The sequence below is a fragment of the Aurantiacibacter luteus genome (genome assembly GCF_001010945.1).
GTDB lineage: Bacteria > Pseudomonadota > Alphaproteobacteria > Sphingomonadales > Sphingomonadaceae > Alteraurantiacibacter > Alteraurantiacibacter luteus.
The window spans coordinates 168,821-279,407 of the sequence record NZ_LBHB01000001.1 but is presented as its reverse complement, the minus strand read 5'-3'; the positions used below and the strand labels follow the sequence as shown (position 1 = coordinate 279,407).

Here is a 110,587-nt window from a genome sequence, read left to right as displayed (position 1 = left end):
CCTGTTGCAGATGCTGCACCCCCACGCGCTGCAAGGCGTGCTCGACTTCAGCGATTTTCGCGCCGACATGCACGGCCGCCTGCGCGCCACGGCCAAGTTCATCGCGGTCACCACCTACGGCCACCGCGACGAGGCGGAGGCGGCCATCGCCAAGGTCAACGCCATCCACGCACGCGTGCATGGTACGCTGCCGGACGGCACGCCCTACTCCGCGCTCGATCCGCGCACGCTGGCCTGGGTGCACGTGGCCGAGGCGACGATGTTTCTCGAGGCCTATCTCGTCCACGTCCGGCCCGACATGCCGCTGGCCGAGCAGGACGAGTATTTCCGCCAGTTCGCCGTCATAGCGCGAAAGCTGGGCTGCGACCCGGTTCCCGAAAGCAAGGCGGAGGCGCAGGCCGTGTTCCGCGAACTGCGCGCCGATCTGCGAGCGACGCCGGAGGCGCGCGAGGTCGCCGCGCTGGTCGTCTCGGGCAAGGTCGAGGGCGCGATGACCGGGGTGCAGCCGTTTCTCGCCGATGCCGCCATCGCACTCGTCCCGCCCTTCGCGCGCACGATGCTGGGGCTGGAGGCGCCGGGACTGAGGATGGTGCCGAGCCGGGTGGTGACGCGGGCGATGGGCAGTACGCTGAGGTGGGCGTTCCGGCAGAACCGAAATAAGGAAAACCGCTCACCCTGAGCTTGTCGAAGGGTCGTCCTTTGTTCCAGCCTGGAAGAAAATCAGTCCTTCGACAAGCTCAGGACGAGCGGTGTGTTTTAGGCCAGCGCCTCTGCCCGCCGCAGCAGCTGATAGGCCTCCACCACGCGCTGCAGTTTCGCCTCGTGGCTGCGATCGCCGCCGTTGCGGTCGGGGTGGTAGCGCCGCACCAGGTCGGAATAGCGACGGCGCACCCCGGCACGGTCGGCATCGGGACCGAGGCCCATCAGCGTCAGCGCCTCGCGCTCCATCGGCGTGAACCGGGCAAAAGCCTCCTGCTTCACCCCCGCCGCGCGGCGGCGCATGGCGTGGGCACGCTCGCCGATGGCGTCGAGCGGATCGGCGAAGTCCGCCCAGCGCGGCATTCCGTCGACGCCCGCGGTGGGATTGAAGGCCGGGCTGTCCGTCCGCCAGCCCGCGCCCGGAGCCTGTGCGGCATAGATCTCGTCCGCGCTCATGCCTTCGAACCAGTCGTAGCCGGCGTTGAATTCGCGCACGTGTTCCAGACACATCCAGCGATACTCGCCCGGCCCGTCGAAGCTGCTGCGCCGGCCGCCGGGCGCACGGAATTCGCCCGGTTCCTCGCAGGCGGGATGCTCGCACGCGCGGCCCTCGCTCTCGTACCGGCCATGGAACTTCGACTGACGCATCCCCATTAGGATGGGGAACGATCATCGATTAGGAAACCCCCGCATGTCAGGCCCCCTCGCCACCGAAATCGAAACCCTGCTGCGCGAGGCGCTCTCGCCATCGCGGCTGGAGGTCATCAACGACAGCGCCCATCACCACGGCCACGCGGGCGACGACGGCAGCGGCGAATCGCACTTCACCGTGGTGGTCGAGACGCCGCAGTTTGCGGGCAAGAACCGCCTCGCCCGCCAGCGCATGGTGCTGGGCGCGCTGGGCGACATTCCGGGGGATCGGGTCCATGCGCTCGCGATGAAATGCACGGCGCCCGGTGAGTCGAACGGGGGAAAAGCCGCATGAGCATCGAACTCTGGTACTGGCCCGAGATCCCCGGTCGCGGCGAATTCGTGCGCCTGTTCTGCGAGGGCTTCGGCATCGATTACGAGGACATGGCGCGCGAGCGCGGGACCGAGGCGCTGGTCGAGCATATGCATTCGCTCGAAGGCATCCGCCCCTTCGCCCCGCCCTACATCGTCGACGAAGACGTTGTGATCGGCCAGACCGCGCACATCCTCGCCTACCTTTCCGACAAGGAGGGGCTGGGTTCGGGCGAGCCCGAGATCGACCTGCAATTGATCCAGCTCCAGCTCGACATCAGCGACTTCGTGGAGGAGGTCCACTCCGTTCACCATCCCATCGCATCGGAGCTCTACTACGCCGACCAGATGGAGGCCGCGTGGGAGCGCGCTCAGCATTTCCGGGAGCAACGCATCCCCAAGTACCTCATCCACTTCGACAACGCGCTGGCCGCGCACGGCGGGCCCTTCAGCCTCGGCCAGCAACCGACCCACGTCGACACCAGCCTGTTCCAGATCATGGAGGGGCTCGACTACATGTTCCCCAACTACATGAAGGGGATGCAGGGCACCTGGGCCAACCTGGAGGGGCTTCAGGGCGCGGTGCCGGAGATCGAGGGGCTGGTCGATTACCTCGCCAGCGAGCGGCGGCTGGAGTTCAACGAGAACGGCATCTTCCGCTATTACGAGGAGCTCGACGAGCAATGAGCATTATGCAGACTGTCACCCCCGTCAGCCACGACCTCGACCAGTTCACCGTGCGCCGCGCGGTGCCGCAGGCGTCCTGCCGCATGGTCGGGCCCTTCGTCTTCGTCGACCAGTTCGGCCCGGCGGAGCTGGACGTGGGCGCGGGCATGGACGTGCGCCCGCACCCGCACATCAACCTCGCCACCGTCACCTGGCTGCTCGGCGGCGAGCATGCGGGCGCGATCGAGCACCGCGACAGCCTCGGCACCTTCAGCACGATCCGGCCCGGCACGGTCAACCTGATGACCGCCGGGCGCGGCATCGTCCATTCGGAGCGCAGCCCTGCCGACGAGCGCGACAAGGGCGCGCGGCTCTACGGCATGCAGACCTGGCTGGCGCTGCCCGACGGACGCGAGGAGATCGACCCTGCCTTCGAGGCCGTCAGCGACCTCCCGCGCATCGAGGGCGACGGCGCCAGCGCCACGGTCATCATGGGCGAGCTATGGGGCAGCCGCGCCGCCACCACCTGCCACGCCGCGACCATCTACGCCGAGATCGCGCTCGACGCGGGCGGCGCGATCCCCATCGACGCCGAGGCCGACGAGCGCGCCGTCATGCTGGTCGGCGGCGAGGCGAGCCTGGATGGCGAGGCGCTGGACCTCTACACTCTCAACGCGCTGAAGCCCGGCAAGGCGATGATACTGTCGAGCCGCGAAGGCGCACGCGCCATGCTGCTGGGCGGCGAGGCATTCTCGACCAAGCGCCACGTCTGGTGGAACTTCGTTTCGTCCGACCGCGAGCGGATCGAGCAAGCCAAGGCCGACTGGCGCGAGGGACGCTTTCCCGTCGTTCCGGGCGACAGTGAGGAGTTCATTCCGATACCCGATGGCCAGCCCAAGACGGTGAGCTATCCCTGAGCGAAATCCCGCGCTATTCCCCGCGCCATGAAGCACCCCATCGCCATAGCCGCCCTTGCCCTTGCCACCCCCGCGCTCGCGCAGAGCGCCCAGCCCGAGGAACCCCGAACCATCTCCTGGCATAACGAACAGCAGGCCGCCCTGCACTCCCGCACCGAGGCCGACGGCTGGTCGACGCTCGAAGGCGGGGTGAAATTCCGCCGCACCGCGGGCGACGGCACCGGCCCCGCGCCCACCGTCGCGGACGAGATCACCATCCACTACACCGGCAGCTTCATCGACGGCGAGGTGTTTGACAGCTCGGTGGAGCGCGGCGAGCCAGCCACCTTCCCGCTCGGCCGGCTGGTGCGCGGCTGGCAGGTCGCCATCCCCTACATGGGCGTGGGCGACACGGCGGAAATCGCCATTCCCGCCGAATATGCCTACGGCCTCGAGGGCCGGGGACCGATCCCCGGCGGCGCGACGCTGCTGTTCACCATCGAGCTGCTCGCGATCCCCTCGAAGGGTGTCTGAGGTGGAGAGCGAGCTCACCCGCGTCGCCCTGTCGACGGGGATCGAGCTCGACGTGTGGGACACGGGCCCGCGCGATGCGCCGGCGGTGGTGTTCCTGCACGGCTTTCCGGAGAACCACCGCACCTGGCGTCACCAGGTCGCGCACCTGTCGGATCGCTATCGCTGCATAGCGCCCGACCAGCGCGGCTACGGCGACAGCTCGCGGCCCGAAGGCGCACAGAACTACACGCCGACGACGCTGGTAGGCGACGTCTTCGCCCTGGCCGAGGCGCTCGGTATCGAACGCTTCACCATCGTTGGTCACGACTGGGGCGGCGCGATCGCCTGGGCGGTCGCCATGTTCGGACAGGCCGACGGCCGGGTCGAGCGCGCCATCATCGCAAATGCGCCGCATCCCGCCGTCTTCCAGCGCCTGCTCCACATCGACCCCGCCCAGCGCGCGGCGAGCCAGTACATAACCGCCTTCCGCGACCCCGCCAACGATGCGCTTGTGCGCGAGCATGGCCTCGGCGCGCTGCTGCTCAAGATCATCAAGTGGGAAGGCCGCACGGTGAATGACCCGGCGGAAAGCGCGCGGATGCTGGCGCAGTGGGCCGATCCGGACCGCGCCTTTGCCATGCTCAGCTGGTATCGCGGCAGCAGCATAGTGGTGCCGCCCATGGACGCGCCCTACGCGGAGCCGGAGCCGCTGGCTTTACCGGTGCTGACCATCCCGACGCTGGTGATCTGGGGCATGGACGACAAGGCCCTGCTGCCCGCCAATCTCGCGCTGGGCGAAAAGGTCGCAAACCTCACGCTGGCCGAAGTGCCGGACGCTGGCCACTTCGTGCCGTGGGAAGCGCCCGAGACGGTGAACGCGGCGATGGACGGGTTTCTAGAAGGGAAGTAGTTGTCAGCCCGGATTTATTCCGGGCCAGTGCTGCCTTCGTCTAGAAAGCCTTGGCCCGGAACAGGTCCGGGCTGACCTAACTCGCCATCCACTCCACCCACGCCCCGTGCGGATGCGCCTCGGCAAGCTGCACCGCCTCCTCGCCGCCCGGCCAGTAGCGCACCTTGCATTCGTGCCGGAACGTCTCGCGGTTGGTCTCGACCGCGATCCACGCAAGCGGGTGTTCGGCCGTCGCCGCTGCCCCCGCCTCCTCCATCGCCGCCGTGATCGCATCGCGCGTCGCCGTGGGAAGATATTGCCACATCACCGTGTGGAACAGCACCCGCGTCACCCCGGCCTCCTGCGGCGCGGCGAGCATATTCGCCACGAACTCGCCAGCGTCCTGCCGCGCCACTTCGGGCGGCATGCGCCCGGCCATCGCGATGGCGGCATCCATGCGCGCCGCACGCTCGGTCGCGTCGGGCCAGATGTAGGCCTTCAATTTCATCGCCTGCGCCTCGTCGGCCAGGTTTATGGGAGCGAGGTCGCAGCCGCGGATGGCTGTCACCTCGACCTCGCCCGCGGGCGGCGGCGGGCCACGCCATTCGGGCGCGATGCGGATGCTCGACAGGCTGGGGCCGACCTCCACCCTGCCGAGGTCGAAGCGGAAGCGCGGCAGCATGGTGTTGATACCCGCACTCGCGCCGATCTCGTTCAGCTCGAACCGCGGGCCGAGCCGCTGCGACAGCCACAAGAGCGCCGCCATGACGCTGGCCGAGCGGCCCGCCTCGTTGGTCTGCGGCGGGTGGTCGAGCCAGGGCAGCAGCATGTGGTCGAACCGCTCGGCGGTATCGGCCACCAGCGCATCGACCAGACCTTGGTCGCTCATCAGCCCGGCGTAAATCTCGCCCAGCCGCGGCTCCTCGCCGGTCAGGAACAGCCAGTGGAACCCGCCCGCCACGCGCAGCGGCATGGCATCCTCGAGGCTGAGGCCCTGCCAGTTCGCCATGCGCCGCCCGGTGGCGGTATCGGTTTCCAGCGCCGCCAGCAGGCCGCGGACGAGGCGCGCGGTGTTCGGCGCGCCGGCCCGCTCGCAGTGCGAAGCCTGCCACTCGATCGCCTCGGCCACGCTCGTGATGCCCGTCACGCCGGTCTGGTCCGCCATCCGCATTGCCCTTTCAGCCGTTCCTGCCTACATCGCGCCCCCGATGACCGACACCTCCCCCAGTGACAGCCACGGCCCGCTGATCTTCGCGGTGCCCAAGGGCCGCATCCTCGACGAGGCGGTGCCCCTGATGGAGCGTGCCGGGCTGGTGCCGGAAGCGGCCTTCCATGACAAGGCCGACCGCTCGCTGAGCTTCGCCGACCAGAGCGGCACCATGCGGATCTTCCGCGTGCGCGCCTTCGACGTTGCGACCTTCGTGGCCTTCGGCGCGGCGCAGGCGGGGATCGTGGGCAGCGACGTGATCGAGGAGTTCGACTATTCCGAGCTCTACGCCCCCGTCGACCTCGGCATCGGCGCCTGCCGCCTCTCGGTCGCCGAGCCGGTGGAGCCGGTGGACTACCGCTATGGCAACGCCAGCCACCTGCGCGTCGCCACCAAGTACCCGCGCATCACCAGCCGTCATTTCGAGCGGCAGGGCATCCAGGCCGAGTGCATCAAGCTGAACGGCGCGATGGAGCTCGCCCCTTCCAGCGGCCTCGCGGGCCGGATCGTCGATCTGGTCTCCACCGGGCAGACGCTGAAATCGAACGGCCTCGTCGAAAAGGACGTCATCATGCAGGTCACCAGCCGCCTCATCGTCAACCGCGCGGCGCTGAAGACCGATCCGCGTGTTGCCGCGCTGGTCGAGCGTTTCCGGGCCGCCACCGATCGAAAGGCCGCGTAGATGCGCCGCCTCACCATCACCGACGCCAATTTCGAGGCGCAGTTCGCCCGCATCGTCAACGACCGGCGCGAGAGCGACGCGGGCGTATCGCGCGACGTTGCCGACATCCTGCAAAAGGTCCGCCAGTCGGGCGACGATGCCCTGCGCGACTATACGATGCGTTTCGACAAGCACCCGCTGACCGCCGACCTGACGAGCTGGCGCATCGGCAAGGACCAGTGCAAGGCCGCCTACGATTTCCTCGACAAGCCGGTAAAGGCCGCGCTGGAAATGGCGGCCGAGCGTATCCGCGCCTACCACGCCGAACAGCTGCCTGCGGACCGCGATTACCGCGACGGCGACAATGTGCGCCTCGGCGCGCGCTGGTCGGCGGTGGAGGCGGCGGGGCTTTACGTGCCCGGCGGCCGCGCGTCCTATCCCTCGACGCTGCTGATGAATGCCATCCCGGCCAAGGTCGCGGGCGTGGAGCGGCTCGCCGTCGTGACTCCGACGCCGAAGGGCGAGATGAACGCGCTCGTGCTCGCCGCCGCGCACCTCGTCGGCGTGGACGAGATCTGGCGTGTCGGAGGGGCGCAGGCCATCGGCGCCCTCGCCTACGGCACCAAGCGGATCAAGCCGGTGGACGTCATCGTCGGGCCGGGCAACGCCTGGGTCGCGGAAGCCAAGCGCCAGCTTTACGGCGTGGTCGGCATCGACATGGTGGCGGGGCCGAGCGAGATTCTCGTCATCTCCGACAACAAGACCGATCCGGACTGGATCGCCGCCGATCTGCTAAGCCAGGCCGAGCACGACCCGGCCAGCCAGTCCATCCTCATCACCGACGATGCCGGGTTCGCGAGCGAGGTGGAGGATGCCATCGACCTGCTCGGCGCGCGCATCGCCACGCGCCGCACCGCGCACGAGAGCTGGGAGAAGCACGGCGTGATCGTGATCGTCGACGACCTCGCCGAGCAGGCCCCGCCGCTCGCCAACCGCCTCGCCGCCGAGCACGTGGAACTCGCAGTGGACGACCCGGAGAGTTACTTTGCGAAGATCAGACACGCTGGCAGCGTCTTCCTCGGGCGGCACACGCCCGAGGCCGTGGGCGATTACGTCGCCGGGCCCAACCACGTGCTGCCCACGGGGCGGCGCGCGCGCTTTGCCAGCGGATTGTCGGTGCTCGATTTCATGAAGCGCACCAGTTTCATTTCGCTCGATGCCGAGGCGCTGAAGGCCATCGGCCCCGCCGCCGTGGCGCTCGCCGAGATCGAGGGCCTGCCCGCCCACGCCGCCAGCGTGCAGGTGCGGCTGTGAGCGCGTCGCCGAACAACCCGCAGCGCAGCAAGGCCCGCTCAGCCGCGCGCCTCGCCGCGGTGCAGGCGCTCTACCAGCGGCAGATGGAGAAGACCGCCCTCGCCCGCCTGCTCGACGAGTTCCATCAGCACCGCCTGGGGCAGGAAATCGAGGACGAGCAGTATGCCGAGGCCGAGGTAGATTTCTTTGACGATGTCGTTTCGGGCGTAATCGCGCGGCAGGAGGAGATCGACGGCCTGCTGACGGCCAAGCTGGCGCAGGGCTGGACACTCGCCCGGCTCGACAAGACCATGCTGCAGATCCTGCGCGCGGGCGCCTACGAGCTGATCGCCCGCGCCGACGTGCCGGTGGGCACCGCCATCAGCGAATACGTCGACGTCGCCCACGCCTTCTTCGACGAGCGCGAGGCGAAGTTCGTCAACGGCGTGCTCGATGCCGTGGCGAAGGACGTGCGGGGCTGAATGGTCCGGGCGGGCTGCACCAATCCCGCTCACCCTGAGCTTGTCGAAGGGTTGCCCTTCTTTTCGCTCTCGTCGCGGAAGCAAAGACGATCCTTCGACAAGCTCAGGATGAGCGGTTTTGGGTTTCCGGGCGCATGAATGAAACCGACTTCATCGCCGCCCTGCGCGCCTTGCCGCTGCACCCCGGGGCGCGCGGCCTCAAAGACGATGCCGCGGTTCTGGACATAGGCTCCGAAATCCTCGTCCTGACACACGACGTGCTGGTCGAAGGCCGCCATTACCTGCCCTCGCAGGACATGGCCGACGTCGCCTGGAAACTCGTCGCCACCAACCTCTCCGACCTCGCGGCCAAGGGCGCGCGGCCGCTGGGCGTGCTGCTTGGCCACATGCTGGGCGGCGACGATGCGCGCTTTCTCGCAGGGCTCGACGAGGTGCTGAGCCATTACGGCGTCACTCTGCTCGGCGGCGACACCGTGGCGGGCGACGCGCCGCGCAGCTTCGGGCTTACCGCCATCGGCGCGGCAACACACACGCCCGTGCCCTCGCGCGCAGGAGCCCAGCCGGGCGACGCCCTGTGGGTCACCGGCACCATCGGCGCGGCGCTGCTGGGGTTCGAGGCGCTGCGATCGGGCACCGGCGATCCCGCCGCCTATACGCGCCCGCTCGCTCGCCTGCCCGAAGGCGAGACGCTTGCCCCCCACGTCAGCGCGATGATGGACGTGTCGGACGGCCTGCTGCTCGACGCTTTCCGCATGGCGGAGGCGAGCGGTGTCAGCCTTGCCATCGACAGCGCGGCCGTTCCCGTTGGCGAGAAAGCACGGTCCATGGATTGCCTCACCTGGGGCGACGATTACGAACTGCTGTTCACCCTGCCCGCCGAAACGCCCTGCCCCGTTGCCGCGACCCTCATCGGTGCGGTCGAGCCCCGCGGCTTCGCTCCGCTGTTCGTGGACGGGGAAGCGGTGGCGAACCCGCAGGGCCTCGGCTACGTCCACCGCTAAACCGCCCTTTCCCCTTGTGTCGCGCGACCCGATTGAATAGCCCTTGCCGCTGGCGAACCCGGGGCAACCGGGTCGTTTTCATTTCAGGGAAGGGACATAGAGGGACATGAACCTCGTACTCATCGCAATAGCCCTGGGGGCGCTGGCCGTGGTCTACGGCTTCGTCACCAGCCGCCAGGTGCTCGGCAGCTCGGCCGGTAACGAGAAGATGCAGGAAATCGCCGGCGCCATCCAGGAAGGCGCCAAGGCCTACCTCAACCGCCAGTATTCCACCATCGGCATGGTCGGCGTGGTCGTGGCGGTGATCGTTGGCGTGTTCCTCGGCCCGGTATCGGCCGTGGGCTTCCTCATCGGCGCGATCCTTTCGGGCGTGGCCGGATATATCGGCATGAACATCTCGGTGCGCTCGAACGTGCGCACGGCCGCCGCGGCGCAGACCGGGCTGCAGCAGGGCCTCACCCTCGCCTTCCGCGCCGGTGCCATCACCGGCATGCTGGTCGCTGGTCTGGCGCTGCTCGCCATCGCGGTGTTCTTCTACGTCCTGATCGGCCCCATGGGCGAAGACCCCGCCAGCCGCGAGGTGATCGACGCGCTGGTGGCGCTGGCCTTCGGCGCCTCGCTCATCTCCATCTTCGCGCGCCTTGGCGGCGGCATCTTCACCAAGGCCGCCGACGTAGGCGCCGACCTCGTCGGCAAGGTCGAGGCCGGTATTCCGGAGGATGACCCGCGCAACCCCGCCGTCATCGCCGACAACGTGGGCGACAACGTGGGCGACTGCGCCGGCATGGCCGCCGACCTGTTCGAAACCTACGTCGTCACGGTGGGCGCGACCATGGTGCTCACCGCCCTGCTGCTGACCGGCGCGGGCGACCTGCTGTTGCCGCTGATGGCGCTGCCGCTGCTGATCGGCGGGGCGTGCATCGTCACCTCGATCATCGGCACCTACTTCGTGCGCCTGGGCGGCGGGACCAACGTGATGGGGGCCATGTACAAGGGCTTCCTCGTCACCGCCGTGCTTTCCGTGCCGCTGATCTGGTTCGTGATGACCTTCGCCCTCGGCGACCTTTCCGCCACCATCGGCGGGCCGGAGAACCTCGGCAACGTCGATCCCGGCGCGCCGTTGGCGGAAGAGGGCACCTCGGCCATCGCCCCGTTCACCGGCTGGGCGCTGTTCGGCTGTGCGGTCATCGGCCTGCTGCTGACCGGCATCATCATCTGGATCACCGAGTACTACACCGGCACGGGCTTCCGCCCGGTCCGCTCGATCGCTAAGGCCTCGGAAACGGGCCACGGCACCAACGTGATCCAGGGCCTCGCCATCAGCCTCGAATCGACCGCGCTTCCGACGCTGGCGATCGTTGCGGCGATCATCGGCACATACCAGCTCGCCGGACTGATGGGGATCGCCTATGCCGCCACCTCGATGCTGGCGCTGGCGGGCATGGTCGTGGCGCTCGACGCATACGGTCCCGTCACCGACAACGCCGGCGGCATCGCCGAGATGGCGGGCCTCGATGACAGCGTGCGCGAGAAGACCGACCTGCTCGACGCGGTGGGCAACACCACCAAGGCGGTGACGAAGGGCTATGCCATCGGCTCGGCCGGCCTCGCCGCGCTGGTGCTGTTCGCCGCCTACACCACAGATCTTGCCGAGTTCTTCCCGAACGCGGACGTCGATTTCAGCCTGGAGAACCCCTACGTCATCGTGGGCCTCCTGCTGGGTGCACTGCTGCCCTACCTGTTCGGCGCCATGGGCATGACCGCCGTGGGCCGCGCGGCGGGCGACGTGGTCAAGGACGTGCGCGCGCAGTTCAAGGAAAAGCCGGGCATCATGGATTATTCCGAGAAGCCCGACTACGCGCGCACCGTCGACCTCGTCACCAAGGCCGCCATAAGGGAGATGATCGTCCCCTCGATGCTGCCGGTGCTGGCGCCGGTCGTCGTCTACTTCGCGATCTTCCTGATCGCCGGGCAGGAGAACGCCTTTGCCGCGCTCGGCGCGCTGCTGCTGGGCGTGATCGTGGGTGGCCTGTTCGTGGCGCTCTCCATGACCGCTGGCGGCGGCGCATGGGACAACGCCAAGAAGTACATCGAGGACGGCAACCACGGCGGCAAGGGCTCCGAGGCGCACAAAGCCGCGGTGACCGGCGATACCGTGGGCGATCCCTACAAGGATACCGCGGGCCCGGCCGTCAATCCGATGATCAAGATCACCAACATCGTCGCCCTGCTGCTGCTGGCGGCGCTGGCGGGCGGTGCCGGCTGACCCGTCGCCGATCCTGTCGGATGACCATGAAACCCTGTCCGGAGCGATCCGGGCAGGGTTTCGTTTACCACCTTTCTTGACCCTTTCTTGGCCGCGCACATCCTAGGCGCAGGAGGCCGGCATACAGGTCCGGCGAACCGGGGGGTTAAGAGCGTTTCTTGGGCCAGTCCGCGCCATTCGATGCCGTATCCGCCACCGCCATTCCCGCGGCCGGACGCGTTCGGGTGAGCGCGCCGCAACCGCGCGCCCGGGTCCGCGACTGGCACCGGCTCGACCGGCCCGACATGGTCGCAAGCTGGGATGCGCTGGCTCGCTGGGCGAGTGAGCCCAATCCCTTCTACGAAAGCTGGTACCTGCTCGCCTCGCTGCACGCCCTCGATCCGCGCGGCAAGGTGCGCCTGTTCACGCTGGAGGTCGACGGCCAGCTGGCAGGGCTCCTGCCGTTGCGGCGCGCGACGAGCTACTACGGCCACCCCCTTCCCCACTGGCGCGGGTGGGCCCACGCCAACTGCTTCCTCGGCGCGCCGCTGGTGGCCCGCGGGTTCGAGCGATTGTTCTGGCACGAACTGCTCGCCTGGGCCGACCGCCACGCGGGGCTGGCGCCGTTTCTGCACCTCGCCTGCGTGCCCGCACGCGGTCCGCTGCACGACGCGCTGGTCGATGAACTCGCCGCCACGGGCCGCGCCGCCGCGACGGTGCGGCTGGAGGAGCGCGCCATGCTGTCCGGCAACCTTGACGCGGAAAGCTATCTCGAAGCCTCGCTCTCGACTAAGAAGCGCAAGGAACTGCGCCGCCAGCACCGCCGCCTTGCCGAGGAAGGCGAACTGACCAGCGAGCATCGGCAGGACAGCGACGGCCTCGGCGAATGGATTGCCGATTTCCTCGCGCTGGAAAAATCCGGCTGGAAGGGCCGCCAAGGCTCGGCGCTGGGCTGCGATCCGGCTACCGCGGCGCTGTTCGAGCAGGCGCTGCACGGCGCCGCGCGGCAGGGGCGACTGGACCGGCTGGCGCTGCGTCTCGACGGCAGGCCCATCGCCATGCTCGCCAGCTTCGTGGCCTTGCCCGGCGCGTTTTCGTTCAAGACCGCCTACGACGAGAGCCTGTCGCGCTTCTCCCCGGGCGTGCTAATGCAGCTCGAGGCGCTGACCCGGCGCGATCCGCGCGAGGTCCGCTGGATCGACAGCTGCGCGGCACAGGACCATCCGATGATCGACCACCTCTGGCGCGAGCGCCGCCCCGTCGCCAGCCTCTCGCTCGGCATCGGCGGGCCGCTGCACCGCGCCGCCTTTGCCGCCATCGCCCGCCGCGAGACCGGCAGGCCGCCCACGGGACTTTCCGCATGAATTCGATGAGCAAGAACCTTCGCGGCCGAGCCCTCGGGGCCAGACGCGCCTTTCCGGAGCGTTCGCGCAGCTTCTTTTCCTCCTCCTATCCGGAAGGGACGCACAAGCTCGAGCACAACCTCGTCGGCCACCCGCTACTCGAGCTCGACGCGCTGGCCCTGCTGGGCGAGGCGCTGCCGCCCGAGAGCGTCGAATACAACCGGGGCGACCTGCCCATCGGCGTCGACGGCAAGCCCGAAGGCAACGGCCTGACCATCGGCGAGACTATCCGCAACATCGCCACCTCCAACAGCTGGGCGGTGCTCAAAAACATCGAACAGAACCGGCCGTTCGAGGGCCTGCTGCACGAACTGATAGGTGAACTGGCACCGATAATCGAGGCGCGCACCGGGAAGATCCTACGCCCGCAGGGTTTCATCTTCATCTCCAGCCCCGACGCGGTGACGCCCTATCACTTCGACCCGGAGCACAACATCCTGCTGCAACTGCGCGGCCACAAGGTGATGACAGTGTTCCCGCCCGGCGACCCGCGTTTCGCCCCCGATGCCGTGCACGAGACCTATCACACCGGCGGCGGGCGCGAGCTGACGTGGGACGAGGCCTTCATGCGGCATGGCGTCCGCTTCACGCTCTATCCGACGGACGCGATCTACGTCCCCGTCATGGCGCCGCATTTCGTGCAGAACGGCAAGGAGGTGTCGGTTTCGCTGTCCATCACCTGGCGCAGCGAATGGAGCTTCGCCGAGGCGGACGCGCGCGCCTTCAACAAGGTGCTACGACGCTGGGGCCTGCAGCCGAAGCCGCCACAACGCTGGCCCGCGAGCAACCAGGCCAAGGCGATGGCGATGCGGGTGGTGCGCCGCCTGTCCGGCAAGGGCTGACAGGCTCCTCCCGACGGCCTGCCTTGACCGCGGGCAGCGCGGCGCGCAATGGCGGGAACGATGGAATCTCCCACCAAACCGACCCCCGAACGCGTCCTCGCCGACCTCGTCTTCCTCCTCGAACTGGAGGACAAGGGCGGCGACCAGTTCGTCGGCCGCCGGCGCGAGGACGGGACCGGCCGCGTGTTCGGCGGACAGGCCATCGCGCAGGCGCTGGGCGCGGCGAGCCGCACGGTCGATCCGGCGCGCGCGGTGCACTCGCTGCACGCCTATTTCCTGCGCCCCGGCAGCGATGCCCTGCCCATCGAATTCCGGGTGAAGCGCGACCTCGACGGGCGCAGTTTCTCCAACCGCCGGGTGGTGGCGAGCCAGCAGGGCAAGCCGATCCTGAACTTCGTCGCCAGTTTCCAGGAGCCCGCGGAGGGCCCGGGCCACCAGCACCCTGCCATGCCCGACGTGCCGTCGCCCGAGGACCTGCCTGCCGATGCCGACATCCGCCGCGGCGTGGCCGAGGTCATCCCCGACAGCCCGATCAAGAACCTGCTGCTGCGTCCCTTCCCGGTCGATTTCCGCAGCGTCGAGCCGCGCGACTGGCTCGACCCGCAAAAGCGCCCGCCGGTCTCGCACGTCTGGTTCAAGACCGTCGCCCCGCTGCCCGCTTCTCCCGCCGTGCATCGCAGCGTGCTGGCCTACGTCTCCGATTTTCAGATCCTCGCCACCGCGCTCCAGCCGCACGGCAAGAGCATCCACCGCGGCGAGGTGAAAGCCGCCAGCATCGACCACGCCATCTGGTTTCACGAGGATTTCCACGTCGACGAGTGGCTGCTGTTCGCCACCGAAAGCCCGTGGTCGGGCGCGGCGCGCGGGTTTGCGCGCGGACAGGTGTTCACCCGCGACGGCCGGCTCGTCGCCAGCGTCTCGCAGGAAGGAATGTTGCGTCATGTCTAGAGCTTTGCTGCTGCCTCTGGCCCTGCTCGCCCTGCCGCTGCCCGCAGCCGCGCACGACGATCCGGCGATCGACTACGACGAGGCGCTCGCCCGCACCGTCGCCGCCTACGACAGCACCGGCATGGTCGGCGCCGTCATGGTCGATGGCGAGGTGGTGTGGACCGGCGTTGCAGGTCTCGCCGAGGAAGGCACGACCCGGCTCGTCACCGAGGACATGCTCTGGCCCATCGCCAGCATCTCCAAGGCCTTCACCACCGCCTCGCTCGCCATCCTCGTCGACCGCGGCGAGGTGGAATGGGACGCGCCGGTACGCACCTACATTCCCGAATTCGCCATGTGGGACCTTTGGGTCAGCGAGCACTTCACCGTGCGCGACCTGCTCACTCATCGCTCCGGCCTGCCGCTGGGCGCTGGCGACCTGCTGATCTGGCCGGACGGCGACGCCTCCCCCGCCGACGTCATCGCCGCGCTGCCGCACCTGCGCCCCAGCACCGGCTTTCGCGACGGCTACGCCTACGACAACCTCATGTACGTGGTGGCCGGCGAGATCGTGACGCGCGTTTCCGGCAAGGACTGGGCGACATTCGTCACGCAGGAACTGTTCCAGCCCATCGGCATGGATGACGACTGCGCGGCGCAGCAGGACCGCATCCCGTCGGGCACCCCCGTGGTCACCGGGCACGAGCGCGCGGCGGGCGCCGAGGCAGGCGTGCCCATCGACCCGCGGCTCGCCTTTTCGGAGACCTGGTCGGCGGCCGGCGGCATCTGGTGTAACGCCGACGGCATGATGGAATGGGGCAAGTTCTGGCTCGACGGCGCGGTGACGGCCGGCGGCACCCGCCTCATCAGCGAGGCGCAGGCGCGCGAATTGTGGACCGGCGTCACCCCGCAGGCCGTAGGCGGCGCGCTGCGCACCAACGGTTCCTCGCACCTCGGCATGTATGCGCTCGGCTGGGCGCTGCGCGATTTCGAAGGGCACCTGCACGTCAGCCACGGCGGCGGCGCGCCGGGTGTGGTGAGCAACTTCACGCTGATCCCCGAGCACGGGATCGCCATCTTCTCCGCCACCAACGACTATCGCGGCGCGGCCTCCACCTTCAACTACCACGTCGCCAACGCCCTCGTCGGCGACAGCGCGCAGGACTACATCGGCCAGTTCGGCGCTGCCTTTGCAGCCGCGGAAGCTGCCGGGACCGAAGCCATCGGCGCCGTTGCCGCGCGCCCGGAGACGGTCGAACCGCTCAGTCTGCCGCTCGATGCCTATGTCGGCACCTACCGCGATCCGTGGTACGGCGACGTCGTCGTCACCCGCACCGCCGACGGGCTCTACCTCGACATGGGCCGCAGCGAGGTGCTCGACACCACGCTCGGCCACTATTCGGGCGACCGCTTCACCGCTTTCTGGCCCGACAGCTCGCTGAAAGCCGATGCCTATGTCGACTTCGTGGTCGAGAACGGCACGGTCACGGGGATGCGGATGCAGGCGATCAGCGACCTCACCGACTTCTCCTACGACTTCCACGACCTGCAACTGACGCGCGTCGCCGACTAGGAACCAGCCGCCCGCGCGCCGCGTTCGGCAGGGCATGGACTTCGAAAAGCAGCAGGCGGACTACCGCCGGAGCAAGCCCTCGTGGCTGGGCCGCGGGATCGAGCGGCTGACCAACCCCTTCGGCAAGGCCATCGCCTCAGTCGTGCCCAAGGGCGTCGTCGAGGCCGTGCTGAAGGGCGTGGACGCCGCCGTGGGCGCGCCGCAGCTCGTCAGGTTCAGCCACCACCCGCATGACATTGCCGCCGCCCGCGCCGCCTCGAAGAAGGTGTCGAAGGCGGCGCGCGGCATCAGCGCCACCACCGGCATGGCGGCGGGTTTCGGCGGCCTTGTCACCATGAGCCTCGACATTCCCGCCACCATCGCCATTGCGCTGCGCACGATCCGCGACACCGGCCGCGCCTACGGCTACGCGGGCGACGGACCGCTGGAAAAGCTGTTCCGGCTGCAAATCCTCGAGCTGTCCGCCATCGACGATGTCGACATTCGTCGCGAGCGCATCGCCGCGCTGGAGGCCGCCATCGGGCCGGACGGCGAGCTGGTCGAGAATGCGCACGATTCCATCGTCCCCGCCGTCGACCAGGCGGTGGAGCGCGTCAGCCGCGCCATCGCCTTTGCCAGCTTCCGCAGCCGGGCGGGCATGATCGTGCCGGTCGTCGGCAGCGCCGTGGGCGGCGTGGTCAACGCCAGCTTCCAGGGCGACGTGGGCGAGGCCGCGCGCTTCGCCTTCCAGGAACGGCGTTTGCGCGCGCAGGGTACCAGAGCATGAGCGACGAACGCCGCATCACCGTCACCGAGGACGGCCCCTACGAGGTCAAGGGCGGCGTGCCGCTCGTCGAGCAAAGCATCGCCGTCAACGAGGCGGGCGAGAGCAAGGACTGGCTGAAGACCGGCGACCACGCGGACAAGACCACCTATTACCTCTGCCGCTGCGGCAAGAGCGGCAACAAGCCCTTCTGCGACAACAGTCACAAGCAGGGCTTCGACGGCACCGAGGTCGCGGACCGCGCGCCCTACGCCGAGCAGGCCAAGCGCATCGATGGGCCGCGCTATACGCTGATGGACCAGGAAGACCTCTGCGCCCTCGCCCGCTTCTGCGACACCTACGACACCGCGTGGAAGGAGGTAAAGCAGTCGGACGACCCCGAACACGCCGCCATCCTGCTCGACCAGGTGAAGAACTGCGTCTCCGGCCGCCTCGTGGTGATAGACAACGAAACCGGCGAGCCCGTCCTCGCCAAGCGCGAACAATGGATCTCGACCACGCAGGACCCGGCGGAAGACTGCTCCGGCCCGCTCTACGTCGAGGGCGGTATCCGCGTCGTCTCGGCCCACGGCAAGGATTACGAGCGGCGCAACCGCATGGCCCTGTGCCGCTGCGGGCAGAGCGGCAACAAGCCCTTCTGCGACGGCACCCACGTCAAGATCGGCTGGTCAGACAGGGAATAGGCCGTGCCCGTCACCGCTCAGCTCAACACCACGCCGGACGGCTTCTGCCGCCACGATGCCGTGGTGGCGGACGACGAGTTCATGCACTTCGCCGCCGACCTGATCGACGCGCACGACCGCGTGGTGCTGGGCCGCACGACCTACGATCTGTTCGTCGCCCATTGGCCCGCCGCGGCGCGCGACTCCTCGCTGTCCGAGGCCGAACAGCGGCTCGGCCGTGCCATCGACCAAACCCCGCGCACGATCGTGTCGCACGGCATGATTGGGAGCGACTGGCAAGGCACCGAGATACTTGACGCCCTCAATGCCGACAGCGCCGCGGAGCTGGCGGAACGCGGCAAGGCGCTTATTCTAGGCAGTCCCTCGATCATCGCCCAGTTCGCTGACTGGGGCCTGCTCGACGAGCTGCGCCTGACCGTTCACCCCGTCATGGGCGAGCATGGTGTGCGCCCTTTCGAGCGGGGTCAGCCGCAGGGGCTGATCGCGGCAGGCGAGCATCGTTTGGCCTCGGGCGTCACCGATTTCCGCTTCATTCGCGACGGCTGAGGCTCACCCGCCAGCGTGGTAGAAGTCGTATACCTTCTGCGCCACGCTCTCGCTGACGCCCGGCACGCGCTTCAGGTCCTCGAGCGCGGCGGCGCGGACCTTGCTTGCGGTGCCGAAATGCAGGAGCAGCGCGCGCTTTCTCGCCGGGCCGATGCCCGGGATCTCGTCCAGCGGTGAGGCGGTGATGGCGCGGCTGCGCTTGGCGCGGTGGGCGCCGATAGCGAAGCGGTGGACCTCGTCGCGTAGACGCTGGAGGTAGAACAGCACGGGGCTGTTGACCGGCAGCGTCTTCTCCCGCCCGTCGGGGAAGTGGAACACCTCGCGCCCCTCGCGCCCGTGATGCGGGCCCTTGGCGATGGCGATCAGCGGCACGTCCTCGATGCCAAGCTCCTCCAGCGTGTCGCGCACGCTCGACATCTGTCCCTTGCCGCCGTCGATCAGCACCAGGTCCGGCCAGACGCCCGCCTTCTCGCGGTCCGGGTCCTCGTTCATGGCCCGGGTAAAGCGGCGGCTCATCACCTCGCGCATCATGCCGAAATCGTCATTGGTCTGCGCGGACTTGATATTGAACTTGCGGTACTGGTTCTTGATGTAGCCCTCGGGCCCCGCGACCACCATGGCGCCCAGTGCCTTGTCGCCCTGGATGTGGCTGTTGTCGTAGATTTCGATGCGCTGCGGCACCTCCGCCAGTTCGAGGAAGTCGGCCATCTCGCGCATGATCTTCGCCTGCGTGCCGCTCTCCGCCAGCCGCCGGTCGAGCGCCTCCACCGCGTTGCGCTTGGCCTGCTCCATCAGCCTACGCCGCTCGCCGCGCTGCGGGGTGGAAATGACGACGCGCCGCTCGGCCAGCTGGCAGAAGGCTTCCTCGAGCAACTCCTGCTCGGGCAATTCGCGGTCGACGAGGATGTGGCGCGGGGGCGGCACTTCCTCGTAGAATTGCAGCAGCACGTCGGCCAGCACCTCGGCCTCGTCCAGCTCGCCGGTGTTCTTGGGGAAGAAGGCGCGGTGGCCCCAGTTCTGCCCGCCGCGCACGAAGAACCCCTGCACGGCGATCTGCCCGCCCTTGGCGTGGAGCGCGAAGACGTCGGCATCGCCCACTCCGTCGGCATTCACCGCCTGGCTGCCCTGGATGAAGGTCGCCGCGCGCAGCCGGTCGCGCAGCAAGGCAGCGGTCTCGAAATCGAGATTTGCGGCGGCCTCGGCCATCTGGCTCTCGATCCGCGCCTGCACCGCACCCGACTTGCCGCCGAGGAAGTCCTTCGCCTCGCGGATCAGCGCGTCGTAGCCGGCCTTGTCGATGCGGCCGACGCAGGGGGCGGAGCAGCGCTTGATCTGATAGAGCAGGCACGGCCGGTCGCGGCGGGCGAAGAAGCTGTCGGTGCAGCTCCTGAGCAGGAACAGCTTTTGCAGCGCGTTGATTGTGGTGTTGACCGACCCCGCACTTGCGAATGGGCCGTAGTAGCTTCCCTTGGCACGCCGCGCCCCGCGATGCTTCTGGATGCGCGGGTAGTCGTGCCCTTCGCGCAGGAGGATGAAGGGGAAGCTCTTATCGTCGCGCAGCAGCACGTTGTAAGGCGGGCGAAAGCGCTTGATGAACTGCGCTTCCAGCAGCAGCGCCTCGGCCTCGGAGTTGGTGGTGACGATCTCCATGCTGCGGCACTGGCTGACCATCCGCTTCAGCCGGTTGGAGAGCGCCTTGACCTGCGTGTAGTTCGCCACCCGCGCTTTCAGGCTGCGCGCCTTGCCGACGTAGAGCACGTCGCCGCGCGCATCGAGCATGCGGTAGACGCCGGGCTTGGGCTTCAGAGTGCGGACGGTCTCGCGGATGGCCTTTACGCCCGTCTCGAGATCGGGCTGCGCGCCTTTGTCGCCGCCGCCCTTGACGGTGTAGGCGGCGCGCTCCTCGTTGAAGCGTTCCTTGCCCCTTGGGTCGGGCGGGGATCCTGCTTCGGCGCGGCTCATGGCGCACGAGATAGGATTCGGGCGGGCCGTTGCCAAGCGAGGCCAAAGACTTGCCCACCCCGCTGCGACTAACCTCGCCTTCGGCTTGGCAAGTCTCGCTCCCCTCCCGCTTGCGGGAGGGGCCGGGGGTGGGCAATCGCCACACCAGCGACTAGGCGCAAGACCATGCGCGAATACGATGCCATCATCCTCGGCGGAGGGGCCGCGGGCCTGTTCTGCGCCGCCATCGCCGGCCAGCGCGGGCGGCGCGTTCTGGTGCTCGAGCGGGCCGAGAAAGTCGGCAAGAAGATCCTCATCTCCGGCGGCGGGCGGTGCAATTTCACCAACCTCGGCGCCGGCCCGGCGAACTACCTCAGCGCCAACCCGCATTTCGCCAAGAGCGCGCTCGCCCGTTACACATCCGCCGACTTCATCGCGCTGGTCGATAAGCACGGCATCGCCTGGCACGAGAAGACGCTGGGCCAGCTGTTCTGCGACGGCAGTGCGCGACAGATCGTCGACATGCTGCTGGCCGAATGCGCGGCGGGCCCGGGCGAGGTCGTCACCAGGTGCCGCGAGGAGGTGAGCGAGGTCGCCCATGACGGCGCGGCTTTCACCGTGGCCACCCAGCACGACCGCTTCACCGCGCCGCAGCTCGTCATCGCCACCGGCGGGCCCAGCATCCCGAAGATGGGCGCGAGCGATTTTGCCTACACCCTCGCCCGCCAGTTCGGCCTCAAGGTGGTCGAGCCGCGCCCCGCGCTCGTTCCGCTGACGCTGGGCGGCGAGGAGGTGCTGTTCCGGGAACTCGCGGGGGTGGCGGCGGAGGTAGAGGCGCGTGCTGGCAAGGCCACCTTCCGCGAGGCCGCCCTCTTCACCCACCGCGGCATGAGCGGGCCGGCGATCCTGCAGGCCTCCAGCTACTGGCGTCCGGGGGAACCGGTGACGATCCGCTTCCTGCCTGACCTCCAGCCGGGTTGGCTGCTGGACCTCAAGCGCAGCGCACCCGGACAGCATCTAAGGACCGTCCTGCGCGGCGAGCTGCCCGACCGGCTGGCCGACGTGCTCGCCGAGCAACTCGGCTGCGCGGGCGATCTCGGCAATGTGCCCGACAAGGCCCTGCGCGCGGCGGAGGAGCGGCTGCGCGGCTGGACCTTTCACCCCAACGGCACGGAGGGTTTCGCCAAGGCCGAGGTGACCGTGGGCGGCATCGCCACCGGCGAACTCAGCTCGCAGACGATGGAGGCCAGAAAGATGCCCGGCCTCTATGCCATCGGCGAGGCGGTGGATGTGACCGGCTGGCTGGGCGGCTACAACTTCCAGTGGGCCTGGGCGAGCGGCCATGCTGCCGGTATGGCGCTGTAGCCAACCACGTGACGGACCGCAGGCCCGCAATGGCGACCGCCCGCCCGCAACGGGCACGCAGCGCAGCGAAGTGCGTCTAGCGAGGACAAGCCCGCGGAGGCGGGCTTGCGATCAGAACAGCTTCCTGAACTCGATCTCGAACCGCCGCCCGACCGGATCAATCAGGAACGGCTGGTAGCGCAGCGGCACCGCGCCGGTGCTGTCGGTCACCCGCTGGCGCGCGTCGAACACGTTGTCCACGCCCACGCTGATGCGCGTCCCCTCGAAGAAGGGCACGGCCTCCACGAGACTGGTGCGCTGGCCGAGATCGGCAAAGGCGCGGAAGCTGAGAGTGGCGAAGTCGTCGAAGCGCAGGTCCGTGCTGCCCGTCGCGCCCGAGCCGTCGATGCGCGAGGCGCCGCGGTAGTTGCCGAAGGCGAACAGGCCGAAGCCGTCCTTGAACACGCCGCCTCGCAGGCTGATCGTGTGCCGCGGGCTCGATCCGCCGAGCGCGTCGCCGTCGAGCAGGTCGAGCAGCGGCAGGCCATCGGCGATAAGGACGGTATTCTCGATCTCGTAGGTATATTGCAGGTTCGCAAACCAGCGCCCCGTGCCGTCCTGAGGTCCGCCGCCGAAGCGCCCGAACCCGCCACCGCCACGGCCGCCACGGCCGCCTCCGCCACCGCGGGCCGGTCCGCCTGCGCCCGCACCCGGCGGAGGTCCGCCCTGCCCGCCGGTGCGTCCGGCGAACTGGCCGGCCTCGGCGCTGCACACGCGCTCGCGGATTTGCGCGAAACGTTCGGGATCGATGCGCCCGTCCTCGCCCGCGAGACGCTGGAGCATCTGCGGTGGAATGGCGAGCGGCTGGCCGTCGGGGCCGTTAGGCGGTGTCTCACCCGCTGCCGAAGCGGCCAGCGTGGCATTCAGCAATTCGAGCAGGGCAGCCGGCTCGGCCTCGCAGAACTGCGCACGCATCTGCTGGAAGCGCGCGGGATCGAAGCCGCCTGCGCCGCCGCCGGGGCCACGCTGTCCTGCACCGGCCGCGGGAGCTGGCGCAGCGGAGGGCGCCGCGGCCGCGGGCGGTCCGCCGCGCCCCTGCGCCGCAGCTTCAGCCGCGCGGCCCGCGCCGATCTCGCCCGAAAGGTTGAGGCCGACCTGGAGCCGACGCACGTCCTGCTCGGCAAAGGTCACGAAGCTACTGTCGAGCGCGGTCAGCCGCCCGGTCGCATCGCGCGTCACCCGGTCCGCAAAGGCCGCCTCAATGGCGGGGGTGAGCAGCGGGAAGCTCTCGGTCGTGTCTTCGGAATGATTGTCGAAGTATTCGACCTGCAGGCTGGAATTTTCGAGGAAGGGCAGCTGCCAGTTGACGCCGAACTTCCAGTCGCTCTGCGATTGCGCGGGCAGGAACGGATTGCCGCCGCTCGTCACCTCGACCAGCACCGTCTCCCCGCGCGTCAGGTCGAAGATCGGCACGTTGGGCGTGGTGATGCGCGCGCCGCCGAGCTGGGTCAGGCTGGGCGCGCTGTCGCGCGCGACGTAGGTGGCGGTGAAGGTCAGCTTGTCGGTCGCGCCCCAGGTCAGGCCGGCGGACCAGTCGGTCAGCGTGCCGAAGTCCGACAGATGGTCGACGCCCGCCTGCAGGTTCAGCGACAGGTTGCCCACATCGCCGAGGAACTCCTCGTCGCGGCTGGTGAGCGGGATGGACGCGTTGGCCCCCGCGCTCCAGCGCGTGCGGTCGAGCTCCGTCACGACGAGGGGATTGCGCGTGTCGCGGCTGTCGATGCCGTTGCCGGTATAGCCTGCGTCCAGCGTCAGCGATACGTCGCCCGCCGGCAGACGCACGGGGTTGGTCCGCGCGGTGACGAGCGATTCGATGCGATAAGTATCGCTCTCCGCCTCGTCGAAACCGGCATCGGCGAACTGGCCGAGATCGGCGTCGAGCGCCAGCTGCCCCGCTGCCGCCGCGTTTACCAGCGCCAGCGTGTCGAGCCGCGCCTGCGTGCGCGTGCGGCTGGTGCCGTAGGTGCCGTCGGCAGTGGCGGTGATCTGCCAGTCGCCGATGTCGGTGTTGAGCGACGCGCCCGCGGAATAGCTGGTCGAGCGGCTGTCGACCGCCAGCGGATCGGCCACGTTGAAAGTGCGCAGCACGCTGTTGCCCGCGCCATCGGTCAGCAGAACGGAATCGAGGCCCTGCAAGCGCAGCCCGTCGTTGCGGCTGGCAGAGGCGTTGAGGCCGAGCGAGGTGCCTGCGCCCAGCGTGGTGTTCCACGCCACCGTGCCCTCGAGGCTGGCGGTGTCTGCCACCAGCGTGCGGAAATCGGCCGGATCGGGATCGCCCGGGATGCGCGGTGCCTGGCTGTCCGCCTGCAAAATGTCCCGATCCCCCTCGGTCAGCGGGCTGGAATTCTGCCATTCGAGGTTGAGGTTCAGCCGGCTCTGACCCGCGAGCCGCAGGTAGGTGCCCTCAACCTGTTGGGTGGAAAAGCCGCCGTCAAAGGGCTGGCCGTATTCCAATTCGATCTCGCGGCTGGAGAAGTTGCTTTTGAGTACGATGTTCACCACCCGCTGGTCGGGCGAGTAGCCGTATTGCTGGGCCACCTCCTCGGTGAAGACCTCGGTGCGCTCGATCGCCTCGGGCGGATAGCTGCGCAGCTCGCGGAAGCTGGAGATGCGTACGCCGTTGACGAGGATGATCGGACCGCCCCCGCCACCGCGTCCGCGCCCGCTGCTGATCTGCGGCCCGAGCGCCTCGAGCAGCTCGGCGATGGAGCCGGCGCCGTAGGCGGCAATATCCTCGGCATCGAGTTCGAGAACCGGAGGTTGCACCGCGTCCACGCGGCCGCGCAGAGCGGCGCCGTAGACGTAGATGACATCCTCATCTTCGGCAGGCGGCGGCGTTGCGCCACCGTCCTGCGCTGGCGGTTCCTGCCCGTCGGGCACGGCATCCTGCGCCTGCGCCGACAGCGGAACGAGGGAAACGGCAATGGCGAGGAGGCTGGACGAGAGGAAGACGCGCAATATCGTACCCTTGCAAAAACTGGCGTGGGTCCCCACCTCGCGAGGCGCATATGCGGATTGCCCGTCCGCGGCGCAACCGGCGTGGCGGTATTAAATTGTCGCAATTGCAACCATTGTTGCGCGCACTTTGCCGCCTGGCACCCGCGCTCTTCCATTTTCACGCCGGCACGGCTATGGGCCGCCGCCAATACCCGTCATCCGACCATCGAAGGACAAGAGATACTGCATGGCTAAAGAAGAACTCCTCGAAATGCGCGGCAAGGTAGTGGAGCTGCTGCCGAACGCGATGTTCCGGGTGGAGCTCGAGAATGGCCACGAAGTGCTCGGTCACACCGCGGGCCGGATGCGCAAGAACCGCATCCGCGTGCTGACGGGCGACGAGGTGCTGTGCGAGCTGACGCCCTACGACCTGACGAAGGCGCGCATCACCTACCGCTTCATGCCGGGCCGCGGCGGACCGCCAGGCTACACCGGCTCCTGATGCGGGCGCGGGCATGAGCTCGCCCTCTCCCATTCTCGTCCTTGCATCGGCCAGCCCGCGCCGCCGCGAACTGCTGGCTCGCTTAGGCGTGGAACCCGCCAAGGTCGTTGCCGCCGACATTGACGAGACACCGCGCAAGGCCGAACTGCCGCGCGACTATGCGAGGCGCATGGCGCGCGAAAAGGCACTCGCCGTCGAGGTTGCCGACACCTTCGTGCTGGCGGGCGATACCGTGGTCGCTGCCGGGCGCCGCATCCTGCCCAAGGCCGAGGATGAGACGACGGCGCGCCAGTGCCTCGAGCTGTTGTCGGGCCGCCGCCACCGCGTGCTTTCCGCCGTCGCGCTGCGGCATCCGGACGGCTCCCTGCGTGAGCGGCTGAGCGAGACCCAGCTCAAGTTCAAACGCCTGTCCGAGCAGGAAATCGACGCCTACATCGCCGGGGGCGAGTGGCACGGCAAGGCGGGCGGTTATGCCATCCAGGGCATGGCCGAGGCGCTAATCCCGTGGATTCAGGGCAGCCATTCGGGCGTGGTCGGATTGCCGCTCTACGAAACGCGCGCGCTCTTGAAGGCGGCGGGGTTCGCGCTTGGCTGAGTGGCAGGTTTTTCAGGGCATCGGTGAGCACCGCGCCCTGCTGATGGACCACGGCCGCGCGATTGCCGCCAAGGTGGACTGGCCGGGCGAGCTCGTGCCGGGTCAGGTGGCGGAGGTGAAGCTCGTCCACCGTCAGCGCGGTTCGACGCGCGGCAGCGTCCAGTTCGACAGCGGCGAAAAGGCCTGGGTCGACCGCCTGCCCCGCGATGCCAGCGAAGGCGCGCGCCTGCGCGTCGAGGTCGTGCGCGCGCCCATCGGCGAAGTCGGCCGCGCCAAGCCCGCGCTCGTCCGTCCCACCAGCGCCGAGCCCCGCCCCGCGCCCTCGCTCGCCGAGCGGCTTGGCGCAAAGGTCGTCCAGTCTTTCGACAGCGCCGAATGGAGCGAGTTCTGGTGGACCGCCTGGAGCGGCAGGCATAGCTTCGCGGGCGGCGAACTCGTCTTCAGCCCTACCCCCGCCATGACGCTGGTGGATGTCGACGGCGACCTGCCGCCGCGCGCGCTGGCGATGGCGGCGGTCGAGCCGCTGGCCGAGGCGATCCGCCTGCTCGATCTTTCCGGCTCCATCGGCGTCGACTTTCCCACGCTTGCCAGCAAAGCCGACCGCAAGGCTGTCGACGCGGCGCTGGAAGACGCGTTCGCGGGCTGGCCGCACGAGCGCACCGCGATGAACGGGTTCGGCTTCGTGCAGATCGTCGCACGGCGCGAGGCGCCCTCGCTGCTGGAGCGGGTACAGAACGACCCGGTCGGTGCCGTGGCGCGACTTGCCGTCAACCACGCCGCCGCAATGAACGGTCCGGGCATCACGCTCATCACGGCGCACCCTGCCGTCATTGCCGCCTTGCGCGCCGACTGGCTGGAACAGCTGTACCTGAAGACCGCCCGCCCGGTCGAACTGCGCGCCGCGCCCGAGGTTGCCTTGGAGGGCTGGCATACCCAGATTGTCGGCCCATGAGCCGAAACGCCTGCCCCATCTGCAAGAAGCCGCGCCAAGCCGACCACGCGCCCTTCTGCTCGCCCCGTTGCCGCGACGTCGATCTCGCCCGCTGGTTCGGCGAGGACTATGCCGTGCCCGGCCCGCCCGCCGCTCCCGAAGAGGTCGCGCCCGGCGAGGATTAGGGTCTTGCCAAGGCGGCGGGGCTTCGCCATAGGCGCGCTTCATTCGCGCGCCGGCATCCCGCAAGCGGGGCCGCGCAAGGTGGTGTGCCTGGGTAGCTCAGGGGTAGAGCAGACGACTGAAAATCGTCGTGTCGGTGGTTCAAATCCGCCCCCGGGCACCATCCTTTTTCCGCGAGTGATTCCCGCCCCGGTCGTCAGGCGTCCTCGCGCTCCAGCTGCTGCGCCACGCGGTTCCACGCGGCAGAGATCACCACGCTCCCCTCGCCCACCGCACTCGCCACGCGCTTGACCGAACCCGAGCGCACGTCGCCCACGGCAAAGATACCGGGCTGCGAGGTCTCGTACTGGCTTTCCCCGCCGACGCCCTCTCCGGTCACGACGAAGCCCTGCTCGTCCAGCGCCACGAGGCCGCTCAGCCAGTCGGTGTTGGGCGCCGCGCCGATCATCACGAACAGGCCCGCGCAGTCGATCGTGCTCTCGCCGCCCGGCTCCGCCAGGGTCACGGCCTCCAGCTTGTTGCCGCCGTGAAGCTCCGTCACGCTGCAGTTGTAGCGGACGGTGATGGCAGGATCGTGGGCCAAGCGGCTGGCGAGGTATTCGCTCATCGAACTCGCGAGGCTGTCGCCGCGCACCACGACGTGGACGTGGCTCGCCGTGCGGCTGAGATACATCGCGGCCTGTCCCGCCGAATTTCCGCCGCCGATGACGACGGCCTGCGAGTTGCGGCAGAAGCGCGCCTCCATATCGGTCGCCGCGTAATAGACGCCGGCGCCCTCCAGCTCCTCCAGTCGGTCCAGCGGCAGGCGGCGGTACTGCACGCCCGTCGCAACCACCACCGTGCGGGCGCAGACGACATCGCCTTCACCGTCGAGAGTGGCGCAGAACTGGCCATCGGGTCGACGCTCCAGCGAGACGACGCGGCGCGGCATGACGAAGCGCGTGCCGAATTTCAGCGCCTGGATCTCCCCGCGGTAGACGAGGTCGGCGCCCGAAATGCCGGTGGGAAAGCCCATGTAGTTCTCGATCCGGCTGCTCGTTCCCGCCTGTCCGCCGACGGCCGTGTCCTCCACCAGCAGCGCGCACAGCCCCTCTGCCCCGGCATAGACCGCCGCCGCCACGCCGCCCGGCCCGCCGCCCACGATAAGCACGTCGAACTCCGCCTCGGGGCAGACCGACAGGTCGAGCCCCAGCCGCCGGGCGACCTTGCGCGGGCTGGGATCGTCCATCAACTCGCCCTTGCCCACGATGACCGCAGGCGCGTGGCCGGTGAGATTGCACAGGGCCTGCGCCTCGTCGTCGCGATCGTCGAGGTCGTGGCTCTCGTAGGGCAGGCGATTGCGGCGCAGAAAGCTCTCGACGCGCTGCACCGCCGGATCGCGGTCCGCCCCGATCAGCTTGACGAAGCTGTTCTGCCCCTCGAACTGCGCGCGGCGGCGGGCGGCGAAGACGCCGATGACGTGGTCGGAAAGCTCGGGCACGCGGCTCATCAGGTCGAGCATGTCGTCACGCGGGGCGGCGATCACGCGGGTGTCCTGCGCCGCGCGCATGCCGAGGAAGTAGTTGCCGCGATTAAGAAAGCCGATCTCGCCCATGAACTGCGTCGGGCCGAGCGAGCTTTCGTGCAGCCGGTCGCCGCTCCACGGATTGACCACCTCGATCTCGCCTTCGAGCACATAGATGAACTCGTCCATTGGATCGCCCAGCTCCACCACGGTGTCGCCCGCGGCGAAGTGCCGCTCCTCGCCGATGGCGCGGATCATCGCGACGTGCGCGTCCGAGAGCGGCACGCGGCGCATCGTCTCGAGCTCGGCGGCAAAGGTTTCCATGGGCGGCGAGACTCCTGAGGGCGGGCGTGCCGACGAGGAGATTGGCGGGAACATCACGCTTTGCAAGCCGTATCCGGGTGGCAACCCCGCCGCGCCCCGCGCCGCTCACCCCCATTCCCGAAAGGACCCCGCCATGGCCCGCATCCTCGTGCTCTATTACTCCTCCTACGGCCACACCGCCAAGATGGCCGAAGCCGTCGCGGAAGGCGTGCGCGAGGCGGGGCACGAAGCCGACATCCGCCACGTGCCCGAAACCGCTCCCGCCGAGGTCGCCAAGGCCGCGGGCTTCCAGACGATGGAGGGCCACTCGTGCATCGAGGGGCCGGACAAGCTGGCCGAATACGACGGCATCGTCGTCGGTTCGCCCACCCGTTACGGCCGCATGGCGAGCCAGATGGCGAGCTTCTGGGACCAGACCGGCGGTTTGTGGATGAAGGGCGCGCTGGTCGGCAAGGTCGGCGCTGTGTTCACCTCCACCGCCAGCCAGCACGGCGGGCAGGAGACGACCTGCTTTTCCATCATCACCAACCTTCTGCACATGGGCTGCACCATCGTTGGGCTGGACTACGGTTTCGACGGGCAGAACGGGGTGGACGAAGTCAAGGGCGGCACCCCTTACGGCGCCTCGACCATCGCCGGCGGCGACGGCAGCCGCCAGCCGAGCGAGGTCGAGCTAAGCGGCGCTCGCTATCTCGGCAAGCGGGTGGCCGAAACGGCTTCCAAGCTGCACGACTGACCCTTTTGGCAGTCAGAAGCGCACGCTGGCGGTCACGCCGTAGGTGCGCGGATCGCCGGGCTGGCCGACCACCAGCCCGGTACTGCCCGATTGCGCGGTGAGAAAGTCGAAATACTCGGCATCAGTCGCATTGCGCACCCAGGCGAACACGTCCCACCCAGCATCGGCGCGAAATCCTGCGCGCAGGTTCACCAGCGCGTAGCCATCGACCCACATGTATTCCGACGGGCTGGGGCTGGAGGAGAACCGCGACCGCCAGCTGCCATCGAAGGCGGCATAGACCTCTCCCGGCGCGCCGAGCAGCGTAGTCGGCACGAAGTATTCGCCGGAGAGGCTGGCCGCCCAGCGCGACACGCCGGGCAGCGGAGCGCCCGAGATGTCGACGACCTGGATCGCCCCGCCCGACAGTTCGAGCGGCGGCGGCGCGTCGGTGAACGTCACGTAAGTCGCATCGGTATAGGCCAGCGACCCGTTCAACGTCAGGCCGCGCGCCGGACGTAGCGCAGCCTCCAACTCCAACCCCTGCGTGCGGACCTCGTCGACATTGGCGAGATAGCCGCGCAGCACACCGATCGCGCCGTTGACCACCGTGGCCTGGTAGTCGGCGATGTCGGTGCGGAACAACGACAACGCCAGATCCGCGCCACCGTCCCACAGCGTGGCCTTGGCGCCTAGCTCGAAATGGTCGACCCGTTCGGGCGCGACCGTCGCCAGTTCCACAGCGGGCGAGCCGTCGGCGCGGTTGGGCAGGCCCGACAGGTTCACCCCGCCCGATTTGAACGAGCGGGCGTAGGTGGCGTAGAGCAGCCAGTCCGGCGTTGACTCCCAAGCCACGGTCAGGTCGCCGGAAAGGTTCCAGTCGCTGAAGTCGGCGACGTAGGACTGGCTCTGCAACACGCCGTTCTGTCGCGCGCGCAGGACCGAATCGCTCGTCTGCAAACCGCCGCTAGCGACGGCGACGTAGTCGGCATGCTTGGCATCGAAGTTCAGCCGCAAGCCCGGCTCGATGCGCAGCGTGTCGGTCACCTGCCATACAGCGCGGCCGAACAGCGCCGCGCTGTCGTTGCGATAGTCGATATCCGTCGTCTGCCGCAGACCGTTCAGCAAGGCCGGGTTGTTGCCCGCACCGGGTCCGAGCAGCCAGTAGCTCGCCGCGCTGCCCTGCTCCTGCAAGCCGATCGAGACGATATGCTGGCGGAACAGAAACAGGCCGGCGGTAAACTCGACGTCGTCGAACGCCGGGCCCGAATAACGCAGCTCCTGCGTCCACTGGTCCTGCCGCGAGGGGTTGGCGGACACGGTGGTGATCGGCAGCTCGGTATAGTCACGATCGTTAGACGGCTGCCAGTCCCAGATGCGCCAGCTCGTCACGCTGGTGAAGTCACCTGGCCCGACCTCAGCGTTAAGCCGGGCGGAGACGCCGCCGAATTCCTGCCGTGCGGCGAGCGGCGTATCGTGATCGATCAGGCGGTCGAACGCATCGCGGCTGGCGGGTTCGTAGCCGAAATAGTCGGCCAAGGCTTCGAACTGACGTGAGGCCGGGCGCAGGGTCGGCGCCACGCGCACGAACGTCTGGCCGCAGCATTCGGGGTTCTGGCGGTTGTAGTCGCCCGCCAGCGTGAGCGAGACGGCATGGGAGATGTCCCACAACACCTGCGCCCGCGCGCCAAAGTTGTCGAGCTGGTTGACGTCGTTGCCGGTGGTCACGTTCGTCAGCATCCCGTCGCGGCTGGTGGCCGAGGCGACGAGGCGCGCGGCGACCCTCTCGCTTAGCGGGCCGGAGATCGCGCCCTTGCCCTGCAGGTAGCCCAGGTTGCCGAACGAGAGTTGCAGGCTGCCTTCGAAATCGAAGGTCGGCTGGCGGGTGGTGATGTTGAGGGCGCCCGCCGTGGTGTTCTTGCCATAGAGTGTGCCCTGCGGTCCGCGCAGCACCTCGATCCGCTCGACATCGAGGAAGTCGAAGGTCGATGCGGCGACGCGGGCGTAGTAGACGTCGTCGATGTAGATACCCACGCCCTGCTCGATGCCGTCGTTGGTCAGCCCGAACGGCGCGCCGATGCCGCGGATGTTGACCGCAGTGTTGCGCGGATTGGACGAATAGAAGCGCAGCGATGGCTGCAACTGCTGGAGCCGCCCGACGTTGAAGCTGCCGCTGGCGTCGATTTGCTCGCCCGTAACGATGGAGATCGCGATGGGAACGTCGCTTAGGTCCTCCTCGCGGCGGCGCGCGGTGACGATGATGGCGCCGGTTTCGGAGTTCTCCGCTGCGTCAGGCGGGGTACCGCCTTCGGCGGCCTGGTCAGCCGGCTGACTGGTGTCTTGCGCCAACGCGGGCGCGACGGCCACGGCGCTGCAACCGGTCGCCAGCAGCGACCAGAGGATCTTGGGATGCATTGTCTCTGTCCTTGCACAAGGTCGAGAGCATCCGGTGGTCCGGTCTGATCGCGCGGTTCATGGGGTGGGAGGCGAAAACGGGGTCAGGCGGTGAAGCGATGCCGTTCGGTCACGTCGACCTGCAGCATCTTGCCGTCGTGCACGGTAATCTGGATCGTGCCGAAGCGCAGCGACTGGAGCGCCTCGGCGATGGGCCGGAAAGGCGCGGATCGTGCCAGATCGTCGGCCGACATGGTGTCCATCGAAGCAGCCTTCACTGCACAACTCCTTATCGCACGCGACCCAATTGCCGCGCCCCCGTCTTAACTCAACTGATTTAGTTGACAATAGCTTTTTGCGCTTCGGCGTCCAGTTGCAAGCTATTTGCGCCGTGCCATTAACTGCTATCGCCGCTAACGAGCGGAACTGGGTCGATGGGGTCGGACAGGCGCACCCCGTCAAGCACGGCAGCGGTCCGGTCGCGCACCTCGAGCATCAAGGCGCGCAGGCGGCAGTCCTGCTCGTCCAAGCAGTTCTTGCACGGTTCGTGGGCGAAACGGCTGGCGCAGGGCACAAGCGCAAGCGACCCGCGCATTACGCGGATGAGATCGCCATAACTGATGTCGATCGGCGACAGCGCCAGCCGGTAACCGCCGTCCTTTCCGCGCTGCGAATGTACCAGCCCCGCGCGCGACAGCTCGGAAAGGATGGTGGCGAGAAAGGTGACCGGAATGCGCTGCACGGTAGCGATTTCCACCATTTGCACCGGCCCCTTGCCGTGCATGTCGGCCAGGTGCTGCATAGCCCGGATCGCGTATCGTGTCTTCTGCGACAGCATGAGCCGACATTGCGCCTGGCAGGCGCGCACGGCAAGGCCGGTAATCGAGCGCAGGCCACCGCCTCAGCGGTTGGCGACGGCCCGCGCGAGCATCTCCTGCACCTCTTCCACCCGACCCTCGCGCTCGGCGTTGCGCAGCGCCAGCACGTTGGGGACGAGATTTTCCGGCGGCGTCGGCTCCTGTTCGAAATTCGCCATGGTCTGCTCGATATAGTCCTTCAGCGGCAGATAGCCCTCGCGCGTTTCCTGCCCCTCGGTCAGGCCGGTCTGCACGCCCGGCGGGGCGATCTCGATCACCTCGATATCGCCCTTCAGCCGCTGGCGCAGATTCAGCGAGTACGAATGCACGCCCGCCTTGCTGGCGCTGTAGGCCGGGGCGACCGGGAACGGCACGAAGGCTAGCCCGCTGCTGGTGGTGCAGATCGCCGCGTTTGGCTTGCCGGAAAGCTGCGGGATCAGCGCCTCGCAGATCCGCATCGTGCCGACGAGATTGATGTCGATGATCTTCTCGGCGAGCGCGATATCGTGCTGCTCGTCATAGGACATGATGCCGGCGGCGTGGATCAGCACGTTGAGCTCGGGAAAATCGCGCGTCATGCGCGCTGCGCACTCGGCGACGGAGGCATTGTCCGCCACGTCGAGCACCTGCGTATGGATGCCCTCGCGCCCCTCGGCGGTCTCGCGCAGGCTCTCCTCCGTGCGGCCCGCTACGATCACGGTATTGCCCCGCTCGGCGAACTGCCAAGCCAGCGCCTGACCGATGCCGCTGCCGCCGCCGGTCACTAGGATTGTGTTGCCTGTGGTCTTCATTGGGTCGTCTCCTTTGCAGGAGTAAATAGGCACCGCGCCTTGCCTTGCCAGCCTGCCCCGCTATCGCTTCGTCCTATGCACGAAACCGCTTCGGCCATTTCGCCCTTCGATCTCGCCGCCATCCTGGTGGTCGCTTCCGCAGTGCTGGGAACGCTCAACCACCACGTCTTCAAGCTGCCGCATGTCATCGGGCTGACGGTCATGGGCGCGGTCGCCGCAATCGGGTTGCTGCTGGCCAACCAGTTCATTCCCGCCGTGACGCTGGACGACACCGTCTCCCGCCTGCTGGAACAGATGAACTTCACCGATACGCTGCTGCAGGGCATGCTCAGCTTCCTGCTGTTCGCGGGCGCGCTGCACGTCGATCTCGACCGGCTGCGGGCGGACTGGGTGCCGGTGCTGCTGCTCTCGACCGTGGGCGTGATCGTCTCGACGCTGGTGGTGGGCGGCATAACCTGGGGTCTCGGCGGCCTGCTCGGCCTCGACATCGCGCCGATATGGTACTTCGTCTTCGGCGCCCTCATCGCCCCGACCGATCCCGTCAGCGTGCTCGGCGTGCTGAAGGAAGAGCGGGTGGACGAGGGTCTGCAGGCCAGCGTCGCGGGCGAGAGTCTGTTCAACGACGGTGTGGGCATCGTGGTCTTTACCATCCTGCTCGGCGCGGCGCTGACGGGGCAGGATTTCAGCATCGCTGAAGGCACGCGGCTGTTCGTGATGGAAGCGGGCGGCGGCATCCTCATCGGCCTCGTCGCGGGGTTCCTCGGCTACCGCGCCATGCGCTCGATGGACGAATACGCGCTGGAGGTGACTATCAGCCTGGCGGTCGTCATGGGCGGCTATGCGCTATGCCATTTCCTCCACGTCTCCGGCCCGCTCGCCATGGCGGTGGCAGGGCTGCTGATCGGCAATCACGGCGTGACCTACGCCATGAGCGACGTGACCCGCGATTACGTGCTCAAGTTCTGGGAGGTGGTGGACGAATTGCTCAACTCCGTCCTGTTCCTGCTGATCGGGCTGGAGATGATCGCGCTGGTTCCTGGCGTGCCGCATGCGCTGCTGGCGCTGGCGGCGATTCCCATCACCTTGCTCGCCCGTGCGGTGGCGGTGACCGTTTCGACGCGGCTTGTGCCGGGCGCGAGGCCCAAGGCGGCGGGCGCGTGGAGCGTGCTATGGTGGGGTGGCCTGCGCGGCGGCATCTCCATCGCGCTGGCGCTCTCGCTGCCGGAAGGTCCGGTGCGCGACCTGCTGCTGGCCGCCACGTTCGGCGCGGTGCTGTTCAGCGTGCTGGTTCAGCGCGCGACGCTCGGCAAGCTGATCGAGCGCGGCAAGGTGCGGCGCGGCGAGGCCAGCGGAGAGAAGGGCGGCGAGGCGCCTGCGGGGCTGCATTGAAATGCTTCGGGGCGCTCCGGATGCCGGATTGCCCCGCCCCCGTTAGCCCTCCATACGGACCACGACGCCGGTGTCTTCCGGATCGGCCGTGTTGACCGAGTTCCACACGCCGTTTGCATCGACGCTCTCGGCGAAGCACTGCTCGGTTTCGGGCGCGACCACGGTGCACCAGTTGCCGGCATCGTCGATGCGCCAAGTGCCGTTGCCGGTCTCTCCGTTGGCGCGGGTGAAGGTAAAGGTTTCGTCCTCGGCGATCACTTCGGTGCTCTTGGTGCCGTCGGGATGGGTCACCTCGAAGGTCCCGTTGGGCGGACCCCCATCGGCAACCGTCGCGGCGGGTGTGGGCGCGGCAGCCGGTTCCGCTACGGCGGTGGTGTCGGCAGCGGTATCGTCCGCTTCCTCGGCGGCGTTGTCGCAGCCGGCCAATGCCAGGGCGGCGGTGGCGCAGGCGAGCAGTATCGTTTTTTGCATGGATATGGGTGCTCCCCCTCGAGAGCGACCCGGCGCGGCGATACCACGTGCGCCTGAGTCGCGGGAAGCGGAATTGCCCTTGCACCTCCAGCCGTGTATAGGCCGCCGCGTCCGCGCCCCGAGCTTCGTCAAGCCGGGGCGCGCCTGTTTTTGAAGCGCTCGAAAGGCTCCGCCCATGTCCCGTCGCCGCCAGATCTACGAAGGCAAGGCCAAGATCCTCTACGAAGGTCCGGAGCCGGGCACGATCATCCAGTACTTCAAGGACGATGCCACCGCCTTCAACGCCCAGAAGAAGGGCACGATCAACGGCAAGGGCGTGATCAACAATCGCATCAGCGAGCACGTCTTCACGCGGCTGGCGCACATCGGCATTCCCACGCACTTCATTCGCCGCCTGAACATGCGCGAGCAGCTGGTGCGGCAGGTGGAGATCATCCCGCTGGAGGTGGTCGTGCGCAACGTCGCCGCCGGTTCCATCGCCAAGCGCCTCGGCATCGAGGAAGGCGAGATGCTGCCGCACACCATCATCGAGTATTACCTCAAGGACGACGCGCTCGGCGATCCGATGGTGGCGGAAGAGCACATCGCCGCCTTCAACTGGGCCGGCCACGACGAGATGCAGGACATCGCCGCCATGGCGATCCGCGTGAACGATTTCATGTGCGGCATGTTCGCCGCCATCGGCATCCGCCTGATCGACTTCAAGCTGGAGTTCGGGCGCATCTACGACGGCGACTACAGCCGGGTGATCCTCGCCGACGAGATCAGCCCCGACAACTGCCGCCTGTGGGACTTCACCACCAACGAGAAACTCGACAAGGACCGCTTCCGCCGCGACATGGGCGGCGAGGAGGAGGCCTACCAGGAAGTGGCCCGCCGCATGGGCCTGCTGAACGGGGAGGACAATTCCCCGGGCGAAGTGCTGGACATGGATGCCCACCGCTCGCGCCTGCGCACGCCGGCCCCCAAGCCCAAGAAATAGGAGCACTGACGATGGAAACTGATCCCAAGACCTGGACCCGCCCCGAGCTTGTCGAACTGGATGCCAAATCGACGGACATCGCTGCTTTTCTCGGACCGGGTGCCGATGGGGGTACGAGTTCTATCAGCCAGTCGAGCTGACAACCAGTCATTGCAGTTTCATCTCAGCGCCTTAGGGTGCCGGGCATGAAAATTCGCACGCTCGCGGTGCTGACCACCGCTCTCGCCCTTCCGCTCACTCTCCAGCCCGTCGCCGTCCTCGCGCAGGACTCTGTCGTCGCGCAATCGCAAGGCACCGTCGGCGTGCCCGCGGAGATCGGCGCGATCTTCCCCGAGATCGCGGCCAGCGACCTGCCCTTCGATACCGACTACCGCGTCGGTCGGCTCGACAACGGCATGCGCTACATCATCCGTTCCAACGCCACGCCGCCGGAGCAGGGTTCGGTCTATTTCTGGGTCGACTTCGGCTCGGTCTCCGAAAGCGACGACGAGGAGGGCTATGCCCACTTCATCGAACACATGGCCTTCAACGGTAGCGAGAATATCCCCGAAGGCGAGATGATCAGCCTGCTCGAGCGCGAGGGCCTGGCCTTCGGTGCCGACACCAATGCCTCGACCAGCTTCGACACCACGCTCTACCGCCTAGACCTGCCGCGCAACGACATGGACCTGCTCGATACCGCGCTGATGATCATGCGCGAGACGGCGAGCAATCTCACCTTCGACAACGAGGCGGTGGATCGCGAGAAGGGCGTCGTCCTGTCCGAGCAGCGGGTGCGCGACACCTTCCAGCTGCGTAACGTCGTCGACAGCCTCGGCTTCGGCTTTCCCGGCAGCCGGATCTCCCAGCGGATGCCCATCGGCCAGATCGAGGACCTGCAGGCTGCTACCGGCGACAAGTTGCGCGACCTCTACAACCGCTATTACCGGCCCGACAACACGGCGATCATCGTCGTCGGCGACTTCGATGCCGACGCGGTCGAGGCCGCCGTGCGCGAGAAGTTCGGCGACTGGCGCGCGACGCCCTCCGCGCCCGCCGCCGTGTTCGGCCCCGTCGATCCGGCCTATGCCGGCGAGACGCGCATTTACACCGATCCGGCTTTGCCCGAGCAGATCACTGTCGCCCGCAATGGTAACTACATCACCCCGCCCGATACCGACGCCAGCCGTTTCGACCAGCTGCTGCGGCAGGTCGGCTACGGCATCGTCAACCGCCGATTGCAGAGCCTGTCGCGCGAGGAGGACCCGCCGTTCCGCGGTGCAAGTTTCGGCACCAACGACTTTTTTCGCGAAGGCCGCTCGACCACGCTGACCGTGCTTGCCGCCGACGGCGAATGGCAGCGCGGGCTCGCCGCCGCGCAGTCGGAGTACCGGCGCGCGCTCGCCTACGGCTTCACCCAGAGCGAGGTGGCCGAGCAGGTCGCCACCATCCGTAACGCGGTCGAGACCAATGCCGCTGGTGCGGCGACCCGCAACAACGCCACCTTCGTCGGCGGCGCGGTGACGCTGCTGCGCGATGGGCGCGTGCCCACCACGCCCGCCAGCACGCTTGAGCGGTTCAACGCGCTGGCCTCCGCCATCACGCCGGAAGCCGTGCTCGCCGCCGTCCAGCGCGAGGCCATTCCGCTCGAAGACCCGCTGATCCGCTACTCCGGACCTGCCGCGCCTGATGGCGGCGCAGAAGCGCTGCGCACCGCGTGGAACGCCGGCATGGCGGCCGAACTGGCGGCCAACACCAACGTCGAGGCTCCGCCCTTCGCCTACACCGACTTCGGCACGCCCGGGCAGGTTGTGAGCGATACCGTGCGCGAGGACCTGGGCATCCGCGAGGTGCGCTTCGCCAATGGCCTCATGCTGAACCTGAAGCCCACCACGCTGCAGGACGACCGCGTGCTGGTGCAGCTGAACATCGACGGCGGCCAGCTTCTCGCCACCCGCGACAATCCGCTCGCCGTCGCCATGTTCAGCTCGCTGCCCAGCGGCGGGCTCGGCCAACACACCTTCGACGAACTGCAATCGGTCCTCGCCGGGCGGCAGGTCGCCTTCAACGTCGGCACTTCCGACGACACCTTCCGCTGGAATGCCGGCACGACGCCGCGCGACCTCGAACTGCAGCTGCAGCTGATGACAGCGGCCATCCAGGATGCCGCCTTCCGCCCCACGGCCGAAGCGCAATACCGCCGCAACATCACCAGCTTCTTCCGCCAGTATCGCGCGACGCCCGGTGGCGCGCTGGGGTCGGAACTGGGCGGCATCGTGTCGGACAACGACCCGCGCTTCACGCTGCAGCCGGAGGACGCCTACCTTGCGCTTTCCTTCGCCAAGCTGCGCGAGGACGTGATGGATCGCTGGCAGAACGGCGCGATGGAGCTGGCGCTGGTGGGCGACATCGATGCCGACGCGGCCGTGGCGCTGGTCGCCCGCACGCTCGGCACACTGCCGCAGCGTGAGACCACGTTCCGCGACTACGCCGACAATATCGATCGCACCTTCACCGCCGAGCGGCAGGCGCGCACGATCTACCACGGCGGCGCGCCCAACCAGGCGCTGGTGCAGATGATGTGGCCCACCCGCGACGACAGCGACCCGGTCGAATCGCTGCGCTTCTCCATGTTGCAGCGGGTCATGCGGCTGGAATTGACCGACATCGTGCGCGAGGAACTGGGCCAGGCCTATTCGCCCGGCGCCGGGTCCGACCTGTCGCAGGTCTACCCCGGCTACGGCACCTTCGACATCTCCGCCGAGGTCGATGTCAGCCAGGTCGAGCCGACGCGCGAGGCCATGCTGCGCGCCATCACCCTGCTGCGCGCCGGTCCGCTCGACGAGGACGTGCTGGTGCGCGCCCGCCAGCCGCTGCTGGAGGGCCTCGGCAACCTGCTCGACAGCAATGCCGGGTGGATGACGCTGGTCGACCGCGCGCAGACCGAGCCCGACCGGATCGAGCGATACCAGACGGCGGCCGACGTGGTGCGGGCCATCACGCCCGAAGACCTCCACGCGCTGGCCCTGCGGTATCTCGACCCGGCCGAGCGGCTGGAATTCGTCGTTTTGCCGACGCCCGACGAAGACGCGGCAACCGGGGGCTAGCCGACCTCTCCCTCTTGCGGCGCGCCGGGCCAGGGGCCATAGGCTCGCCGCAAGAGGCAAGGAGGCCGCACCCATGAAAGTCCGCATCCACGTTTCCCTGAAGCCCGGCGTGCTCGACCCGCAGGGCCGCGCCGTGCACCACGCGCTCGAGGGGCTCGGCTTCACGGGCGTCGAGGACGTGCGTGTGGGACGCCTGATCGAGCTCGACGTGGCCGACGGCACCAGCGAGGACGACATCGCGCAGATGTGCGAGAAGCTGCTCGCCAACACCGTGATCGAGAACTACCGCATCGAGACGACCGAGGCCCCAAAGGAATAATGGCATGAAGACAGCCGTCGTCACCTTTCCCGGCTCCAACTGCGACCGCGACATGTGGATGGCGCTGCGCGAGGTCTCGGGCCGCAATCCGGTCAAGGTCTGGCACGGCGATGCCGACCTGCCAGACGGGCTCGATTTCATCGCCCTGCCCGGCGGCTTCTCCTACGGCGATTACCTGCGCTGCGGGTCGATGGCGGCGAATAGCGCGATCATGCGCAGCGTCGTCGCCGCGGCTGGGCGCGGCGTGCCGGTGCTGGGCGTGTGCAACGGCTTCCAGATCCTGGCCGAGAGCGGCCTGCTGCCGGGCGCGCTGATGCGCAACGCCCAGCTTACCTTCACTTGCCGCACCGTGGGCCTGCGCGTGGAAAACAGCCAGAGCCTGTTCACCGGCGCCTACGACGCGGGCGAGGAGATCAGGCTTCCCGTGGCGCACCACGACGGCAACTATTTCGCAGATGCCGACACGCTCGACCGGCTGGAAGGCGACGGCCGCGTGGCCTTTCGCTACCTCGAACCTGTCAACGGCTCGCAGCGCGACATTGCCGGGCTGCTGAACGAGGCGGGCAACGTGCTCGGCATGATGCCCCACCCCGAACGCGCCATCGAGGATGCCCATGGCAACACCGACGGCCGCCGGTTGTTCGAGAGCGCCATCGGAGCCCTCTCCGCCGCATAGCCTGCCAAGGTCGGCGACCAACCGGCCGAAATCCAGCCCGCAGCAAGCGCGCAGCGAAGCGAAGCGCGTCTAGCGAGAACGCTCACGCGTAGGCGTGAGCAAAAACCAAATCACGCCGCGCGCCGCTTGGTCACCAGCGCATGGGCATCGGCGGTCGTCATCGGGCGGCCGAAGTAATAGCCCTGGATCTTGGTGCAGCCGAGGTCGCGGATCATGGCGGCCTGCTCGGCGGTCTCCACGCCCTCGGCGGTGGTTGTCATCTCGAGGCTTTGCGCCATCGCCACTACGGCGCGGATAATGGCGAGGCTCTCCTGGCTGTCCTCCGACGCGCCCTGGACGAAGCTGCGGTCGACCTTGATGGTCGAGAACCTGAGGTCGCGCAGGTAACCGAGCGAGGAATAGCCCGTACCGAAATCGTCTAGCGCGATCGAGCAACCCAGCGCGAGGATTTCCTCCAGCGTCTGGTTCGCCAGCCGTCCGTCGCGCAGGAACACGCTCTCGGTCACCTCGATCTCCAGCCGGTGTGCGGGCAGACCGCTGTCGGCCAGGGCGCGCACCACGTTCTGGGCGAAATCGCGCTCCAGCAACTGCTCGCCCGAAACGTTGACCGCCACCTTGATATCGCCCGGCCAGCGCACCGCAGTGCGGCAGGCCTCGTGCAGGACCCAGGTACCGATGGGCACGATGAGCCGGGTATCCTCGGCCAGCGGGATGAATTTGCCGGGGCTGACGAAGCCGTGTTCGGTGCTGTTCCAGCGCAGCAGCGCCTCGAAGCTGACGACCTCCTCGCTGTTGGCGTTGACCACCGGCTGGAAGTTCAGTTCCAGTTCCTTCTTGCCGATGGCGTTGCGCAGCGACAGCTCGAGCGTACGCCGCTCCTCGGCATCGGCGTGCAGCGAGGGCACGTAGTTGAAATGCATCCCGCCGCCCTCGTCCTTGGCGCGGTAGAGCGCGAGGTCGGCGTTGCGCATCAGCGTTTCCACGCTGTTGCCGTCGCGCGGACCGATGGCGCTGCCCACGCTCGCGCCGATGTAGAGCGTGTGGTTGTCGACCACGTAAGGGTGCGACAGCTTGTGGATGATGGTGTCGGCGATATGCTCGACGAAGTTGCGGTCGTCCGCGTCGCGGATCACCACGGCGAATTCGTCGCCTCCCAGCCGCCCGCAGTGGGCATTCTCGCTGGTGATCGATTGCAGGCGTTCGGATACCAGCGCCAGCAACTGGTCGCCGACCTGGTGGCCCAGCGAATCGTTGACCGCCTTGAAGCGGTCGAGGTCGATCATCAGGAAGGCGCAGCGGGTCTTCCATTGTTCCGAATAGCGCAGCGCCTCGCCCAGCGATTCGGTCAGCATCAGCCGGTTGGGCAGGCCCGTCAGCGTATCGTAACGGGCGAGGTAGGCGATCTTGTCGTCGCGGTCGCGCTGTTCGGTCACATCGGAGCCGACGCCGCGGAAGCCGATGTAGTTGCCGCTGTCGTCGCGCATCGGGGTGCCCGACAGCTCCCACCAGCGCCGCTGGCCGCCCACGTGCGCCTGCACCATGAGGTTGGAGAAGCTTTCGCGCCGCTTCAGTCGCTCGGCAAGGTCGTGCAGACTGCGGGAGATCTCGCCGGTCTCGAAGCTGTCGCCGGCGATCAGGCGGATGAAACGCTCACCCTCCACCTCGCCCGGCTCGCGGCCGAGTGCATAGGCGAAGCGCGGGCTGACCGCGCGCAGGCGGCGGTTATTGTCGACCTGCCACAGCCAGTCGCTTTCCTTCTCCTCGAACTCGCGCAGGAGCAGCGAGACGACCTCGTCCTTCTCGGCCACGCCCGCCTCGGCGATCTTGGCCGAAAGGTGGGTGCGCGCCGAATCGACCGAAGCGCTGAAGATGGTGAGCATGAAGGCGAGGCTGGCCACGGCAAAAAGCAGGTCGCCCGAGATCACGAACGACGCCGCTCCCGTGACGCCCACCACGAGGTCGAAAACCAGCGTGGAGATCGGCGCAGCACTGGTTGCCGCGCCGCTCCCGGCGATCAGCATGGCGGCCAGCGTCCACAGCCCGAAATGCTGCGCCGCAGTGCCCTGCCCCGGAAAAAACAGCAGCGCCAGCACCCAGGGCACGCTGCACAGCGCCACGGCGACGGCCTGACGATTGAACTCGTACTGCGTCATCGTGCGCTTGGCGATGTCGGCAAATGTGCGGTCGATCTTGCCGACGTGCACCAGAGAGGCGACGACCATCACCAGCCAGCCGCCGAGCAGCCATGCCGGCAGCGTCCCGGCATAGAGCGTGGTGGCGAGGATGGCGGCCAGCCCGTGCGAGGCGAGGCGGATGGTCGACGCACGGTGAAGGTCGGAATATTGCAAGGCGCGAAGCCGCGACCAGTCCCCCTGCGACGGGGTCCTGAGACCGATGATCTGCAGCGGCGACAGGCGCAGCGGCAGCTTCGGCAGGCCATTGGCGTTCTTGCTCACCCCGCAGCCCTAGGGGGCCAATGGTTATGCTCCGGTAAAATCCGTGGCTTTATCGTAAGTAAACTGGTGGTTTACTCGACGGTAACCGATTTTGCGAGGTTGCGCGGCTGGTCGACATCGGTGCCCTTGGCCACGGCGACGTGATAGGCGAGCATTTGCACCGGCACCGCATAGACCAGCGGTGCGATCAGCGGATGGACGCGCGGCATCTCAATGGTCGCCATGCATCCCTCGCCCGCCTCGGCGATGCCAGCCGCATCGGATATCAGCACCACCTTGCCGCCGCGCGCCTGCACCTCCTGCATGTTGGAGACGGTCTTCTCGAACAGCGGGCCGCTCGGCGCAAGAACGATGACCGGTACGGCGTCGTCGATCAGCGCGATGGGGCCGTGCTTCATCTCGCCGCTGGCATAGCCTTCCGCGTGAATATAGCTGATTTCCTTCAGTTTGAGCGCGCCCTCGAGCGCCAGCGGAAAGTCCGCCCCGCGCCCCAGGTAAAGCACGTCGCGCGCCGGGGCGATCAAGGGGGCGATTTCGGCGATCGCATCGTCGTGATCCAGCGCGGCATTGAGCGCGGCGGGCGCCTCGTAGAGGTGCGAGACGATGTCCGCTTCCTCCTCGCGGGTCAGCTTGCCCTTCTTCACCGCGAAATGCGCGGCGAGCGCGGCGAGCACGGCAAGCTGGCAGGTGAAGGCCTTGGTAGAGGCGACACCGATCTCGGGCCCGGCATGGGTGGGCAGCAGCAGGTCCGCCTCGCGCGCCATGGAACTCGTCGGCACGTTGACCACCGCGGCGATGACCTGGCCGTTGGCCTTGCAATGCTTGAGCGCGGCGAGCGTGTCCGCGGTCTCGCCGCTCTGGCTGATGAATAGGGCGAGGCCGCCCGGCGTCAGCACCGGGTCGCGGTAACGGAACTCGGACGCGAAATCGATGTCGACCGGCACGCGAGCGAACTGTTCGAACCAGTACTTGGCGACCATGCCGGCGTAGTAGGAGGTGCCGCAGGCGACGATGGTGACGCGGTCGATGGCGGAGATGTCGAAGTCGATCTGCGGCAGCGCCACGCGCTCTTCGGCCGGGCGCAGGTAGCTGCGCAGCGTCTGCGCCACCACGGTCGGCTGCTCGTAGATCTCCTTGAGCATGAAATGCCGGTAATTGCCCTTCTCGATCGCCGCGGCGCTCGCGCCCGAGGTGCGGAATTCGCGCGTCACCTCGGCCCCGCTCCCGTCGCGCATCGTCGCGCCTTCGCGGGTGATGACAACCCAGTCGCCTTCCTCGAGATAGGCGATATCCTGCGTCAGCGGGGCGAGCGCCAGCGCGTCGGAGCCGAGGAACATCTCGCCCTCCCCCTGCCCTACGACCAGCGGCGAGCCGAGCCGCGCGCCGATCAGCATGTCCGGGTAGTCGCGGAAAGCGATGGCGAGCGCGAAGGCACCGCGCAGCCGCGGCAGTACGGCCTGAACCGCTTCCTCCGGGCTGCGCCCCGCCTCGACCTCGCGGCTGACGAGATGGACGACGACCTCGGTATCGGTCTCGCTCTCAAACGTGCGGCCGCCTTCGCGCAATTCGTCGCGCAGTTCCTTGAAATTCTCGATGATGCCGTTGTGCACCAGCGCCACGAGCGGCGTGGCGTGGGGGTGCGCGTTCTTCTCGGTCGGTGCGCCGTGAGTGGCCCAGCGGGTGTGGGCGATGCCGGTGTGGCCCGGCGCGGGGTTGGCCGCCAGTTCCTCGACGAGGTTGGCGAGCTTGCCCTGCGCCCGGCGACGCACTAGTTCGCCGCCATCGATCGTACAGACGCCCGCGCTGTCGTAGCCGCGATATTCCATCCGCCGCAGCCCCTCGACCAGCCGCGCTGCCACGTCCCGCTCGCCGACAATCCCGATAATTCCGCACATGGTTCGTAAGGTCCCTACCGCTCAGTGCGGAAAATTGGTGTCGACAAAGGTGTTTGCAAAGGCGACCGGATCGGCCTCCTCGCCCGTGCCTTCCCTGTAACGCACGCGCCCTTTCTCCCAGGTTTCCACGATGGCCGCGTCCATCCCGGGGGGAAACTGCATGCGCTGGCGCACGATCTCGCGCCACCCGCCCTCGCCGCCGAACTGGTGGCGGAAACTGGGCTCGGCGCTGATCAGCCACTGCTGGTTGGCCGCGTCGAGATGGCCGATGGCATCGAGCACGTAGCTGTCCAGAAGGCGCAGGAAGGGCTTGTCGGCATAGCGGTCGGTCATCGGCGCTTCTCCATCACCGCCGCATCGGCGCGCTCGGTCTCGTAGGTAAACAGATCGCCCTGCTCCTGCCAGGCAGTGCTCGCGAGAGCGGCATCCAGCGGCCGCGGGTCGAAGCCGGCATCGCACAAGTGCAGGCCGACGAGGCCGTCGCCGCGCAGCACCGCCAGCCCGTCCGACATGGCCGGTTCGTTCGGTTCGCCGGGCGTGAAATTGGTGCGCACCACGCGCGAAAAGGCAATGTAGCGATAGCCTTCGTTGGCAAAGGCCACCTGGCTCTCGCCGCCGCCGGAATAGGCGACGCGGGCGTATTCGCCGCCGTCGAGCTCGAGCTCCACGCCCGAGCCGCCGTAGCGGTACGTGCCGCCCTTGCCGCCAGCCGGATCGGCGCAGACCGCCACACGCTTGCCGTTCTCCAGACGGCAGGCGAAGACCGTGGATTGCGAAGGGCCGCAGTCGAAAGCGGCGGGCAGAGACTCGACCGTGCTCGCCTCGCTCACGGCATCGCCTCCGGGCTGCGTCGGGGTTGCTTCGCCTGCTTGCGCATCGGGTTCGGCAGGCGGCTCCGTGCCGGAGGAGCACGCCGCCAGCGACAGGAGGGCTAGAGGCGCCAAGGCGCGGCGCATCACTTCTTCGTCTCCGCCTTCTTGCGCTTCATCGCGTCGTGGAATCGGTCGGCCCAGCCGGGTTTCACCAGTTGCTCGGCGCGGACCATGCGCAGCTCGCCGTCGGCCACGTCGCGGCTGACCGCGCTGCCCGCGCCGACGATGGCATCCGCGCCGATGGTGACGGGGGCGATCAGGGCGCTGTTGGACCCAATGAAGGCACCGGGGCCGATGACCGTCCTGTGCTTGAAATAGCCGTCGTAGTTGCAGGTGATGGTGCCCGCACCGATGTTCGCGCGCGCACCGACCGTCGCGTCACCGATGTAGCTGAGGTGATTGGCCTTGGCCCCCTCGCCCATCGTCGCTTTCTTGATCTCGACGAAATTGCCGACCTTGCTGCCCTTTTCGAGCACCGCGCCCGGGCGCAGGCGGGCGTAGGGGCCGACCTCGCAGCCCTCGCCCACGCTCGCGCCTTCGAGGTGGCTGAAGGCGCGGATCGTAGCGCCGCTCGCCACGCTGACGCCGGGGCCGAAGACGACGTTCTGCTCCACCACCACGTCGGCGGCGAGCTGCGTGTCATAGCTGAAGAACACGGTTTCCGGCGCGCGCAGGGTCACCCCCTCGGCCATCGCCTCCTCGCGCCGCAGGTCCTGCCACTGGCGCTCGGCGAGGGCGAGTTCGGCGCGGCTGTTGATACCGGCCACCTCGTCGGCGCTCTCGCCGGTGACGACCGCGCAGCTCTGTCCGTCGGCGATGGCGATGTTGACGATGTCGGGGAGGTAATACTCGGCCTGCGCGTTCTTGTTCGAGACGCGATCCAGCAAGGCAAACAGGTCTTGCGAGCGGGCGGCGAGCAGGCCCGAATTGCACAACGTGCAGGCGCGCTCCTCCTCGCTCGCGTCCTTCCACTCGACCATCTTCAGGATGCGGCCCTGCTGAGCGATTACGCGGCCGTAGCGCAGTGCGTCGTCGGGTTCGAAGCCCAGCACCACGGCCGCGGGCGCATCGGGTTCGTTAAGGCGGTCGATCATGCGGCGCATGGTGTCCGCGCGCACGAAGGGCACGTCGCCGTAGAGCACCAGCACATCGCCATCGAACCCGGCCAAGGCCTCGGCGGCCTGCTGCACCGCGTGGCCGGTGCCGAGCTGCGGATCCTGCACGGCGAAGCGCACCCGCTCTCCCAGCGCCTCGTGCAATTGCTCGCGCGCCTCGCCCACTACCGCGACGAGGCGCTCGGGCGCCAGTTCCTCGACGCTGGCGAGCAGGTGTTCGATCATCGAGCGTCCGGCGATTTCGTGCAGCACCTTGTGCCGGGTGCTCTTCATCCGCGTGCCCTTGCCCGCGGCGAGGACGATGGCGGCGATCGGTCGGGTCTGGCTCATGCGGCTCGCCATGCCAGCAAAAGTTTGCGGTTTCCACACCGCAGGTTATCTGGCCCGTGCCATGAGCGATTTTCCCTTCGACACCGTCCTTTTCGACCTCGACGGCACGCTGGTCGACAGCGCCCGCGACCTCGGCCCCGCAGTCAACGCGGCGCTCGCCGCCATCGGCCGCCCGCCGGTGGCCGAGAGCGAGGTGCGCAGCATGATCGGCGGCGGCACCGACATGATGCTGACCCGTGCGCTGGAGGCGACCGGCGGCGCGGTGGACGAGGCGACCTACGCCCGGCTCAGCCAGGCGCTGCTCGATCATTACTGGGCGCACATCGCGGACCATACCGTGCCTTACCCCGGTTGCCTCGCCGCGCTGGACGAACTGGCGGCGCTCGGCTGCAAGCTGGCGGTGGTGACGAACAAGGCGGAAAAGCCCGCGCGCGAACTGCTGGCGGCGCTGGGCATGACGGACCGGTTCGCCTTCATCTATGGCGGAGACACGCTGGGGCGCGAGAATGCCAAGCCGCTGCCCGCCATGCTCCATGCCGCGGTTGCCGATTGCGGAGGGGGACGGGCCGCGATGGTGGGCGATTCGACCTACGACGTGCGCGCAGGGCACGCGGCGGGACTGCCGGTCGTCACCTGCGCCTTCGGTTACCACGACGTGCCCGCCGCCGAATTGGGCGGGGATGCCACGATCGACGGTTTCGATGAGCTGGTCGGCGTCCTGCGCTCACTCGCCTGACTGACTGTATTGACTTTATAATACACTGGCCTAACCTCCGCGGCGGGACACGTCTTTCCGGGGGAGACAAGCGATGTATTCGGAACAGGACCTGCGCGATGCGGTGGCCGGGGGCGCGATCAGCGCCGAGGCCGCCGAGGCCTTGCGCGCGCACGTGGCCGTGCTGCGCCACATGCCCGTCATCGATGAGGAGAATTTCCGCCTCGTCAATAGCTTCAACGACATCTTCGTCACTATCGGCGCGGTCATCATGCTGGTGGCCATGGGCGCCATCGGCGAGGCCTTGCTGCCGAGCGTGTCCGGCCCTTCGCCGCTCTCCGCAGTGCTGGTAGCGGCCACCGCGTGGATGCTGGCCGAGGTCTTCACCCGCGCCCGGCGCATGGCCCTGCCCAGCATCGTGCTGCTGCTCGCCTTCGTCGGCGGTACCTTTGCCACCTTCCTTGGCCTATCGATAACGCTGGTGGGAGACGATCCCGCAAATTCCGGCGAGACGCTCGCCATCGTGCTGGTCGCGGCATCGGCGCTGCTGACGGCGGGCGCTGCATGGCTCCACTGGCGGCGCTTCATGGTGCCGATCACGGTCGCGGCCGGCGCTGCCGCCGTCGCGGCAACAGTCATAGCCCTCATCGTCGCCGCGATCGGGCCCGAGAGCGAGGCGCTGGAAAATATGATCCTGCCGCTGGTCTTCATCGCCGGGCTCGCCGTCTTCGCATTCGCCATGCGGTGGGACACCAGCGACCGCGAACGCAGGACGCGGCGCAGCGACGTCGCCTTCTGGCTGCACCTGCTTGCCGCGCCGATGATCGCGCACCCCGTGTTCGCCCTCATCGGGGTGATGGACAACGATGCCATCGGCGTCGGCTCTGCCGTCGCCGTGCTGGCGGTTTACGTGGCCTTCGGACTCATCGCCCTGGCGGTGGACCGGCGGGCGCTGCTCGTCTCCGCGCTCGCCTACGTGCTGGTGGCGCTGACCTTCCTGTTCGACCGGTTCGGCGCCGTCGAGCTGACCTTTGCCCTGACGGCACTGGTCATCGGTTCGGCCCTGCTGACGCTCTCGGCCTTCTGGGCCCCCATCCGCGCACGCGTGGTGGAGGCGCTGCCGGGCACGGTGCAGGCGCGCGTCCCGGCCGCCGGTCCGGTGCCGCTGCCCGCCTGAACCCGCCCTCCTGTCGATAGTGCGTCGATGGAGCTTGGCACCGGACCCGCCCGGCGGCACAAACGGCGCATATTCGGCAGGGGGCCATTTGCATGACAAGCGGGGTTCGCACCCTTTCTTCGCTGGCGGTCGTGGCGCGGGTGGCGCTCGTCACCTTCGTGGCCGGCTGCGTGCTGACGCTGCTGGCCGCGACCATGGTGCTGCTGCCGATCGGCGGCGGCGCGGGAGGCGTGCTGGTAGGCCTGAGCACCGGGCTGGTCTCGCTGATCTGGCTGGTCGCCTTCGTCATCTGCGTCGTGACGGTTCCCCTGTGGATCCACCGCGCCCATGCCAACCTTCACGAGGCGGGATTGCAGGGCCTGACCTACAGCCCCGCATGGGCAAGCGCCTCGTTCTTCGTGCCGTTCGCCAATCTCTATGTGCCCTACGCCTCCACGCGCGAGCTGTTCAACCGCAGCCAAGGCGAGAGCGACTGGCACAGGGCATCGCCGGTAGGCGACGTGACGAGCTGGTACGCCTGCAACTGGGGCGCGCTGGTGGTAAGCGTGGTGGCGCTGGGCTATTTCGGAGTGAACGCGATTCCGGGCGTCTATGTCATCCTGCCGCCGTTCGCCTGGTTCCTGCTGCTGGCGCTGATTTACGTGCTGCTGGCGGGCTCGGCCTGGTTCCTGCTCCGGATCGTGGGCAAGGTGACGGGCGCGCAGGCCTCCGGCCTGCACCTCGGCGCTGCCGACACCTTCGACTAGCTAGTCGATCGCCTTCAGCAGCCGGCGTTCCACCGGCGCGAGGACGCTGGCGAGTTCGTGCCCACGCTTGAGCACCTGCCCGGCTTCGCCGAACAGCGTCCACATGCCCTGCCGCGCGCGCAGGGCGGGCCGCTTCTCCAGCCGCATCTGCGGGACCTCGGCGGCGCGGCGGAAGGCGGCAAAGGTGGCGCAGTGCCGGTCGAAATCCATCGCGTAGTCGCGCCACTCGCCCGCGGCGACCATGCGGCCGTAGAGGTCGAGGATGCGCAGCAGCTCGGCCCGGTCGAAGCCGACCTGCGAGGGCGGGCGCTGACCGGGAAAGGCGATGATGTTGGGCAGGCCCGTGGGCGTGGTCATGAAACCTTGGAGCCGCTCTTGCGCTTGGGCGCGGAAGCCGTGGCCGGAGCCGGGAGCGCTCGCCGAAGCTCGTCCATTTCGGCGCGCAGGGCCTTGATCTCGGCCTCGAGCCTTTCCACGCAGTCCCGCGAGCTGCGACCCGCCTCCTCCTGGCAAGGATCGTCGCAGGGCGTGCCGTAAGGGATGAACTCCTTCACCCATTCCTCGGCGGGCACCAGCGTGGAGCGGGCCTTGAGGCCGATCATCGTCGCGCCCTCGGGCACGTCGTCCGTCACCACGGCATTGGCGCCCACGCGTGCCCGCTCGCCCACCGTGATCGGGCCGATCACCTGTGCGCCCGAACCGATGATGACGTTGTCCAGCAGGGTGGGATGGCGCTTGCCGCCCACCCCGTTGGTCGGATTGGTGCCGCCCAGCGTCACGCACTGGTAGATCGTCACGTTGTCGCCGATGTGCGCCGTTTCCCCGATCACGGTGAAGCCGTGGTCGATGAAGAAGTTCTTGCCGATGGTCGCGCCGGGATGGATGTCGATGGCGGTAAGAAAACGGCTGAAGTGGTTCACCAGCCGCGCCAGCAGGAACATCTCCGCCTCGAACAGCCAATGCGCCACGCGGTGCAGACCGAGCGCGATGACGCCTGGGTAGAACAGGATTTCCCAGCGCGAGCGCGGCGCCGGGTCGCGCGCATGGATCGAGTCCAGATAGGCGATCAGGCGATCGAGCATGGCAGCAAAGAGTTTTCCATCAAAACCGGCATCAAAGCAAGCGCGGCTCGTCCGGGCCGTGCAGCGCCTCCAGCGCGGCGCGCCAGATGCCGAGGTTAGGTGGGGACTTTCGCTCCAGCGACAAGCGGTCGATGGTCTCGACCAGCCGTTCCAGCTCCGCTGCCGAGCGCGGGGCGCGGGGCACGAGGTAGTCGGCGGCATCGGCGCGCAGCGGCAGGCCGCGCTCCTCGGCCATGCCGAGCAGCAGGTCGCGCGCCATGTCGTCGTCCGGGTGGCCGATGGCGAGCTGCAGCGAACCGCCGAGCCGCGAGCGCAGGTCCGGCAGGGCGATTTCCCACGGCGGCTCCGCCCCGACGATCAGCAGCGCCGTGCCGCTCTCCTGCGCCCGGTTCCAGCGGTGGAACAGCGCATCCTCGGGCAAGGCGGCGGCATCGTCGAGAGCCTCGCCCGCGCCGCTCTCGGCGAACCAGCGGGCGAACAGCGACTTGCCCGATCGCGGCGGTCCGGTGAGGACGGCGGTGCGAAAGGGCCAGGCGGCGGGCGCGACGAGGGCCTCGGCGACGTGGGCATTGCCCTCGCCCACCACAATGCGCGCAGGGCCGCGCCCGGCCTTCAGCGGAAGGGCGATCTGCTCCATCGCAGCGCCCGCCCCTAGCGGGAGATGCCGAGCGCCTGCTGGCCCACGTTCACGCCCCACCCGCGCGAGCGCAGCGCGGCGGCCAGCTCCTCCAGTTCGCCCGTGTACCACACGCGCATGACCGAGTTCCCGCCGACCGCGGTGCTGGTATAGTTGGCGCTGGTGATGCCCGGCGTGCCGCGAATGAGCGACAGCGCGTTGTCGTAGGCCGCGGCATCGGGGGTGGCGACCTGGATGGCGAAGACCTGGCTGACCGCGGCAGTCGGCTCCGGCGTCGGTTCCGCATCGGGCGTGGCGCGCACGGCATCGCGGGCGCGAACCCGATCGGCGGCTATGGCGCGGTCCTCCGCCTCCAGCCGCTCGGCCTCATCGAGGATCGCGCGCACGGCGGGGCTCACCTCGATATTCTCCAGCGTGAGCGTCGGATCTGGGCTGAGGCGGCCCGAGGACAGCGCCTCGGTGAAGATGCGGTCGAAGCGCGCCACCGCCTGCGTCAGCATGGCCGGAAGCTGGGCCGAGCTTTCCGCGCGAAGGCTGAAGCTGTCGATGTACCGGTTGTCGGGGCCGTACCGCGCCACGAAGCGCCCGTTCACCGGTCCGCCCGGATACTCGTAGCTGAGCTCGGCAATCGGCATGATCACGTCGGCGGCGCCGAACTGGTCGAGGATGTTGGTCCACCACGCGCGGCTGCGGCGGCCGGTCTGGCCATAGGTCAGCAACAGCGATTCGCCGCCCGCGCCGTTGGGGCGGACGTAGTCGATGGCACTGGAGCCGAACTGATATTCCGCCCAGGCGCGCTGCCACGGGTTGCGCGTCTCGAACATCGTGGCCGTGCCGCCCGAGATCATCACCGGCAGCGTCAGCATCGGGGCCGAGCGCGCACGCTGGCCGCCCGCGCCCAGCAACGCGCCCGCGCGCTGGCGATCGAACACCACGCCAAGCCTGGCGATGTAGCGGCGCGGGCCGATGTGCTCTTCCTCGACCACGATAGCGGACACGAGCGATTCGAGCTGGCTGTCCGGAATGTCCGGCCCGTCGATCTTTTCCCACGCCTTGCGCTGCGCCTCGCGCCAGCCGTTCTCGCGCGCGTCCTCGGCGTTGTCGCCGCTCACGTCGACCTCGATCCCGCCGACGGAGATGTCGCTGCTGCTGGCGACGGGGGCGATGCCGCGCTCGCCCGACACCTGCGCCCATAGCGCCGCGCCCGTCGCCGCCAGCGCCAGCAACGCCAGCACGGCCGCCACGACGAGGGACGGGTTTCGGCCAGCAGGGGTCCGGGCCAGGGAGAGAGCGTTCGTCATCATCGGGGAATTCGCGCGCCTTTTGCCAAGGTGCGGATTGGATTCCAAGCACGAAAGGCTATGCGGGGGTGCATGAGCGACGACAAGCCATCCTACACCTACGAACAAGCCGGGGTCTCGATCGCGGCGGGCAACGCGCTGGTCAAGGCGATCGGACCGCTGGTCAAGGCCACCCGCCGCCCCGGCGCGGACGGCGAGATCGGCGGCTTCGGCGGTTTCTTCGATCCGCGCGCGGCGGGCTACAAGGACCCGCTGCTGGTAGCCGGCAACGACGGCGTGGGCACCAAGCTGAAGCTCGCCATCGACAGCGGCCGGCACGAGACCGTCGGCATCGACCTCGTCGCCATGTGCGTGAACGACCTGATCGTGCAGGGCGCGGAGCCGCTGTTCTTCCTCGACTACTTCGCCACCGGCAAGCTGGAGAACGGCATCGCCGAGACGGTTATCGCGGGCATCGCCGAGGGCTGCAAGCTGGCGGGCTGCGCGCTGATCGGCGGCGAGACGGCGGAAATGCCGGGGATGTATGCTGAAGGCGACTACGACCTTGCCGGCTTCTGCGTCGGCGCTGTGGAGCGCGGCGAGCAGCTGACGGGCGAGCGCGTGGCGCCGGGCCACGTGCTGCTCGGCCTCGCCAGCTCTGGCGTCCATTCCAACGGTTTCTCGCTCGTGCGGCGACTGGCCGAGGACAAGGGCTGGCGGCTCGATCGCCCCGCCCTGTTCGACCAGGACCGCCTGCTGATCGAGACGCTGATGGAGCCGACGCGCATCTACGTAAAGAGCCTGCTGCCCGTCGTCAGGTCGGGGAAGGTGGACGCGCTGGCGCACATCACCGGCGGCGGCCTGCTGGAGAACATCCCCCGCGTCCTGCCCGAAGGCGCGCGCGCCGTGGTCGACGCCGATGCCTGGGCGCAGCCGGGGCTGATGGCCTTCCTCCAGGCGCAGGGCAATATCGAGCCCGGCGAGATGGCGCGAACCTTCAATTGCGGCGTGGGCATGGTGCTGGCCGTGCTGCCAGAGCACGTCGGTTCCGTCACCGCGGAGCTCGTCGAAGCGGGTGAGACGGTCTTCCGGCTAGGCGAGATCGTCGCCGGCCATCGCGGCTGCGAGGTGCGCGGGTCGCAGGGCACCTGGAGCGGCAAGGCCGACTGGTCCGCCTCGCACGATGCGTAAGGCAAAGGTCGCCTGCCTGCTGTCGGGCAAGGGCACGACCATGTCGGCGCTGCTGTTCCAGTCGCGCCTGCCCGATTGCCCCTACGAGATCGTGCTGGTCGCCAGCAACGTGCCCGGTGCGCCGGGCCTGAGCATCGCCGAGGCCGAGGGCATTGCGACCTTCGCCCACGACCATCGCGGAATGGATCGCCGCGCGCACGAGGCGATCATGGATGCCGCCCTGCGCGACAGCGGCGCCGAGTATCTCGCGCTATGCGGCTACATGCGCGTGCTGACGGAGGACTTCGTGGCCAGGTGGGAAGGCCGCATGGTCAACACCCACCCCAGCCTGCTGCCCAAGTACAAGGGTCTCGACACCCACGCCCGGGCCATCGCCGCGAACGATGCGCACGGTGGCTGCTCGGTCCACGTGGTGACGCCCGAGCTCGACGGCGGGCCGCTGCTGGGACAGCTGCCGGTTGCCATCCTTCCGGACGATACCGCGGACAGCCTCGCTTCCCGCGTCATCCTCGCCGAATACCAGCTCTACCCGCGGATGCTCGCCGATTTCGTCACCCGCGAGACCTCTCCCGACTGGCTGCTTGGCCGCGTGCGCGCGCTGGCGATGGACCTGCCCGAGGCCGAGGAGCGCGAGAGCCACGGCTCGCCCGGCTGGCGCACCGGGGGGAAGAGCGGCAAGTATTTCGCCTATTTCGCCGACCAGCATCACGGCACGCCCAACGTCGCCCTGCTGGTGAAGACCGGCGGCGTGGACGAGGTGGAGGCGCTGGCCGAGACTGCGCCGGAGACTTACTTCAAGCCCGCTTATTACGGCGCGAGCGGCTGGGTCGGGCTGATCCTCAACCGACCGGGCCTGGACTGGGACCAGGTCGGCGAGTGGCTGGCGCGCAGCTGGCGCATGGCCGCGCCTTCGCGGCTCACGCGGCTGCATGACGCGGCCGACCAGTTCTGACTCGATGCGCCTGCCACCGCCGCGCCCCCATCTCCTCGCCCGCTCGCCCAATGTCGACAGGCTGAACGGCTGGCTCGAGACCTTGTGGCGCAAGGGCTATGCGCCGCCGCCGTCGCTCGACCCGGAGGAAATGTGGGTAAAGGCGCTGGCGAAGCACGACCTCGCGGACGAAGTGGGCGGTCGCAGCGCACAGGACGTGGCCGATTTCCGCGAGCGGCTGCAGCGGCTCTGCTCCGCCGCGCGGGAGGAGGCGCGGCTCAACCCGCTCGGGCGCACGATGGCGCACGGCCAGTTGCAGCGGGTGGTCTTCCAGCGCCTGCAACTGGGCCGGCTGTGGCGACAGCGCCCCGACCTCCTCGAGACGCCGCTCGCCCCGCCGATCCTCGTGGTCGGTCAGCAGCGCAGCGGCACGACGCGGGTCCATCGCCTGCTCGCCGCCGATCCCGCATTCGTCGCGACGCCTTTCTGCGACAGCTGGAACCCGGTCCCTCGCCGCCCCGACCTGCGGCCTTTCTGGAGCTGGCTGTCGCTGAGGCTGGGGCAGTGGATCAACCCCTGGCTGCAGACCATCCACCCGACCGCGCCGCGCCAGGTCGACGAGGAGCTCGGCTGGCTGGCTGCCGCGCTGGGAGCGAGCACCTATGAGGCGCAGTGGCACATCCCGTCATACAGCGCCTTCAGCGAGGGACGCGATGCCGGCGCGCTCTACCGCGAATTCGCCCGAATCCTGCGAACCGATGCCGCCTTTCATGGAAACGCGCATCGCGCGCGCGTGATGAAGGTGCCCGAATTCACCGAGAACCTGCCGAGCCTCATCGCGGCATTTCCCGAGGCGCGTATCGTCGTCACCCGGCGGGACGAGCGCGAGATCGGCCCGAGCATGGTGTCGATGTTCGCCAACCAGATGGCGATTCAGTCTGACGCGGCGGACCTGTCGTGGATCGAGCGCGAGGTGGCGCGCAAGATCGCCTTGCGGAAGGCGCGGGTTGAGAGCGCGCTGGCCGACTTTTCCGGACCGATGGCGGTGGTGGACTTCACCGCGTTCGATGATGGCTGGGAACCGGTCATGTCGCGCGTCTACAGCGAGCTCGGCATTCCGCTGTCGAAAGAGGCGCGGATCGGAATAGAGATCGAGAGCACCCGTTCGCAGAAAGGGGCGCACCGCGTCCACTCGCGGCAATATGCGCGCTAGGGAGACAACCTGAAGGTTAGCTAGGCGGTCGAGGACGACCGGTATCGCGCATGATCCGCGCGAGCGATTGCACCGGATGGCTAGCGTACGATTGCCACTCGTGAACGAATTTCTCGTCCGCACGGGCACGGAAGTGCGTCGAATTGGAGATAGCGGGGTGATCGCTTTCGAGATGCCCCGACATCAGCACCTGGCCGCGACTGTAGGAATAGCGATCGATACGAAGCTCGAACGTGTTCGCCTCCGAAAACAGCCTGGAAAAAACGGCCTGGGCAGTCAACCGGCCTTCGAGCTCCTGTCCCGCGCTGTCCACCAGCACCATGTTCTCGCCCATCAACGTCGCCATGCTTTCGAGGTCGCGCGCGTTCATCGCGGCCACATAGGCCTGGACGGTGCGAACCGGCGCACGGGAAAACCATTGCCGCATGGGAAACACTCTCTTCGCCTGCAAGCGGACGCGCAGGCTCGATCCGAGGTTTAGCACGGATCGCACGCAAGCGAAACGGGCTTGCTTCTGCCGGGCTTCTACCGTGCGTCCACCAGAGCCGAGAGCAGTCCTACCAGCGAACCCTCGGACGGCGCGCCGTAGGCCTGCCATTCGACGAGCTTGCCATCCCTCACCACCGCCCGCCACTGGGTGTCGCAGGCGAGGTCCGCGTTCTCGGTCAGCGAACGGCCGGAGAGCAGCGCCGTGTCACCGCGCGAGGAGTGCCGCTCTATCTCGACGCGCAGGTCCGGCGCGACGGCGCGTACCGCGCGCAGCGCCTCCAGCATGGCGGGCACGCCCTCGATCACGCCGCCGCGGCTGTCGGTAAAGGTGAACTGGGGCGCCAGCAATCGCTCGAGCGCATGGGCATCGCGGCTGTTGCATGCCGCCACGAAAGCCAGCGCCTCGCTGACCGGACTGCCTCGATGCGATCGGAACATTGCGCTGCCCCCTTGCGACCTCGTGACGCTGTCGGCGTCGGACGAAGGGGCAGGACCGTGCCGCCCGCCGCCTTCGTGCGACTCGCATAGCACGAAAGCGTCGCGCGGGCGACACCGTTCATCAATGTTTACAGTGTGTTCGGCTTACCCGACGATTTCGTTCTCGTCGAAGAAATAATCGATCTCGATCGCGGCATTCTCATCGCTGTCCGAACCGTGGACGGAGTTCGCCTCGATGCCCTCGGCAAAGGTCTTGCGGATGGTGCCGTCGGCGGCATCGGCGGGATTGGTCGCGCCCATGACGTCGCGGTTGCGCTTCACCGCGTCCTCGCCCTCGAGCACCTGCACGACCACCGGGCCGCTGGTCATGAAGTCGCACAGTTCGCCGAAGAAGGGGCGTTCCTTGTGCACGGCGTAAAAGCCCTCGGCCTGCTCGCGGGTCATCTGGATACGCTTGGAGGCGACGACGCGCAGGCCGGCGTCCTCCAGCATCTTGGTGACCGCGCCGGTCAGGTTGCGGCGGGTGGCATCGGGCTTGATGATCGAAAAGGTGCGGGTAACCGCCATGGCTGTTGTCCTTGCAGGATGTGGGGGATGGAATTGGCGCGCGCCCTAGCGCTCGCCGCCCATGCCCGCAAGAGGGGCTAGGCCTTGCCCTTGGCGCCGCGGCAGCGGTCCGAGCAGTAGCGCACGTTGTCCCAGTCGCGCTCCCACTTCTTGCGCCAGGTGAAGGGCAGGCCGCAGCTGGCGCAGATCTTGGTCGGCAGGTCCGACTTCTTGCGCATCTTCGCCACAGCCCGCGGCTCCTTCGGATCAGCCTTCGGCGGTTTCGCGCACGAAGGTGTCGAGCAGGCGCACGCCGTATCCGGTCGCGCCCTTGTCGAAGGTGGCACCGGGCTTTTCCGCCCAGGCCATGCCGGCGATGTCCAAATGCGCCCAAGGCGTATCGTTTTCGATGAAGCGCTGGAGGAACTGCGCCGCGGTGATCGAGCCCGCCCAGCGGGGGCCCACGTTCTTCATGTCGGCGATGGGGCTGTCGATCAGCTTGTCGTATTCGGGCGCGAGCGGGAAGCGCCAAAGCTTGTCGCCGCTCGCCTTGCCCGCCGCCAGCAGGTCGTCGGCGAGGCTCTCGTCGTTGGCGAACAGGCCGGCGTGCTCTTGGCCGAGCGCGATCACCATGGCGCCGGTCAGCGTGGCGAGATCGACGATCCGCGCCGGCTTGTACTCGCGCTGCACCCAGCACAGCGCGTCGCACAGCACGAGGCGGCCCTCGGCGTCGGTGTTGAGCACCTCGATGGTCTGCCCGCTCATGCTGGTGAGCACGTCGCCGGGGCGGATGGCGTTGCCGTCGGGCATGTTCTCGACGAGGCCGCAGACGCCGATGACGTTGGCCTTGGCCTTGCGCTTCGCCAATGCCAGCATCGCGCCCGCCACGGCGCCCGCACCGCCCATGTCCCACTTCATCTCATCCATGCCCGCGCCGGGCTTCAGTGAGATGCCGCCGGTATCGAAAGTGACGCCCTTGCCGACGAAAGCCACGGGCGCCTCGCCCTCGTTCCCGCCCATCCACTCGATGACGAGCAGGCGCGAATCGCGCGCGGAACCCTGCCCCACGCCGAGCAGCGCGCCCATGCCCAGCGCGTCCATCTCCGCCTCGTCCAGCACGCGGACCTTGGCGCCGGTGCCTTCGAACCGCTCCCGGGCGCGCTCGGCGAAGCTGGCGGGGTAGATCACGTTCGGCGGCTCGGCCACCAGCTCGCGGGTGAACTCGACGCCCGCTGCCAGCGCGCTCGCGTCCTGCCAGGCGGCCTCGGCCCCGTCGGGTGCGTTCAGCACCACGACCGTGGCGAGCGTGGGCTTCTGTTCGTCGCGCAGCTTTGTGCGGTATTCGTCCCAGCGCCATGCGCGCAGGCGCATCCCCAGCAGCACTGCGGCGACTTCCTCGGCGGAGAGACCGGCAGTATCGAGCGCCAGTTCCTTCTCGCCGCTGACAAGATACTTTGCCGTCAGCGCGCCGCCGGCCTTCTCCAGCGCGGGGAGGCGCGCCTCGTCGCCCTTGCCCGCGCCCGCCAGCGCCAGCCGCTGCACGGTGCCGTCAACTTCCTGGAACCCGTCGAACACCTGCCCCGCCTTGCCGGAAAAGCGCGATGCGGCCGCGCCCTCGCTCACGGCGCGCGGCAGGCCCGCGGGCAGCTTGTCCTGTTCCACCACGCGCGCCAGCAGGCGCGGGGTCGAGGCATCATGGTTGGCGGCGGCGAAGGTAACGTTCATGGCTGCTCCAGCGGGAATGAGAGGGGCCGGCACGCATCTTGTCGTGCGAGGCCAAAGCTGGCGTTGCGATTAGGCACGAGTGCTGCAATAGGCAAGCCATGCTCCCCGGCCAGCACTCCGCGCCGCGCTACGCCCTGCCCCGCCTGCCGGATGCCTTCCACCCGTGGAGCGCCGCGGCGCTCGCCATGCTGTGGGCGATGGCCCCGGCGCAGGCCTTTGCGCAGAGCGGCGAAGCGCCGGGCGTCGATACCGCGCAGGAACTGGCGGCCGATCGGCAGGACGACGAAGACGAAGAACCGCAGCAGGATGCCGGCCTGCCGCCCGCCATCGATACCGGCCCGCCCATCCCTGAACGCAACGCCGCGGGCGAACGGCAGATCGGTTTCGAGGCGAGCGAACTGCGCTACGATCAGGATACCGATACCGTCACCGCCGGCGGCGATGTCATCCTGCGCTCGGGCGACCAGTCGCTGCGCGCCGACCTGGTCACCTGGGACCGGCAGAGCGGCGAAATCGTCGCCACCGGCGACGTGCGGCTGGTGGACGCCGACGGCAACCAGCTCTTCACCGACCGCCTGACGCTGACCGACGAGCTCGAGGCGGGCGCGATGGAGAACCTGCTCCTCGCCTTCCGCCAGGGGGGCCGCCTCGCCGCCGCCAACGGCCAGCGCACCGCCGACGGCGACATCCTGCTCGAACGCGCAGCCTATTCGGGCTGCGCCGTGGTCGACCCCGAAGGCTGCGACAAGACGCCGAGCTGGCGCATCACCGCGGAGCGGGTGTGGTACGACGCGCAGACCGAACGCATCCGCTTCTCCGGCGCCTATCTCGAACTGTTCGGCGCGCGCCTGCTGCCGCTTCCCGGCCTCACCATCCGCGCCGACGGCAGCGCCACCTCCGGCCTTTTAGTGCCCGACATCGGCCTGACCGCGTCCAACGGCATCGAGATCACCGACAGCTATTACCTGCGCCTGGCCGAGAACCGCGACCTGCTGCTGTCCGGCTACATCTATACGGAGGCCGCACCGATGGTCTCCGCCCAATACCGGCAGCTGACCTCGAACGGCGCCTATCAGGTGACCGGCTACGCCACCTACGGCTCGCGTATCCCGTTGAACGACGGCGGTGCGGGCAGGGAGCGGGATTTCCGCGGCTACCTGTTCGCCAACGGGCGCTTCCAGCTCGATCCGAACTGGAGCTTCAACGGATCGGTGCGGCTCGCCAGCGACCGCACCTTCCTGCGCCGCTACGACATCAGCCGCGAGGACCGCATCCGTTCCGTGGTGCAGGCCGAGCGGATCGACGCCAATTCCTACCTCTCCATCGCCGGCTGGGCCACGCAGGCGCTGCTGGTCGATACGCCGCAGGGGCAGGTGCCGCTCGCCGCGCCGCTGATCGACGCGCGCTACCGGTTGCAGGACCCGCTGCTCGGCGGCACGGTGGAGCTGCAGGCCAACACGCTCGCCATCACCCGCAGCGAGGGGCAGGACACCCAGCGCGCCTTTGCCCGCGCGCGGTGGGATCTCAGGCGCATCACCGACTGGGGCCAGCAGGTGACCTTTACCGCGCTGGTGCGCGGCGACGTCTACCACTCGAACCAGAACGAGCTGTCGCCCACGCCCAGCTATCGCGGCCTTTCCGGCTGGCAGGCGCGCGGCATCGCGACGGCGGCGGTGGACGTGCAGTGGCCCTTCGTCGGCGCCTTTGCGGGCGGCACGCAGACGCTCACCCCGCGCGTGCAACTCGTCGCCTCGCCGCCGATCCGCAACATGGCCATCCCGAATGAGGATTCGCGAGCGATCGACCTCGAGGATTCCAACCTTTTCGCGCTCAACCGCTTCCCCGGCTACGACCGGGTGGAGGACGGCGTGCGCGTGACTTACGGGGCGGACTGGCAGTTCACCCTGCCAGGCTGGCGGCTGGAGGCCACCATCGGCCAGTCCTATCGCCTCAGCGACGAGCCCACCCTGTTCCCCGACGGCACCGGCCTGAACGAACAGTTCTCCGATTTCGTCGGCCGCACGCAGGTGCGCTACCGCGACTTCGTCAAGTTCACCCACCGTTACCGGCTGGACAAGGACAACTTCGCCGTGCGCCGCAACGAGATCGACGCGACCGTCGGCTCTGACCGCACTTATCTCGAGCTTGGCTACCTGCGCCTCAACCGCGACATCGACCTCGCATTCGAGGACCTGCAGGACCGCGAGGAGCTGCGCGCCGCGGGACGGGTGGCCTTCGCCCGCTACTGGTCGGTGTTCGGCAGCGCGGTCGTCAACCTGACCAACCGCGACGAGGACCCCTCGTTCGCCGCCGACGGCTTCGAACCCCTGCGCACGCGTCTCGGCATCGCCTATGCCGACGATTGCCTGGAATTCGGCTTCACCTGGCGGCGCGACTACATCAGCCTTGCGGATTCGCAGAACGGCAACAGCTTCCGCCTGACCTTCGCGCTGAGGAACATCGGGCTGTAGGCGCCACCGCCCTCGCGGGCGATTGGCAGCGCCGCGCAGTTCGGCTAGGGCGCACGGCTCAGCTACGGTTAAGCCGGATTGCGACATCCGGCCGGGCAGACCGGGCGCCTTCTTCCAATGCGCCCCCAACAGGATTGTGACCGACGTGATTGCACTGGCGAAGACATCCCTTTCCCACACTCTGGCCGCGCTGGGCGCATTGGCGCTAGGCGCCGCGGCCGTGGCACCGGCGCAGGCCCAGACGGTTTCGGGCAGCGATTCCTTCAACCTGCCCGAGGACGTGTCGTTCATCCTCGCGCCGCTCGACCCGAACGTGCGCCGCGCCACCGCGCGGGTGAACGGCAGCATCATCACCGGCACCGACGTCGATCACCGCGTGGCGCTGATCTTGGCGGCGCAGGACGCGAACGTGCAGGTCAGCCCGGAGGAAATTTCTCGCCTGCGGCTGCAGGTGCTGCGCAACCTCATCGACGAGACCTTGCAGGTGCAGGAAGCCGAGGCGCAGGAAATGGCCGTCACCGACGAGGAGGTGAACCAGTCCTACGCCCGCTACGCCGCCGAGGCGCGCGGCATGAGCGTTTCCGAGATGGATGCCTATCTCGCCTCGATCGGGTCGAGCGCCGGGTCGATCAAGCGGCAGATCAAGGGCGAGCTCGCCTGGGATCGCCTGCTGCGCCGCAACGTCGCGCCCTTCGTCAACGTGTCGGAGGGCGAAGTGAACGAGCTCTACCAGCGCCTGCAGGCATCGCGCGGAACGACCGAGTATCGCATCGGCGAGATCTTCCTCGCCGCCACCCCGGCCAATGCCGAGCAGGTGCGCGCCAACGCCAACCAGATCATCGAACAATTGCGCGCCGGCGGCAGCTTCGTCGCCTATGCCCGCCAGTACTCGCAGGCATCGAGCGCGGTGCAGGGCGGCGACCTTGGCTGGCTGCAGGTTGCCCAGCTCCAGCAGCCCACGCTGGAGGCTGCCGTGCAGCAGATGCAGCCCGGCCAGCTCGTCGGCCCGCTGGAAATTCCGGGCGGCTATTCGATCCTTCTCATGATCGACCAGCGTACCCTAGGCATGGCCGATCCGCGCGACGCGGTGCTCAGCCTGAAGCAGATCTCGCTGGAATTCGCGCCCGGCACGCCCGGCCCTGAAATCGAGCGACGTGCCGCCGAGTTCATGTCCACCGTTCAGGCCATGCGCGGCTGCGGCGATGCCGATGCCGCCGCCGCCGCCATCGGGGCGAGCACCGTGGACAACGACGCCATCCAGGTGCGCCAGCTTCCCGAGGCCTTCCAGAACCTGCTGCTGCAGCTCAACGTAGGCCAGGTCACCCCGCCCTTCGGCGAGCTGCCGAGCGACATCCGCGTGCTGATGCTGTGCGGCCGCGACGATCCGGAACAGACCGGCGGGCCGAGCGTGCAGGACATCATGGCCTCGCTCGAGGAAGACCGCATCAACCGCCGCGCCCAGCGCTATCGTCGCGACCTGCGCCGCGACGCGGTGATCGAGTATAACTGACGCCGTACGCCTCCCCGCTCCGCTCGCGCTGACCATCGGTGATGCGGCGGGGGTCGGGGCGGAAATCGCCGCCGTGCTCGATGCGCGGCGCGACGAGTTGGGCCTGCCGCCCTTCGGGATCGTCGGCGACCTGTCCGCTGCGCGTCCGGGTGAACCCTCTCGCGCCAGCGCCGAGATCGGGCTGGCGGCGCTGCGCGAGGCGGTCGCCATGGTGCAGCGCGGCGAATGCAGCGGCGTGGTCACCGGCCCCGTCGCCAAGTCCGCCATCGCCGCTTTTGCCCCCGATTTCGTCGGCCAGACGGAGTTTCTCGCCGATGCCTGCAGCCTCCCGCGCGAGGACGCGGTGATGATGCTCGCCGGGCCGAGCCTGCGCACCGTCCCGATGACGGTGCACTGCGCATTGGCAAACGTCCCTTCGCGATTGACGAAGGAGCTCATCGTGCGCCGCACGCGCATCGTGGCGGATGCGCTGAAAACCGATTTCGGCATCGCCTCTCCGCGCATAGCCATCGCCGGGCTCAACCCCCACGCGGGCGAGGACGGGCGCATGGGACGCGAGGAGATCGAGACGATTGCGCCTGCCGTGGCGCAACTTCGCGCCGAAGGCATCGACGCGACCGGCCCACACCCGGCCGACACCCTGTTCGCCCCGCACAGGCGCGCAACCTACGACGCGGCCGTGGCCATGTACCACGACCAGGCGCTCGTGCCGCTGAAGGCGCTCGACTTCGACGAGGGGGTGAACGTCACGCTCGGCCTGCCGATCGTGCGCACAAGCCCCGACCACGGCACCGCCTTCGACATCGCCGGCAAGGGGCTGGCGCGCCCGGACGCGACGATCGCCGCGCTGCGTATGGCGGCGGAGATGGCGGCACGGCGTATTCACTACCGTTCATCCTGAGCTTGTCGAAGGGCTGCTTTTCTTCTCCCCGCGATGAGAAGTTGAGGACAACCCTTCGACAAGCTCAGGGTGAGCGGGTTAAGGGCACGGCGGAAATGAGCAAGTCACTCCCCCCCTTGCGCGAAGTCATCGCCGCCCATGGCCTCTCCGCGTCCAAGGCGCTGGGACAGAACTTCCTGCTCGACGAGCAGCTGCTCGATCGCATCGCCGCCATTCCCGGCGACCTTGCGGACCGCGCCGTGCTCGAGATCGGTCCCGGCCCCGGCGGCCTCACCCGCGCCCTGCTGCGCGCCGAGGCTCGCGTCACCGCCATCGAGCGCGACGCGCGCTGCATCCCCGCGCTTGCCGACTTGCAGGAGGCCTTTCCCGGCAAGCTGCGTGTCGTAGAGAACGATGCCCTCGCCATCGACCACGCCGAGCTGATGGGCGAGCCCTTCGCGGTCGTCGCCAACCTCCCCTACAACATCGGCACCCTGCTCTTCACCCGCTGGCTCGCCGTGCCCGACTGGCCGCCGGCCTGGACCAGCCTGACTCTGATGTTCCAGCAGGAGGTCGCCCGCCGCGTGGTCGCCGCGCCGGGTTCGTCGGAATTCGGTCGGCTGGCGGTGCTCGCCCAGTGGCGCAGCCGCGCGAAGCTGGCGATGAAGGTCCACCGCAGTGCCTTTACCCCGCCGCCCAAGGTGATGAGCGCGATCGTCCACGTCACGCCTGCCGAGGCCCCTCAAGGCGTGCGCATCGCAACGCTCGAGCGGGTCACCGAGGCCGCTTTTGGCCAGCGGCGCAAGATGCTGCGCCAGAGCCTGAAGGGCGTCGATGGCGCGCTCGCGGCGCTGGACGAACTGGGAATGGATTCGACACGGCGCGCCGAGACGCTGACGGTCGACGAATTCGTCGCGCTCGCGCGCGCACTCGATCAGAGGATGAGCCAGGTCACCAGCAGGTAGGCGGTCGCCAGTGCGGTCACGCCCAGCACGCCGTAGGCAATCAGCAGCTTTTGCGGCGACCACGCATCGGGATCGTTCACCGGCTCGATCTTCTTGCCCGCGATGTGCTTGCTCGCGCGCCGACCCGAAACCAGCGCGGCCACGTCCACGTGCTCGCGCGTGCGCAGGCCGAAGCGTCGCCCGCTTACCCAGCGCACCTGCCCGGCGACGTGGTGACCGTTGATCAGGATATCGACGATGGCGCCGCGTTCGGGCGGGCGCTCGCTGACGACCAGCATACCCTTGGAGGAGAGATCGTAAACGCGCACGGGCCGCGTGCCCGATGCATCGCGCATGCGACCCTGGAGCATGGCGGTATGGCGCGTATCGACCCGCGATTTCTCGTTGCCGGCCAGCATTGGCCCATTCCTGTCTGCGACGGTGTTTGCAGTCGGAATAGGCGCAATGTCTTATGCACCGGTTAATCATAGCCGCGCAGGCAGCGCACCATTTGACACGCCGGACGCGCCGGGTAAGGCCGGTTGCAGATGAAACAACTGAACCCGCAGGAACAGGCGCTGGCCGAGCGCGTGGAGCCCGCGCCCATGCTGGCGCACACGCTGGACTGGGCGGCGATCAATTCGGGCACCCGCAATCTCGACGGGCTGGCAAAGGTCGCCGCGGCGCTGGCGGATGCCTTTGCCGCGCTGCCGGGGGAGGTGACGCTGCGCGATCCCGCCCCGGTCACCGCCGTCGCCGCCGACGGGCGCGAGGTCGAGTTGCCGCACGGACAGCATCTCGTCCTCAGCGTGCGCCCTGAGGCCGAACGGCGCTTCCTGCTGACCGGGCACATGGACACGGTCTTTCCCGCCGATCACCCGTTCCAGTCGCTCACCTGGCTGGACGACGACACGGTAAACGGCCCCGGAACCGCCGACATGAAGGGCGGGCTCGCGGTCATTCTCGGCGCGCTGACGGCGCTGGAGACCACGCCCCAGGCCGCGCGGATCGGCTACGACGTGATGATCAATGCCGACGAGGAGACAGGCTCGCTCTCCTCCGCCGCGCTGATCGACGAGCTGGCGCGCGGCAAGTTCGCCGCGCTCACCTACGAGCCCAGCGCGCTGCCCGACGGCACGCTGGCCCATGCGCGCGGCGGCAGCGGCAACTATTCGCTGACCTTTGCCGGTCGCTCCGCCCACGCCGGGCGCAATCCTCAGGACGGGCGCAATGCCGTGGTCGCCGCCGCCGACTGCGTGCTGCGGCTGAAGGCGATGAGCCATGCCGACCTGCCCATCAACCCGGCCAGGATCGACGGTGGCGCGGCCAACAACGTGGTGCCCGACCATGCCGTGCTGCGCTTCAACATCCGCCCGAAGACGACCGAGGCGGCGGAGGCCTTTGCGCGCGACCTCAAGGCCATGCTGGCCGAAGTCGAGACGCTGCACGAGGTTTCCATCCATGCCCACGGCGGCATTACCCGGCCGCCCAAGCCCGTCGATGCAGCCGCGCAAAAGCTGTTCGATCTCGTGCGCGATAGCGGCGCTGCGCTCGGCCAGACCATCGGCTGGCAACCGAGCGGCGGCGTGTGCGACGGCAACAACATCGCCGCCAATCACGTCCCCGTGGTCGACACCATGGGCGTGCGCGGCGGGGCGATCCATTCGCCGGACGAGTACATGATCGTGCCCTCGCTCGCCGAACGCGCGCGGCTCTCCGCCGTTGTCCTCCACCGCCTCGCCACGGGAGATGCCTTGTGACGCCCGGACCCACCCACGTGATGCGCGCCGCCACGCTGGACGACCTGCAGCCGCTCTACGAGATGGCCAAGCTGACGGGCGGCGGCTTCACCAACCTGCCGCCCGACCGCAATTCGCTCAGCCGCAAGCTTGAACGCTCCGACGCGGCCTATGCCCGCGCGGGCGACGAGATCGTACCGGAAACCTTCGTGCTGGTGCTGGAGAACGTCGAGACCGGACAGGTGCGCGGCACCTGCCAGGTGTTCACCGCCGTGGGGCAGAACTTTCCCTTCTATTCCTATCGCATCACCACGCTGACCCAGCACTCGCAGGAGCTCGACCGCATCGTCACTGCCGAGATGCTGAGCCTCACCAACGACCTTGGCGGTTGCAGCGAGGTCGGCGGCCTGTTCCTCCACCCCGGCGAGCGGGCGGGCGGGCTCGGCCTGCTGCTGGCGCGCAGCCGCTATCTGTTCATCGCCGCCCACCGCCGGCGCTTCGGCGACCGCATCCTGGCGGAACTTCGCGGCATCATTGACGAGCGGGGCGGCTCGCCCTTCTGGGACGCCATCGGCGGCAAGTTCTTCGGCATGAGTTTCCAAGAAGCGGACGAGTTCAACGCCGTCCACGGCAACCAGTTCATCGCCGACCTGATGCCCAAGCACCCGGTCTACATCGCCATGCTGGACGAGGCGGCGAAGAAGGTCATCGGCCTGCCCCACCCCAGCGGCCGCGCAGCCATGCGGATGCTGGAGAACGAGGGCTTCAGCTTCCAGAACTACGTCGACATCTTCGACGGCGGGCCGACCATGCTCGCCGAGACGGACCGGGTGAAGAGTATCGCGGATGCACATTCCGGCGAACTCGAGAGCATAGCGCTGGAAAAGGGTGAAAAGGCGCTGCTGGCAACGGGCTCGATGGCCGACTTCCGCTGCTGCTATGGCAAGCGCGAATTGCGCGGCGAGGGTGTGGCGATCGACGCGCGTGCGGCAGACGTGCTGCGGGTTTCGCCCGGCGATACGGTGTGGAGCGTCGGCCGTTAGCTGCCCACTCCACTCACCCTGAGCTTGTCGAAGGGCCTTCCTTCCTTCAACCTGCGGTCAACACGAAAAAAAGCGATCCTTCGACAAGCTCAGGATGAGCGGAAAAGAGACAATGGCGCTCCAGGAAATCAACTTCGACGGCATCGTCGGGCCGAGCCACAACTACGCCGGCCTCAGCCTCGGCAATCTCGCGGCGACGAAGAACGCGGGCGCGACTGCCTACCCGCGCGCAGCGGCGCTGCAGGGCCTCGCCAAGATGCGGCGCAACATGGACGCGGGGCTGGCGCAGGGTTTCTTCGTGCCGCTCCCCCGCCCCGACACCGGCTGGCTGGATGCGCTGGCGGCGGATGAAGCCAACGATCCCGCGCTGATTGCGGGCGCCTGGTCGGCCTCGAGCATGTGGACCGCCAATGCCGCGACCGTCAGCCCCGCGCCCGATACCGCCGACGGGCGCTGCCACCTGACCGTCGCCAATCTCGTGACCATGCCGCACCGCAGCCACGAATGGCCCGACACGCTGGCGCAGCTGCGCCTCGCCTTTGCCGACGAGCAGGCGTTCGCGGTCCACGAGCCCGTCCCGCCGACCTTCGGCGACGAGGGCGCGGCCAATCACATGCGCCTGGCACCCGCGCACGGTGAGGCGGGGCTCGAGGTCTTCGTCTACGGCAGACCCGGCGGCCGCTTCCCCGCGCGCCAGCACGAGCAGGCGAGCCGCATTGTCGCGCGCCGCCACGGGCTCGATCCCGCGCGCTGCCTGTTCGTCGAGCAATCGGCCGAAGCCATCGCCGCGGGCGCCTTTCACAACGACGTGGTCGCCGTCGCCAACGAACAGGTCTTGTTCTGCCACGAGCAGGCCTTTGCCGATCCGGCGGGCACCTATGCCGCCATCCGCGACCTCTGTCCGGGCGCGCAGGTGGTGGAGGTGCCCTCGAGCGCGGTCAGCCTCGCCGATGCGATCTCCTCCTACCTCTTCAACGCCCAGCTCCTCACCCCGCCATCGGGCGAGATGACGCTGGTTGTGCCCGAGGAATGCCGCGAGAACGGCGCGGTCTGGGGCTGGCTGCAATCCATGCTCGCGGGCAACGGCCCGATCCGCCACGTCGAGGTGGTCGACGTGCGCCAGTCGATGGCCAACGGCGGCGGTCCGGCGTGCCTACGCCTGCGCGTGGTGGCGGACCCGGCGAGGGTCGACCCGCGCTTCCTGCTCGACAAAGAAAAGGTCCGGCGGATCGAGGGCGTGATTTCCGCGCACTGGCCGGAAAGCATCGACACGGCGCAGATCGGCGATCCGGTGCTGGCGGACCGCATCCGCCATGCGCGCGCCATGCTGCTGGAAACGCTGGACTTGTCGCAGCTTGCCTGACCGCGCCACGCGGTGTCGGCTTGCCTTACACCTGGCCTGGGCGTTAACCACGAAAGCCACGGAACCGCGCCATTGGCACGGCATTTGCTCTATGGTGCGTTAAGAAAGGGCAACGATGTTTCGCAAGATCGGCAGGCTGTTCGTCATCAAGACGCGGTGGGAAGCCTACATGATCATCTACGCGCTGGCGCTGGGCGCCTGTGCCAGAGGCGTGCATTACATCGAGCAGTATCCCGGCGTCGGCGGCAAGCTGCTGTTCCTCGCCTGCACCGGCGCCGTGTTCCTGGCGGGAGCCAAGATCCTCGACTGCCTCAAGTACGAGGCAAAGGAGCGCGAGGCGGAACAAAGAGCCTGATAAGTGGCGCGCAGGCCGCAAAAGCTGTTCGACGAAAACATGCCCGGCAATTACATGCCGGCCAACCGCGACGGTTGCATAGTGATGCTCGGCTTTGTCGCCATGGCATTGATCGTCGTCTTTGCGGGACAAATGCTCGGAAACGCGACGGGCAGCCCGTGGCCCGGCCGGGCCGGATGGGTGCTTTTCGTTTGCATGATCGTGGCGCTAGTCCGCTTCGCAAAGAGACACAGCTAAGGAGAAGGTGGGGGTTTCTGTTGCTAGCTACCCCCGGAGCCCCGGAATCCGTTCTGTTGCCCGGTCGGTCCAACCGCGCTTAAGCCTTGTAAGATCAGTCCGTTAGGACGTCAGATTACGCAGCAAGAGCGAGTGCTTCGTTATCGTTGGCACTTGTGTGTTTTGAACAGTTTTACGGGGTACTCAGCCCGAGCAAAAACACCGTCTTTCAGCACATGTCGATCCTGGTTCGGCCCCGTCAGAACGCGCAGGTCACTGCGGTTTTGGTGGAGCCGCCGGGTACTGCCCCCGGGTCCATTGTACCTATTTCACGGCGCACTTTATCGCCATAGCCGGCCGAAACCGGCAGGACCGATATAGCGCGCCGCGGATGAATGTGAAGTGGCTCAGCCCATCGGGCCGTTCTGCGGAGCGTAGTCGGGTGCCCTGGTAGGCGCTGCATCCCGGCGCAGTTCGGCAAGAATTTTTTTCAATACGTCGAGTTCCGGATTGGTCGGTACGTCGTCGCTGGTCGAGCTGTCCTCGGTCTCCGCCGCCTTGCGCTGCATCTCCTCGGTCACCTTGTTGACGCTGCGCACGAGCAGGAACAGCGCAAAGGCGACGATAAGAAAATTGATGATGGCCGTCAGCAATGCGCCGTAGCCGATCATGGCAACGCCCGCCTCCTTCAGCTGCTCGTAGTTAGTGAGCGAGCCTTCGTAACCCTCGGGCACGCTGCCGAGGCGGATGAACCAGTTCGAAAAATCGATGTCGCCGAAAATCGCGCCGATGATCGGCATGATGACCGCCTCGGTAAGCTGGGTGACGATCCCGCTGAAGGCCGCGCCTATCACCACGCCTGCCGCGAGGTCGATCACATTGCCGCGCGCGACGAATTTCTTGAACTCCGTGAACATAGTCCCTGTCTCTTCCCGTTTCGCGATCCGTACCCGTCTTGCGGCAGCCCGATGGGCCTTGGCAAGGCCCCTGCATCGGCTTGTAAGAGCGCGCAGCCGTGCTATATCGACAACACACCCCGCGGGGATCAGGAGGACCAGTCGCATGTTCAAGCGTATCGCCCAGCTCGCCACCCTCGCCATCGGCAGCCTCGCGCTGGCCGCCTGCGGCATCAATTCGGTGCCCACCAAGGAAGAGGCGGCCAAGGCCCAGTGGGGCAACGTGGAAGCCGCCTTGCAGCGCCGCGCCGACGTGATTCCCAACCTCGTCTCCACCGTGCAGGCCGCCGCCGTGTCCGAGCAGAACATTCTGACCGGCGTGATCGAGGCCCGCTCGCGCGCCACCTCGATCAACATCACCACGGACGACCTGTCGAACCCCGAGGAATTCCAGCGCTTCAACGAGGCGCAGAACCAGCTCACTCAGGCGCTTGGCCAGCTTCGCACCATCGTCGAGGCCTATCCGCAGCTCCAGAGCAACGCCCGCTTCGCCGACCTGATGGTGGAGATTGAGCAATCGAACAACATGATCAACACCGAGGTCGGCCGCTACAACGAGGCCGCGCGCGACTATAACACCGAGATCCGCACCTTCCCCTCCAGCATCGGTGCCAACGTGATCCACGGGTCCGAGCCGATGGAATACTTCGAGGCGGCCGAGGGCGCGCGCGATAACCCGAACGTGGAGTTCAACCAGATCAACAACGGCCAGGCCGCCAGCACCGCGGCCCCCGCGGCCACCAACGACAACGCCATGCAGGACCGCGCCGCGGCGGCCAATTGATCGTCGCCGGGCGGGTCTTGGCCCTGACCGTGCGCAAGCTGTTCGCCTTCCTCGGCGCGCTCGTGCTGCTGGCGCTGGCGCAGGTCGCCACGGCGCAATCGACGGCGGCGCAGCGGTACGACCTGCCGCCCGTGCCGGAAGGGCCGGTCTACGACGGGGCGAACATCCTCTCGCCCGCCACCGAGGCAACCCTCGACGCGCGGCTTCGTGACTACAACCGCGAGACAGGCCGCGCGATCATCGTCGCCACGGTGCCCTCACTGGAAGGCAGCGAGATCGAGCCCTACGCCACCGCGCTCTATGCCGACTGGGGGATCGGTGGAGCGCAGCGCGACACCGGCCTGCTGTTGCTCGTGGCACCGAACGAACGAAAGGTGCGAATCGAGGTCGGCTACGGGCTCCACGGTTATTTCGGCGGCATCATGGCGGGCCGCGTCATCAATGACGTCATCACTCCGCGTTTCAAGGCGGGCGACTTCGATGGCGGCGTGACCCAGGGCGTCGATGCCATCATCGCCCACCTCGCCAACAGTCCGGAAGATGCCATCGCCATCGAGGAGGCGGCGCAGACCGCTGCCGAGCAGGACCGCCAGAGCGACGGCGGATTTCCCATCGGCACGCTGATCTGGCTCGGCTTCCTGTTTGTCTTCTTCATCCTCCCCATGCTGCGCGGCGGACGCGGGCGGCGCAGGCGCTATGGCGCGGGCAGCGCGGTTGGCGACATCATCCTGTGGGAAGCGGGCAAGGCCATCGCTCGCGGGTTCGACGATAACGGCGGCGGTGGCGGCTGGGGCGGCGGCGGTGGCGGCTTCGGCGGCGGCGGCGGAGGGGGCGGCTTCGGCGGCTTCGGCGGCTTCGGCGGCGGCATGTCCGGCGGCGGCGGCGCGTCGGGAGGCTGGTGATGGGATACCTGAGCCAAGCGGATCACGAGGTCGTCTCGAACGCGGTGCAGCAGGCGGAGCTCGGCACCAGCGGAGAGATCGTGCCCGTCATCGCCGATCGTTCCGACGGCTATACCGATGTCGTCCTCGTCTGGGCCGCCGCAGCCGCGTTCACCGCCATGAGCGTGTTCGCTGCCTTCCCCGAATTCTTCCTCACCAAGCTCGACCTGCTGCGCGGCGGGTGGGTGCACGAATGGTCCTTTGGCGAGGTGCTTGCCTGGGCGGTGGGGCTGGGCCTCGTCAAATTTGCCGCCGTGTGGGCGCTGCTTAGCTGGGACGCGCTCAAGTTCCTGTTCGTCCCCGGCCCGGTCAAGCGCCAGCGCGTGTTCGAGCGCGCCGTGCGCCATTTCAAGGTCGGCGCGGAGGGGCGCACCAAGGGCAAGACCGGCGTGCTCATCTACCTCTCGATGCGCGAGCACCGGGCCGAGATCGTTGCCGACGATTCGATCACCGATCTCGTTCCCGCCGAGGTCTGGGGAGAGGCGATGGCGGACATGCTCGCCGAGGTGAAGCGCGGGCGCGTGGCCGAGGGCATCGCAGCTGGCGTGCGCGACGTGGGCAAGGTGCTGGGCCAGCATTTCCCGCGCGGCGCGGACGACGAGAACGAGCTGCCCGACCGCTTGATAGAGGTCTGAGCCTCGGTTAGCCCTCCCGCGCATGGACATCTCTCCAGAAACGCCGCCAGAGGAGACCTGCTGGCAAGGCCGCTTCATCGCCGCCAAGCGCCGCGGACGATGGGAATACGCCAGCCGCGCGCGCGGGATCAGCGCCGCCGTTATCCTCGCGGTGGACGAAGGCCATGTCCTGCTGGTCGAGCAATTCCGCGTCCCGCTCGGCAAGCGCTGCCTCGAGCTTCCGGCGGGCCTGATCGGCGACGACGACGGCGGCGAGAACGACGATCCGCTATCCGCCGCCAAACGCGAGCTCGAAGAGGAAACCGGCTATGCCGCTGACCGGTGGCAGGAAGTCGGCGAATTCTATTCCTCCCCCGGCATGACCGACGAGAGCTTCACCCTGCTCAGGGCGAGCGGCCTCAGGCGGGTTGGCGAAGGCGGCGGGGTTGAGGGCGAGGACATCGTCGTCCACCGCGTCCCCTTGGCAGGTCTCGCGCAGGCCGTGGCCGATTTCCGCGCGGGCGGCGGGGCCATCGATGCCAAGGTCGCGCTGCTCCTCGCGCCCGGCCTTCTGGCGCTCTGACGCGAATCCCGGCATTGTCGATCGCTATCCTGGCCGGCGATATCGATACCGTTGAGATAGCCCCCGCCTCGACTCGCAGCGAAACCGGGCGCATCACCCCCGCATGACGCTCAGGCTCCTGCTCTCCCGCCGCTGGCCCGAAACGGTCGAGCGCGCGCTCGCCGACCGGTTCGATGTGGTGCTTCGCGAAGGCGACGCGCCCATGTCGCAGGGCGAGCTGGCAGCGGCGATGGGCGAATGCGACGTGCTGTGCCCGACCGTTTCCGATCGCATCGACGCGGCCGTCATCGCGGGCGGCGACAGGGTGCGGCTGATTGCCAACTACGGTGTCGGCTTCGACCACATCGACCTCGCGGCGGCCGGGGCGCGGGGCATTGCGGTGACGAACACGCCCGGTGTGCTGACCGATGCCACCGCCGACCTCGCGCTGACGCTGATCCTGATGTGCGCAAGGCGCGCCGGCGAAGGCGAGCGCGAACTGCGGCGCGGCGACTGGAGCGGCTGGCGACCGACGCAAATGATCGGCAGCGCCCTGCGTGGCAAGGTGCTGGGCGTGGTGGGCTTCGGTCGCATCGGACAGGCCGTGGCCGAGCGCGCGAGGCATGGCTTCGGGATGCGCATCGCCTATCATGCCCGCCGCGAAAGCGAGGCGGCGGCGGCGCTGGAGGCAGGGTTCTGCCCCGATCTCATCGATCTTCTCGGCACGGCGGACATCGTGTCCCTGCACGTGCCCGGCGGCGAGGAGACGGCGAACCTGGTGAACGCGTCCGCCATCGCGGCGATGAAACCGGGCAGCTACCTCGTCAATACCGCCCGCGGCGGCGTGGTCGATCATGCGGCGCTCGCCGAGGCCCTGCGCAACGGCCATCTCGCCGGCGCAGGGCTCGATGTCTATCCCGACGAACCGTGCGTGCCCCCCGCCCTCCTCGCGCTGGAAAACGTCGTACTCCTGCCCCACCTCGGCAGCGCCACTGCCGAGGCGCGCGAGGCGATGGGGTTGCGTGCGCTCGCCAACATCGAGGCCTTTGCCGCGGGCAAGCCGCTGCCGGACAAGGTAGGGTGAGCGACGCGGTCGCCGACCTCATTGCTGCCGAGGGCCTGCCCGCAGACTACGCCGAGGTGGTCGAGCGCCACTGGAAGCCGCTCGCCGACCGGATCGCCACCCGCGCGGCGGGCCATACGCCGCTGATCGTCGGCATCAACGGCGCACAGGGATCGGGGAAGACAACGCTGTGCCGCTTCCTCGAGCTGCTGCTCGGCCGCCGGGGCCTGCGCGCCGTCACCCTCTCGATCGACGACATCTACCTCACCCGCACCGAGCGCATGGCGCTGGCGCGGCAGGTGCACCCTTTGTTCGCCACGCGCGGGGTGCCCGGCACGCATTCTCCGGCGCTGGGGATGGAGGTGATCGAGGCCATTCGCGCGGGCCGTGCCGTCACTCTGCCACGCTTCGACAAGGCGATGGACGACCGGGCACCCGAGAGTGTGCCGGTGCCGGGCCCGGTCGACGTGCTGCTGTTCGAAGGCTGGTGCCTCGGCGCCATTCCGCAGGATGAGGCCGCGCTGGCCGAGCCGGTCAACGCGCTCGAGGCCGAAGAGGACGTCGACGGCACGTGGCGCGATACGGTCAATCGCCTTCTGGGCGAGGATTACGCGCGGCTGTTTGCGCAGGTCGACCTGCTGCTGATGCTGAAGGTCGGCAGTTTCGCCGAGGTCCGCCGCAACCGCAGGCTTCAAGAGGAAAAGCTTCGCGCCCGCAATCCCGGCGCTCCCGGCCCGATGAGCCCCGCCGAGGTGGATCGCTTCCTCTCCCATTTCGAGCGGCTGACGCTGCACATGCTGGACGCGATGCCCGCGCGCGCCGACCTCGTCATCCCCATCGGCCCCGACCAGCGCCCGTTGTGACAGCCCTGTTTGCGGTGCTTTCGCCACTGGCCGCCAGCGCATGCACGAAGCTGCGATGCTCTTTCGGCGGACACCTCTGTCGCAGCCCTGAGGCAGGTCGATCTCTCGCGCTGGCTGAGCAATTATGAATAATGTCAGTGGGGGTGTGCAAGAGGGTCGGGTTGATGACTATGACCCAGAGGAGAAGCGACTGTTGGCTGCGGACATGGTCATTCTTGCAGCCGCCACACTGGCTTTGCCGGCGTATTTGAAAAGGGGCGGGGGAGAGATGAAGTCTACCGGCGGGCCCGGCAAAGGCAGCGGCATCGACAATGTGCCCCACGGCTGAGAGTTTCATCTATGCTTTATCTCTTCATCAAGGCCGCGCTGTCCGGCATCGTCATCGCCGTCGCCTCGGAGGTCGCCCGCCGCTGGCCGGGGATAGGCGCGCTGATCGTGGCGCTGCCGCTGGTCAGCGTGCTGGCGATGATCTGGTTGTGGCGCGACAGCCAAGAGGTGGAGCGGGTGGCCGCGCTGTCGGGCACGACCTTCTGGTTCATCCTGCCCTCGCTGCCGATGTTCCTCGTCATCCCCTGGCTGTTGCGCAGCGGAGTCGGCTTCTGGGCGGCGCTGGCGCTCGGCTGCGCGCTGACGACGCTGCTCTACCTCGGGATGATCTGGCTGGGCCCGCGCTTCGGGCTGCGCCTGTGACGGTGCACTCCCGCCGCGCGACGCGCCCGCTGACGCACCGATGATCGCCCAGCCAGCCCTCGCTCACGATGTGGCGGCGACCATCAAGCTATTGACGGCGGGTCCAGTTGTGCTCTGAAATCCGCATGAAGAGGGAGGAACCCATGTCACTTCGCCAGTCGCCAGCCTTGGCCGCCGCATTGCTCGCGCTGGTCGCGGTCGCTCCTGCCGCCGCTCAGGACGAGGCCGCGCCCCGCAGCTGCCGCGACACCGCGCCGTTCCAGCCGATGACCTACCGCTCGGTCGAGCCGCAAGATGATGGCCGCGTCACCTTTCGCCTCTGCGCGCCGGATGCGAGCGCGGTGAAGGTCGTCAGCAACGATCTCGACCCGTGGGTGCCCGCGGGCTTCACCGGCGGCCAGCGCGGCCTGCCGATGGTGCGCGATGCCAGCGGCCTGTGGAGCGTGACGACCGCCTTGCCCGTCCCCGCCGACACCTATCGCTACAACTTCGAGATCGACGGCGCCAAGGTGCCCGACCCCATGGCCTTCACCTTCAGCCGCGAGCGCACGGGCGTGAATTCCGTGCTCGAGGTGCCGGGCGAAGCGGGCGCGTTCCAGACCTTCCGCGAGAACGTGCCGCACGGCGTGGTCAGCCGCGTGGAGTACGTCTCATCCACCCTCGGCACCGTGCGCGAGGCTTTTGTCTACACGCCGCCCGGCTACATGAACGGCAGCGAGAGCTACCCGGTCCTCTACCTCGTCCACGGCGCGGGCGATTCGGCGGACAGCTGGACCAACGTGGGCCATGCCAACTACATCGCCGACAACCTGATAGCCGCGGGCGAGGCGGTGCCGATGATCATCGTCATGCCGTTCGGCCATACCCCGCCGAGGACGGGAGCGACCATGCTGGCGAACCCCGACTTCGGCAGCGACCTGACCGAAGACCTCGTGCCATTCGTAGATGCCAACTTCCGCACCCTGCCCGATGCCGATCACCGGGCGATGGCCGGCCTGTCGATGGGCGGCGCGCACACGCTCAACTTCGGTGTGACCCGGCCCGACCTGTTCGGCGAGGTCGGCGTGTTCTCGATGGGGCTGGGCTTCGACGATCCGCGCGAAGTTTCCGCCTTCGCCGCACGCAATGCCGAAGCGCTCGCCGCGCGTGCCGCGATGGCGGAGCCGGTCTATTACGCGATGGGCACCGACGATTTCCTCTACGCCAGCGCCGCCCCCACGCTCGCCATGCTGGCGGAGGCAGGCGTTGCGACGCATTACAACGAGAGCGACGGCGGCCACACCTGGATCAACTGGCGGCGTTACCTTGCGGATTTCCTGCCCCGCCTTTTCGATTGAGGCGCAGCGCGAAGCGGTGCATCGCGACCGGAATCGATGGAGAAGGGGAGAATGCGGGACCTGTCGAGGGGGGAAGGTTGGCCCCGGTCCGGTCGCGATGCAGTACTGCCTATACAGCAACGGTGCTCAAGCAAAATACGGCCGTAGGGTCAGCATCGCCTGTCCCGCGCCAAGCGAATAGCCGCTAGAGCCCGGCCTCGACGGCGATGCGGATCATGTCGGCGCTGCTCTGCGTGCCAAGCTTTTCCATCGCCAGCCCCCGGTGCATCTTCACGGTCTTTTCCGACAGGCCAAGCTCGTAGGCGATCTGCTTGTTTCGCAGCCCTCCTGCCACCAGCTTAAGCACCTCGCGCTGGCGGGGCGAAAGGCTCTGCACGGCCACGCTGGCCCGCTCGCGGCGCGTGATTTCGGGGCTGTCGCTGCTCTCGTCGAGTTCGACCTGCGAGCCGTGGAAATACATGACCTCCCCATCCTCGTCGAAGATCGGCGCCACGAGCACGGCGTTGCGGAAGGGCGTGCCGTCCTTCTTGTAGTTCAGGATCTCGACCAGCACCGCCTTGCGGGCGCGAATGCATTGGCGCATCCGCTCGCTCAGCCAGGGCTCGGTGCCGGGCCCGGCGAGGAAGCGGCAGTTGCGCCCCACGACTTCCTCTTCGGAATAACCCGTCAGGTCGAGGAAGGCCTGGTTGACCGCGATGATCGGATTGTCGGGTTTGCGCGGATCGCTCACGACGGAGGCGACCGGATTGCTCGCGATCAGGTCCATCACCTGCGCGCTGGTGTCTGACTGTATCCCTGCTTTCACGCCTTCCAATCTAGCGTCGGGGAACGTTTTGGCAACAAGGGAAAGGGCGGATCAGGCGATCTGCGCCACGCCCTCGCTCACCGTTATGCGCTGATCCGCGTGGGCGACGGCATTCAGAGAGTGCGAGACCAGCAGCACCACGCGCGACCCGATCTCCTCTTTCAGCCGCCCGACGATGCGGCGCTCCAGTTCCGCGTCCATCGCCGAGGTCGCCTCGTCGAGGATGACGAGATCGGCCGGGCGCAGCAATGCCCGCGCCAGGCACAGGCGCTGGCGCTCGCCGCCGGACAGGCGCGCTCCGCCATCGAGCAGGGGCTCGTCGAGGCCGGCGGGTAGCCGCCGCACGATATCGTCCGCCGCGGCCTGCTCCAGCACCTGCCACATCCGTGCGTCGTCCGCCGAGAGATTGGGCCAGAGCAGGTTCTCGCGCACCGTGGCATCGAACAGGAAGGGCTCCTGCGGGGCGAAGCTGACGCGCGACTGCCAGGCGGCGCGAGTGGCGGCATTGAGCGCCAGATTGCCGCGAGAGACCGTGCCCGCGGCGGGCAGGTGGAGGCCTGCGAGCAGCTCGACGAGGGTGGACTTGCCCGCACCGGACGGCCCGCCCACGTGAACCAGTGTGCCCGGAGCGAACGACAGCGCCTCCGCGCGGACCAACGTTACCGTCTCGCCCGCCTCGTTCGCCACGTCGACGCGCACGTTCTCGGCCCTCAGCGGTTCTGTCGGCGCGGCGAACGTGTTGGCCGTCGTGTCTTCCCCCACCGTTGCCGCCGTTTGCGCGCGACGCAATTCGTCCTCGGTCGCCCGGATCGCCTCGAAGGCGGGCAGCGCGTGGGCGAGCGACTGGATGCCGGTGAGCGTGGAAACGAGGTTCGGCGCCAGGCGCAGCACGATGGCCGCCATCAGCACCAGCTCGCCCCCGTCCAGCCCGATGGCCCCGTAACCCAGCAGCAGCACCGCGAGCGCGGCGACCGAGGCAATGAACTGGATGGCGTTGCGCAGTCGCCCCTGCTGCATGACGAAATCGACCGAGATGCGACGCGTTTCGACGATGGAGGCAGCGAAGCGGCGGCTCAGCTCGTCCTCCGCGCGGGCAGCCTTGGCGGCCTTCATGCCGTCGAGAAAAGTCGTCGTCTCGTGCATTACGCCGCGATTGGCGAGGTTGAGCGTGCGCCCCAGGCCGTGGCTGCGCCGCGCCCAGACGGCCGCCACCAGTCCGCCGGCCGCCGTCAGCACGATCAGTGCCAGACCCAGCTCCACGCTGACCACGAAGGCCGAGGCGAGATACGCAATCGCCAGCACCAGCATGACGACGCCGCTTGTGAGGAACCGCATGACTTGCCCCAGCCGCGCGACATTGGTCGTCATGGTGTTGAGCAGCTCCGCCTTGCGATAGCGCTTGATCACCGGCCAGTCCGCATGGGCCAGCAAGGCGAAGAAATCGAGCCGGATGCGGTCGACGAAACCCTGCGAAAGCTCCATCAGCAGGATGTCGCGGCGCAGCAGCACCACGGCGCGAAGGGCGACCAACACCGTGAAGACCACGCCCATCCCGGCCAGCTGCTCGATCACGCTGGTGAGGCCCAGACCCTCCATCCTTGCCGAAAGCCATGCGGTCACGCCCGATGGCGCCCCCGTATCGCCGGCGAAAATCGTCTCCGCCACGGGAATCAGCAGCACCAGCCCCACGCTTTCGAGCACGGCGGCGAGCGCGACGATGGTCAGCGTCCCGATCACCCCGTCGCCGGCATAGTTCCAGATAGCCACCAGCAGGTCGCGAAAGCTGCCCCGGTCCCGGTCTGTCGCGGGCTCAGCCGGCATGGGCGCGGGCGTCGTCGGCAGCGCCGGCAGCGCCGGCAGCGCCGGCAGCGCCGGCGCGGCGGCGGAAGGCGAGGAACTCGGCGCGCTCCGCACCGCCGGTGATCACCGCCTCGCCCACCATCAGCCAGGCGTGGAACAGCAGCCCTTCCTCGGGCTCGCCGCGGCGCGAGCCAATGATGATGCGCGAATCGATGCCGCGCCGCGCCAGCGCCCAGCGCCCCGCCATCGCGCGCGGCAGGCACACGGCCTCGAACAGGCGCAGGCGATCGGCTACGCGGTTGACATCGCGGCCGATGTATTGCGCCTGCTTAATCTGCTCGGCGCTGACCTCAGGCCAGTCGGCAGGCCTGCGCTCGCCGTCGATGGGCCCCAGCAGCGCCTTCCACCGGCGAAAGGCAACGAAGCGGATCAGGAACCGCGCGAAGGCGAGCGACAGCCACAGTTCCAGTTTGAACAGGCTTCTGCGAAAGGCTCGATAGGGGCTCATGTCAGCCGATGGCCTATACGGCCAATGGCGCGGACGGCAACATTGCGCTCTTCATCTGCACGCATCAAGGCGCGGAAAGCAGGCGCAGTTGCCGACATGCCCCTTGTCTTGGTGGCGCCGGTCTGGGTATGCGCGCGGCCATGTCCGCCATCGGCGCAATCTTCCAGCGAAACGGCGCGCCGGTGGGCGAAGAGGATATCGCGCGCATGGCGGGCGGCCTGGCCCTGCATGGCCCGTTGGAGCAGCGATATCGCCGGCTCGGCGCACTCGCTGGGTGCTGGACCAAGGGCACAGAGTTCACGCCGGAAGATTCCTTTGACGAGCAGCCCATCGTCGCCGGCGAGACCGCGTTCCTCTTCACTGGCAGGCTGGATTACCGCGCCGATCTTGCCCGCGCCCTGGGTCTGGCAAGCGAAGAGGCGCGCGCCATGCCCGACAGCGCCATGGCCCATGCCGCGTGGCAACGATGGGGCCGCGACGGCCTGCTGCGCCTCGAGGGGAACTGGGCCTTCGTGGTGCTCGATGCTGCCAGGCAGGAGCTGTTCGCCGCCAAGGCCGCGTTGCAGGGGCCGCCGCTGGTCTATCACGAGAGCGCGCAGCTGTTCGCCATCGCCTCGGCCCCGCGCGGACTGTTCGCCCTTCCCGCCATCCCGCGCGAGGTCGACGAGCAGCGCGTGGCAGATGTGATGATCCTCAACTACGAAGATAGCGCGCGCACCTTCTTCAAGGGCGTGCGACACCTGCGGGCCGGGCACTGGCTCGAGGTGACCCGAGAGGGCCTGCGCACCGAGAGCTACTATTCGTTCGACGATCTCAAACCCGTCCGCTTCGCCCGCGACGATGAGTACGTCGAAGCGCTCGATGCGCTCATGCGCGATGCCGTGGAAGCGGGCATGCGGGCCAGGGTCACGCCGGCCACCACGGTCAGCGCCGGGCTCGATAGCTCGACCGTATCGGTCTATGCGCTCGAGGCGCTGGGGCGCGGCGTACACGGCTTTACCGCGCCGCTGCTGGGCTTCACCCATGTGCCCGGCAAGGACTGGGACGGCCGGACCTACGGCGCGGGCCGCCTCGGCGACGAATCGGGCCCGGTCCGCGCGCTGGCCCGGATGTATCCGCAGTTCGACGTCACCTTCGTGGATGGCGAGGGGCTGCCGATCGACCACGGGCTCGACGACATGATCCGCTATTCGGAGATGCCGCCGTTCGGTTGGAACAACCTCCACTGGGGGCAGGAAATCGCCCGGCGCACCCGAGAGGCGGGGCGCAGCGTCCTGCTCGGCGGGGCCAGCGGCAACCGCACGATCTCGTTCACGGCTCGCAACGTCTTCCCCAAGCTGTTCAAGGAGCTGCGCTGGGGCGAGATGCACCGGGGCCTGCGCCAGCTCGACTGGCAGCAGGGGATGCTGAAACGGTATTACCGTGCGGTCTTCAGCCCGCTGATGCCTGCCGGCGTGAACAAGGCGATCGCCCGGCTGCGCGGCGACCTGTCGCACGCGGGTTACACGGGTTTCTCGGCGATCAACCCGGCATATGCCAGCGACATGCAGGTCGCCGAGCGCGCGCGCGAGATGGACTGGGACGACAGTTACACCACCATCGCCAGCCCGCAGGAACTGCGCCGCCAGATGACCTTCAACGGCAATCGCGAGCAGAACGCGCTGGCCATGCTCGCCGGGCAAAGCATGAACAAGGTCGACCATCGGGATCCGCTGGGATGTCGCCGCATCACGGAGTTCTGTGCCGCCATTCCCGACGAGCAGTACCTCAACGAGGGCACCGATCGCTGGCTGGCGCGGCGCCTGATGAAGGACCGCCTGCCGCCCGAGATCGTCGATCTCAAGGTGCGCGGCCGCCAATCCGCGGACTGGCACGCGCGCTTCACCAAGGATATCGATCGCTACCGCGATGAGATCGAGCGCGCTGCCGAGGATCCCGAGATGGCCCATCGCTTCGACATCCCGCGCCTGCGCCGCCTGTTCGACACCTGGCCCGAACGCACGCCGCTGACGGCGAACGATCACCCGGATTACCTCATCGCGATGGTCGGCCTGGGCCGCGTGATCGGGATGTCGCGATACATCAACTGGGCGAATGGAAAGAACCAGTGAAAGACACGCCCTTTACCGTCACGGCCGATCTCGATCTCGGCACCCGCGTCGCCCCCTACCTGCGCGGCGAGGGCGCAGATGTGGTCGTGGCTGAGGGCGCGGTGCCCGACAGCCTCGGGAATACGAGCGACGGGGGCGTCGCCTACGAGGTCGACGGTGGTCGCTTCCTGCTGCACGTGCCGGGCGGCGCGAGCTTCCTTGTCGAGGACGGCAGCCGCATAACCTATAGCCGCCACGGCGCCTCCGACCGTGACGTGGCGCTGTTCCTGCTGGGATCGGCATGGGGCGCCCTGTGCTACCAGCGCGGCCTGTTGCCGCTGCACGCCAGCGCGGTCTATCACGAGGGCCGGGTCCACGCCTTCACCGGCCAGTCCGGAGCGGGCAAGTCCACGCTCGCCGCCGCGCTTTCCGACCGTGGGCTGGATTTCTTCACCGACGACGTGCTGATCATCGATCCCGCCGAGCTCTCGCAGGAGAGCGCGCCGTGCTATGCCGGGCAGAAGGACATGAAGCTGTGGGCGGACGCGCTCGAGCTGACCGGTTCGCAGAAGATGGGCGCGGTGCGCGACGAGCCTGGGTTCGAGAAGTTCTTCGCCCTCCCCGGCAAGACCGAGACGGTCGGCTGCGGGCACCTCGCCAGCCTGTTCATCCTGAAGAACGAGAACGCGCGCCGCGACCGCGAGCCGGTGGCGATCGAGCAGGTGACGGGGGCCGAGGCGCTCAAGAAGCTGCGCGAGAGCGTCTACCGCATCCGTTTCGGCAACGCCATCATGGGTCGTCCCGCGCTGTTTGCCGCGCTGGCCCGACTGATTGCGGCCGTCGAGGTGAGGACCTTCGATCGGCCGTTGAAGAAGCGCGAATTCGAGCGCAGCACCGCCTTCATGGCCGACTGGATCCGCGACGACGGTGCGCGCCGTGACCGGGCCTGACCGGGGCGATATCGGCGTGCCGCATTCGCGGCCCGACCGAAACCTCGTCTGGCTCACCTCCTTTCCCAAGTCGGGCAACACGTGGACGCGCGTGCTGCTATCCAACCTGACCGCGCGCGAAGGGATCGACAACGACCGCTTCGTCAGCATTGCCGGTTCGATTTCCTCCAACCGCGCGGCCTTCGACCAGGCGTCCGGCCTGCCCTCGTCGGACCTGACCGACGACGAGATCGACCTGCTGCGGCCGGGGTTCTATCGTGCACAGTCACGCGATGCGCTCGTCCGGATATTCGTGAAGGTTCACGATGGTTACCACGATAGTGGCAACGGCGAGCCGCTGTTTCCCGCCGATTGCAGCGCGGGAGCGATCTACCTTGTACGCCACCCTTTCGACGTCGCGGTGTCCTATGCCAACCACCAAGGGCACACCGATTACGACAGGATCGTGCGGCAACTTAACGACCCTGCGCACATAATGGCCGGCGGCAGCAAGGCCCAGCTGCGGCAGAGGACTCTCGGCTGGCGCGGTCACTACCTCAGCTGGCAACGCCAGGACGAAATTCCCGTGCTGACCGTCCGGTACGAGGACATGCTGGCGGACACTGCCGGCGAGCTACGACGCATGGCGCAGTTCCTTGACCTCCCCGAGGCCGGGGACGACGCGTTGATTGCCGAGGCGGTGGCCGAGAGCAGTTTCGAGCGCCTGCGCGCCAAGGAGGACGAGCACGGCTTTCGCGAACGACCCGAAGCCACCGGTCGCTTCTTCCGCGCGGGGCGTGCCGGAGACGGGTGGAATGTCCTGAGCGCGGCGCAGCGCCAGGCCTTGCTCGACGTGAATGGCGATGTGATGGAAGAACTCGGCTACCGGGCCTGACCGGCAGCCGCGACGAGATAGGATGACAGCGTGCAGATCGACGACGATACCAGGATAAGCAAGACCGAGAATTTCGTGGAGACTGTCGTGGACGACGAAGTGGTGCTGCTGCACATCGTCAACGGCCAGTTCTACAGCCTGAAGGACACCGGGCGCGCGGCATGGGAAATGCTCGAGGCCAATCCGCGGTTCGGCGACCTGGTAGCGGCGATGCGCGAAGCCTACGACGTGGACGAAGCGGTTTGCCGCGCAGAATTGCAGACGCTGATGGGCGAGCTTTCCGAGCGCACGCTAGTCGAGGTCGGCTGACTGAAGCCGGGCGGTCTCAGGCCGCCTTCAGGTATTGAAACGCCTCGGGCCCCTGCTCGAGCATTTCCAGCAGGCCGAGCTCGTACTGGTTCAGGTGCGTTTCCGGGCGCGGCAGCTTCAGGTTCGCCCGCCATTCTTCCTGCCGCGCGACCAGTTCGATCACGGCGGGATGGATGTAGCTCTTGCGGGTGACGGCGGGCGTGTTGCCGAGGTGATCGGCCACGCGCTGCAGCACGGCCTTGATCGTCAGCTTTTCCTCCGCCTCCGCCAGCATCCGGAAAGCCATGACGCTGGCGTGCCAAGTGCGGAAGTTCTTGGCCGAAAAGGCGCCGTCCATCTTTTCGCGCAGGTAGGCGTTGACGTGGCCGGAGTTCACGTCCTGCGGCTCCCCGTCGTCGCCGACCCAGGCGAACAGTTCTTGCTCGTTCAGGTCCTGCAACTGGCGCACCACGCGCGCCAGCGATGCGTCCGACAACTTCACGTCGCGGTCCTTGCCGCCCTTGCCCACGAAGCGCAGGCGCAGCGTCTTGCCCGTCACCTCGGCATGGCGCTGTTGCAGGGTCGTCGCCCCGAAACTCTGGTTGGCCTTGCTGTAACAGGTGTTCCCCACCCTGATCGCGCCGAGATCGAGCAGCTTCACGACCGCAGCCACCGCCCGGTCGCGCGTCAGCTTGGGCGAGCGCATGTCCTTTAGCACCCGCTCGCGCAGCGCCGGCAGCGCGCGGCCGAAGGCAGTGCAGCCGTCGAACTTCTCGCCCTCGCGCCAGGCGCGGAAATCGGGGTGGTAGCGATATTGCTTGCGCTCCTTCGCATCGAAGCCGGTGGCAAGGATGTGACCGTTAGGCTGCGGGCAGAACCATTCCTTCCGGTAGGCGGGCGGCAAGGCGATGGCGTTCAGGCGCTTGCGCTCCTTCGCGTTGCGGATCAGCTTGCCCTCGCAGTCGTAGTAAGCCCATCCCTTGCCCGAACGCTTGCGGGTGATGCCGGGCTGGCAATCATCGACGTAGACGATGTCGGTTGGACGGGAGGCCATGATAGGTGGCGTAACGACCTGATCTGGCAGGCGGTTCCGCAGGCTGGACCAAAGGCCAGCCGTCTTGCGATAAAGCGCGGCCGGCAGGCTGGTAAACATACGCTTGCTTGCCGCACCGGCATGGGAGCTTCATCTCGCCGGCAACCGACCCTTGCAGGAGCATCCTATGGCCGACCCCACCTACACCCCGCCCGCAGTCTGGCAACCGAGCGAGAACGGCGGCAAGTTCTCCGGCGTCAATCGACCCACCGCGGGCGCCCGGCACGAGGCCGAGCTGCCGCAGGGCGAGCACCCGTTTCAGCTCTATTCGCTCGGGACGCCGAACGGGCAAAAGGTGACGATTATGTTCGAGGAGCTGCTCGAGGCCGGGCACCCGCTGGCGCAGTACGATGCGTGGATGATCAAGATTTTCGACGGCGAACAGTTCGGCAGCGGCTTCACCGCGCTCAATCCCAACGGCAAGATCCCGGCCCTTCTCGATCGCTCGGGCGCGACGCCGTTCCGGGTGTTCGAGAGCGGGGCGATCCTGCAGCACCTGGCCGACAAGTTCGATTTCCTGCTGCCCAGGACCGGAGCGGCGCGGGCCGAGGTGCTCAGCTGGCTGAACTGGCAGATGGGCTCCGCACCGTTCATCGGCGGCGGCTTCGGCCATTTCTACGAATATGCGCCGGAGAAATACGAATACCCCATCAACCGCTACGCGATGGAGACCAAGCGCATCTTCGATGTCGCGAACAACCGGTTGGCGGAGAGTGAGTACCTCGCCGGCGAACTCAACATCGCCGATGTCGCGGCCTATCCGTGGCTCGGCGCGCTGTGGCACGGGGCCTACAGCAATGCCTACAGGTTCCTCTCGTTGCACGAGGAGTATGAGCATGTGGGTCGCTGGGTGAAGGCGCTGGATGCGCGGCCCGGTTTCATCCGCGGCCGCATCGTGAATTCCAAGGCCATGCCCGAACGCCATTCGGCCGCCGATTTCGACGCGGTCGAGGATCGCAGCCTGTTCGAGCCGGTGCGACACCGCGCGGACTCCTAAGCCGGTTGCGGCGGCGGCGCGTTACGCTATAGGAGCCCGCGCCTGCTGGGGCGTAGCCAAGTGGTAAGGCATCGGTTTTTGGTACCGACATTCGCAGGTTCGATCCCTGCCGCCCCAGCCAGCCTTTCCGAGACTAACCGCGCATCCGCCGGGTGAGCACGGCAAGGGCCGTCACAGTCACCAGGCTCGTGCCCAGGATCACCAGCGCCGCGCCGGTCACGCCGAACCATTGGAGCAGCCAGGGCAGGCTCAGCAGGCCGATGGTCAGGGGAATGGCGCGGGTGACGAAGTTGGCGATGGCCCGCCCGCGCGCGACCAGCAAGGCCTCGAGGCTCGCGCCAACCAGCTCGATCGAGGCCGCGCCCGCCAGTACGATCATCGGCACCGTCGCCGCCACGAACTCTCGCCCCGCCACCACGATGATGATCCATTCGCCCAGCACCAGGCCGAGCATTACTACCGCCACGCCGGTCACCACCGCGATGCGGACGATCTTGCCGACCAGCGCGCTGGCCGTGTCGGGATTGCGTACCAGTTCCGGATAGACGGCGCGCAGCAAGGCCTGCGCCAGCTTCAGCAGCCCCTCGCCCAGTTGCGAGGCGACGCGGTAGATGCCCGCCAGCGCCGCACCGCCCAGCACGCCGACCAGCAGCACCAGCAACTGACGGCTGGCGATCGCGAGCGAGGCGGTGAGGCTGGTGCCCCAGACGAACCCCCAGGCATCCGGATGCTCGCGTGGCAGGCGGGTCAGGCTGATGCGCGCGAGGTCTATCGGCTCGGTCCGAGCGGCGAGCCACCAGTAGACGACGGCAGTGGCGATCTCGGCCACCCCCCAGACGAGCAGGAAACTGAGGATCGTCGGGTCGAGAAACATCACCAGCACTGCGCCTGCGGCCCTGACCATACTCGTCGTCGCGTCGGCATAGGCGGCGCGGTCGTAGCGGTCGTGCAGGCGCAGCAGGCCGGTGGGCGTGGAGCGGATCGCCAAGAGAGAGGCGACGGTGAAGGCGAAGGTCGGCCAGCGAAGTTCGGCGGGCAGAAGCAAGGTGTTCGCAAACAGCGCCAACGCCAGCGCCGCGATGACCACGCCCGCGGCGATGGCGGCGAAGTCGAGGGCCACGGCGAACCCGGTCGCGGTGCGCCGCCCCCCCTCGTCCTGCCCCCAGCGGATGATCGCCTGCCAGGTCTGGAAGCTGCAGAAACCCGCCACGATCTGGGCGAAGGTGAAGGCGATCACGAATAGGCCGAAATCGTCGGGCCCGAGCAGCCGCGTCGCGATGGCGAGGTAGACGATGCTGAGCACCGCATTCACGCCGCGCGCGCCCATCAGCCAGCCGGTATTGGTCAGAGCGCGCCGCAGCATATGCCAGCGCCCCTGCCCGCAATCGCGGCGAATTGCAAAAGCGGCGTGGGGCGATAGACCTGGCTGCAAAGGAGCCTGTCATGTCCGATCACGCGCTGCGCCTCGCCTTCATCAAGCTGAACGTGCCGCAGATGGCCCCTGCGCTCGCCTTCTGGCAGGCGGCAATGGGTTTCGAGGTGAGCGACACTTTCGACGAGGACGACTTCCTCGAACACATTCTCTCGCTGCCGGGGCAGGAGGAACAGCACCTGATGTTGGTCGAGCGGAAGGTGCCGCTCGCGATTGATATCGGCACCGGCCACGGCCCGTTGGGCTTCGTCACCCACGATGTACCCGCCGCGCTGGCGCGCGCTGTGGCCGCCGGGGCAAAGGTCGAGATGCCCCCGACCGAGGTCGCACCGGGGCTGACGATCGCCAAGTTCGTCAGCCCGCAGGGTCACGAGGCCGAGCTGGTGCACCAGAAGCCGAAGTGCGACTAGCGGGGCATGGACCCGCCGCGCGGTCGCTCGCGGTGTAGTTTGGATACGCAGCTTTGCCCCTGTCCGGCGGTCAGGTTATTCGGCGGTTTCGAGCGGCGGCTGCGGATGGTTGGGCGTGAGGATCAGTTCGCCCTGCTCGATCCGCACGCTGGCGAGGCGGCTCAGAAGGTTCATGCCGATGACGTTCGTTTCGCCCAGCCCCGGCGCGATCACCGCGTCGAGCCCGCGGGCGGCCACGTTGCCGAAGCGCAGTTCATCGACCGTGGCGAGCTGCGCTGCGACCGTGCCGTTGGCGGTCTGCAGCTGGATCGGCAGGCCGCCGTCGCGCGGCTCCAGCCGGGCACGCTCGGCGGTGCTCTGCGACACCGCGGTCAGCGTAGCCCCGGTATCGACCATGAAGGCGGCGCGCTGGCCGTTGATCTCCGCCTCCAGCCAGAAATGCCCGTCGCGCGCCAGCGGAATGCGCGTCTCCCCGCCCTCCACAACCTGCGCCGGCAGGCCCAGTTCGGGCACGGCGAGGTCGAAGCGCGGGTCGAGCCGCGACAGCTGGAGCACCACCAGCAGCAAGACGCCCACCAGCGCGAGCGTGCTGCCCATCCGCATCAGCCGTCCAAGCCACGGCACCTTGCCGACAACCAGCGAGCCCAGGAGCCCCATCAGCATCGCTGCCATCGCCGCGATGAGGAGGTTCGACTGCGAAATCCCGCGGATAGAGTGCGCCAGCTGGTCGAAGACGGGGGCGAGGTCCATGCGCCTTATATAGTTCCGATTTCGCGCAATGCGATGCGCCGCCTCGTCAGGGCGCGCTGCGCGCTATAGCGGCGCGCGCGAGGACGAGCGAGAAGCGCTCCGCCTCGTCGGTCCAGCGCTCGACGGGGGTCCAGTGCCCCGCCAGCAGCATCATGTTGCTGCTGCGGGCGTCGAACTTGTGGCTGTTCTCGGTATGGATCGTCTCCCCCGCCGTCATGGCGAATGGGCGACCGGCCACCTCGAAGGAAACATCGCGCGCGGCGACGAGGTGCATCTCGATACGGGCGTAGAGGTCCACCCAGCGCGCCTCGTGGCGGAAGGCATCGACGGGGATCGTGCCGCCAAGCTCGCGGTTGATGCGGGTGAGCAGGTTGAGGTTGAACGCCGCGGTCACCCCGGCGGCATCGTCGTAGGCGGCCTCCAGAACGGCGCGGTCCTTGATGAGGTCCATCCCGATCAGCAGCAGCGAGCCGTCGCCGAGCGTGGCGCGCATGTTGCGCAGCAGGTCGACCGCCGTGCGCGGAACCATGTTGCCGATGGTCGAGCCGGGGAAGAACCCGAGCTTGGGCAGGTTCCCCACCGCGCCGGGCAGCGCAACCGGCTTGGTGAAATCGGCCTCCACCGGATAGACCGGCACCTGCGGGAAGCGGGCGGCAAGGTCGGCGGCGGCGGCGCGCAGGAAATCGCCCGAAATGTCCAGCGGAACGTAGGCGGCGGGATCGATGGCCGAGAGCAGAAGCGGCGTCTTGACCGACGAACCCGAGCCGAACTCCACGACCGCCCTGCCCGGCCCGATCAGCCGCGCGAAGGCCTCGCCTTGCGATCGCAGGATCGCGGTCTCGGCGCGGGTGGGGTAATACTCCTCCACCTGCGTGATGTCCTCGAACAGCTGCGACCCGCGCTCGTCGTAGAACCAGCGCGCGGGGATCGCCTTCTGCCCTTGCGAAAGGCCCTTCAGCACGTCGGCGCGAAAGGCGCGGTCCACGCCGTCCTCGTCGAGATCGACGAGGCGGATGCCATCTGCGTCTGCCATCAATTGTCCTTTGCCAGCCGCAATCCGGTGAATTGCCAGCGTTGCTGCGAATAGAAGAAGTTGCGGTAGCTGGGCCGCGAATGGCCGCGCACCGTGGCACAGCTGGCGCCTTTCAGCACCCATTGTCCGGCCATGAACTTGCCGTTGTATTCGCCGACAGCCCCCTCGACCGGCTGGAAGCGCGGATAGGGCAGATAGGCGGACCGGGTGAACTGCCAGACATCGCCGAAAAGTTCTGGCGTGCCGACCGGCAGCGGCGGACAGGCGGCGTCGAGCTGGTTGCCCGCGTCGGCGGCGAAGCGCGAGGCATTGTCGGGTGCATCCTGCCCGCGGGCCACGGCCTCCCACTCGAATTCGCTCGGCAGCCGTGCGCCTGCCCAGGTGGCAAAGGCATCGGCCTCGAAAAAGGAGATGTGGCACACCGGCGCGTCCGCGTCGCGCTCCTGCCAGCCGGCGTGGGTGAAGTGCTCGCCATCGCGCCAGTAAAGCGGCGCGGCCACGCCCCGGCGCTGGACCCATGCCCAGGCATCGGACAGCCACAGGCGATGGTCGGAATAGCCGCCGTCGGCGATGAACTGGACCCATTCCCCATTGGTCACCAGTCGCCGCGACAGGGCGAACGGTTCGAGCAGCACGCGGTGTACCGGTCCCTCGTTGTCGAAGGCGAAGCCGCTCGCCTGGTGCCCGACGCGGGCGATGCCGCCGGGGTGGCTGATCCAGCCTTCACCTTGCTTCGCGGTATGCGTTTCGCCTTTGTCCCACATTGCCGGGCCGAGGGGGTTCTTGAAGAAGGCGTGCTTGATGTCCGTCAGCAGCAGTTCGATGTGCTGCTCCTCGTGAGCGATACCGAGCGCGACGAGTTCGGCCACGCGCGGATCGTCCAGCAGCGGCTCCATGGCCGCGTTCACATGGGCGCGCCAGTCCAGCGCATCGGCCAGCGTCGGCCGCGTCACCAGCCCGCGTTGCCCGCGCGCGATGCGCTCTCCCTCCGCCTCGTAGTAGGAATTGAACAGGAACGGCCAGCGCTCGTCGAACAGGCGATAGCCGGGCACGTGGTCGCGCAGCAGGAAGGTTTCCCAGAACCAAGTGGTGTGGGCCGCGTGCCATTTGGCGGGAGAGGCATCGTCCATCGACTGGATGGTCGCATCCGCCTCGCTCAGCGGCGCCAGCAGGTTTTCGGTGAGCGCGCGCGTCCGGCGAAAGCGGTCGGCCAGGTCTTCGGCCGGAGCCTGATGGAAGCGTTCGCTCGGCTGGGGCAAGGCCCTCTCCTGTCGTCAGCGGATCGTGGGCTGGATGCGGGCATGGCGCAAACGCCGGGGAATTGAAACCCCCGCCTTTGGTCGATTGATGTGTGTTAAGCGCACGATCAGGCGGCGCGGCGCACCTGGTTGCGGCCCAGCGCCTTGGCTTCGTAGAGCGCGGCATCGGCTCTAGCGAGCAGATCCTCCCCGTCGTCGCCATTAGCGAACTGCGCCAGACCCACGCTTATGGTCACATCGGGCAGCGCCGATCCCTCGATCCCGTTCTCCACCGCCGCGCGCAGCCGTTCCGCCAGCATTCGGGCGGTGTTCGCATCGACACCGGGAAGCAGCCACACGAATTCCTCGCCACCGATGCGCCCGACCACATCGCCCTGCCGCGCCTGCCGCCGGGCGAGTTCGGCCACCTGCACGATCACCTCGTCCCCGGTCTGGTGGCCCCAGGTATCGTTGACGGCCTTGAAATGGTCGATGTCGAACATCAGCGCGGTTAGCTTGCCGCCGGTATCCTCCGCCACGTCGACCATCGTTTGCAACCGCGAGAAAGTGCAGCGACGATTGGGCAACTGGGTCAGCGCATCGGTGTTCGCCAGCTTCTGCGCCTCTGCCGCCAGACGCACCGCCCGGCTCTTGGCAAGTTCGAGCGCCTGCTCGCGGTGGGTCTGCTCGGTCACGTCGATGGCGACGCCGAATATCGCGGTGCGCCGCCCTGCCATGTCGAATTCGTTGAGTACGGAGATGCGCAGGATGCGCTCAGGTCCCTCGGGCGGCTTGATGCGATAATCGAACTGGAACGGCTCGCGATCGTGAACGTGCTTCTCCAGCTCGTCGAACAGCTCGGCACCGCTATCGGGCAGCAAGTGCCGGATATCGCCGGGATCGGGACCAAGATCGGCGGACAAGCCGTGCAGTTCGAGCATCCGCTGCGACCAGTCCTGCGCGCCGGTCCTGAGGTCGAGGCGCCAGCGCCCGATGCCGGCCAGTTCTTCCGCCAGGTCGAGCATCATCAAGGTTTCGTGCATCGCGGCATTGCGGCGAATGAGCTGCAGGTGCAGCGCCTCGGACTTCATGAGCATGGCCGAGATCGGCAGGGCCGTCGCCAGCAGGGTAAGCAGCCAGGACTGGATGAGAACCACGGCGTTGCCGCGATCGATCTCGACGTAGTGGACCGGGTTCTCGCCACCCAGGCTCAGCGCGGTCGCCACGGCAACGTAGCTGAGCAGAGTCGTGCTGATGGCGTTATGGCCGTATCGCACCGCCACCCCGACCATCGCCGCGACCAGCAGCGGCATCAGTGCCACGCCCTGCAAGGTCAGCGCCAGGCCGCACAGCACGGCGCAGCCGATGGTCACGAGCAGGTATTCCGTGTCGACTGCCACCAGCGCTTGCAGGCCGCGGCGCGTCAGGCGCTCACGCAGTTGCAGCAGCGCGGGCGTGGCGATCAGGATGCCGAGGACGTTGGCGAGGAACCACCACCCGAACTCCGCCATGGTCTGCTCGGCACGGAAGGGAATGGCGATCAGCGCGCCGACGAGGCAGCTCGCCAGCGCTCCGCCGAAAAGGCCGACCACCTGCATGGTGCGCATCGGCACGCCCAGGCGGCTGCCCAGCGTGCGATAGCTCAGCCAGGCGCATAATACGGACTGCACGCTTGCCGAGACGGCGAGGGCCAGCGCGGGAAGCGCGCCGATGCCGCTGGCCATCACGCTTACCCACATGACCGGGAAAAGCAGCAGCACGAGCTGCGGCCAGTGGCGCCGCCGGGTGTAGCGGAACCCGGCCACGGCCACGCCGCTGGGGACCCACAGCAGCAGCACTGCGCCAAGGCCATCACGCAGCGCAAAGGTGCACAGCGCCGTCGCCGCCCAAAGCAGCGCCGTCAGCCCCGCGTCGCGGAACGAATTTGCCCTGTCTGCGAACACGCCGTTCCCCTGCCTTCGCGGCAGGGTCTAGGCCGTCAGGGTAAGAACCTTGGGCGACAGGCCTTAGGGGTTATTCCGCAGCGGCGCGGTGGGTTTCGGCCAGTTCCAGGTTGAGCATCTCCGCCAGCAGGAAGGCCAGTTCCAGCGACTGCGCGGCGTTGAGACGCGGGTCGCAATGGGTGTGATAACGGTCGTTCAGCCCCTCGTCGGTGATGGCGACGGCCCCGCCGGTGCATTCGGTCACGTCCTGGCCGGTCATCTCCAGGTGGATGCCGCCCGCGTGCGTGCCCTCGGCGCGGTGGACGGCGAAGAAGCCGCGCACCTCGGCAAGAATGCGCTCGAACGGACGGGTCTTGTAGCCGCTGTCGGCCTTGACGACGTTGCCGTGCATCGGATCGCAGCTCCACACCACCTGATGCCCCTCGCGCTCCACGGCGCGCACCAGCGGCGGCAGGCCTGCCTCCACCTTGTCGTGCCCGAAGCGGCTGATGAGCGTGATGCGTCCCGGCTCGCGCGCGGGATTGAGCGTATCGAGCAGACCGAGCAGCACCTCCGGCGCCAAACTCGGCCCGCACTTGATGCCGATGGGGTTGAGCACGCCGCGCAGGAACTCGACGTGCGCGCTGCCCTCGAACCGGGTGCGGTCGCCGATCCACAGGAAGTGGGCGGAGGTATCGACCCAGTCGCCGGTCATCGAATCCTGCCGCGTCATCGCCTGCTCGTAGGGCAGCAGCAACGCCTCGTGGCTGGTGTAAAAGCTGGTCGCCTTGAGGTGCGGATCGCCCTCGATGTCGACCCCGCAGGCCTCCATGAAATCGAGCGCCTCGCCGATGCGGTTGGCGATGTCCTGGTACTTGTCGGCCCAGGGGCTGCGACCCATGAAATCGAGCGTCCACCTCTGCACTTCGCGCAGGTTCGCATAGCCGCCCCCGGCAAAGGCGCGCAGCAGGTTGAGCGTGGCGGCCGCTTGCGAATAGGCGCGCACCATCCTTTGCGGATCGTTGCGACGGCTCTCGGGGGTGAAGTCGATGCCGTTGACGTTGTCGCCGAAGTAGCTCGGCAGCGTGACCTCACCTTGCGTTTCCGTGTCGGAGCTGCGCGGCTTGGCGAACTGCCCGGCCATGCGCCCCAGCTTCACCACCGGCATCTTGCTGGCAAAGGTGAGGACGGCGGCCATCTGCAGGATGACGCGAAAGGTGTCGCGAATGTTGTTCGGGCTGAACTCGGCGAAGCTCTCGGCACAGTCGCCGCCTTGCAGCAGGAACGCCTTGCCCGCGGCAACATCGGCCAGCTCCGCCTTCAGCCGCCGCGCCTCGCCCGCGAAGACGAGCGGCGGAAACCCGGCGAGCGTGTCCGTCGCCCCGGCCAGCTCGGCCGCATCGTCATAGGCGGGCAGGTGCTTCGCGGTGAAGCGGTCTGCCTGCCAGCTCTCGGGGGTCCAGTCGTGTGCCACGTCGTCTCGCCAATCGTATCGGCGCCCTCCCCGCCGGGGCGCGTTCGGTCAGCGATGCGGGGAAGCCCCGTCCCTACAGAGCGCGAAACCGCGCCGCAAAGGTTACTTTCGATACCTTTGCGAAGCTGGTCTTTAGCGGCCCGAGGCGGTCGCCCCCGCAGGTGCACCGCCCTGCGGCACGATCTGGAGACGCCAGCCCGGTCGCGCGGCGAGATAGCGCTGGGCCAGTGCCTGCAGCTCCGCCGGGGTCGCCTCGTCGACGTCGCGGAAGATCGAGGGCAGGTAGACCAGCCGGTTGGTATCGAAGGCCGCGCCCTGCAACTGGTTGAGCCAGAAGGTGTGGCCGGTCTGCGCGCGCAGCAGATATTGCCGCGCGGGCTCGACCACGCGCTCCAGCTCGTCAGCCGTCGGGCCATTGGCGGCGAGGTCGGCGGCGATTTCCTCCGCCTCGTCGAAGAAAGCGGGCAGCAGCGCGGGCTCGATCTGCACCAGCGCGAACAGGTAGCCACCATCGCCGCGGTCGAGCGGCCAGCTGGAACTGGCGAACGGGGTGTAGGCCGCGCCCGCGCGTTCGCGCAGGCCGTCGAGCAGGCGGTTGGAGAAGACCTGCGCCAGCAGGTCGAGCTTGCGGCTCTGCACGATGCCGTCCGATCCACCGCCCAGCGGCCAGGCGATGATCGCCGCCGACTGGTCGGAATCGCCGCCGTGGGTCAGCGTGGTGGTGGCGGCCGCACCGCCTTCGGGGAAGCTGGCGGGCGGCGGGGCGATGGCGGTCATCGGTACCCGCTCGGGCAGCGCGCCGAAGGTGCGGCTGAGCGCGTCGATGGTCGCCTGCCGGTCGATGTCGCCGAACACGTCGACCTCCACCGGGCCTTCGGACAGCAGCCGTTCCCACACCGATCGGAACTGCGCCGGGGTGGCGCCACGCAGGGTGGCCGGATCGGAGGTGGCGTAGCGCGGGTCACGGTCGTGCAGTAGCCATTCGAGGTCGCGGTTGAGCACGCCGTTGGGATCGCGGCCGTAGCTGTCGTAGGCGATAAGCGCGGAGGCCCTCGCCCGCTCGAACGGGGCCGGGTCCCAGCTCGGCATGGCGAGCTTGGCGGCGAACAGGTAGAGCTGTTCCTCGAGGTCTTCCTGCCGCGTCAGCCCCTGGAAGGTGAACACGCCGTCGCCGACCTCGAAGTCGAAGCCGACCTTCAGATCGGCCGCCAGCCGGTCGAGGTCGTTCTGGCCGAGCGGGCCGATGCCGGAGGTGACCAGCGCCATCTCCCCCAGTTCGGCATAGACACCCTCGTCCGCGCCGACGCGGGCCATGCCGCCGCCGAAGCGGACGCGCACGGTGATGCGGCCGGGTTCGTTGTCGCGGCCCATGATGAGCGCGCGCACGCCGTTGGCAAAGGTCAGCCGCTCGGTGCCGAGCACGCCCAGCGGCTGCACCGCGGTGGGGGCGGCTGGCTCGCCGATGGCGGGCAGGTCGGCGAAATCGATCGCGGCGGTATCGTCACGCGCATCGCCGCTGGCGACCGCAGTGGCCGAAAGCGCGGTGCGCAGGTCCGCCACGGTCACCTCGCCCGGCTCGGGCGCCATCATCACGGCGCGGATCACCTCGCCCTGGAACAGTTCGCGGGTCGCTTCCTGCACCTGCTCGGGCGTGAAGCGCGGGGCGATGGAGCGGAACACCTCGAGGAAGGTCTCTGGGCTGGCCACCGCCTCGCGGATGTCGACAGCATTGGTAATGTCGTCGGCGAGCGCGGAGCCGGCCTGGATGCGCGACTGCTCCACGCTGTCGACGAACGCGACGTCGAAGCCGGCCACGGCCTGGTCGATCTCCGCCTGCGAGGGCGGGCTGGCGACGGCATCGGCGATCACGCTGCGCACGTCGGCCAGCGCGGCCTGCCAGTCCTCGGTCAGCGGGGCAAAGGTAACGAAGGTGCCGTCCACGCTGCGGCTGATCTTGTCGCGCTGGACGCCGGCGAACAGGAACGATCCGCCCGCCCGCGCGCGGTTCTCCAGCCGCCGGTTGACCACGGCGGCGGCAACGTAGCCGAGCAGGTTCTGGCGGTTGTATTCGAGGTTGTCGACGACCTCCACCCACGGGCGCATGATGGCATAGGTCAGCCCGCGCGGCTGGCCCGGCTCGACGATGACGGCCAGTTCGCCCACCGGGTTCGCCGGATCGGCGCCGGCGGGCGCGGCGGGATCGCCGAAGTCGGGTGCCGGGGTGAGCGGTCCCTCGCCCCGCCAGTCTGCGAAGTTGCGTTCCACCATCGCGGCAAGCACGCGCGGATCGGCATCGCCGACCAGCACGACGACCGCGTTTTCCGGGCGATACCAGCGGCGATGAAAGGCGCGCACGCTCTCCTGCGTCGCCGCCTCCAGCGCCTCGACGGTGCCGATGGGGCTGCGCTCGGCCAGCCGCTGACCGGCGAAGAAGACCGCGGTCGTCTGATCGGCCACGCGCCGCTGAGGCCCTGCGCTCTCGCGTCGCTCGGCCAGCACGATCGGCAGGTCGGCGGCGAGGTTGGCGCTCGAAAGTGTGGGCGCAGTCACCATCCCGGCGAAACGATGCACGCTGTCGTCCATGCTGGCGCGGTTGGCGTTGGGCAGGTCGAGCTTGAAGGTGGTCGCGGTGGGCGTGGTCGTGGCGTTGGTATCGAAGCCGAAGCTTGCCCCCAGCCGCTGGAAGTGCGGAATCGCCTCGCCCGGGCCGAAGGTGCTGCTTTCGCGGAAGACCATGTGCTCGAGCAGGTGGGCATAGCCGCGCTCGGAATCGCCTTCGTGCAGCGACCCCGCATCGATGCGCACGCGCAGCGACATCTGGCACGGCGGTACGTCGTTCTGCCGCACGGCGTAGCGCACGCCGTTGGGCAGTTCGCCGAACAGCCAGTTCTCGTCGACCGGGATATCGGTGCCGCGGTAGATCCACGGATCGTCGGGACGCGCGTATCGCGGCTGGTCGGCCTCGCTCGCCGTGACGTGGCAATCCTGCGCCAGGGCGGGCAGCGGCAGGAGGATGGCGAGGGGTAGGAGAGCGCCGGCAGCGCGCGCGAGGAATGTCATGGTGCACCAACTGTCGGGCGAGGAATGAAGGTCTGGTGAATGGTGCCCACGATTGCTTGTGGCAAGCCCAGTTTCTCTTGGCCCGCATGGCCTTGCCCCGCCCGCTGGCGAGCCCTACATCGCCAGCCATGTTCATCGAGACCGAAACCACGCCCAACCCGGCAACGCTCAAGTTTCTTCCGGGCCAGCAGGTGATGCCTTCGGGCACCCGCGATTTCGCCACGCCCGAGGAGGCCGAGGCCAGCCCGCTGGCGCAGGCGCTGTTCGACACCGGCGAGGTGACGGGCGTGTTCTTCGGCGGCGATTTCGTCTCCGTCACCGCCGCGCCAGGGGTCGCCTGGAGCGATCTCAAGCCGCAGGTCGTGGCCGTTTTGCTCGACCATTTCGTGTCGCAGGCACCGTTGTTCGCCGGCTCCGGCACGGGCAACGGCATCGCCGTCCCTCCGGAGGATGCAGGCGACATCGGCAATGACGAAGGCACCGAGGACATCGTCGCCCAGATCGAGGAGCTGATCGAGACCCGCGTACGCCCGGCCGTCGCCAACGACGGCGGCGACATCCGCTATCGCGGCTTCCGCGACGGGGTGGTCTACCTCGCCATGCAGGGCGCCTGCTCGGGCTGCCCCAGTTCCACCGCCACGCTGAAGCACGGCATCGAAGGCCTGCTGAAGCATTACGTCCCCGAAGTGAAGGAAGTGCGCGCCGCATGACGAATACCGTATCCGACGAAGGTCTCGACCTGCTGTTCCGCGAAGCGCGCAGCATGAACGGCTGGCTCGACAAGGAGGTCAGCGACGAGCAGATCCACGCGATCTACGAACTGCTGAAGATGGGGCCGACCTCGGCCAACCAGCAGCCGGGCCGCTTCGTCTGGTGCAAGTCGAAGGAGGCCAAGGAAAAGCTGGCCGAGACCGCGAGCGAGCAGAACAAGAAGAAGATCCTGACCGCGCCGGTGTGCGTGATCATCGGCTACGATCTCGACTTTCACGAGGAGCTGCCCTGGCTCTTCCCGCACGCCGATGCCAAGAGCTGGTTCGAGGGCGACGAGGCCGCGCGCAAGGAAAGTGCGTTCCGCAACTCCGCGCTGCAGGGTGCCTACCTGATGCTGGCGGCGCGCGCACTGGGGCTCGATTGCGGACCCATGTCGGGCTTCGACCAGGACGCGGCGACCAAGGCGTTCTTCGCCAACCAGCCGCGCTACCGCGCCGACTGGATCTGCTCGATCGGCTATGGCGATCGCTCGACCATCTTCCCGCGCAGCCCGCGCCCGGAATTCGATACCTTCAATAAATTGCTTTGATCGCTAAAGGCGTCCCGATGGGACGTTTCGCGTGAAGACTTTGGCGATAGATTGCGCGACCGAGGCCTGCTCGGTGGCCCTGTTCGATGGCGACGTGCTGGTCGAGGGGCATTGCGAGCCCATGCGCCGCGGCCATGCAGAGCGGCTCGTGCCGATGATCGCCGAGTTGCCGGAGCGCGGGCGCGCCGACCGGCTGCTCGTCTCGCTCGGCCCCGGCAGCTTTACCGGAGTGCGCATCGGACTTGCCGCCGCGCGCGCGCTGGGGCTGGCGTGGAGCGCCGAGGTACTGGGCTATCCCACGCTGGCGCTGGTCGCCGCCATAGCTCGCAGCGAGCGACCCGGCGAACCCGTCAGCGTGGTCATGGAAGGCGGACATGGCCAGTGGTTCGTGCAGAACTTCGATGCCGCCGGCATGGCCGAGGACGCGGTGCAGTCGCTCGAACCAAAGGCGGCGGAAGTGGCGGCGCGCCACCGCTTCGCCGCGGGTACGCGAGCACTAGCGATGGCGGTCATCCCGGGCGGAAAGCTGCGCGACGGCGTGCCGGTGGCCCCTGATGCGCGGCAGGTCATGCTGCTCGATGCCGCGCATCACACCGGCGACCTCGCCCCGCTGTACGGCCGTGCACCCGATGCACGCTTGCCCGGCGCCCGGCCATGAGCGACGATATCGACACCATCATGGCGGTGATGGATGACGCCTTCGACCCGGTCTACGCCGAAGCGTGGACGCGGGCACAGGTGCTCGATGCGCTCGTCTTTGCGCACACCCATTACATCCTCGCCGAAGACGGTGCGGGTTTCGTCCTCTCGCGCACCGCGGCGGACGAGGAGGAGCTGCTGCTCATCGGCGTGCGTCCCGCGGCGCGAGGCAGGGGTGTTGGAGCAGCGCTGATGCAGCGTTTCATCGAAAAGGCGCAGGCACGGGGCGTGAAGCGCGTATTCCTCGAAATGCGCGCGGGCAATCCTGCCGAGCGACTCTATCGCAAATTCGACTTCGAACAGATCGGCCTGCGCCGCAATTATTATCGCCGTGCCCAAGAAGGGCCGATCGATGCCATTACTTTTGCAAGGTCAATAGATTGATAGCTTGCCGATACCGAAACGAGACAATTGTTCAACAATAGATTCGCAAACACCAAGCCGTTTGGAGTTGAAATACGTCCGAAACGGATGTTAGGTGGCAATGTCAATGCCGGTGGACGCGCCACGGGCAGCAAGAACTGTCGCAAGGGCCAAGGATGGACACCACCGAATCCGGTACGAACGAGATGCTGATCACGCTGACGGCAGACATCGTCACCGCGCACGTCGCCAACAACAACGTCGAAGTGGGCGACCTGCCCGCGCTTATCCAGAGCGTCTACGGCGCGCTGGACGGTCTTGGCGGCGGCGCCGCTCCCGCCGAGGAACGCCCCGAGCCTGCCGTTTCGGTCCGCGCCTCGGTGAAGAAGGATCACATCGTCTGCCTCGAGGATGGCAAGAAGATGAAGATGCTCAAGCGCCACCTGATGACCGACCACGGCATGACGCCCGACGAATATCGCGCTCGCTGGGGTCTGGCTTCCGACTATCCGATGGTCGCGCCCGACTATGCCGACAAGCGCCGCGATCTGGCCAAGAAGATCGGCCTCGGGCGCAAGCCGGGCGAGAAGGTGGCGAAGAAGGCACCCGCCGCCGCAAAGAAACCCGTAGGCCGGCCGAAGAAGGACGCCTGACACGCTTCTTCACGGCTTTTTGCCAGCAAACTTGAGTGAAACGCCCGGCGGCTCTATGCCTTCCGGGCGTTTTCCCTTTCGGACGGACAGAAGTTGCAGCAGACCATCGACCTCGAAGCCCTGTGCGCCGAACGCGGCCTTCGCATCACCGACCAGCGGCGAGTGATCGCCAAAGTGCTGTCTGAAAGCACCGACCATCCCGATGTCGAGAAGCTGCACGAGCGTGCTGCCGCGATCGATCCCAAGATCTCCATCGCCACCGTCTATCGCACCGTGCGCCTGTTCGAGGAGGCGGGCATCCTCGACCGCCACGATTTCGGCGACGGCCGCGCCCGTTACGAGGCGGCACCCGAGGCGCATCACGACCACCTGATCGACGTGGAAACCGGCAAGGTCGTCGAATTCGTCGATCCCGAGCTGGAGGCGCTGCAAAAGGTCATCGCCGAGCGGCTCGGCTACCGGTTAGTGGATCACCGGATGGAACTTTACGCCGTGCGTCTCGACCGCGACGACAAGAAGGGCTGATCCCGTGGGGCAGACCCCCGCGCGCGCCGCCGAGGGGGAAGCACCGGTCTTCACCCTCGCCCAGACGCTGCGCTTCTATGCCCGAGCGACGGCCATCGTGCTGTTCTCGCTGGTTATCATTCCTGCGCACATGCTGGTGAAGTTGTTCGGCGCGCGCGACCTTGTGCCGCCGTTCTTCCTCCACGGCGTCGGCCGGATTGCGGGTCTGAGGCTGCACACCACCGGCGCGGCGGCACCTGGCGCGCTGATGGTAGGCAATCACCAGTCCTGGCTAGACATCCTTGGCCTCGCGGGCGCGGCGCGGGCGCGCTTCGTGGCGCACGCGGGGCTGGCGGGGCACGGCGGCCTGAAGTGGCTGTGCGACCAGAACCGCACGCTTTTCATCACCCGCGACGTGCGCGGATCGATCGGCGAGCAGGTCGAACAGGTTCGCGCGGCGCTGGGCGGACGGCCGCTAGTGATCTTTCCCGAAGGCACGACCGACGACGGGCGCGCCCTTCTCCCCTTCCGTTCCTCGCTGCTCTCGGCGGTCGAACCGCTGGCGGGCGAGGTGCCGATCCAGCCCTTTGCGCTTCGCTATGGCGATGCCCACGACACCGCGTGGTGGGGCGACGAGCCGGGGATGCAGAACGTGAAGCGCATCCTCGCCCGCAGGGGTCGCTTGGACCTGACCGTGCATTTCCTCCCTGTGCTCGAAGGTGCGGCGCTCAGGAACCGCAAGACCATGACCGCCGCCGCGCAGGACGCGGTCTCCGCCAAGCTGGATTTGCCGGTCGAAAACGCCTAGGGCGCGCGGCTCATGACACAGACTGCTTCACCGAAGACCTACCGGGTCAAGAGCTTCGGCTGCCAGATGAACGTCTACGACGGCGAGCGCATGGGCGAGCTGCTCGAGGCGCAGGGCATCGCGCCCGCCGCCGAGGGCGAGGACGCCGACCTCGTCGTGCTCAACACCTGCCACATCCGCGAAAAGGCGACCGAAAAGGTCTATTCCGACATCGGCCGGCTGGTGAAGGCCGGGCGCGAGGCGGGCCGTCAGCCGATGATCGCGGTGGCCGGCTGCGTGGCGCAGGCCGAGGGCGAGGAGATCATGGCACGCAGCCCCGCGGTGGGCCTGGTCGTCGGCCCGCAGGCCTATCACCGACTGCCCGGCATGGTGGAGGCTGCCGCGCGCGGAGAGCGCAGCACCGATACCGACATGCCGGAGAACAACGCCAAGTTCGGCGCGCTCCCCGCCCGGCGCAAGGTCAATCCGACGGCGTTCCTGACCGTGCAGGAGGGCTGCGACAAGTTCTGCACCTATTGCGTCGTACCCTACACCCGCGGCGCGGAAATCTCGCGGCCGTTCAGCGACCTGATGGACGAAGCTGCCAGACTGGTCGATGCCGGGGCGCGCGAGATCACGCTGCTCGGCCAGAACGTCAACGCCTGGGAAGGCGAGAATGCTTCGGGCCACGCGCAGGGCCTAGACGGCCTGATAAGGGAGCTGGCCAAGCTGCCGGACTTGCAGCGGATCCGTTACACCACAAGCCATCCCAACGACATGACAGAGGCGCTGATCGCGGCGCACGGAGAGGTAGACAAGCTGATGCCCTACCTGCACCTCCCCGTGCAGAGCGGCAGCGACCGGGTGCTGAAGGCGATGAACCGCAGCCACACGGCAGACAGCTACCTCGCGCTGCTCGACCGCTTCCGCGCGGTGCGGCCCGACATCGCGCTTAGCGGCGATTTCATCGTCGGCTTCCCCGGCGAGACAGAGGCTGAGTTCGACGAGACCCTCGCTCTGGTCGATGCCGTGGGCTACGCCGCCGCCTTCAGCTTCAAATACTCGCCCCGCCCCGGCACGCCCGCCGCCAGCATGGACCAGCAGGTGACGCGCGAGGTGATGGAGGAACGGCTCGCCCGCCTGCAGGCCGCGCTCAACCGCGACCAGTTCGCCTTCAACCGCGCAAGCGTGGGGAAGACCTGCGACGTCCTCGTCGAACGCCGCGGCAAGCTGCCCGGCCAGTGGCTCGGCAAGTCGCCGTGGCTGCAATCGGTGTTCTTCGAGGGCGACGCGGCGATCGGCGACATGGTGCGGGTGCAACTGGCCGAGGCGGGGCCCAACTCGCTGCGGGGGACGGTACTGGCCTAGCCCGGCCCGGCTTCCTGCACGGCGACTGCCTCGCGCATTGTGGACTCTTCCAGCAGCACCTCGGTCCCGGCCGCATCGGCAGGCGCGGCAGGTGCCATGCTGGCGTTTTCCGTGTAGCTCTTTCCATCGAAACTCAGCACCACCCGGCCCGTCGGTGCTCCGCCGCCCGACACGGGAACCGCCAGGTCCTTCCACCCGTGGCTCGCGCTTTCCAGCACGGTCACCGGCGTGCGCGCAACGCTGGTATCGCCGACCTTGCTCCACATCGGCCCGGCCTGCGTCAGCACCAGCAGGTTGCACCCGCCCGTGCCGCAGAAATAAGGCCCGACGGGATAGACAATCGCCTCCTGCGCGCCGTCGCCGTTGAGGTCGTTCCATGCCAGCGCGTAGCTGATCGTGCCCGCCTCCGGATATTCATGCAGCAGGAAGCGGTCGATGTCCTCCTCCCGCGTGGACACGGCCACAGCAGTTGGCGCGGCCGTGGTTGTGGCCGACGCAGATGCCATGGGCTCCCCTTCCTCGCCCGGGGAGCACCCCGCCACCAGCAGGCAGCAGGCGATGGCGGCAAGCTTGGTCATGGCAAAGTCCTTCGCGGCAATCCGCGCCGAGGATGCGACTATCCCCGGCGCGATGCAAGCGCCCCGCTTGCCAGCGGCCCGGCAGGTCTTACATCTGTGATGACAAGGCTCTCGAAAGGACGCGCCACAAGCCACATGGCCCGCAAAGCAAACCGCGCCGGATACCGCTCCGCCACCTTCGCCCCCGGTGACACGCTCGAAGATCAGGGCCCGCTGGATTACGGCCGCGCCCGCGCCGAGATCGCCTTCGACGACAGCGCCATCCTCGGCACCCTGTTCGGCCAGTTCGACGCCAACCTCGTGCAGATCGAGAACCGCCTCGGGGTCTTCATCGCCGCACGCGGCAACAAGGTGCTGGTGGAAGGGGCGGAGGACAGCGTGGCCCGCGCCCGCGACGTGCTGGTCAAGATGCACGAGAAGCTGCTGACCGGCGAGGAACTGGACGCAGGCGCCATCGACGCGCTGATCGCCATGTCGGACGAGCCGCACCTCGACGGCATCATCACCGGTGATGCAGGCCTCCCGCCGGTTATGATCCGCACGCGCAAGAAGACCATCACTCCGCGAAGCGCCATGCAGGGCGAATACATGCGGCTGCTGGCGAAGAAGGACGTCATCTTCGCGCTTGGCCCGGCGGGCACGGGCAAGACCTATCTCGCCGTGGCGCAGGCCGTTGCCCAGCTCATCACTGGCAGCGTGCAGCGCCTGATCCTGTCGCGCCCCGCGGTGGAGGCAGGCGAGAAGCTGGGCTTCCTCCCCGGCGACATGAAGGACAAGGTCGATCCCTACCTTCGCCCGCTATACGACGCGCTGTTCGACTGCATGCCGCCCGAGCAGGTGGAGCGCCGGCTAGCCAGCGGGGAGATCGAGATCGCGCCCATCGCCTTCATGCGCGGGCGCACGCTGGCCGATGCCTTCGTCATCCTCGACGAGGCGCAGAACACCACGCGCGAGCAGATGAAGATGTTCCTCACCCGCTTTGGCCAGAACAGCCGCATGGTCGTCTGCGGCGATCCGAGGCAGGTGGACATTCCGGGCGGCGACCGCATGAGCGGGCTCGCCGACGCCGTGGAGCGGCTGGAAGGGGTGGACGGCATCGGCGTCACCCGCTTCACCGCCGCCGACGTGGTGCGCCACCCCATCGTGGGCCGCATCGTCGAGGCCTACGAGGGCGAGAGCGCGAAGCCCTAGGCCCGTGCAACTGGATATCGACATCGAGGATTGGCCCGCCGGCGAATGGCCGGACCTCGCCGAGCGCGCCGCCGAGGCGGTGGCCGCGGTCGCGCCCGTTCTCGCCAACCCGCGCCTCGTCGTCAGCGTGCTGTTCACCAGCGACGAGGAGGTGCACGCGCTCAACCGCGAATGGCGCGGGCGCGACAAGCCGACCAACGTGCTGAGCTTTCCGATGCTGGAGCGCATCGATCTCGTCCATCTAAGCCTCGACGGCCCGCCGGAGATGCTCGGAGATATCGCCCTCGCCCACGCCACCTGCGCCCGCGAGGCCGAGGCCAAGGACCTGCCGCTGGAGCATCACGCCGCGCACCTCATCGTCCACGGCCTGTTCCACCTGGCCGGGCACGATCACGAGATTTCCGAGGCCGATGCCGATGCGATGGAGGCGCTGGAGGTAAAGGCGCTTGCACTCATGGGCATTGCCAACCCATATACCGCCATCGACGCCGCATAAGGACTAGCAACAGGGCAATGCCCGACACCGAAAGAACGGACGGCTCCCAGCCGGGAGACGCGGACAGTAGCAACAGGGCCTCCTCCTCTGGCGGAGGCCTGTGGAACGCCATTCGCGGGCTGTTCGAGGAGGATACAGACACCTCCCTGCGCGCGCAGCTGGAGGAGGCGATCGACGAGCATCAGGGCGATGCCGCCCGTAATGGCGACGATGCGAACGGCGGCAGCGACCTCTCGCCCGCCGAAGTGCAGATGCTCAAGAACCTGCTGCATTTCAGCGAGCACGATGCCGACGACGTGGCCATCCCGCGCAGCGAGATCGTTGCGCTCGATGCCGCGTGCAGCTGGGCCGAACTGGTCGCCACCTTTGCCGAGCACGGCCATTCGCGCATGCCCGTCTACCGCGACGAGCTCGACGAGGTGATCGGCATGATGCACATCAAGGACGTGTTCGCCATCATCGCCGCCGGCACCCCGCCGCCCGCGGACTGGACCACGCTGATGCGCCAGCCGCTTTACGTTCCGCAAGCTCGCGGCGCGCTCGACGTGCTGGCCGACATGCGCGCCAACAAGACCCACCTCGCCATCGTGGTGGACGAGTTTTCCGGCACCGACGGCATCATCACCATCGAAGACCTGGTCGAGGAGATCGTCGGCGAGATCGAGGACGAGCACGACGAGGACCCGGTCGAGCAGGTGGTCGAGGTCAGCGAGGGCGTGTGGGACGCCGATGCCCGCGCCGAGCTCGACGACGTGGCCGAAAAGGTCGGCGACGCACAGCTCGCCGAGGTGGAGGAGGCGGTCGACACTCTGGGCGGCCTCGCCTTCGTTCTGGCTGAGGGGGTGCCGCAGCCCGGAACCGTGCTCGACCACCCCAGCGGCTGGACGATCGAGGTGACCGAAGGCGACGAAACCCACGTCACGCGCCTGCGCCTCCACGCCCCGGTTCCCGACGACAGCGAAGAGGGCGAAGACGGCTGATTTCGGCGCTCTTTTCGCACCTGCGAAATAAGCGCTCGACTTACTGCCCGTTGCGACTCAAAGTGCCGTCATGCGCCGCCTGCCGCCCCTGCGCGCCCTCGAGGCGTTCATCCGCACCGTGCGGCTCGGCTCGGCGCGCTCGGCGGCGAGCGAACTGGGACTGAGCCCGTCGGCCCTGTCGCGGCGCATCAGCAACCTCGAAAGCTTCACCGGCCGCAAGCTGTTCTCCCGCCAGGGACAGGCGATGCGGCTGACCGACGAGGGACGGCACTTCTACGAAGCGGTCGCGCCGCACATGGAAGCGCTGGCCGCCGCGGTCGAATCGCAGAGCGAGAACCTGCAGCTCCAGCGGCTGCGCCTCGGCGTGATGCCGCTGTTCGGCACCCAGCGGCTGTTCCCGCGGCTTGCCGAGCTGCGCCGCGCCCATCCGCGCCTGCACCTCGACATCGACACCAGCCCGCATCTCGTCGACCGGGTGGGCGATACGCTCGATGCCGCCATCGCGCTGGTGATCGAGCCCGACCCCGCTTTCTACAGCGTGCAGCTAGACCAGAACACGCTCCACGCCATCGCCAGCCGCGAGCTGGTGGACGAGCTCAGCGACGAGCCGGTGGCGCAGGAACTGGCGAAGCAGACCTTTCTCGTCCACACCGACATGCCCGCGAGCCTGGAGGCATGGAAGAAAGCGCTCGGCATGGCGCGGATGCAGCCCGCCGCCATCGATCACTACGATTCGGGTCAGCTGATCCTCGAAGCCGCGGCCCAAGGCATCGGCATCGCCATAATGCACGACGATCACGTGCGCCGGAACAAGGACCCGCGCCTTGCCCCGCTCTACGACCAGACCGTGGCCAGCCCCTATTCTTACTGGTTCATCTGCCGCCCCGCCGACCTCGAGGCACGGCCCGTGCGGATCTTCCACGACTGGCTGGTGCAGGCCGGGCTGTAACGCCGACAGCCCAAAGAAAAGGGGCCGGTTCTCGCGAACCGGCCACCCTGCATCCCTACTTCGGCGAAGCTATCAGCCTTCGCTGACGGTCGCCTTGGCGATCTTGCCCGGCTCGCGCGGCGGCTCACCCTTGGGCAGCGCGTCGACGTGCTCCATGCCGCTCTCGACCTGGCCCCAGACGGTATACTGGCGGTCGAGGAAGCGCGCGTCGTCGAAGCAAATGAAGAACTGGCTGTTGGCGCTGTTCGGATCCTGCGTGCGGGCCATCGAGCAGGTGCCGCGCACGTGCGGCTCGGCGCTGAACTCCTGCTTCAGGTCGGGCTTGTCGCTGCCGCTCATGCCGGTGCCAGTCGGGTCGCCGCCCTGCGCCATGAAGCCGGGGATCACGCGGTGGAACTTGACGCCGTCGTAGAAGCCCTCGTTCGCCAGCTCGGTGATGCGCGCCACGTGCTCGGGCGCGAGGTCGGGGCGCAGCTTGATCACGACGTCGCCGCCTTTGCCGTCGCCGCAGTCGAGGGTGAAAGTGAGCTTCTGGTCGGCCATCGTCGTGTCTCCTTGAGTATCTGCGCGCCGATATAGGCGCTGGCCGGGCAAAGTCACGGGCCGATGCGCCCGCCGCGCTTGCTTTTGTGGGCCATCGGCATAGGGCGTGGCCCATGGCCGAGACCGATCTTTCCCTGCGCGACGCCGACCCGCTGGAGGAGCGTGTCCAGGGCGAAGGCGAGCAGTTCGACGACGAGAACCGGCTGACCCCTGCCTTCGTGCGCGCCGTGCGCGAGAGCCTGTCGGACGACAACGAGGACAGCACCTACGACCTCGTCGAGCCTCTGCACCCGGCCGACATCGCCGACCTGTTCGAGCTGCTGGAGAAGAACGAGCGCGGCCTGCTGGCTGCCGCCATCACCGACCTGATGAGCGGCGAGGTCATCGCCGAGCTCAACGACTACGTGCGCGAGGACATGGTCGAGGCGCTTTCCGCCGAGGCGGTGGCGGGCATCGTCGAGCAACTCGACACCGACGACGCGGTGCAGCTGATCGAGGACCTCGACGACGAGGACCAACGCGCCATCCTCGCCGAGGTCGAGCCCGAGGAACGCGCCGCCATCGAGAGCGCGCTCGCCTATCCGGAGGAGACCGCCGGCCGCCTGATGCAGCGCGAGCTGGTCGCCGTGCCCGAGCACATGAGTGTCGGCGACCTCATCGATTACCTGCGCAGCGACGACGACCTCATAACCGAATTCTGGGAAGTCTTCGTGGTCGATCACCGCTTCCACCCGGTCGGCTCTTGCCAGCTCAGCTGGATCCTCCGGACCCCGCGCGACATCGCGTTGACCGACGTGATGAAGCGCGACCAGACGCTGATCCCGGTCGACATGGACCAGGAAGAGGTCGCCCTGCGCTTCCAGAAATACGCGCTGATCTCGGCCGCCGTGGTCGACGAGAGCGGACGGCTGGTAGGCCAGCTGACCGTCGACGACATCGTCCACATCATCCAGGAAGAGGCGAGCGAGGACACGCTGCTGCTGTCCGGCGCGGGCGAAGGCGACATCAACGAGCCGCTGCGCGAAGCCTATTCGGCGCGCGTGCGCTGGCTGATCGCCAACCTCGGCACTGCCGTCGTCGCCAGCGCCATCATTGCCTTCTTCGGCGGCGCGATCGAGCAGCTGGTGGCCCTCGCCGTGCTCATGCCGATCGTCGCCTCTATCGGCGGCAATGCCGGTACGCAGACCATGGCGGTCACCGTGCGCGCTATCGCCATGAACCAGCTGACCCGCTCCAACACCGGGCGCATCCTGTGGCGCGAGCTGCGGGTGGCATTGATGAACGGCGCGACCATCGCGGTACTGATCGGGCTGGCCGTCGGCGCGCTGTTCTCGCCGCCGCTCGGCATGGTGATCGCCGCGGCCATGATCGTGAACATCATCGTCTCCGGCATGGCCGGCGTGCTGGTGCCCGTCGCCTTCGAGCGTATGGACCAGGACCCGGCGGTCGCCTCCAGCGTGTTCGTTACGATGATCACCGATTCGATGGGCTTCTTCGCCTTCCTTGGTCTCGCCGTGGCGAGCGGGCTGGTTACAGCCTGACGAAGTTGACAATGCATCGATCAGACTATCTTGCGCGAGCCTTCAGGAAAGCATGATCCGTTCTGCGTCCCTCCTCCGCCGCATCCTGAACTTCGGCGTCGCCGCACTGGCTGTGTTCGGCCTGCTGCTCGCGGTGGCCTATGCGGTTGACGGTAGCGCGGTGCGCCAGCGTCTTGGTCTGACGCCAAAGCTCGATGTTCCCTACGTCACCACGCGCAGCGTCACGGTGGACGCCATGCTCGACATGGCGGAGGTGGAGGCCGGTGATTACCTCATCGATCTGGGGACCGGCGACGGGCGGATACTGATCGCCGCGGCGCACGATCGCGGCGCGTCGGGACTGGGCGTCGATCTCGACCCAGTCCTGATCAGGCAGGCGAGGGACGAAGCCGCGGATCTCGGCCTGTCCGACCGGATCGACTTTATCGAACAGGATCTGTTCGAAACACC

112 protein-coding genes, 2 tRNA genes and 1 other RNA gene (2 of these 115 cut by a window edge) are annotated in these 110,587 nt (G+C 68.0%); 75 read left to right on the top strand and 40 right to left on the bottom strand.

What is annotated here, in order from left to right; all coding sequences use genetic code 11:
• Window positions 1–679, top strand: the 3' portion of a protein-coding gene (locus AAW00_RS01330; protein ID WP_047002555.1) for an oxygenase MpaB family protein. The gene continues 200 nt to the left of window position 1, outside the view; 679 of the gene's 879 nt are visible here — the last part of the coding sequence; its start codon lies beyond the left edge, outside the window; its stop codon occupies window positions 677–679.
• A 77-nt stretch (window positions 680–756) separates the two neighbouring features.
• Here AAW00_RS01330 and AAW00_RS01325 read toward each other — a convergent pair whose 3' ends face one another.
• On the bottom strand, window positions 757–1,347 hold the full coding sequence (locus tag AAW00_RS01325; RefSeq protein ID WP_047002554.1) for a J domain-containing protein: 591 nt from the start codon (window positions 1,345–1,347) through the stop codon (window positions 757–759).
• 43 nt (window positions 1,348–1,390) lie between these two features.
• Here AAW00_RS01325 and AAW00_RS01320 point away from each other — a divergent pair, with 43 nt between their 5' ends.
• The 5 genes from AAW00_RS01320 to AAW00_RS01300 are packed head-to-tail and all read left to right on the top strand — an operon-like array spanning window position 1,391 to window position 4,686.
• Window positions 1,391–1,684 carry a BolA family protein gene (locus AAW00_RS01320; RefSeq protein ID WP_047002553.1) on the top strand — a complete coding sequence of 98 codons (294 nt, stop codon included), beginning with the start codon at window positions 1,391–1,393 and terminating at the stop codon, window positions 1,682–1,684.
• Complete coding sequence (locus tag AAW00_RS01315; RefSeq protein ID WP_047002552.1) at window positions 1,681–2,388, top strand: glutathione S-transferase; 708 nt, start codon at window positions 1,681–1,683, stop codon at window positions 2,386–2,388. Before AAW00_RS01320 ends, AAW00_RS01315 begins: the two co-directional genes overlap by 4 nt.
• Window positions 2,385–3,284: a pirin family protein gene (locus AAW00_RS01310; protein ID WP_047002551.1), complete on the top strand. Its 900-nt coding sequence runs from the start codon at window positions 2,385–2,387 to the stop codon at window positions 3,282–3,284. Before AAW00_RS01315 ends, AAW00_RS01310 begins: the two co-directional genes overlap by 4 nt.
• Before the next feature lie 27 nt (window positions 3,285–3,311).
• Window positions 3,312–3,797, top strand: a complete 486-nt coding sequence (locus AAW00_RS01305) for an FKBP-type peptidyl-prolyl cis-trans isomerase (RefSeq protein WP_047002550.1) — start codon at window positions 3,312–3,314, stop codon at window positions 3,795–3,797.
• Between the two features lies 1 nt (window position 3,798).
• Window positions 3,799–4,686, top strand: a complete 888-nt coding sequence (locus AAW00_RS01300; RefSeq protein ID WP_047002549.1) for an alpha/beta fold hydrolase — start codon at window positions 3,799–3,801, stop codon at window positions 4,684–4,686.
• A gap of 76 nt (window positions 4,687–4,762) precedes the next feature.
• On the opposite strand, the gene AAW00_RS01295 is transcribed toward AAW00_RS01300, so the two are convergent.
• On the bottom strand, window positions 4,763–5,830 hold the full coding sequence (locus tag AAW00_RS01295) for a DUF2332 domain-containing protein (RefSeq protein ID WP_047002548.1): 1,068 nt from the start codon (window positions 5,828–5,830) through the stop codon (window positions 4,763–4,765).
• Between the two features lie 43 nt (window positions 5,831–5,873).
• Between AAW00_RS01295 and hisG the strand changes: the two genes are divergently transcribed.
• The 12 genes from hisG to AAW00_RS01235 all read left to right on the top strand — a co-directional run bounded on the left by hisG (window position 5,874) and on the right by AAW00_RS01235 (window position 18,291).
• Window positions 5,874–6,554 (top strand): ATP phosphoribosyltransferase, encoded by a 681-nt coding sequence (gene hisG, locus AAW00_RS01290; protein WP_047003428.1) that lies wholly within the window; start codon window positions 5,874–5,876, stop codon window positions 6,552–6,554.
• Window positions 6,555–7,847 (top strand): histidinol dehydrogenase, encoded by a 1,293-nt coding sequence (gene hisD / locus AAW00_RS01285; protein WP_047002547.1) that lies wholly within the window; start codon window positions 6,555–6,557, stop codon window positions 7,845–7,847. It begins immediately after the preceding gene.
• Window positions 7,844–8,308: a transcription antitermination factor NusB gene (gene nusB, locus AAW00_RS01280; RefSeq protein ID WP_047002546.1), complete on the top strand. Its 465-nt coding sequence runs from the start codon at window positions 7,844–7,846 to the stop codon at window positions 8,306–8,308. Before hisD ends, nusB begins: the two co-directional genes overlap by 4 nt.
• Before the next feature lie 134 nt (window positions 8,309–8,442).
• Complete coding sequence (thiL, locus tag AAW00_RS01275; protein ID WP_047002545.1) at window positions 8,443–9,309, top strand: thiamine-phosphate kinase; 867 nt, start codon at window positions 8,443–8,445, stop codon at window positions 9,307–9,309.
• 106 nt (window positions 9,310–9,415) lie between these two features.
• Window positions 9,416–11,575, top strand: coding sequence for a sodium-translocating pyrophosphatase (locus tag AAW00_RS01270; RefSeq protein ID WP_047002544.1), 2,160 nt, complete (start codon window positions 9,416–9,418; stop codon window positions 11,573–11,575).
• A 224-nt stretch (window positions 11,576–11,799) separates the two neighbouring features.
• Window positions 11,800–12,918, top strand: coding sequence for a GNAT family N-acetyltransferase (locus tag AAW00_RS01265; RefSeq protein ID WP_241461602.1), 1,119 nt, complete (start codon window positions 11,800–11,802; stop codon window positions 12,916–12,918).
• Between the two features lie 5 nt (window positions 12,919–12,923).
• The gene (locus AAW00_RS01260; protein ID WP_047003426.1) at window positions 12,924–13,799 is read left to right on the top strand and encodes a cupin-like domain-containing protein; all 876 of its coding nucleotides are present in this window, start codon (window positions 12,924–12,926) and stop codon (window positions 13,797–13,799) included.
• A gap of 60 nt (window positions 13,800–13,859) precedes the next feature.
• Window positions 13,860–14,747, top strand: a complete 888-nt coding sequence (locus tag AAW00_RS01255) for an acyl-CoA thioesterase (protein ID WP_047002543.1) — start codon at window positions 13,860–13,862, stop codon at window positions 14,745–14,747.
• Window positions 14,740–16,299, top strand: coding sequence for a serine hydrolase (locus AAW00_RS01250; RefSeq protein ID WP_082124871.1), 1,560 nt, complete (start codon window positions 14,740–14,742; stop codon window positions 16,297–16,299). The genes AAW00_RS01255 and AAW00_RS01250 overlap by 8 nt, the downstream gene beginning before the upstream one ends.
• A gap of 34 nt (window positions 16,300–16,333) precedes the next feature.
• Entirely contained in the window at window positions 16,334–17,065 is a 732-nt protein-coding gene (locus AAW00_RS01245; RefSeq protein WP_047002542.1) for an EcsC family protein, read from the top strand.
• Entirely contained in the window at window positions 17,062–17,745 is a 684-nt protein-coding gene (locus AAW00_RS01240) for a CDGSH iron-sulfur domain-containing protein (RefSeq protein ID WP_047002541.1), read from the top strand. The genes AAW00_RS01245 and AAW00_RS01240 overlap by 4 nt, the downstream gene beginning before the upstream one ends.
• Before the next feature lie 3 nt (window positions 17,746–17,748).
• The gene (locus tag AAW00_RS01235; protein WP_047002540.1) at window positions 17,749–18,291 is read left to right on the top strand and encodes a dihydrofolate reductase family protein; all 543 of its coding nucleotides are present in this window, start codon (window positions 17,749–17,751) and stop codon (window positions 18,289–18,291) included.
• 3 nt (window positions 18,292–18,294) lie between these two features.
• On the opposite strand, the gene uvrC is transcribed toward AAW00_RS01235, so the two are convergent.
• A complete protein-coding gene (gene uvrC / locus AAW00_RS01230) occupies window positions 18,295–20,253 on the bottom strand; it encodes an excinuclease ABC subunit UvrC (RefSeq protein WP_047002539.1) in 1,959 nt (652 codons plus the stop codon).
• 165 nt (window positions 20,254–20,418) lie between these two features.
• Here uvrC and AAW00_RS01225 point away from each other — a divergent pair, with 165 nt between their 5' ends.
• Window positions 20,419–21,597: a BaiN/RdsA family NAD(P)/FAD-dependent oxidoreductase gene (locus tag AAW00_RS01225; RefSeq protein ID WP_047002538.1), complete on the top strand. Its 1,179-nt coding sequence runs from the start codon at window positions 20,419–20,421 to the stop codon at window positions 21,595–21,597.
• A 111-nt stretch (window positions 21,598–21,708) separates the two neighbouring features.
• Here AAW00_RS01225 and AAW00_RS01220 read toward each other — a convergent pair whose 3' ends face one another.
• Entirely contained in the window at window positions 21,709–24,594 is a 2,886-nt protein-coding gene (locus tag AAW00_RS01220) for a TonB-dependent receptor (protein WP_052761710.1), read from the bottom strand.
• Between the two features lie 226 nt (window positions 24,595–24,820).
• Between AAW00_RS01220 and infA the strand changes: the two genes are divergently transcribed.
• The 5 genes from infA to AAW00_RS01195 all read left to right on the top strand — a co-directional run bounded on the left by infA (window position 24,821) and on the right by AAW00_RS01195 (window position 26,947).
• Complete coding sequence (gene infA / locus AAW00_RS01215) at window positions 24,821–25,075, top strand: translation initiation factor IF-1 (RefSeq protein WP_047002536.1); 255 nt, start codon at window positions 24,821–24,823, stop codon at window positions 25,073–25,075.
• Between the two features lie 13 nt (window positions 25,076–25,088).
• Window positions 25,089–25,670: a Maf family protein gene (locus tag AAW00_RS01210; protein WP_047002535.1), complete on the top strand. Its 582-nt coding sequence runs from the start codon at window positions 25,089–25,091 to the stop codon at window positions 25,668–25,670.
• A complete protein-coding gene (locus tag AAW00_RS01205) occupies window positions 25,663–26,622 on the top strand; it encodes a ribonuclease E/G (protein ID WP_047002534.1) in 960 nt (319 codons plus the stop codon). Before AAW00_RS01210 ends, AAW00_RS01205 begins: the two co-directional genes overlap by 8 nt.
• Entirely contained in the window at window positions 26,619–26,786 is a 168-nt protein-coding gene (locus AAW00_RS01200) for a DNA gyrase inhibitor YacG (protein WP_047002533.1), read from the top strand. Before AAW00_RS01205 ends, AAW00_RS01200 begins: the two co-directional genes overlap by 4 nt.
• Before the next feature lie 86 nt (window positions 26,787–26,872).
• Window positions 26,873–26,947, top strand: a tRNA-Phe gene (locus AAW00_RS01195).
• Window positions 26,948–26,980: 33 nt separating this feature from the next.
• Here the strand turns inward: AAW00_RS01195 and AAW00_RS01190 are convergent.
• Window positions 26,981–28,612, bottom strand: coding sequence for an FAD-dependent oxidoreductase (locus tag AAW00_RS01190; protein WP_047002532.1), 1,632 nt, complete (start codon window positions 28,610–28,612; stop codon window positions 26,981–26,983).
• Between the two features lie 133 nt (window positions 28,613–28,745).
• Between AAW00_RS01190 and wrbA the strand changes: the two genes are divergently transcribed.
• The gene (gene wrbA, locus AAW00_RS01185) at window positions 28,746–29,348 is read left to right on the top strand and encodes an NAD(P)H:quinone oxidoreductase (RefSeq protein ID WP_047002531.1); all 603 of its coding nucleotides are present in this window, start codon (window positions 28,746–28,748) and stop codon (window positions 29,346–29,348) included.
• A gap of 12 nt (window positions 29,349–29,360) precedes the next feature.
• Here wrbA and AAW00_RS01180 read toward each other — a convergent pair whose 3' ends face one another.
• The 4 genes from AAW00_RS01180 to AAW00_RS01170 form a co-directional block, all read right to left on the bottom strand.
• Entirely contained in the window at window positions 29,361–31,742 is a 2,382-nt protein-coding gene (locus tag AAW00_RS01180) for a TonB-dependent receptor (RefSeq protein WP_047002530.1), read from the bottom strand.
• A gap of 83 nt (window positions 31,743–31,825) precedes the next feature.
• Window positions 31,826–31,984 carry a YezD family protein gene (locus AAW00_RS14510; protein WP_082124870.1) on the bottom strand — a complete coding sequence of 53 codons (159 nt, stop codon included), beginning with the start codon at window positions 31,982–31,984 and terminating at the stop codon, window positions 31,826–31,828.
• 134 nt (window positions 31,985–32,118) lie between these two features.
• Entirely contained in the window at window positions 32,119–32,559 is a 441-nt protein-coding gene (locus tag AAW00_RS01175; RefSeq protein WP_047002529.1) for an RrF2 family transcriptional regulator, read from the bottom strand.
• Between the two features lie 63 nt (window positions 32,560–32,622).
• Window positions 32,623–33,369, bottom strand: a complete 747-nt coding sequence (locus tag AAW00_RS01170) for an SDR family oxidoreductase (RefSeq protein ID WP_047002528.1) — start codon at window positions 33,367–33,369, stop codon at window positions 32,623–32,625.
• A gap of 75 nt (window positions 33,370–33,444) precedes the next feature.
• Here AAW00_RS01170 and AAW00_RS01165 point away from each other — a divergent pair, with 75 nt between their 5' ends.
• Window positions 33,445–34,758, top strand: coding sequence for a cation:proton antiporter (locus tag AAW00_RS01165; RefSeq protein WP_047002527.1), 1,314 nt, complete (start codon window positions 33,445–33,447; stop codon window positions 34,756–34,758).
• A 42-nt stretch (window positions 34,759–34,800) separates the two neighbouring features.
• On the opposite strand, the gene AAW00_RS01160 is transcribed toward AAW00_RS01165, so the two are convergent.
• Window positions 34,801–35,229: a hypothetical protein gene (locus AAW00_RS01160; protein WP_047002526.1), complete on the bottom strand. Its 429-nt coding sequence runs from the start codon at window positions 35,227–35,229 to the stop codon at window positions 34,801–34,803.
• Between the two features lie 175 nt (window positions 35,230–35,404).
• Here AAW00_RS01160 and purC point away from each other — a divergent pair, with 175 nt between their 5' ends.
• From purC to purQ, 5 genes are all read left to right on the top strand, one after another.
• Entirely contained in the window at window positions 35,405–36,211 is an 807-nt protein-coding gene (purC, locus tag AAW00_RS01155; protein WP_047002525.1) for a phosphoribosylaminoimidazolesuccinocarboxamide synthase, read from the top strand.
• Between the two features lie 11 nt (window positions 36,212–36,222).
• Window positions 36,223–36,351, top strand: a complete 129-nt coding sequence (locus tag AAW00_RS15485) for a hypothetical protein (RefSeq protein ID WP_277619330.1) — start codon at window positions 36,223–36,225, stop codon at window positions 36,349–36,351.
• A 45-nt stretch (window positions 36,352–36,396) separates the two neighbouring features.
• The gene (locus AAW00_RS01150; RefSeq protein WP_047002524.1) at window positions 36,397–39,297 is read left to right on the top strand and encodes a M16 family metallopeptidase; all 2,901 of its coding nucleotides are present in this window, start codon (window positions 36,397–36,399) and stop codon (window positions 39,295–39,297) included.
• Between the two features lie 73 nt (window positions 39,298–39,370).
• Entirely contained in the window at window positions 39,371–39,616 is a 246-nt protein-coding gene (purS, locus tag AAW00_RS01145) for a phosphoribosylformylglycinamidine synthase subunit PurS (protein ID WP_047002523.1), read from the top strand.
• Window positions 39,617–39,620: 4 nt separating this feature from the next.
• Entirely contained in the window at window positions 39,621–40,292 is a 672-nt protein-coding gene (purQ, locus tag AAW00_RS01140) for a phosphoribosylformylglycinamidine synthase subunit PurQ (RefSeq protein ID WP_047002522.1), read from the top strand.
• Between the two features lie 110 nt (window positions 40,293–40,402).
• Here the strand turns inward: purQ and AAW00_RS01135 are convergent, their stop codons facing one another.
• From AAW00_RS01135 to glmU, 5 genes are all read right to left on the bottom strand, one after another.
• Window positions 40,403–42,748 carry a putative bifunctional diguanylate cyclase/phosphodiesterase gene (locus tag AAW00_RS01135; protein WP_047002521.1) on the bottom strand — a complete coding sequence of 782 codons (2,346 nt, stop codon included), beginning with the start codon at window positions 42,746–42,748 and terminating at the stop codon, window positions 40,403–40,405.
• Between the two features lie 71 nt (window positions 42,749–42,819).
• Window positions 42,820–44,643 (bottom strand): glutamine--fructose-6-phosphate transaminase (isomerizing), encoded by a 1,824-nt coding sequence (glmS, locus tag AAW00_RS01130; RefSeq protein WP_047002520.1) that lies wholly within the window; start codon window positions 44,641–44,643, stop codon window positions 42,820–42,822.
• 21 nt (window positions 44,644–44,664) lie between these two features.
• On the bottom strand, window positions 44,665–44,976 hold the full coding sequence (locus tag AAW00_RS01125) for a hypothetical protein (RefSeq protein WP_047002519.1): 312 nt from the start codon (window positions 44,974–44,976) through the stop codon (window positions 44,665–44,667).
• A complete protein-coding gene (locus AAW00_RS14160; RefSeq protein WP_052761709.1) occupies window positions 44,973–45,599 on the bottom strand; it encodes a hypothetical protein in 627 nt (208 codons plus the stop codon). The genes AAW00_RS01125 and AAW00_RS14160 overlap by 4 nt, the downstream gene beginning before the upstream one ends.
• Window positions 45,599–46,960, bottom strand: a complete 1,362-nt coding sequence (gene glmU / locus AAW00_RS01115; protein ID WP_241461601.1) for a bifunctional UDP-N-acetylglucosamine diphosphorylase/glucosamine-1-phosphate N-acetyltransferase GlmU — start codon at window positions 46,958–46,960, stop codon at window positions 45,599–45,601. Before glmU ends, AAW00_RS14160 begins: the two co-directional genes overlap by 1 nt.
• Window positions 46,961–47,021: 61 nt before the next feature.
• Here glmU and AAW00_RS01110 point away from each other — a divergent pair, with 61 nt between their 5' ends.
• The 3 genes from AAW00_RS01110 (at window position 47,022) to AAW00_RS14155 (ending at window position 49,598) form a co-directional block, all read left to right on the top strand.
• Complete coding sequence (locus AAW00_RS01110; protein ID WP_047002517.1) at window positions 47,022–47,696, top strand: HAD-IA family hydrolase; 675 nt, start codon at window positions 47,022–47,024, stop codon at window positions 47,694–47,696.
• A gap of 73 nt (window positions 47,697–47,769) precedes the next feature.
• Complete coding sequence (locus AAW00_RS01105; RefSeq protein WP_047002516.1) at window positions 47,770–48,852, top strand: hypothetical protein; 1,083 nt, start codon at window positions 47,770–47,772, stop codon at window positions 48,850–48,852.
• A gap of 92 nt (window positions 48,853–48,944) precedes the next feature.
• Entirely contained in the window at window positions 48,945–49,598 is a 654-nt protein-coding gene (locus AAW00_RS14155; protein WP_052761708.1) for a DUF4328 domain-containing protein, read from the top strand.
• Here AAW00_RS14155 and AAW00_RS01095 read toward each other — a convergent pair whose 3' ends face one another.
• From AAW00_RS01095 to AAW00_RS01080, 4 genes are read right to left on the bottom strand one after another with little or no spacing between them, the layout of a single operon-like run.
• Entirely contained in the window at window positions 49,599–49,955 is a 357-nt protein-coding gene (locus tag AAW00_RS01095) for a DUF2794 domain-containing protein (RefSeq protein WP_047002515.1), read from the bottom strand.
• Complete coding sequence (epsC, locus tag AAW00_RS01090) at window positions 49,952–50,680, bottom strand: serine O-acetyltransferase EpsC (protein WP_047002514.1); 729 nt, start codon at window positions 50,678–50,680, stop codon at window positions 49,952–49,954. Before epsC ends, AAW00_RS01095 begins: the two co-directional genes overlap by 4 nt.
• A gap of 31 nt (window positions 50,681–50,711) precedes the next feature.
• Window positions 50,712–51,317, bottom strand: a complete 606-nt coding sequence (locus AAW00_RS01085; RefSeq protein WP_047002513.1) for an HdaA/DnaA family protein — start codon at window positions 51,315–51,317, stop codon at window positions 50,712–50,714.
• A gap of 14 nt (window positions 51,318–51,331) precedes the next feature.
• Window positions 51,332–52,561: a heavy-metal-associated domain-containing protein gene (locus AAW00_RS01080; RefSeq protein WP_241461600.1), complete on the bottom strand. Its 1,230-nt coding sequence runs from the start codon at window positions 52,559–52,561 to the stop codon at window positions 51,332–51,334.
• A 129-nt stretch (window positions 52,562–52,690) separates the two neighbouring features.
• Between AAW00_RS01080 and purM the strand changes: the two genes are divergently transcribed.
• The 3 genes from purM to AAW00_RS01065 are packed head-to-tail and all read left to right on the top strand — an operon-like array spanning window position 52,691 to window position 55,932.
• Window positions 52,691–53,788 (top strand): phosphoribosylformylglycinamidine cyclo-ligase, encoded by a 1,098-nt coding sequence (gene purM / locus AAW00_RS01075; protein ID WP_047002512.1) that lies wholly within the window; start codon window positions 52,691–52,693, stop codon window positions 53,786–53,788.
• Window positions 53,781–54,740, top strand: a complete 960-nt coding sequence (locus AAW00_RS01070) for a formyltransferase family protein (protein ID WP_047002511.1) — start codon at window positions 53,781–53,783, stop codon at window positions 54,738–54,740. The genes purM and AAW00_RS01070 overlap by 8 nt, the downstream gene beginning before the upstream one ends.
• Complete coding sequence (locus AAW00_RS01065) at window positions 54,718–55,932, top strand: sulfotransferase family protein (RefSeq protein WP_241461599.1); 1,215 nt, start codon at window positions 54,718–54,720, stop codon at window positions 55,930–55,932. Before AAW00_RS01070 ends, AAW00_RS01065 begins: the two co-directional genes overlap by 23 nt.
• Before the next feature lie 16 nt (window positions 55,933–55,948).
• On the opposite strand, the gene AAW00_RS01060 is transcribed toward AAW00_RS01065, so the two are convergent.
• The 5 genes from AAW00_RS01060 to AAW00_RS01045 all read right to left on the bottom strand — a co-directional run bounded on the left by AAW00_RS01060 (window position 55,949) and on the right by AAW00_RS01045 (window position 59,130).
• Window positions 55,949–56,359, bottom strand: coding sequence for a nuclear transport factor 2 family protein (locus AAW00_RS01060; protein ID WP_047002510.1), 411 nt, complete (start codon window positions 56,357–56,359; stop codon window positions 55,949–55,951).
• Window positions 56,360–56,457: 98 nt separating this feature from the next.
• Window positions 56,458–56,859: a nuclear transport factor 2 family protein gene (locus tag AAW00_RS01055; RefSeq protein WP_047002509.1), complete on the bottom strand. Its 402-nt coding sequence runs from the start codon at window positions 56,857–56,859 to the stop codon at window positions 56,458–56,460.
• Between the two features lie 144 nt (window positions 56,860–57,003).
• On the bottom strand, window positions 57,004–57,426 hold the full coding sequence (ndk, locus tag AAW00_RS01050) for a nucleoside-diphosphate kinase (RefSeq protein WP_047002508.1): 423 nt from the start codon (window positions 57,424–57,426) through the stop codon (window positions 57,004–57,006).
• A gap of 77 nt (window positions 57,427–57,503) precedes the next feature.
• On the bottom strand, window positions 57,504–57,644 hold the full coding sequence (locus AAW00_RS14505) for a DUF2256 domain-containing protein (RefSeq protein ID WP_206539321.1): 141 nt from the start codon (window positions 57,642–57,644) through the stop codon (window positions 57,504–57,506).
• Between the two features lie 28 nt (window positions 57,645–57,672).
• Window positions 57,673–59,130: a leucyl aminopeptidase gene (locus AAW00_RS01045; protein WP_047002507.1), complete on the bottom strand. Its 1,458-nt coding sequence runs from the start codon at window positions 59,128–59,130 to the stop codon at window positions 57,673–57,675.
• A 98-nt stretch (window positions 59,131–59,228) separates the two neighbouring features.
• Here AAW00_RS01045 and AAW00_RS01040 point away from each other — a divergent pair, with 98 nt between their 5' ends.
• The 4 genes from AAW00_RS01040 to rsmA all read left to right on the top strand — a co-directional run bounded on the left by AAW00_RS01040 (window position 59,229) and on the right by rsmA (window position 64,956).
• On the top strand, window positions 59,229–61,601 hold the full coding sequence (locus tag AAW00_RS01040) for an LPS-assembly protein LptD (protein ID WP_052761707.1): 2,373 nt from the start codon (window positions 59,229–59,231) through the stop codon (window positions 61,599–61,601).
• A 136-nt stretch (window positions 61,602–61,737) separates the two neighbouring features.
• Window positions 61,738–63,111: a peptidylprolyl isomerase gene (locus AAW00_RS01035; protein WP_047002506.1), complete on the top strand. Its 1,374-nt coding sequence runs from the start codon at window positions 61,738–61,740 to the stop codon at window positions 63,109–63,111.
• A gap of 64 nt (window positions 63,112–63,175) precedes the next feature.
• Window positions 63,176–64,012, top strand: coding sequence for a 4-hydroxythreonine-4-phosphate dehydrogenase PdxA (pdxA, locus tag AAW00_RS01030; RefSeq protein WP_241461651.1), 837 nt, complete (start codon window positions 63,176–63,178; stop codon window positions 64,010–64,012).
• Window positions 64,013–64,107: 95 nt separating this feature from the next.
• Window positions 64,108–64,956, top strand: a complete 849-nt coding sequence (gene rsmA, locus AAW00_RS01025; protein ID WP_047002504.1) for a 16S rRNA (adenine(1518)-N(6)/adenine(1519)-N(6))-dimethyltransferase RsmA — start codon at window positions 64,108–64,110, stop codon at window positions 64,954–64,956.
• Here the strand turns inward: rsmA and AAW00_RS14150 are convergent.
• A complete protein-coding gene (locus tag AAW00_RS14150) occupies window positions 64,926–65,354 on the bottom strand; it encodes a PilZ domain-containing protein (protein ID WP_052761706.1) in 429 nt (142 codons plus the stop codon). The genes rsmA and AAW00_RS14150 overlap by 31 nt on opposite strands.
• Window positions 65,355–65,483: 129 nt before the next feature.
• Between AAW00_RS14150 and AAW00_RS01015 the strand changes: the two genes are divergently transcribed.
• The 5 genes from AAW00_RS01015 (at window position 65,484) to AAW00_RS00995 (ending at window position 69,672) form a co-directional block, all read left to right on the top strand.
• Complete coding sequence (locus AAW00_RS01015; RefSeq protein ID WP_047002503.1) at window positions 65,484–66,695, top strand: hydrolase; 1,212 nt, start codon at window positions 65,484–65,486, stop codon at window positions 66,693–66,695.
• Window positions 66,696–66,715: 20 nt separating this feature from the next.
• Window positions 66,716–67,717 (top strand): arginine N-succinyltransferase, encoded by a 1,002-nt coding sequence (locus tag AAW00_RS01010; protein ID WP_047002502.1) that lies wholly within the window; start codon window positions 66,716–66,718, stop codon window positions 67,715–67,717.
• Between the two features lie 112 nt (window positions 67,718–67,829).
• Window positions 67,830–69,080, top strand: coding sequence for an N-succinylarginine dihydrolase (locus AAW00_RS01005; protein ID WP_047002501.1), 1,251 nt, complete (start codon window positions 67,830–67,832; stop codon window positions 69,078–69,080).
• A gap of 115 nt (window positions 69,081–69,195) precedes the next feature.
• Window positions 69,196–69,435 (top strand): hypothetical protein, encoded by a 240-nt coding sequence (locus AAW00_RS01000; protein ID WP_047002500.1) that lies wholly within the window; start codon window positions 69,196–69,198, stop codon window positions 69,433–69,435.
• Between the two features lie 3 nt (window positions 69,436–69,438).
• Window positions 69,439–69,672 (top strand): hypothetical protein, encoded by a 234-nt coding sequence (locus AAW00_RS00995; protein ID WP_047002499.1) that lies wholly within the window; start codon window positions 69,439–69,441, stop codon window positions 69,670–69,672.
• 42 nt (window positions 69,673–69,714) lie between these two features.
• On the opposite strand, the gene ssrA is transcribed toward AAW00_RS00995, so the two are convergent.
• Both ssrA and mscL read right to left on the bottom strand, forming a co-directional pair.
• Window positions 69,715–70,057: a transfer-messenger RNA gene (gene ssrA, locus AAW00_RS14420) on the bottom strand.
• A 1-nt stretch (window position 70,058) separates the two neighbouring features.
• Window positions 70,059–70,568 carry a large conductance mechanosensitive channel protein MscL gene (gene mscL, locus AAW00_RS00990; RefSeq protein WP_047002498.1) on the bottom strand — a complete coding sequence of 170 codons (510 nt, stop codon included), beginning with the start codon at window positions 70,566–70,568 and terminating at the stop codon, window positions 70,059–70,061.
• Window positions 70,569–70,713: 145 nt separating this feature from the next.
• Between mscL and AAW00_RS00985 the strand changes: the two genes are divergently transcribed.
• From AAW00_RS00985 to AAW00_RS00950, 8 genes are all read left to right on the top strand, one after another.
• Window positions 70,714–71,391 (top strand): LemA family protein, encoded by a 678-nt coding sequence (locus AAW00_RS00985; RefSeq protein WP_047002497.1) that lies wholly within the window; start codon window positions 70,714–70,716, stop codon window positions 71,389–71,391.
• 17 nt (window positions 71,392–71,408) lie between these two features.
• Complete coding sequence (locus AAW00_RS00980) at window positions 71,409–72,293, top strand: TPM domain-containing protein (RefSeq protein ID WP_241461598.1); 885 nt, start codon at window positions 71,409–71,411, stop codon at window positions 72,291–72,293.
• Entirely contained in the window at window positions 72,293–72,967 is a 675-nt protein-coding gene (locus AAW00_RS00975; protein WP_047002496.1) for a TPM domain-containing protein, read from the top strand. Before AAW00_RS00980 ends, AAW00_RS00975 begins: the two co-directional genes overlap by 1 nt.
• Before the next feature lie 22 nt (window positions 72,968–72,989).
• Window positions 72,990–73,529, top strand: a complete 540-nt coding sequence (locus AAW00_RS00970) for an NUDIX hydrolase (RefSeq protein ID WP_047002495.1) — start codon at window positions 72,990–72,992, stop codon at window positions 73,527–73,529.
• Between the two features lie 103 nt (window positions 73,530–73,632).
• A complete protein-coding gene (locus AAW00_RS00965) occupies window positions 73,633–74,592 on the top strand; it encodes a 2-hydroxyacid dehydrogenase (protein WP_047002494.1) in 960 nt (319 codons plus the stop codon).
• On the top strand, window positions 74,589–75,434 hold the full coding sequence (locus tag AAW00_RS00960) for a hypothetical protein (protein ID WP_047002493.1): 846 nt from the start codon (window positions 74,589–74,591) through the stop codon (window positions 75,432–75,434). The genes AAW00_RS00965 and AAW00_RS00960 overlap by 4 nt, the downstream gene beginning before the upstream one ends.
• 339 nt (window positions 75,435–75,773) lie before the next feature.
• Window positions 75,774–76,124 (top strand): DUF3147 family protein, encoded by a 351-nt coding sequence (locus AAW00_RS00955; RefSeq protein ID WP_047002492.1) that lies wholly within the window; start codon window positions 75,774–75,776, stop codon window positions 76,122–76,124.
• Window positions 76,125–76,267: 143 nt separating this feature from the next.
• A complete protein-coding gene (locus AAW00_RS00950; RefSeq protein WP_156169887.1) occupies window positions 76,268–77,461 on the top strand; it encodes an alpha/beta hydrolase in 1,194 nt (397 codons plus the stop codon).
• 184 nt (window positions 77,462–77,645) lie between these two features.
• Here AAW00_RS00950 and AAW00_RS00945 read toward each other — a convergent pair whose 3' ends face one another.
• The 3 genes from AAW00_RS00945 to AAW00_RS00935 form a co-directional block, all read right to left on the bottom strand.
• Window positions 77,646–78,227 (bottom strand): LuxR C-terminal-related transcriptional regulator, encoded by a 582-nt coding sequence (locus AAW00_RS00945; protein ID WP_047003417.1) that lies wholly within the window; start codon window positions 78,225–78,227, stop codon window positions 77,646–77,648.
• Between the two features lie 90 nt (window positions 78,228–78,317).
• Window positions 78,318–80,033 (bottom strand): ABC transporter ATP-binding protein, encoded by a 1,716-nt coding sequence (locus AAW00_RS14145; protein ID WP_206539308.1) that lies wholly within the window; start codon window positions 80,031–80,033, stop codon window positions 78,318–78,320.
• 43 nt (window positions 80,034–80,076) lie between these two features.
• A complete protein-coding gene (locus AAW00_RS00935; protein WP_047002490.1) occupies window positions 80,077–80,574 on the bottom strand; it encodes a lasso peptide biosynthesis B2 protein in 498 nt (165 codons plus the stop codon).
• Between the two features lie 140 nt (window positions 80,575–80,714).
• Here AAW00_RS00935 and AAW00_RS00930 point away from each other — a divergent pair, with 140 nt between their 5' ends.
• From AAW00_RS00930 to AAW00_RS00915, 4 genes are read left to right on the top strand one after another with little or no spacing between them, the layout of a single operon-like run.
• Window positions 80,715–82,685 (top strand): asparagine synthetase B family protein, encoded by a 1,971-nt coding sequence (locus tag AAW00_RS00930; protein ID WP_162199403.1) that lies wholly within the window; start codon window positions 80,715–80,717, stop codon window positions 82,683–82,685.
• A complete protein-coding gene (locus AAW00_RS14140) occupies window positions 82,682–83,614 on the top strand; it encodes a hypothetical protein (RefSeq protein WP_052761704.1) in 933 nt (310 codons plus the stop codon). The genes AAW00_RS00930 and AAW00_RS14140 overlap by 4 nt, the downstream gene beginning before the upstream one ends.
• Window positions 83,601–84,488, top strand: coding sequence for a sulfotransferase domain-containing protein (locus AAW00_RS00920; protein ID WP_162199402.1), 888 nt, complete (start codon window positions 83,601–83,603; stop codon window positions 84,486–84,488). The genes AAW00_RS14140 and AAW00_RS00920 overlap by 14 nt, the downstream gene beginning before the upstream one ends.
• A 30-nt stretch (window positions 84,489–84,518) precedes the next feature.
• Window positions 84,519–84,797 (top strand): PqqD family protein, encoded by a 279-nt coding sequence (locus tag AAW00_RS00915; protein ID WP_047002488.1) that lies wholly within the window; start codon window positions 84,519–84,521, stop codon window positions 84,795–84,797.
• 16 nt (window positions 84,798–84,813) lie between these two features.
• Here the strand turns inward: AAW00_RS00915 and AAW00_RS00910 are convergent, their stop codons facing one another.
• A complete protein-coding gene (locus tag AAW00_RS00910) occupies window positions 84,814–85,830 on the bottom strand; it encodes a DNA topoisomerase IB (RefSeq protein ID WP_047003413.1) in 1,017 nt (338 codons plus the stop codon).
• Window positions 85,831–85,996: 166 nt separating this feature from the next.
• On the opposite strand from AAW00_RS00910, the gene yghU reads away from it, so the two are divergent.
• On the top strand, window positions 85,997–86,866 hold the full coding sequence (gene yghU, locus AAW00_RS00905) for a glutathione-dependent disulfide-bond oxidoreductase (protein ID WP_047002487.1): 870 nt from the start codon (window positions 85,997–85,999) through the stop codon (window positions 86,864–86,866).
• 46 nt (window positions 86,867–86,912) lie between these two features.
• Window positions 86,913–86,987 (top strand) — tRNA-Gln (locus AAW00_RS00900).
• A gap of 12 nt (window positions 86,988–86,999) precedes the next feature.
• Here the strand turns inward: AAW00_RS00900 and AAW00_RS00895 are convergent.
• Window positions 87,000–88,229, bottom strand: coding sequence for a lipopolysaccharide biosynthesis protein (locus AAW00_RS00895; RefSeq protein WP_052761702.1), 1,230 nt, complete (start codon window positions 88,227–88,229; stop codon window positions 87,000–87,002).
• Window positions 88,230–88,309: 80 nt separating this feature from the next.
• Here AAW00_RS00895 and AAW00_RS00890 point away from each other — a divergent pair, with 80 nt between their 5' ends.
• Window positions 88,310–88,708, top strand: coding sequence for a VOC family protein (locus AAW00_RS00890; RefSeq protein WP_047002486.1), 399 nt, complete (start codon window positions 88,310–88,312; stop codon window positions 88,706–88,708).
• A 75-nt stretch (window positions 88,709–88,783) separates the two neighbouring features.
• Here the strand turns inward: AAW00_RS00890 and AAW00_RS00885 are convergent, their stop codons facing one another.
• The 6 genes from AAW00_RS00885 to AAW00_RS00860 form a co-directional block, all read right to left on the bottom strand.
• Complete coding sequence (locus tag AAW00_RS00885; protein ID WP_047002485.1) at window positions 88,784–89,458, bottom strand: retropepsin-like aspartic protease family protein; 675 nt, start codon at window positions 89,456–89,458, stop codon at window positions 88,784–88,786.
• A gap of 46 nt (window positions 89,459–89,504) precedes the next feature.
• Entirely contained in the window at window positions 89,505–90,491 is a 987-nt protein-coding gene (gene egtD / locus AAW00_RS00880; protein WP_047002484.1) for an L-histidine N(alpha)-methyltransferase, read from the bottom strand.
• Window positions 90,491–91,750, bottom strand: coding sequence for an ergothioneine biosynthesis protein EgtB (gene egtB, locus AAW00_RS00875; RefSeq protein WP_047002483.1), 1,260 nt, complete (start codon window positions 91,748–91,750; stop codon window positions 90,491–90,493). The genes egtD and egtB overlap by 1 nt, the downstream gene beginning before the upstream one ends.
• Before the next feature lie 107 nt (window positions 91,751–91,857).
• Complete coding sequence (locus tag AAW00_RS00870) at window positions 91,858–93,672, bottom strand: sensor domain-containing diguanylate cyclase (protein ID WP_047002482.1); 1,815 nt, start codon at window positions 93,670–93,672, stop codon at window positions 91,858–91,860.
• A 70-nt stretch (window positions 93,673–93,742) separates the two neighbouring features.
• Window positions 93,743–95,125 carry a class II 3-deoxy-7-phosphoheptulonate synthase gene (locus AAW00_RS00865; RefSeq protein ID WP_047002481.1) on the bottom strand — a complete coding sequence of 461 codons (1,383 nt, stop codon included), beginning with the start codon at window positions 95,123–95,125 and terminating at the stop codon, window positions 93,743–93,745.
• Window positions 95,126–95,257: 132 nt separating this feature from the next.
• Complete coding sequence (locus AAW00_RS00860) at window positions 95,258–98,185, bottom strand: M16 family metallopeptidase (RefSeq protein WP_047002480.1); 2,928 nt, start codon at window positions 98,183–98,185, stop codon at window positions 95,258–95,260.
• A gap of 128 nt (window positions 98,186–98,313) precedes the next feature.
• Here AAW00_RS00860 and AAW00_RS00855 point away from each other — a divergent pair, with 128 nt between their 5' ends.
• The 8 genes from AAW00_RS00855 to miaB all read left to right on the top strand — a co-directional run bounded on the left by AAW00_RS00855 (window position 98,314) and on the right by miaB (window position 103,859).
• A complete protein-coding gene (locus tag AAW00_RS00855) occupies window positions 98,314–98,895 on the top strand; it encodes a NifU family protein (RefSeq protein WP_047002479.1) in 582 nt (193 codons plus the stop codon).
• On the top strand, window positions 98,892–99,485 hold the full coding sequence (locus tag AAW00_RS00850) for a malonic semialdehyde reductase (protein WP_047002478.1): 594 nt from the start codon (window positions 98,892–98,894) through the stop codon (window positions 99,483–99,485). Before AAW00_RS00855 ends, AAW00_RS00850 begins: the two co-directional genes overlap by 4 nt.
• Window positions 99,486–99,516: 31 nt before the next feature.
• Window positions 99,517–100,143: a tRNA (adenosine(37)-N6)-threonylcarbamoyltransferase complex dimerization subunit type 1 TsaB gene (gene tsaB, locus AAW00_RS00845; RefSeq protein ID WP_047002477.1), complete on the top strand. Its 627-nt coding sequence runs from the start codon at window positions 99,517–99,519 to the stop codon at window positions 100,141–100,143.
• Window positions 100,140–100,568 carry a ribosomal protein S18-alanine N-acetyltransferase gene (gene rimI, locus AAW00_RS00840; protein WP_047002476.1) on the top strand — a complete coding sequence of 143 codons (429 nt, stop codon included), beginning with the start codon at window positions 100,140–100,142 and terminating at the stop codon, window positions 100,566–100,568. The genes tsaB and rimI overlap by 4 nt, the downstream gene beginning before the upstream one ends.
• Before the next feature lie 155 nt (window positions 100,569–100,723).
• Window positions 100,724–101,200: a Ros/MucR family transcriptional regulator gene (locus AAW00_RS00835; RefSeq protein WP_047002475.1), complete on the top strand. Its 477-nt coding sequence runs from the start codon at window positions 100,724–100,726 to the stop codon at window positions 101,198–101,200.
• A gap of 93 nt (window positions 101,201–101,293) precedes the next feature.
• A complete protein-coding gene (locus AAW00_RS00830) occupies window positions 101,294–101,725 on the top strand; it encodes a Fur family transcriptional regulator (protein WP_047002474.1) in 432 nt (143 codons plus the stop codon).
• 4 nt (window positions 101,726–101,729) lie between these two features.
• Window positions 101,730–102,512 (top strand): lysophospholipid acyltransferase family protein, encoded by a 783-nt coding sequence (locus AAW00_RS00825; RefSeq protein WP_052761701.1) that lies wholly within the window; start codon window positions 101,730–101,732, stop codon window positions 102,510–102,512.
• Window positions 102,513–102,524: 12 nt separating this feature from the next.
• Window positions 102,525–103,859, top strand: a complete 1,335-nt coding sequence (miaB, locus tag AAW00_RS00820) for a tRNA (N6-isopentenyl adenosine(37)-C2)-methylthiotransferase MiaB (protein WP_047002473.1) — start codon at window positions 102,525–102,527, stop codon at window positions 103,857–103,859.
• On the opposite strand, the gene AAW00_RS00815 is transcribed toward miaB, so the two are convergent.
• Window positions 103,856–104,437 (bottom strand): hypothetical protein, encoded by a 582-nt coding sequence (locus AAW00_RS00815; protein ID WP_047002472.1) that lies wholly within the window; start codon window positions 104,435–104,437, stop codon window positions 103,856–103,858. The two genes, miaB and AAW00_RS00815, sit on opposite strands and share 4 nt — an antisense overlap.
• A gap of 135 nt (window positions 104,438–104,572) precedes the next feature.
• Between AAW00_RS00815 and AAW00_RS00810 the strand changes: the two genes are divergently transcribed.
• The 4 genes from AAW00_RS00810 to AAW00_RS00795 all read left to right on the top strand — a co-directional run bounded on the left by AAW00_RS00810 (window position 104,573) and on the right by AAW00_RS00795 (window position 108,053).
• On the top strand, window positions 104,573–105,628 hold the full coding sequence (locus tag AAW00_RS00810) for a PhoH family protein (protein ID WP_082124866.1): 1,056 nt from the start codon (window positions 104,573–104,575) through the stop codon (window positions 105,626–105,628).
• Window positions 105,629–105,632: 4 nt separating this feature from the next.
• Window positions 105,633–106,124, top strand: a complete 492-nt coding sequence (ybeY, locus tag AAW00_RS00805; protein ID WP_047002471.1) for an rRNA maturation RNase YbeY — start codon at window positions 105,633–105,635, stop codon at window positions 106,122–106,124.
• A gap of 17 nt (window positions 106,125–106,141) precedes the next feature.
• Window positions 106,142–107,104: a hemolysin family protein gene (locus AAW00_RS00800; protein ID WP_082124865.1), complete on the top strand. Its 963-nt coding sequence runs from the start codon at window positions 106,142–106,144 to the stop codon at window positions 107,102–107,104.
• A gap of 70 nt (window positions 107,105–107,174) precedes the next feature.
• Window positions 107,175–108,053: a LysR substrate-binding domain-containing protein gene (locus tag AAW00_RS00795; protein WP_082124864.1), complete on the top strand. Its 879-nt coding sequence runs from the start codon at window positions 107,175–107,177 to the stop codon at window positions 108,051–108,053.
• A gap of 72 nt (window positions 108,054–108,125) precedes the next feature.
• Here AAW00_RS00795 and AAW00_RS00790 read toward each other — a convergent pair whose 3' ends face one another.
• Entirely contained in the window at window positions 108,126–108,596 is a 471-nt protein-coding gene (locus AAW00_RS00790) for a peptidylprolyl isomerase (RefSeq protein WP_047002470.1), read from the bottom strand.
• 113 nt (window positions 108,597–108,709) lie between these two features.
• Between AAW00_RS00790 and mgtE the strand changes: the two genes are divergently transcribed.
• Together mgtE and AAW00_RS00780 are read left to right on the top strand one after the other, a co-directional pair.
• Window positions 108,710–110,137 (top strand): magnesium transporter, encoded by a 1,428-nt coding sequence (gene mgtE / locus AAW00_RS00785; protein WP_047002469.1) that lies wholly within the window; start codon window positions 108,710–108,712, stop codon window positions 110,135–110,137.
• Between the two features lie 52 nt (window positions 110,138–110,189).
• On the top strand, window positions 110,190–110,587 hold the start of the coding sequence (locus AAW00_RS00780; RefSeq protein ID WP_052761700.1) for an SAM-dependent methyltransferase. Its footprint extends 463 nt past the window's final position; the window shows 398 of its 861 coding nt (coding positions 1–398); it begins with the start codon at window positions 110,190–110,192; the stop codon falls past the right edge of the window.

What these genes read in the sequence shown, in the direction of transcription:
- AAW00_RS01325 (WP_047002554.1), bottom strand. Translation starts at nt 1,347, where the DNA reads ATGCGTCAGTCGAAGTTCCATGGCCGGTACGAGAGCGAGGGCCGCGCG.
- AAW00_RS01320 (WP_047002553.1), top strand. Translation starts at nt 1,391, where the DNA reads ATGTCAGGCCCCCTCGCCACCGAAATCGAAACCCTGCTGCGCGAGGCG.
- AAW00_RS01315 (WP_047002552.1), top strand. Translation starts at nt 1,681, where the DNA reads ATGAGCATCGAACTCTGGTACTGGCCCGAGATCCCCGGTCGCGGCGAA.
- AAW00_RS01310 (WP_047002551.1), top strand. Translation starts at nt 2,385, where the DNA reads ATGAGCATTATGCAGACTGTCACCCCCGTCAGCCACGACCTCGACCAG.
- AAW00_RS01305 (WP_047002550.1), top strand. Translation starts at nt 3,312, where the DNA reads ATGAAGCACCCCATCGCCATAGCCGCCCTTGCCCTTGCCACCCCCGCG.
- AAW00_RS01295 (WP_047002548.1), bottom strand. Translation starts at nt 5,830, where the DNA reads ATGGCGGACCAGACCGGCGTGACGGGCATCACGAGCGTGGCCGAGGCG.
- hisG (WP_047003428.1), top strand. Translation starts at nt 5,874, where the DNA reads ATGACCGACACCTCCCCCAGTGACAGCCACGGCCCGCTGATCTTCGCG.
- hisD (WP_047002547.1), top strand. Translation starts at nt 6,555, where the DNA reads ATGCGCCGCCTCACCATCACCGACGCCAATTTCGAGGCGCAGTTCGCC.
- thiL (WP_047002545.1), top strand. Translation starts at nt 8,443, where the DNA reads ATGAATGAAACCGACTTCATCGCCGCCCTGCGCGCCTTGCCGCTGCAC.
- AAW00_RS01270 (WP_047002544.1), top strand. Translation starts at nt 9,416, where the DNA reads ATGAACCTCGTACTCATCGCAATAGCCCTGGGGGCGCTGGCCGTGGTC.
- AAW00_RS01260 (WP_047003426.1), top strand. Translation starts at nt 12,924, where the DNA reads ATGAGCAAGAACCTTCGCGGCCGAGCCCTCGGGGCCAGACGCGCCTTT.
- AAW00_RS01255 (WP_047002543.1), top strand. Translation starts at nt 13,860, where the DNA reads ATGGAATCTCCCACCAAACCGACCCCCGAACGCGTCCTCGCCGACCTC.
- AAW00_RS01250 (WP_082124871.1), top strand. Translation starts at nt 14,740, where the DNA reads ATGTCTAGAGCTTTGCTGCTGCCTCTGGCCCTGCTCGCCCTGCCGCTG.
- AAW00_RS01245 (WP_047002542.1), top strand. Translation starts at nt 16,334, where the DNA reads ATGGACTTCGAAAAGCAGCAGGCGGACTACCGCCGGAGCAAGCCCTCG.
- AAW00_RS01240 (WP_047002541.1), top strand. Translation starts at nt 17,062, where the DNA reads ATGAGCGACGAACGCCGCATCACCGTCACCGAGGACGGCCCCTACGAG.
- uvrC (WP_047002539.1), bottom strand. Translation starts at nt 20,253, where the DNA reads ATGAGCCGCGCCGAAGCAGGATCCCCGCCCGACCCAAGGGGCAAGGAA.
- AAW00_RS01225 (WP_047002538.1), top strand. Translation starts at nt 20,419, where the DNA reads ATGCGCGAATACGATGCCATCATCCTCGGCGGAGGGGCCGCGGGCCTG.
- infA (WP_047002536.1), top strand. Translation starts at nt 24,821, where the DNA reads ATGGCTAAAGAAGAACTCCTCGAAATGCGCGGCAAGGTAGTGGAGCTG.
- AAW00_RS01210 (WP_047002535.1), top strand. Translation starts at nt 25,089, where the DNA reads ATGAGCTCGCCCTCTCCCATTCTCGTCCTTGCATCGGCCAGCCCGCGC.
- AAW00_RS01200 (WP_047002533.1), top strand. Translation starts at nt 26,619, where the DNA reads ATGAGCCGAAACGCCTGCCCCATCTGCAAGAAGCCGCGCCAAGCCGAC.
- AAW00_RS01190 (WP_047002532.1), bottom strand. Translation starts at nt 28,612, where the DNA reads ATGGAAACCTTTGCCGCCGAGCTCGAGACGATGCGCCGCGTGCCGCTC.
- wrbA (WP_047002531.1), top strand. Translation starts at nt 28,746, where the DNA reads ATGGCCCGCATCCTCGTGCTCTATTACTCCTCCTACGGCCACACCGCC.
- AAW00_RS01180 (WP_047002530.1), bottom strand. Translation starts at nt 31,742, where the DNA reads ATGCATCCCAAGATCCTCTGGTCGCTGCTGGCGACCGGTTGCAGCGCC.
- AAW00_RS14510 (WP_082124870.1), bottom strand. Translation starts at nt 31,984, where the DNA reads ATGGACACCATGTCGGCCGACGATCTGGCACGATCCGCGCCTTTCCGG.
- AAW00_RS01175 (WP_047002529.1), bottom strand. Translation starts at nt 32,559, where the DNA reads ATGCTGTCGCAGAAGACACGATACGCGATCCGGGCTATGCAGCACCTG.
- AAW00_RS01170 (WP_047002528.1), bottom strand. Translation starts at nt 33,369, where the DNA reads ATGAAGACCACAGGCAACACAATCCTAGTGACCGGCGGCGGCAGCGGC.
- AAW00_RS01165 (WP_047002527.1), top strand. Translation starts at nt 33,445, where the DNA reads ATGCACGAAACCGCTTCGGCCATTTCGCCCTTCGATCTCGCCGCCATC.
- AAW00_RS01160 (WP_047002526.1), bottom strand. Translation starts at nt 35,229, where the DNA reads ATGCAAAAAACGATACTGCTCGCCTGCGCCACCGCCGCCCTGGCATTG.
- purC (WP_047002525.1), top strand. Translation starts at nt 35,405, where the DNA reads ATGTCCCGTCGCCGCCAGATCTACGAAGGCAAGGCCAAGATCCTCTAC.
- AAW00_RS15485 (WP_277619330.1), top strand. Translation starts at nt 36,223, where the DNA reads ATGGAAACTGATCCCAAGACCTGGACCCGCCCCGAGCTTGTCGAACTG.
- AAW00_RS01150 (WP_047002524.1), top strand. Translation starts at nt 36,397, where the DNA reads ATGAAAATTCGCACGCTCGCGGTGCTGACCACCGCTCTCGCCCTTCCG.
- purS (WP_047002523.1), top strand. Translation starts at nt 39,371, where the DNA reads ATGAAAGTCCGCATCCACGTTTCCCTGAAGCCCGGCGTGCTCGACCCG.
- purQ (WP_047002522.1), top strand. Translation starts at nt 39,621, where the DNA reads ATGAAGACAGCCGTCGTCACCTTTCCCGGCTCCAACTGCGACCGCGAC.
- glmS (WP_047002520.1), bottom strand. Translation starts at nt 44,643, where the DNA reads ATGTGCGGAATTATCGGGATTGTCGGCGAGCGGGACGTGGCAGCGCGG.
- AAW00_RS01125 (WP_047002519.1), bottom strand. Translation starts at nt 44,976, where the DNA reads ATGACCGACCGCTATGCCGACAAGCCCTTCCTGCGCCTTCTGGACAGC.
- AAW00_RS14160 (WP_052761709.1), bottom strand. Translation starts at nt 45,599, where the DNA reads ATGCGCCGCGCCTTGGCGCCTCTAGCCCTCCTGTCGCTGGCGGCGTGC.
- glmU (WP_241461601.1), bottom strand. Translation starts at nt 46,960, where the DNA reads ATGAGCCAGACCCGACCGATCGCCGCCATCGTCCTCGCCGCGGGCAAG.
- AAW00_RS01110 (WP_047002517.1), top strand. Translation starts at nt 47,022, where the DNA reads ATGAGCGATTTTCCCTTCGACACCGTCCTTTTCGACCTCGACGGCACG.
- AAW00_RS01105 (WP_047002516.1), top strand. Translation starts at nt 47,770, where the DNA reads ATGTATTCGGAACAGGACCTGCGCGATGCGGTGGCCGGGGGCGCGATC.
- AAW00_RS14155 (WP_052761708.1), top strand. Translation starts at nt 48,945, where the DNA reads ATGACAAGCGGGGTTCGCACCCTTTCTTCGCTGGCGGTCGTGGCGCGG.
- AAW00_RS01095 (WP_047002515.1), bottom strand. Translation starts at nt 49,955, where the DNA reads ATGACCACGCCCACGGGCCTGCCCAACATCATCGCCTTTCCCGGTCAG.
- epsC (WP_047002514.1), bottom strand. Translation starts at nt 50,680, where the DNA reads ATGCTCGATCGCCTGATCGCCTATCTGGACTCGATCCATGCGCGCGAC.
- AAW00_RS01085 (WP_047002513.1), bottom strand. Translation starts at nt 51,317, where the DNA reads ATGGAGCAGATCGCCCTTCCGCTGAAGGCCGGGCGCGGCCCTGCGCGC.
- purM (WP_047002512.1), top strand. Translation starts at nt 52,691, where the DNA reads ATGAGCGACGACAAGCCATCCTACACCTACGAACAAGCCGGGGTCTCG.
- AAW00_RS01070 (WP_047002511.1), top strand. Translation starts at nt 53,781, where the DNA reads ATGCGTAAGGCAAAGGTCGCCTGCCTGCTGTCGGGCAAGGGCACGACC.
- AAW00_RS01065 (WP_241461599.1), top strand. Translation starts at nt 54,718, where the DNA reads ATGACGCGGCCGACCAGTTCTGACTCGATGCGCCTGCCACCGCCGCGC.
- AAW00_RS01060 (WP_047002510.1), bottom strand. Translation starts at nt 56,359, where the DNA reads ATGCGGCAATGGTTTTCCCGTGCGCCGGTTCGCACCGTCCAGGCCTAT.
- AAW00_RS01055 (WP_047002509.1), bottom strand. Translation starts at nt 56,859, where the DNA reads ATGTTCCGATCGCATCGAGGCAGTCCGGTCAGCGAGGCGCTGGCTTTC.
- ndk (WP_047002508.1), bottom strand. Translation starts at nt 57,426, where the DNA reads ATGGCGGTTACCCGCACCTTTTCGATCATCAAGCCCGATGCCACCCGC.
- AAW00_RS14505 (WP_206539321.1), bottom strand. Translation starts at nt 57,644, where the DNA reads ATGCGCAAGAAGTCGGACCTGCCGACCAAGATCTGCGCCAGCTGCGGC.
- AAW00_RS01045 (WP_047002507.1), bottom strand. Translation starts at nt 59,130, where the DNA reads ATGAACGTTACCTTCGCCGCCGCCAACCATGATGCCTCGACCCCGCGC.
- AAW00_RS01040 (WP_052761707.1), top strand. Translation starts at nt 59,229, where the DNA reads ATGCTCCCCGGCCAGCACTCCGCGCCGCGCTACGCCCTGCCCCGCCTG.
- rsmA (WP_047002504.1), top strand. Translation starts at nt 64,108, where the DNA reads ATGAGCAAGTCACTCCCCCCCTTGCGCGAAGTCATCGCCGCCCATGGC.
- AAW00_RS14150 (WP_052761706.1), bottom strand. Translation starts at nt 65,354, where the DNA reads ATGCTGGCCGGCAACGAGAAATCGCGGGTCGATACGCGCCATACCGCC.
- AAW00_RS01015 (WP_047002503.1), top strand. Translation starts at nt 65,484, where the DNA reads ATGAAACAACTGAACCCGCAGGAACAGGCGCTGGCCGAGCGCGTGGAG.
- AAW00_RS01010 (WP_047002502.1), top strand. Translation starts at nt 66,716, where the DNA reads ATGCGCGCCGCCACGCTGGACGACCTGCAGCCGCTCTACGAGATGGCC.
- AAW00_RS01005 (WP_047002501.1), top strand. Translation starts at nt 67,830, where the DNA reads ATGGCGCTCCAGGAAATCAACTTCGACGGCATCGTCGGGCCGAGCCAC.
- AAW00_RS01000 (WP_047002500.1), top strand. Translation starts at nt 69,196, where the DNA reads ATGTTTCGCAAGATCGGCAGGCTGTTCGTCATCAAGACGCGGTGGGAA.
- mscL (WP_047002498.1), bottom strand. Translation starts at nt 70,568, where the DNA reads ATGTTCACGGAGTTCAAGAAATTCGTCGCGCGCGGCAATGTGATCGAC.
- AAW00_RS00985 (WP_047002497.1), top strand. Translation starts at nt 70,714, where the DNA reads ATGTTCAAGCGTATCGCCCAGCTCGCCACCCTCGCCATCGGCAGCCTC.
- AAW00_RS00975 (WP_047002496.1), top strand. Translation starts at nt 72,293, where the DNA reads ATGGGATACCTGAGCCAAGCGGATCACGAGGTCGTCTCGAACGCGGTG.
- AAW00_RS00970 (WP_047002495.1), top strand. Translation starts at nt 72,990, where the DNA reads ATGGACATCTCTCCAGAAACGCCGCCAGAGGAGACCTGCTGGCAAGGC.
- AAW00_RS00965 (WP_047002494.1), top strand. Translation starts at nt 73,633, where the DNA reads ATGACGCTCAGGCTCCTGCTCTCCCGCCGCTGGCCCGAAACGGTCGAG.
- AAW00_RS00955 (WP_047002492.1), top strand. Translation starts at nt 75,774, where the DNA reads ATGCTTTATCTCTTCATCAAGGCCGCGCTGTCCGGCATCGTCATCGCC.
- AAW00_RS00950 (WP_156169887.1), top strand. Translation starts at nt 76,268, where the DNA reads ATGTCACTTCGCCAGTCGCCAGCCTTGGCCGCCGCATTGCTCGCGCTG.
- AAW00_RS00945 (WP_047003417.1), bottom strand. Translation starts at nt 78,227, where the DNA reads ATGGACCTGATCGCGAGCAATCCGGTCGCCTCCGTCGTGAGCGATCCG.
- AAW00_RS00935 (WP_047002490.1), bottom strand. Translation starts at nt 80,574, where the DNA reads ATGAGCCCCTATCGAGCCTTTCGCAGAAGCCTGTTCAAACTGGAACTG.
- AAW00_RS00930 (WP_162199403.1), top strand. Translation starts at nt 80,715, where the DNA reads ATGTCCGCCATCGGCGCAATCTTCCAGCGAAACGGCGCGCCGGTGGGC.
- AAW00_RS00910 (WP_047003413.1), bottom strand. Translation starts at nt 85,830, where the DNA reads ATGGCCTCCCGTCCAACCGACATCGTCTACGTCGATGATTGCCAGCCC.
- yghU (WP_047002487.1), top strand. Translation starts at nt 85,997, where the DNA reads ATGGCCGACCCCACCTACACCCCGCCCGCAGTCTGGCAACCGAGCGAG.
- AAW00_RS00895 (WP_052761702.1), bottom strand. Translation starts at nt 88,229, where the DNA reads ATGCTGCGGCGCGCTCTGACCAATACCGGCTGGCTGATGGGCGCGCGC.
- AAW00_RS00890 (WP_047002486.1), top strand. Translation starts at nt 88,310, where the DNA reads ATGTCCGATCACGCGCTGCGCCTCGCCTTCATCAAGCTGAACGTGCCG.
- AAW00_RS00885 (WP_047002485.1), bottom strand. Translation starts at nt 89,458, where the DNA reads ATGGACCTCGCCCCCGTCTTCGACCAGCTGGCGCACTCTATCCGCGGG.
- egtD (WP_047002484.1), bottom strand. Translation starts at nt 90,491, where the DNA reads ATGGCAGACGCAGATGGCATCCGCCTCGTCGATCTCGACGAGGACGGC.
- AAW00_RS00860 (WP_047002480.1), bottom strand. Translation starts at nt 98,185, where the DNA reads ATGACATTCCTCGCGCGCGCTGCCGGCGCTCTCCTACCCCTCGCCATC.
- AAW00_RS00855 (WP_047002479.1), top strand. Translation starts at nt 98,314, where the DNA reads ATGTTCATCGAGACCGAAACCACGCCCAACCCGGCAACGCTCAAGTTT.
- AAW00_RS00850 (WP_047002478.1), top strand. Translation starts at nt 98,892, where the DNA reads ATGACGAATACCGTATCCGACGAAGGTCTCGACCTGCTGTTCCGCGAA.
- rimI (WP_047002476.1), top strand. Translation starts at nt 100,140, where the DNA reads ATGAGCGACGATATCGACACCATCATGGCGGTGATGGATGACGCCTTC.
- AAW00_RS00835 (WP_047002475.1), top strand. Translation starts at nt 100,724, where the DNA reads ATGGACACCACCGAATCCGGTACGAACGAGATGCTGATCACGCTGACG.
- miaB (WP_047002473.1), top strand. Translation starts at nt 102,525, where the DNA reads ATGACACAGACTGCTTCACCGAAGACCTACCGGGTCAAGAGCTTCGGC.
- AAW00_RS00815 (WP_047002472.1), bottom strand. Translation starts at nt 104,437, where the DNA reads ATGACCAAGCTTGCCGCCATCGCCTGCTGCCTGCTGGTGGCGGGGTGC.
- AAW00_RS00810 (WP_082124866.1), top strand. Translation starts at nt 104,573, where the DNA reads ATGGCCCGCAAAGCAAACCGCGCCGGATACCGCTCCGCCACCTTCGCC.
- AAW00_RS00800 (WP_082124865.1), top strand. Translation starts at nt 106,142, where the DNA reads ATGCCCGACACCGAAAGAACGGACGGCTCCCAGCCGGGAGACGCGGAC.
- AAW00_RS00795 (WP_082124864.1), top strand. Translation starts at nt 107,175, where the DNA reads ATGCGCCGCCTGCCGCCCCTGCGCGCCCTCGAGGCGTTCATCCGCACC.
- AAW00_RS00790 (WP_047002470.1), bottom strand. Translation starts at nt 108,596, where the DNA reads ATGGCCGACCAGAAGCTCACTTTCACCCTCGACTGCGGCGACGGCAAA.
- mgtE (WP_047002469.1), top strand. Translation starts at nt 108,710, where the DNA reads ATGGCCGAGACCGATCTTTCCCTGCGCGACGCCGACCCGCTGGAGGAG.